This is a genomic window from Methylorubrum rhodinum (genome assembly GCF_014199935.1).
Taxonomy (GTDB): Bacteria; Pseudomonadota; Alphaproteobacteria; order Rhizobiales; family Beijerinckiaceae; genus Methylobacterium; species Methylobacterium rhodinum.
Genome location: NZ_JACHOP010000004.1, coordinates 168,735 through 275,360, shown reverse-complemented (window position 1 = coordinate 275,360; position 106,626 = coordinate 168,735). Strand labels below are relative to the sequence as shown.

General features: G+C 69.4%; 116 protein-coding genes, 1 other RNA gene, 1 pseudogene and 1 riboswitch (2 of these 119 running past the window's edge). Of the genes and pseudogenes, 52 read left to right on the top strand and 66 right to left on the bottom strand.

The features are described 5' to 3' along the window. Both HNR00_RS07390 and HNR00_RS07385 read left to right on the top strand, forming a co-directional pair. Positions 1–153 carry the final stretch of a DUF2865 domain-containing protein gene (locus tag HNR00_RS07390; protein ID WP_312886012.1) on the top strand. 849 nt of this gene lie to the left of the window's left edge, so the window shows 153 of its 1,002 coding nt (coding positions 850–1,002); the start codon falls outside the window, past its left edge; its stop codon occupies positions 151–153. A gap of 82 nt (positions 154–235) precedes the next feature. Next, positions 236–1,177: an MBL fold metallo-hydrolase gene (locus HNR00_RS07385; RefSeq protein ID WP_183567175.1), complete on the top strand. Its 942-nt coding sequence runs from the start codon at positions 236–238 to the stop codon at positions 1,175–1,177. Between the two features lie 17 nt (positions 1,178–1,194). On the opposite strand, the gene HNR00_RS07380 is transcribed toward HNR00_RS07385, so the two are convergent. Beyond that, positions 1,195–1,974 carry a DUF1499 domain-containing protein gene (locus HNR00_RS07380; protein ID WP_183567172.1) on the bottom strand — a complete coding sequence of 260 codons (780 nt, stop codon included), beginning with the start codon at positions 1,972–1,974 and terminating at the stop codon, positions 1,195–1,197. Between the two features lie 287 nt (positions 1,975–2,261). Between HNR00_RS07380 and HNR00_RS07375 the strand changes: the two genes are divergently transcribed. Continuing rightward, on the top strand, positions 2,262–2,774 hold the full coding sequence (locus tag HNR00_RS07375; RefSeq protein ID WP_183567169.1) for a MarR family winged helix-turn-helix transcriptional regulator: 513 nt from the start codon (positions 2,262–2,264) through the stop codon (positions 2,772–2,774). Positions 2,775–2,841: 67 nt separating this feature from the next. On the opposite strand, the gene HNR00_RS07370 is transcribed toward HNR00_RS07375, so the two are convergent. Next, complete coding sequence (locus HNR00_RS07370) at positions 2,842–3,030, bottom strand: con-10 family general stress protein (RefSeq protein ID WP_091950803.1); 189 nt, start codon at positions 3,028–3,030, stop codon at positions 2,842–2,844. 193 nt (positions 3,031–3,223) lie between these two features. On the opposite strand from HNR00_RS07370, the gene HNR00_RS07365 reads away from it, so the two are divergent. Beyond that, a complete protein-coding gene (locus HNR00_RS07365) occupies positions 3,224–3,451 on the top strand; it encodes a hypothetical protein (protein ID WP_183567166.1) in 228 nt (75 codons plus the stop codon). Between the two features lie 93 nt (positions 3,452–3,544). Next, a complete protein-coding gene (locus HNR00_RS07360; RefSeq protein ID WP_183567163.1) occupies positions 3,545–3,991 on the top strand; it encodes a Crp/Fnr family transcriptional regulator in 447 nt (148 codons plus the stop codon). Between the two features lie 79 nt (positions 3,992–4,070). On the opposite strand, the gene ppk2 is transcribed toward HNR00_RS07360, so the two are convergent. The 7 genes from ppk2 to HNR00_RS07325 all read right to left on the bottom strand — a co-directional run bounded on the left by ppk2 (position 4,071) and on the right by HNR00_RS07325 (position 11,173). Beyond that, positions 4,071–4,973, bottom strand: coding sequence for a polyphosphate kinase 2 (ppk2, locus tag HNR00_RS07355; protein WP_183567160.1), 903 nt, complete (start codon positions 4,971–4,973; stop codon positions 4,071–4,073). 72 nt (positions 4,974–5,045) lie between these two features. Further along, a complete protein-coding gene (locus HNR00_RS07350) occupies positions 5,046–6,245 on the bottom strand; it encodes an FAD-dependent oxidoreductase (protein WP_183567157.1) in 1,200 nt (399 codons plus the stop codon). Positions 6,246–6,545: 300 nt separating this feature from the next. Beyond that, positions 6,546–9,212 carry a pyruvate, phosphate dikinase gene (gene ppdK / locus HNR00_RS07345; protein WP_183567155.1) on the bottom strand — a complete coding sequence of 889 codons (2,667 nt, stop codon included), beginning with the start codon at positions 9,210–9,212 and terminating at the stop codon, positions 6,546–6,548. Between the two features lie 137 nt (positions 9,213–9,349). Then, positions 9,350–9,502 (bottom strand): DUF3096 domain-containing protein, encoded by a 153-nt coding sequence (locus tag HNR00_RS07340; protein ID WP_183567392.1) that lies wholly within the window; start codon positions 9,500–9,502, stop codon positions 9,350–9,352. A 145-nt stretch (positions 9,503–9,647) separates the two neighbouring features. After that, on the bottom strand, positions 9,648–9,875 hold the full coding sequence (locus HNR00_RS07335; protein ID WP_183567153.1) for a hypothetical protein: 228 nt from the start codon (positions 9,873–9,875) through the stop codon (positions 9,648–9,650). A 19-nt stretch (positions 9,876–9,894) separates the two neighbouring features. Next, positions 9,895–10,311, bottom strand: a complete 417-nt coding sequence (locus HNR00_RS07330; RefSeq protein WP_183567151.1) for a DUF6232 family protein — start codon at positions 10,309–10,311, stop codon at positions 9,895–9,897. Positions 10,312–10,504: 193 nt separating this feature from the next. Next, positions 10,505–11,173: a L,D-transpeptidase gene (locus HNR00_RS07325; protein WP_183567148.1), complete on the bottom strand. Its 669-nt coding sequence runs from the start codon at positions 11,171–11,173 to the stop codon at positions 10,505–10,507. Positions 11,174–11,353: 180 nt separating this feature from the next. On the opposite strand from HNR00_RS07325, the gene HNR00_RS07320 reads away from it, so the two are divergent. The 5 genes from HNR00_RS07320 to HNR00_RS07300 all read left to right on the top strand — a co-directional run bounded on the left by HNR00_RS07320 (position 11,354) and on the right by HNR00_RS07300 (position 17,834). Further along, on the top strand, positions 11,354–11,797 hold the full coding sequence (locus HNR00_RS07320) for a VOC family protein (protein WP_183567145.1): 444 nt from the start codon (positions 11,354–11,356) through the stop codon (positions 11,795–11,797). 361 nt (positions 11,798–12,158) lie between these two features. Beyond that, positions 12,159–14,522, top strand: coding sequence for a ribonuclease R (gene rnr / locus HNR00_RS07315; RefSeq protein ID WP_183567142.1), 2,364 nt, complete (start codon positions 12,159–12,161; stop codon positions 14,520–14,522). 23 nt (positions 14,523–14,545) lie between these two features. Next, positions 14,546–15,031 carry a DUF983 domain-containing protein gene (locus HNR00_RS07310; RefSeq protein ID WP_246390387.1) on the top strand — a complete coding sequence of 162 codons (486 nt, stop codon included), beginning with the start codon at positions 14,546–14,548 and terminating at the stop codon, positions 15,029–15,031. Next, the gene (locus HNR00_RS07305) at positions 14,982–15,740 is read left to right on the top strand and encodes an NUDIX hydrolase (RefSeq protein WP_183567139.1); all 759 of its coding nucleotides are present in this window, start codon (positions 14,982–14,984) and stop codon (positions 15,738–15,740) included. The genes HNR00_RS07310 and HNR00_RS07305 overlap by 50 nt, the downstream gene beginning before the upstream one ends. 141 nt (positions 15,741–15,881) lie before the next feature. After that, the gene (locus HNR00_RS07300; RefSeq protein ID WP_183567136.1) at positions 15,882–17,834 is read left to right on the top strand and encodes a methyl-accepting chemotaxis protein; all 1,953 of its coding nucleotides are present in this window, start codon (positions 15,882–15,884) and stop codon (positions 17,832–17,834) included. Between the two features lie 4 nt (positions 17,835–17,838). Here HNR00_RS07300 and HNR00_RS07295 read toward each other — a convergent pair whose 3' ends face one another. From HNR00_RS07295 to HNR00_RS07285, 3 genes are read right to left on the bottom strand one after another with little or no spacing between them, the layout of a single operon-like run. Continuing rightward, positions 17,839–18,714: an SDR family oxidoreductase gene (locus HNR00_RS07295; RefSeq protein ID WP_183567134.1), complete on the bottom strand. Its 876-nt coding sequence runs from the start codon at positions 18,712–18,714 to the stop codon at positions 17,839–17,841. Between the two features lie 5 nt (positions 18,715–18,719). After that, positions 18,720–20,012 carry a tRNA epoxyqueuosine(34) reductase QueG gene (gene queG / locus HNR00_RS07290; RefSeq protein ID WP_281383291.1) on the bottom strand — a complete coding sequence of 431 codons (1,293 nt, stop codon included), beginning with the start codon at positions 20,010–20,012 and terminating at the stop codon, positions 18,720–18,722. Between the two features lie 32 nt (positions 20,013–20,044). Continuing rightward, positions 20,045–20,737 carry a glutathione S-transferase family protein gene (locus tag HNR00_RS07285; RefSeq protein ID WP_183567131.1) on the bottom strand — a complete coding sequence of 231 codons (693 nt, stop codon included), beginning with the start codon at positions 20,735–20,737 and terminating at the stop codon, positions 20,045–20,047. A gap of 238 nt (positions 20,738–20,975) precedes the next feature. Here HNR00_RS07285 and HNR00_RS07280 point away from each other — a divergent pair, with 238 nt between their 5' ends. The 4 genes from HNR00_RS07280 (at position 20,976) to HNR00_RS07265 (ending at position 24,921) form a co-directional block, all read left to right on the top strand. Further along, entirely contained in the window at positions 20,976–21,827 is an 852-nt protein-coding gene (locus HNR00_RS07280) for an undecaprenyl-diphosphate phosphatase (RefSeq protein ID WP_183567128.1), read from the top strand. A 143-nt stretch (positions 21,828–21,970) separates the two neighbouring features. After that, positions 21,971–23,791: a methylmalonyl-CoA mutase subunit beta gene (locus tag HNR00_RS07275; protein ID WP_183567125.1), complete on the top strand. Its 1,821-nt coding sequence runs from the start codon at positions 21,971–21,973 to the stop codon at positions 23,789–23,791. Positions 23,792–23,927: 136 nt separating this feature from the next. Next, a complete protein-coding gene (locus tag HNR00_RS07270; RefSeq protein ID WP_183567122.1) occupies positions 23,928–24,323 on the top strand; it encodes a hypothetical protein in 396 nt (131 codons plus the stop codon). Between the two features lie 142 nt (positions 24,324–24,465). Next, positions 24,466–24,921: a hypothetical protein gene (locus HNR00_RS07265; RefSeq protein WP_183567119.1), complete on the top strand. Its 456-nt coding sequence runs from the start codon at positions 24,466–24,468 to the stop codon at positions 24,919–24,921. A gap of 192 nt (positions 24,922–25,113) precedes the next feature. Here the strand turns inward: HNR00_RS07265 and HNR00_RS07260 are convergent, their stop codons facing one another. The 7 genes from HNR00_RS07260 to gap all read right to left on the bottom strand — a co-directional run bounded on the left by HNR00_RS07260 (position 25,114) and on the right by gap (position 31,443). Beyond that, positions 25,114–26,100, bottom strand: coding sequence for a tetratricopeptide repeat protein (locus tag HNR00_RS07260; RefSeq protein ID WP_183567383.1), 987 nt, complete (start codon positions 26,098–26,100; stop codon positions 25,114–25,116). 104 nt (positions 26,101–26,204) lie between these two features. Next, a complete protein-coding gene (locus tag HNR00_RS07255) occupies positions 26,205–26,873 on the bottom strand; it encodes a thiamine phosphate synthase (protein WP_183567116.1) in 669 nt (222 codons plus the stop codon). A 10-nt stretch (positions 26,874–26,883) separates the two neighbouring features. Further along, a complete protein-coding gene (gene fba / locus HNR00_RS07250; RefSeq protein WP_183567113.1) occupies positions 26,884–27,951 on the bottom strand; it encodes a class II fructose-bisphosphate aldolase in 1,068 nt (355 codons plus the stop codon). A gap of 102 nt (positions 27,952–28,053) precedes the next feature. Continuing rightward, positions 28,054–28,602, bottom strand: coding sequence for a hypothetical protein (locus HNR00_RS07245; RefSeq protein WP_183567109.1), 549 nt, complete (start codon positions 28,600–28,602; stop codon positions 28,054–28,056). 29 nt (positions 28,603–28,631) lie between these two features. Beyond that, positions 28,632–29,834 carry a phosphoglycerate kinase gene (locus HNR00_RS07240; protein WP_183567106.1) on the bottom strand — a complete coding sequence of 401 codons (1,203 nt, stop codon included), beginning with the start codon at positions 29,832–29,834 and terminating at the stop codon, positions 28,632–28,634. A 7-nt stretch (positions 29,835–29,841) separates the two neighbouring features. Continuing rightward, entirely contained in the window at positions 29,842–30,339 is a 498-nt protein-coding gene (locus HNR00_RS07235) for a hypothetical protein (RefSeq protein WP_183567103.1), read from the bottom strand. Between the two features lie 96 nt (positions 30,340–30,435). Continuing rightward, positions 30,436–31,443 carry a type I glyceraldehyde-3-phosphate dehydrogenase gene (gene gap / locus HNR00_RS07230; protein WP_183567100.1) on the bottom strand — a complete coding sequence of 336 codons (1,008 nt, stop codon included), beginning with the start codon at positions 31,441–31,443 and terminating at the stop codon, positions 30,436–30,438. A gap of 457 nt (positions 31,444–31,900) precedes the next feature. On the opposite strand from gap, the gene HNR00_RS07225 reads away from it, so the two are divergent. After that, on the top strand, positions 31,901–32,203 hold the full coding sequence (locus HNR00_RS07225; protein ID WP_183567097.1) for a DUF4164 domain-containing protein: 303 nt from the start codon (positions 31,901–31,903) through the stop codon (positions 32,201–32,203). A 19-nt stretch (positions 32,204–32,222) separates the two neighbouring features. Next, the gene (locus HNR00_RS07220; protein ID WP_183567094.1) at positions 32,223–32,558 is read left to right on the top strand and encodes a cell division protein ZapA; all 336 of its coding nucleotides are present in this window, start codon (positions 32,223–32,225) and stop codon (positions 32,556–32,558) included. Between the two features lie 11 nt (positions 32,559–32,569). Here HNR00_RS07220 and HNR00_RS07215 read toward each other — a convergent pair whose 3' ends face one another. Beyond that, entirely contained in the window at positions 32,570–32,977 is a 408-nt protein-coding gene (locus HNR00_RS07215; RefSeq protein ID WP_183567091.1) for a type II toxin-antitoxin system HicB family antitoxin, read from the bottom strand. Positions 32,978–33,013: 36 nt separating this feature from the next. Next, a complete protein-coding gene (locus tag HNR00_RS07210; protein WP_183567088.1) occupies positions 33,014–33,193 on the bottom strand; it encodes a type II toxin-antitoxin system HicA family toxin in 180 nt (59 codons plus the stop codon). A gap of 157 nt (positions 33,194–33,350) precedes the next feature. On the opposite strand from HNR00_RS07210, the gene ssrS reads away from it, so the two are divergent. The 3 genes from ssrS (at position 33,351) to HNR00_RS07195 (ending at position 34,931) form a co-directional block, all read left to right on the top strand. After that, positions 33,351–33,507: non-coding RNA, 6S RNA (gene ssrS, locus HNR00_RS07205), on the top strand. Further along, entirely contained in the window at positions 33,497–34,105 is a 609-nt protein-coding gene (locus HNR00_RS07200; RefSeq protein ID WP_183567085.1) for a 5-formyltetrahydrofolate cyclo-ligase, read from the top strand. The genes ssrS and HNR00_RS07200 overlap by 11 nt, the downstream gene beginning before the upstream one ends. A 4-nt stretch (positions 34,106–34,109) precedes the next feature. Continuing rightward, positions 34,110–34,931, top strand: a complete 822-nt coding sequence (locus HNR00_RS07195) for a TIGR00282 family metallophosphoesterase (protein ID WP_183567082.1) — start codon at positions 34,110–34,112, stop codon at positions 34,929–34,931. A gap of 63 nt (positions 34,932–34,994) precedes the next feature. Here the strand turns inward: HNR00_RS07195 and HNR00_RS07190 are convergent, their stop codons facing one another. Both HNR00_RS07190 and HNR00_RS07185 read right to left on the bottom strand, forming a co-directional pair. Beyond that, complete coding sequence (locus HNR00_RS07190) at positions 34,995–35,267, bottom strand: hypothetical protein (protein ID WP_183567079.1); 273 nt, start codon at positions 35,265–35,267, stop codon at positions 34,995–34,997. Positions 35,268–35,343: 76 nt separating this feature from the next. Further along, entirely contained in the window at positions 35,344–35,772 is a 429-nt protein-coding gene (locus tag HNR00_RS07185; RefSeq protein ID WP_183567076.1) for a hypothetical protein, read from the bottom strand. A 603-nt stretch (positions 35,773–36,375) separates the two neighbouring features. Next, positions 36,376–36,571, top strand: a riboswitch (cobalamin riboswitch). Positions 36,572–36,693: 122 nt separating this feature from the next. Here HNR00_RS07185 and HNR00_RS07180 point away from each other — a divergent pair. Together HNR00_RS07180 and HNR00_RS07175 are read left to right on the top strand one after the other, a co-directional pair. Next, a complete protein-coding gene (locus HNR00_RS07180) occupies positions 36,694–38,961 on the top strand; it encodes a TonB-dependent receptor (protein WP_183567073.1) in 2,268 nt (755 codons plus the stop codon). Between the two features lie 233 nt (positions 38,962–39,194). Continuing rightward, on the top strand, positions 39,195–39,725 hold the full coding sequence (locus tag HNR00_RS07175; RefSeq protein WP_183567070.1) for a hypothetical protein: 531 nt from the start codon (positions 39,195–39,197) through the stop codon (positions 39,723–39,725). A 94-nt stretch (positions 39,726–39,819) separates the two neighbouring features. On the opposite strand, the gene HNR00_RS07170 is transcribed toward HNR00_RS07175, so the two are convergent. Continuing rightward, on the bottom strand, positions 39,820–41,439 hold the full coding sequence (locus HNR00_RS07170; protein ID WP_183567067.1) for a phosphoenolpyruvate carboxykinase: 1,620 nt from the start codon (positions 41,437–41,439) through the stop codon (positions 39,820–39,822). A gap of 312 nt (positions 41,440–41,751) precedes the next feature. Between HNR00_RS07170 and recR the strand changes: the two genes are divergently transcribed. The 4 genes from recR (at position 41,752) to truA (ending at position 45,111) form a co-directional block, all read left to right on the top strand. Then, entirely contained in the window at positions 41,752–42,357 is a 606-nt protein-coding gene (gene recR, locus HNR00_RS07165; RefSeq protein ID WP_183567064.1) for a recombination mediator RecR, read from the top strand. A 281-nt stretch (positions 42,358–42,638) separates the two neighbouring features. Beyond that, entirely contained in the window at positions 42,639–43,154 is a 516-nt protein-coding gene (locus HNR00_RS07160) for a peptide deformylase (RefSeq protein WP_183567060.1), read from the top strand. A 10-nt stretch (positions 43,155–43,164) separates the two neighbouring features. Beyond that, positions 43,165–44,097, top strand: coding sequence for a methionyl-tRNA formyltransferase (fmt, locus tag HNR00_RS07155; protein WP_183567057.1), 933 nt, complete (start codon positions 43,165–43,167; stop codon positions 44,095–44,097). A 255-nt stretch (positions 44,098–44,352) separates the two neighbouring features. Further along, positions 44,353–45,111, top strand: coding sequence for a tRNA pseudouridine(38-40) synthase TruA (truA, locus tag HNR00_RS07150; protein WP_183567054.1), 759 nt, complete (start codon positions 44,353–44,355; stop codon positions 45,109–45,111). On the opposite strand, the gene dapE is transcribed toward truA, so the two are convergent. Further along, on the bottom strand, positions 45,096–46,259 hold the full coding sequence (gene dapE, locus HNR00_RS07145) for a succinyl-diaminopimelate desuccinylase (RefSeq protein ID WP_183567050.1): 1,164 nt from the start codon (positions 46,257–46,259) through the stop codon (positions 45,096–45,098). The genes truA and dapE overlap by 16 nt on opposite strands. Before the next feature lie 269 nt (positions 46,260–46,528). Between dapE and HNR00_RS07140 the strand changes: the two genes are divergently transcribed. Then, positions 46,529–47,350 carry a HesA/MoeB/ThiF family protein gene (locus HNR00_RS07140; protein ID WP_183567047.1) on the top strand — a complete coding sequence of 274 codons (822 nt, stop codon included), beginning with the start codon at positions 46,529–46,531 and terminating at the stop codon, positions 47,348–47,350. On the opposite strand, the gene HNR00_RS07135 is transcribed toward HNR00_RS07140, so the two are convergent. The 8 genes from HNR00_RS07135 to HNR00_RS07100 all read right to left on the bottom strand — a co-directional run bounded on the left by HNR00_RS07135 (position 47,295) and on the right by HNR00_RS07100 (position 53,784). Beyond that, positions 47,295–48,170, bottom strand: a complete 876-nt coding sequence (locus HNR00_RS07135) for a DUF1186 domain-containing protein (RefSeq protein ID WP_183567044.1) — start codon at positions 48,168–48,170, stop codon at positions 47,295–47,297. The genes HNR00_RS07140 and HNR00_RS07135 overlap by 56 nt on opposite strands. Before the next feature lie 22 nt (positions 48,171–48,192). After that, positions 48,193–50,616: a phenylalanine--tRNA ligase subunit beta gene (gene pheT / locus HNR00_RS07130; protein WP_183567041.1), complete on the bottom strand. Its 2,424-nt coding sequence runs from the start codon at positions 50,614–50,616 to the stop codon at positions 48,193–48,195. 14 nt (positions 50,617–50,630) lie between these two features. Beyond that, positions 50,631–51,116 carry a HEPN domain-containing protein gene (locus tag HNR00_RS07125; protein WP_183567038.1) on the bottom strand — a complete coding sequence of 162 codons (486 nt, stop codon included), beginning with the start codon at positions 51,114–51,116 and terminating at the stop codon, positions 50,631–50,633. Further along, the gene (locus tag HNR00_RS07120) at positions 51,116–51,415 is read right to left on the bottom strand and encodes a hypothetical protein (protein WP_183567035.1); all 300 of its coding nucleotides are present in this window, start codon (positions 51,413–51,415) and stop codon (positions 51,116–51,118) included. The genes HNR00_RS07125 and HNR00_RS07120 overlap by 1 nt, the downstream gene beginning before the upstream one ends. Positions 51,416–51,435: 20 nt before the next feature. After that, entirely contained in the window at positions 51,436–52,515 is a 1,080-nt protein-coding gene (gene pheS, locus HNR00_RS07115; protein WP_183567032.1) for a phenylalanine--tRNA ligase subunit alpha, read from the bottom strand. A 193-nt stretch (positions 52,516–52,708) separates the two neighbouring features. Then, the gene (rplT, locus tag HNR00_RS07110) at positions 52,709–53,074 is read right to left on the bottom strand and encodes a 50S ribosomal protein L20 (protein ID WP_183567029.1); all 366 of its coding nucleotides are present in this window, start codon (positions 53,072–53,074) and stop codon (positions 52,709–52,711) included. Positions 53,075–53,124: 50 nt separating this feature from the next. Further along, positions 53,125–53,328 carry a 50S ribosomal protein L35 gene (rpmI, locus tag HNR00_RS07105; protein WP_056244427.1) on the bottom strand — a complete coding sequence of 68 codons (204 nt, stop codon included), beginning with the start codon at positions 53,326–53,328 and terminating at the stop codon, positions 53,125–53,127. 171 nt (positions 53,329–53,499) lie between these two features. Beyond that, positions 53,500–53,784: a HigA family addiction module antitoxin gene (locus HNR00_RS07100; protein WP_183567026.1), complete on the bottom strand. Its 285-nt coding sequence runs from the start codon at positions 53,782–53,784 to the stop codon at positions 53,500–53,502. Between the two features lie 270 nt (positions 53,785–54,054). On the opposite strand from HNR00_RS07100, the gene HNR00_RS07095 reads away from it, so the two are divergent. Continuing rightward, positions 54,055–55,188: a glycosyltransferase family 4 protein gene (locus HNR00_RS07095; RefSeq protein ID WP_183567022.1), complete on the top strand. Its 1,134-nt coding sequence runs from the start codon at positions 54,055–54,057 to the stop codon at positions 55,186–55,188. Positions 55,189–55,370: 182 nt separating this feature from the next. After that, positions 55,371–57,707 (top strand): amylo-alpha-1,6-glucosidase, encoded by a 2,337-nt coding sequence (locus HNR00_RS07090; RefSeq protein ID WP_183567019.1) that lies wholly within the window; start codon positions 55,371–55,373, stop codon positions 57,705–57,707. 248 nt (positions 57,708–57,955) lie between these two features. On the opposite strand, the gene infC is transcribed toward HNR00_RS07090, so the two are convergent. After that, positions 57,956–58,477 carry a translation initiation factor IF-3 gene (infC, locus tag HNR00_RS07085; protein ID WP_244535445.1) on the bottom strand — a complete coding sequence of 174 codons (522 nt, stop codon included), beginning with the start codon at positions 58,475–58,477 and terminating at the stop codon, positions 57,956–57,958. Positions 58,478–58,653: 176 nt separating this feature from the next. Further along, a complete protein-coding gene (locus tag HNR00_RS07080) occupies positions 58,654–59,880 on the bottom strand; it encodes a glycosyltransferase family 4 protein (protein WP_183567016.1) in 1,227 nt (408 codons plus the stop codon). Positions 59,881–60,047: 167 nt separating this feature from the next. On the opposite strand from HNR00_RS07080, the gene HNR00_RS07075 reads away from it, so the two are divergent. Further along, positions 60,048–60,803, top strand: coding sequence for an alpha/beta hydrolase (locus HNR00_RS07075; RefSeq protein WP_183567380.1), 756 nt, complete (start codon positions 60,048–60,050; stop codon positions 60,801–60,803). A 79-nt stretch (positions 60,804–60,882) separates the two neighbouring features. Here the strand turns inward: HNR00_RS07075 and HNR00_RS07070 are convergent, their stop codons facing one another. Continuing rightward, positions 60,883–61,152, bottom strand: a complete 270-nt coding sequence (locus HNR00_RS07070) for a BQ00720 family protein (protein ID WP_183567013.1) — start codon at positions 61,150–61,152, stop codon at positions 60,883–60,885. Between the two features lie 143 nt (positions 61,153–61,295). Next, entirely contained in the window at positions 61,296–61,727 is a 432-nt protein-coding gene (locus HNR00_RS07065) for an Hsp20 family protein (RefSeq protein WP_183567010.1), read from the bottom strand. Between the two features lie 514 nt (positions 61,728–62,241). Between HNR00_RS07065 and HNR00_RS07060 the strand changes: the two genes are divergently transcribed. The 7 genes from HNR00_RS07060 to HNR00_RS25765 all read left to right on the top strand — a co-directional run bounded on the left by HNR00_RS07060 (position 62,242) and on the right by HNR00_RS25765 (position 66,715). Then, the gene (locus HNR00_RS07060) at positions 62,242–62,691 is read left to right on the top strand and encodes a Tat pathway signal protein (RefSeq protein WP_183567007.1); all 450 of its coding nucleotides are present in this window, start codon (positions 62,242–62,244) and stop codon (positions 62,689–62,691) included. A gap of 70 nt (positions 62,692–62,761) precedes the next feature. Further along, a complete protein-coding gene (locus HNR00_RS07055) occupies positions 62,762–63,466 on the top strand; it encodes a MotA/TolQ/ExbB proton channel family protein (RefSeq protein WP_183567004.1) in 705 nt (234 codons plus the stop codon). Between the two features lie 178 nt (positions 63,467–63,644). Then, positions 63,645–64,124 (top strand): protein TolR, encoded by a 480-nt coding sequence (tolR, locus tag HNR00_RS07050; RefSeq protein WP_183567001.1) that lies wholly within the window; start codon positions 63,645–63,647, stop codon positions 64,122–64,124. Between the two features lie 4 nt (positions 64,125–64,128). After that, positions 64,129–65,265, top strand: a complete 1,137-nt coding sequence (locus HNR00_RS07045; protein WP_246390382.1) for an energy transducer TonB family protein — start codon at positions 64,129–64,131, stop codon at positions 65,263–65,265. 115 nt (positions 65,266–65,380) lie between these two features. Beyond that, positions 65,381–65,950: a metallophosphoesterase gene (locus HNR00_RS07040; RefSeq protein ID WP_246390381.1), complete on the top strand. Its 570-nt coding sequence runs from the start codon at positions 65,381–65,383 to the stop codon at positions 65,948–65,950. 114 nt (positions 65,951–66,064) lie between these two features. After that, the gene (locus tag HNR00_RS07035) at positions 66,065–66,379 is read left to right on the top strand and encodes a hypothetical protein (protein WP_183566995.1); all 315 of its coding nucleotides are present in this window, start codon (positions 66,065–66,067) and stop codon (positions 66,377–66,379) included. A gap of 201 nt (positions 66,380–66,580) precedes the next feature. Continuing rightward, positions 66,581–66,715 (top strand): hypothetical protein, encoded by a 135-nt coding sequence (locus HNR00_RS25765; protein WP_281383260.1) that lies wholly within the window; start codon positions 66,581–66,583, stop codon positions 66,713–66,715. Positions 66,716–66,728: 13 nt separating this feature from the next. On the opposite strand, the gene HNR00_RS07030 is transcribed toward HNR00_RS25765, so the two are convergent. Further along, entirely contained in the window at positions 66,729–66,974 is a 246-nt protein-coding gene (locus tag HNR00_RS07030; RefSeq protein ID WP_183566992.1) for a hypothetical protein, read from the bottom strand. A 170-nt stretch (positions 66,975–67,144) separates the two neighbouring features. On the opposite strand from HNR00_RS07030, the gene HNR00_RS07025 reads away from it, so the two are divergent. After that, positions 67,145–67,519 carry a flagellar biosynthesis regulator FlaF gene (locus HNR00_RS07025; RefSeq protein WP_183566989.1) on the top strand — a complete coding sequence of 125 codons (375 nt, stop codon included), beginning with the start codon at positions 67,145–67,147 and terminating at the stop codon, positions 67,517–67,519. 13 nt (positions 67,520–67,532) lie between these two features. Here the strand turns inward: HNR00_RS07025 and HNR00_RS07020 are convergent, their stop codons facing one another. The 3 genes from HNR00_RS07020 to HNR00_RS07010 all read right to left on the bottom strand — a co-directional run bounded on the left by HNR00_RS07020 (position 67,533) and on the right by HNR00_RS07010 (position 71,982). Next, on the bottom strand, positions 67,533–69,365 hold the full coding sequence (locus HNR00_RS07020; protein WP_183566986.1) for an NADPH-dependent assimilatory sulfite reductase hemoprotein subunit: 1,833 nt from the start codon (positions 69,363–69,365) through the stop codon (positions 67,533–67,535). A gap of 222 nt (positions 69,366–69,587) precedes the next feature. Continuing rightward, positions 69,588–71,366: a diflavin oxidoreductase gene (locus HNR00_RS07015; protein WP_183566982.1), complete on the bottom strand. Its 1,779-nt coding sequence runs from the start codon at positions 71,364–71,366 to the stop codon at positions 69,588–69,590. Positions 71,367–71,478: 112 nt separating this feature from the next. Next, the gene (locus HNR00_RS07010; RefSeq protein WP_281383259.1) at positions 71,479–71,982 is read right to left on the bottom strand and encodes an Lrp/AsnC family transcriptional regulator; all 504 of its coding nucleotides are present in this window, start codon (positions 71,980–71,982) and stop codon (positions 71,479–71,481) included. 238 nt (positions 71,983–72,220) lie between these two features. On the opposite strand from HNR00_RS07010, the gene HNR00_RS07005 reads away from it, so the two are divergent. From HNR00_RS07005 to cysN, 3 genes are read left to right on the top strand one after another with little or no spacing between them, the layout of a single operon-like run. Then, positions 72,221–73,030 (top strand): phosphoadenylyl-sulfate reductase, encoded by an 810-nt coding sequence (locus HNR00_RS07005; protein ID WP_183566976.1) that lies wholly within the window; start codon positions 72,221–72,223, stop codon positions 73,028–73,030. Further along, positions 73,030–73,959, top strand: coding sequence for a sulfate adenylyltransferase subunit CysD (gene cysD, locus HNR00_RS07000; RefSeq protein WP_183566973.1), 930 nt, complete (start codon positions 73,030–73,032; stop codon positions 73,957–73,959). The genes HNR00_RS07005 and cysD overlap by 1 nt, the downstream gene beginning before the upstream one ends. Beyond that, the gene (gene cysN / locus HNR00_RS06995; protein WP_183566971.1) at positions 73,959–75,365 is read left to right on the top strand and encodes a sulfate adenylyltransferase subunit CysN; all 1,407 of its coding nucleotides are present in this window, start codon (positions 73,959–73,961) and stop codon (positions 75,363–75,365) included. The genes cysD and cysN overlap by 1 nt, the downstream gene beginning before the upstream one ends. Before the next feature lie 58 nt (positions 75,366–75,423). On the opposite strand, the gene HNR00_RS06990 is transcribed toward cysN, so the two are convergent. Continuing rightward, entirely contained in the window at positions 75,424–76,623 is a 1,200-nt protein-coding gene (locus HNR00_RS06990; protein WP_183566968.1) for a GNAT family N-acetyltransferase, read from the bottom strand. Positions 76,624–76,797: 174 nt separating this feature from the next. On the opposite strand from HNR00_RS06990, the gene HNR00_RS06985 reads away from it, so the two are divergent. Continuing rightward, positions 76,798–77,844 (top strand): polysaccharide deacetylase family protein, encoded by a 1,047-nt coding sequence (locus HNR00_RS06985; protein ID WP_183566965.1) that lies wholly within the window; start codon positions 76,798–76,800, stop codon positions 77,842–77,844. A 131-nt stretch (positions 77,845–77,975) separates the two neighbouring features. Further along, complete coding sequence (locus HNR00_RS06980) at positions 77,976–78,641, top strand: DUF2268 domain-containing putative Zn-dependent protease (protein ID WP_183566962.1); 666 nt, start codon at positions 77,976–77,978, stop codon at positions 78,639–78,641. A 74-nt stretch (positions 78,642–78,715) separates the two neighbouring features. Here the strand turns inward: HNR00_RS06980 and HNR00_RS06975 are convergent, their stop codons facing one another. The 3 genes from HNR00_RS06975 to HNR00_RS06965 form a co-directional block, all read right to left on the bottom strand. Further along, positions 78,716–79,408, bottom strand: coding sequence for a L,D-transpeptidase family protein (locus HNR00_RS06975; protein ID WP_183566959.1), 693 nt, complete (start codon positions 79,406–79,408; stop codon positions 78,716–78,718). 93 nt (positions 79,409–79,501) lie between these two features. Then, entirely contained in the window at positions 79,502–79,924 is a 423-nt protein-coding gene (locus HNR00_RS06970; protein ID WP_183566956.1) for a hypothetical protein, read from the bottom strand. 165 nt (positions 79,925–80,089) lie between these two features. Beyond that, positions 80,090–80,296, bottom strand: a complete 207-nt coding sequence (locus HNR00_RS06965; RefSeq protein ID WP_183566953.1) for a DUF2842 domain-containing protein — start codon at positions 80,294–80,296, stop codon at positions 80,090–80,092. Between the two features lie 1,004 nt (positions 80,297–81,300). Between HNR00_RS06965 and xoxF1 the strand changes: the two genes are divergently transcribed. Further along, positions 81,301–83,106, top strand: coding sequence for a lanthanide-dependent methanol dehydrogenase XoxF1 (xoxF1, locus tag HNR00_RS06960; protein ID WP_183566950.1), 1,806 nt, complete (start codon positions 81,301–81,303; stop codon positions 83,104–83,106). Positions 83,107–83,369: 263 nt separating this feature from the next. After that, a pseudogene (locus HNR00_RS06955) lies at positions 83,370–83,489 on the top strand (transposase); the annotation flags it as partial. Between the two features lie 164 nt (positions 83,490–83,653). Here the strand turns inward: HNR00_RS06955 and HNR00_RS06950 are convergent. Further along, positions 83,654–83,959 (bottom strand): hypothetical protein, encoded by a 306-nt coding sequence (locus HNR00_RS06950; RefSeq protein ID WP_183567377.1) that lies wholly within the window; start codon positions 83,957–83,959, stop codon positions 83,654–83,656. A gap of 383 nt (positions 83,960–84,342) precedes the next feature. Between HNR00_RS06950 and HNR00_RS06945 the strand changes: the two genes are divergently transcribed. Further along, positions 84,343–84,975 carry a 2OG-Fe(II) oxygenase gene (locus HNR00_RS06945; RefSeq protein ID WP_183566947.1) on the top strand — a complete coding sequence of 211 codons (633 nt, stop codon included), beginning with the start codon at positions 84,343–84,345 and terminating at the stop codon, positions 84,973–84,975. Between the two features lie 17 nt (positions 84,976–84,992). Beyond that, positions 84,993–85,673 carry a hypothetical protein gene (locus HNR00_RS06940; protein WP_376770360.1) on the top strand — a complete coding sequence of 227 codons (681 nt, stop codon included), beginning with the start codon at positions 84,993–84,995 and terminating at the stop codon, positions 85,671–85,673. A gap of 174 nt (positions 85,674–85,847) precedes the next feature. On the opposite strand, the gene HNR00_RS06935 is transcribed toward HNR00_RS06940, so the two are convergent. The 3 genes from HNR00_RS06935 to HNR00_RS06925 all read right to left on the bottom strand — a co-directional run bounded on the left by HNR00_RS06935 (position 85,848) and on the right by HNR00_RS06925 (position 88,265). After that, a complete protein-coding gene (locus tag HNR00_RS06935) occupies positions 85,848–86,306 on the bottom strand; it encodes a type II toxin-antitoxin system RatA family toxin (protein WP_183566944.1) in 459 nt (152 codons plus the stop codon). Positions 86,307–86,312: 6 nt separating this feature from the next. Beyond that, a complete protein-coding gene (gene lipA / locus HNR00_RS06930) occupies positions 86,313–87,311 on the bottom strand; it encodes a lipoyl synthase (RefSeq protein ID WP_183566941.1) in 999 nt (332 codons plus the stop codon). A 231-nt stretch (positions 87,312–87,542) separates the two neighbouring features. Beyond that, positions 87,543–88,265: a cell wall hydrolase gene (locus tag HNR00_RS06925; protein ID WP_183566938.1), complete on the bottom strand. Its 723-nt coding sequence runs from the start codon at positions 88,263–88,265 to the stop codon at positions 87,543–87,545. A gap of 229 nt (positions 88,266–88,494) precedes the next feature. Between HNR00_RS06925 and HNR00_RS06920 the strand changes: the two genes are divergently transcribed. After that, the gene (locus HNR00_RS06920; protein WP_183566935.1) at positions 88,495–88,713 is read left to right on the top strand and encodes a hypothetical protein; all 219 of its coding nucleotides are present in this window, start codon (positions 88,495–88,497) and stop codon (positions 88,711–88,713) included. A gap of 10 nt (positions 88,714–88,723) precedes the next feature. Beyond that, on the top strand, positions 88,724–90,070 hold the full coding sequence (locus HNR00_RS06915) for a PQQ-dependent sugar dehydrogenase (RefSeq protein WP_183566932.1): 1,347 nt from the start codon (positions 88,724–88,726) through the stop codon (positions 90,068–90,070). A gap of 155 nt (positions 90,071–90,225) precedes the next feature. Here the strand turns inward: HNR00_RS06915 and HNR00_RS06910 are convergent, their stop codons facing one another. The 3 genes from HNR00_RS06910 to HNR00_RS06900 form a co-directional block, all read right to left on the bottom strand. Continuing rightward, a complete protein-coding gene (locus tag HNR00_RS06910) occupies positions 90,226–90,858 on the bottom strand; it encodes a L,D-transpeptidase (RefSeq protein WP_183566929.1) in 633 nt (210 codons plus the stop codon). Between the two features lie 100 nt (positions 90,859–90,958). Then, positions 90,959–91,225, bottom strand: coding sequence for a hypothetical protein (locus tag HNR00_RS06905; RefSeq protein ID WP_246390376.1), 267 nt, complete (start codon positions 91,223–91,225; stop codon positions 90,959–90,961). A gap of 100 nt (positions 91,226–91,325) precedes the next feature. Next, the gene (locus tag HNR00_RS06900) at positions 91,326–91,868 is read right to left on the bottom strand and encodes a hypothetical protein (RefSeq protein ID WP_183566925.1); all 543 of its coding nucleotides are present in this window, start codon (positions 91,866–91,868) and stop codon (positions 91,326–91,328) included. 151 nt (positions 91,869–92,019) lie between these two features. On the opposite strand from HNR00_RS06900, the gene HNR00_RS06895 reads away from it, so the two are divergent. Further along, the gene (locus tag HNR00_RS06895) at positions 92,020–92,457 is read left to right on the top strand and encodes a hypothetical protein (protein ID WP_183566922.1); all 438 of its coding nucleotides are present in this window, start codon (positions 92,020–92,022) and stop codon (positions 92,455–92,457) included. A gap of 37 nt (positions 92,458–92,494) precedes the next feature. On the opposite strand, the gene lpdA is transcribed toward HNR00_RS06895, so the two are convergent. The 9 genes from lpdA to HNR00_RS06850 form a co-directional block, all read right to left on the bottom strand. Further along, positions 92,495–93,934 (bottom strand): dihydrolipoyl dehydrogenase, encoded by a 1,440-nt coding sequence (gene lpdA / locus HNR00_RS06890; protein WP_183566919.1) that lies wholly within the window; start codon positions 93,932–93,934, stop codon positions 92,495–92,497. Next, positions 93,935–94,486, bottom strand: a complete 552-nt coding sequence (locus HNR00_RS06885) for an endonuclease domain-containing protein (RefSeq protein WP_246390374.1) — start codon at positions 94,484–94,486, stop codon at positions 93,935–93,937. A gap of 63 nt (positions 94,487–94,549) precedes the next feature. Further along, positions 94,550–95,953, bottom strand: coding sequence for a pyruvate dehydrogenase complex dihydrolipoamide acetyltransferase (locus HNR00_RS06880; RefSeq protein WP_183566916.1), 1,404 nt, complete (start codon positions 95,951–95,953; stop codon positions 94,550–94,552). A 3-nt stretch (positions 95,954–95,956) separates the two neighbouring features. Further along, entirely contained in the window at positions 95,957–96,532 is a 576-nt protein-coding gene (locus tag HNR00_RS06875) for a Uma2 family endonuclease (RefSeq protein WP_183566914.1), read from the bottom strand. A gap of 83 nt (positions 96,533–96,615) precedes the next feature. Further along, positions 96,616–96,894 (bottom strand): DUF5076 domain-containing protein, encoded by a 279-nt coding sequence (locus HNR00_RS06870; protein WP_183566913.1) that lies wholly within the window; start codon positions 96,892–96,894, stop codon positions 96,616–96,618. Beyond that, positions 96,895–98,343 carry a pyruvate dehydrogenase complex E1 component subunit beta gene (locus HNR00_RS06865; RefSeq protein ID WP_183566911.1) on the bottom strand — a complete coding sequence of 483 codons (1,449 nt, stop codon included), beginning with the start codon at positions 98,341–98,343 and terminating at the stop codon, positions 96,895–96,897. Between the two features lie 131 nt (positions 98,344–98,474). Beyond that, on the bottom strand, positions 98,475–99,524 hold the full coding sequence (gene pdhA / locus HNR00_RS06860; RefSeq protein ID WP_183566909.1) for a pyruvate dehydrogenase (acetyl-transferring) E1 component subunit alpha: 1,050 nt from the start codon (positions 99,522–99,524) through the stop codon (positions 98,475–98,477). 188 nt (positions 99,525–99,712) lie between these two features. Beyond that, entirely contained in the window at positions 99,713–100,024 is a 312-nt protein-coding gene (locus tag HNR00_RS06855; RefSeq protein ID WP_183566907.1) for an FtsB family cell division protein, read from the bottom strand. A gap of 79 nt (positions 100,025–100,103) precedes the next feature. After that, positions 100,104–100,247: a hypothetical protein gene (locus tag HNR00_RS06850; protein WP_183566905.1), complete on the bottom strand. Its 144-nt coding sequence runs from the start codon at positions 100,245–100,247 to the stop codon at positions 100,104–100,106. Positions 100,248–100,394: 147 nt separating this feature from the next. On the opposite strand from HNR00_RS06850, the gene HNR00_RS06845 reads away from it, so the two are divergent. Next, positions 100,395–100,796 carry a calcium-binding protein gene (locus HNR00_RS06845; RefSeq protein WP_183566903.1) on the top strand — a complete coding sequence of 134 codons (402 nt, stop codon included), beginning with the start codon at positions 100,395–100,397 and terminating at the stop codon, positions 100,794–100,796. Beyond that, on the top strand, positions 100,793–101,428 hold the full coding sequence (locus HNR00_RS06840; protein WP_183566900.1) for a calcium-binding protein: 636 nt from the start codon (positions 100,793–100,795) through the stop codon (positions 101,426–101,428). The genes HNR00_RS06845 and HNR00_RS06840 overlap by 4 nt, the downstream gene beginning before the upstream one ends. A 78-nt stretch (positions 101,429–101,506) precedes the next feature. Here the strand turns inward: HNR00_RS06840 and eno are convergent, their stop codons facing one another. Then, the gene (eno, locus tag HNR00_RS06835; protein ID WP_183566898.1) at positions 101,507–102,796 is read right to left on the bottom strand and encodes a phosphopyruvate hydratase; all 1,290 of its coding nucleotides are present in this window, start codon (positions 102,794–102,796) and stop codon (positions 101,507–101,509) included. Between the two features lie 337 nt (positions 102,797–103,133). Between eno and queF the strand changes: the two genes are divergently transcribed. After that, positions 103,134–103,595 (top strand): preQ(1) synthase, encoded by a 462-nt coding sequence (gene queF / locus HNR00_RS06830; protein WP_183566895.1) that lies wholly within the window; start codon positions 103,134–103,136, stop codon positions 103,593–103,595. An 83-nt stretch (positions 103,596–103,678) separates the two neighbouring features. On the opposite strand, the gene HNR00_RS06825 is transcribed toward queF, so the two are convergent. The 4 genes from HNR00_RS06825 to HNR00_RS06810 all read right to left on the bottom strand — a co-directional run. Then, a complete protein-coding gene (locus HNR00_RS06825; protein ID WP_183566892.1) occupies positions 103,679–104,014 on the bottom strand; it encodes a hypothetical protein in 336 nt (111 codons plus the stop codon). Positions 104,015–104,208: 194 nt separating this feature from the next. Beyond that, positions 104,209–105,072, bottom strand: a complete 864-nt coding sequence (kdsA, locus tag HNR00_RS06820; protein WP_183566889.1) for a 3-deoxy-8-phosphooctulonate synthase — start codon at positions 105,070–105,072, stop codon at positions 104,209–104,211. Positions 105,073–105,081: 9 nt separating this feature from the next. Next, positions 105,082–105,600: a hypothetical protein gene (locus tag HNR00_RS06815; RefSeq protein ID WP_183566886.1), complete on the bottom strand. Its 519-nt coding sequence runs from the start codon at positions 105,598–105,600 to the stop codon at positions 105,082–105,084. Between the two features lie 42 nt (positions 105,601–105,642). Further along, positions 105,643–106,626 carry the 3' portion of a chloride channel protein gene (locus HNR00_RS06810; RefSeq protein WP_183566883.1) on the bottom strand. The gene runs 852 nt beyond the window's last position, so only the last 984 of its 1,836 coding nucleotides appear in the window; its start codon lies off the right edge, out of view; the stop codon is at positions 105,643–105,645.

Genomic DNA, 106,626 nt, shown 5'->3' with positions numbered 1-106,626 from the left:
AACCGCGCGCTCCGCATCCGCACCGCCGAGGCGCAGGTCGTGCGGCTGCGTAGGGACGGCGCCGAGCCCGGCTTCGGCTTCTCGGAGCCGCGCGAGGCGGGCGCGGGCTTCCGCCCGGTCCGCGTCGTCGCCCCCTCGCCGTTCGAGCGCTGAACCGGCACCATTGGCGAACCGGCCCGGCTGTCGTAGGCGGACATCTCCGCGCTCCGGCGCGCCCGCCCACGAAGCCTATCGCATGAGCCGATCCCCCGAGGAGGCGCAGGCCGCTTCCGCGCCTTCCCCCGGCTTCGAGGCCGCGCTGCCGCCCGCCGGGCGTCTGGAGACCGTGAGCCCGCTGGTGCGGCGGCGGATCTGCCCCAATGGCGGCCCGTTCACCGCGAGCGGCACCTGCAGCTACGTGGTCGGGCGGGACCGCGTCGCGGTGATCGATCCCGGTCCCTCCGACGCCGGCCATGTCGAGGCGCTGCTGGCCGATCTCGGCTCGGAGCGCGTCGAGGCGATCGTCGTCACCCACACCCATCGCGACCACTCGCCGGGCGCGCGTCTGCTCCGGGCGCTGACCGGGGCGCCGATCGTCGGCTGCGGCCCGCACCGCGCCGCCCGCGACCTCGCCGAGAACGAACTGCCCGTGCTTGACGCCAGCGCCGACCGCGAGCACCGGCCCGACCGGGAGCTGGCCGACGGCGAGAGCCTCGACGGCGACGGCTGGACGCTCACCGCGGTGGCCACGCCCGGCCACACCATGAACCACCTCGCCTTCGCCCTGCCGCAGGAGAACACGCTGTTCTCGGGCGACCACGTGATGGCGTGGTCGACCTCCATCGTCGCCCCGCCGGACGGCTCGATGCGCGCCTACATGAATTCGCTCGACCGGCTGCGCGAGCGCGCGGAGACGCTCTACTGGCCGGGCCATGGCGGCCCGGTGCGTGACCCGCGCCGCTTCGTGCGTGGGCTCGCCGCCCATCGCCGCCAGCGCGAGGCGGCGATCCGGGCACGGCTGGCGGCGGGAGACGCGGACATCCGCGCCATCGTCGGCGCGGTCTATCAGGGCTTGAGCCCCAAGCTGCTCGGGGCGGCGGCGCTCTCGGTCTTCGCCCATTTGGAAGATCTGGTGGAGCGCGGCCTCGTCGCCACCGACGGGCCGCCGCTGCTGAGCGGGCGGTTCCGGCCGACCTGACCTACTGCCGACCTGACCTACTTCAGTGCGATGGCGAGGTTGGCCACCTCGTCCAGATAGGAGCGGATGCGGTCGGCGTTGTCGCCCAGATCGCGGGTGCCGAGGCGCGAGGCCGAGCGAACGTCGATCCGCGCCCCGTCCGCCCGCGGATGCACCCGCACGGTGATGTCGGCGGGCAGGTTGAGCAGGCGCGTATGCGCCACCGCCTCGATCCGGCCGTTGCCCATGCGCCCGCCGGGGCGGATCGCCTCGACGATCTGCCATTTGCGGTTCACCGCCGCCTTGCGGGCGAGTTCGAACGCCTGATCGGCCTCCACGTCGAGGGTCAGCGGCGCGATCTGCGGATAGGCCGCCCGCTGCAGCTCCCGCGCCTTGGGGCCGGGATCGGGCGGGTAGCGCCCCTCGCGCGCTGCGAAGGCGAGGCGCGAGCGCGAGAAGGCGGGCGGACGCTCGGTGTCGGTCGTCACGTCGGTGATGGCGGGCAGCCGCACGCCCTTCAGCGCCGCGTAGGCCGGATAGGCGAGCACGAGGCTCGCGAGAAACAGCCCGCCGACCGCCGCGCCGAGCCCGCCCGCCCCCTCGCGCCACACCCGGACGAAGGCGAACAGGGCGAACAGGATCGCCACCACCGACAGGGCCACGCCGCTGCCGAGCACGGCCATGGCCGGCATCGCCTCGGCGGACGGGCTGCGCACGAGCAGCACCGCCATCCCGGTGACGAGGACGGACAGGATCGCGAGGGTGCGGGCGTAGCGGCCCGCGCGCGTCACCGGTTCGTCGAGGATCTGACGGCGCATCGCCTGGAGCAAGGATTGCTGACGGAAGCCGGACTGTATCGCCTGGGGACAGCCCACGCCACTCGGCTGCCCGCTTCAGGGTCATCGCCGACAGCGATCACCCTGCTTTTTTGCCGGCCTCACGCGCCGGCGGCCGCCTTCGCGGCCTTGGCTCTCGCTCCGCCAGACGCCTCGGCAAGCCGGGGCCCGCTACGCGGAGTGCTCTTGGCGCTCGGAATACGGTGGCCACCGCTCGTACGCGCGATCGCCTGCATCCGTTCGCTCGCTCTGCTATAGGCCTGAGCAGCATGTCGCAGCCCCCTCACCCCGAGCCGAGCACCGAGCCCGATCCGCTGCGCGTCTGGTTCCGCTTCATCCGCCTGAGCCGGCGCGTCACCGCCGCCGTCGCGGCGGAGCTGCGCGGCACCGGTCTGTCGATCCCGCAATTCGACGTGCTCTCGACGCTGTCCGAACGCGAGGGCCTGACCCAGCAGGAACTGGCCGGGCGGCTCTACGTGACCAAGGGCAACGTCTCGGGGCTGATCGATCGGCTCGTCGAGGCCGGCCTCGTCGAGCGGCGGCCCATCCCCGGCGACCGGCGCTCGCACGCGCTCCATCTCACGCCGACCGGCGCGGCCCTCGCGGCCCGCGGCATCGACGCGCAGGCGGCCTATGTCGCGCGGACCCTCGGGCAGCTCGACCCGAGCGAACTCGAAACCTTCGAGGCCCTGGTGCTGAAGTGGCGTGCCCTGGCGCGGGCGGATGCGGAGGGGCCGGGCAAACAAAAACAGACGCCGGGGGCGCCTGTCGAAGAGGGTTGACGTTTCTCGTTCTTCTCGGCCGGGGCGGCACGGCGCGGACGACGCGCGGTGCGCCACCCCGTCCGGATCAGGCTTCGCCGGTGCGCCCGGTCGATTGTCCGCCCTTGCGGCCCGCGGACGAGGCCAGCTCACGATCCTGCGAGAACGAGCGCTTCTCGGCCGGTACGGAGCGGCCGCCCTTGCTGGCGATCTCGCGCTGCCGCTCAATGTTCATGGACGCGAAACCTCTCTTCGAGGTCGAATTTCCTGTTGCCATTGACGCCTCCTCAGGCTCGATTTTTCACACTTTCCTCAACCTTCAGCGCAATCGATGGTTCCTTGGCCGTATCGATCGCGGTCGAGTGCGAAACCCCTGTCCAGTCCAGACGTTACGAGCGTTCCGACAAGGATTTGCGCGGACTTGTGAACAGGCCTCCCACAGGCCGCGCCACATCCGGAAGGAGCCGGAAATGACCAATCGTCATATGGTAAAGCCTGACGCTGCGGCCAAGCCCCCCGGGGAATCCGGGCCGCAGCAGCCGAACCGGCACCCGCTGCCGCCGATGCCCGCACCGGAGGACAGCCGCACCCCGACGGTGCGGGAGGAGCCGATCGACTCGCCCCAGCCCAACGCCGGCCTCGAGCGCGACCCGCCCGCGCCTGGCGAAATCGGGCTCTCGACCGATCACCGCTCCTGACGTGCCGCCGAGCGTCGTCGTCCCTGCCGCTTTGACAGGCCCGACCGGCGGGGCTAGGCGCCGCGCTCCTGAGGCGGCGGATCGGAGAGAGCCATGACCCTCGACAACGAGGTGACGTCGCTGCGGCAGGTGCCGCTGTTCCGCGAGGTCGAGCCCGCGCGCCTCAAGCTCCTCGCCTTCACCAGCGAGCGGGTGCATTTCGAGGACGGACAGCTGTTCTTCGCCCGCGGCGAGGCGGCGGATGCCGCCTACCTCATCCTGGAGGGCGGTGCCGCCGTCACGATCGACGGGCCGCACGGTCCCGTGCGCCTCGCGCTTCTGGCCGCCAACGCGCTGGTGGGCGAGATGGGCATCCTGGCCGACCAGCCCCGCTCGGCCACCGTCACCGCCGACGGCGCGACGACGGCTCTGCGGATCGACCGCGACGTCTTCCTCGAATTGCTGGCGCAGTTCCCGCAGATCGGCATCGCGGTGATGCGCGACCTCGCGCTACGCCTGGAGCAGACCAACCAGCGGCTGGCCGAGCGCGGCGGAGTCTAGCCAAGTCTGGCTGTTTGCACCGGATATCACCTCACGCCGTCATTCCGAGCCAGAGCCGAAGCAATGACGGGACGGCCGGTCAATACCGCGCCGGAACGAACATCTCCGGCGGCACCGGATGGCGCAGATAATCCGCGTTGCGCACCCGGTCGGGCAGCACCACCGGCGGATGCTCCACCGTGCCGTAGGGCACCTGTTCCAGCAGGTGGCTGATGCAGTTGAGCCGCGCCCGCTTCTTGTCCACCGCCTCGACCACCCACCACGGCGCCTCTTGGATGTGGGTGCGGGCCAGCATGTCCTCCTTGGCGCGGGTGTAGTCCTCCCAGCGGCGGCGTGACTCGACGTCCATCGGCGAGAGCTTCCACTGCTTGAGCGGATCGTGGATGCGCATGCGGAAGCGCATCGCCTGCTCGGCATCGGTGATCGAGAACCAGTACTTCACCAGCACGATGCCGGAGCGCACCAGCATCCGCTCGAACTCGGGAACCGAGCGGAAGAACTCCTCGACCTCGGTCTCGTTGCAGAAGCCCATCACCCGCTCGACGCCCGCGCGGTTGTACCACGAGCGGTCGAACAGAACGATCTCGCCCGCCGCCGGCAGGTGGCTGACGTAGCGCTGGAAGTACCATTGCGTCCGCTCGCGCTCGCTCGGCGCGGGCAGCGCGGCGACGCGGCAGATGCGGGGATTGAGGCGCTGGGTGATGCGCTTGATCGCCCCGCCCTTGCCGGCCGAATCGCGCCCCTCGAACAGCACGACGATGCGCAGGCCCTCGTTCTTCACCCAGTCCTGCAGCCGCACCAGCTCGTGCTGGAGCCGCAGCAGCTCGCGGAAGTAGGTGCGCCGGTCGAGGCCTTCGCCGGACTCCCCTTCGAGGCGGGCCTCGTCGAGTTCGAGTTCCCATTCCTCGTCGTAGCTGTCGGCGATCTCGCGGCGGATCGCTTCGAGTTCGTCGTCCCGCAGGCGGATGCCGTCTTCGCTCATGGTCGGGATTCACGTCCGGTGGTCGTTCGTCCCGCCGCTTAGAGCACCCTCATGTGACAGTCCGGCGAAGCTTCATTGCGAACCCATCATCGTCGGCACGTCGTCCGGTACGGCATCCGCGATCCGTCTGCCGAACAGGGAAGCGGCCCGGCGCGCCCAGCCGTTGCGCAGTCGCCGCGCCGCCCAGACCGCGCCGGGCTCGACCGCCATCGCGCGGGAGAACTGGCTCGCCCGGATCGCCGCCGCATCGCTCGCCCGCTTGACCGGGTCGTCGTAGAAGGCGGCGATCTTGTCCGCCCCCATGCCCGGCGTGACGAGCCAGCCCGGCAGGTGGACCCGGCACAGACGCTCGACATCGGTGAGCACCCGCCGCACCCCGACACCCGGCGCCGGACAGGTGGTGCAGAAGGCGTCGCCCACGAGCACCACACCATCGCGCCGGTATTTTTCGGAGATGGTCAGGTCGATGGGACGAATCTGCACCCGTCCTTCGATGCCGAGACCGCCGCAGGCCGCCTCCAGACCCGGCAGCAGCGCGGCGAGTTCCCGGGCCGGTTCACGGCGGAAGGCGCGGGTCCACTCCTCGCCCGTCTCGCGGTAGACGAACAGGTTGGCCCGCATGGCGCCGTTCACGGGGAACAGCGTGAGGTAGGCGGTGCGGTCGGCAGGGCCGCGCCCGTACCACGCGAGCGATTCGAACGGGTAAGCGGCCGCCCTCCGGTCGAGGAAGAAGCCGAGTGAGAGGGAATGGCCGGGCCCGGTCATGACGCGCCCGATGCCGGCCTTGCGGCGCACGCTGTCGCCGAGGCCCGTGGCGATCACGACGAGGCGCGCCTCGATGCGCCGGCCGTCGGCGAGCGACACGCTCTGCCGCTCCGGCCCGGTATCCAGGGCCTCGACGCGCCCGACCCGCACGGCCGTATCGGGCGGCAGGCCGGCTCGCAACGCATTGACAAGGTCGGAATAGACGAAACCGTACTCGTCGGCGACGCGCCGCACCGGGCGGGCGCCGGGGCGGTGGATGTCGATCGACCCGATCGCCGTCAGCGCAGGGCGCGCGGCCCCGTCGAGCCCGAGCCGCTCGAACAGCGCCCAGTGCGCGCCGCCGAGCTTCTCCGCGCGGAATTCCTGGGGGAACACCGTGTGCGAATCGATCAGCGCGACCCGGTACCCGGCGCGCGCGAGCATCGAGGCCGCGGCGGTGCCGCCGAGCCCGGCGCCGATCACCGCCACGTCGACGCGGTCGAGGTCGCCGGGGTCTTCGATCGGCATCACGCTTGATCCGAAGCGGAACGAACCGCCCCCGCATGGGACGGCTCCCGTTGCTTTGCCGACGGTGGGGCAAGGCGTGGGCCGAGCGTGACGATCCCGTGGATGGGCAGAACGATCGGCGTGTCCCGTGCCACACGCCCCTGCCGTCATTCCGGCGCGCCTGAGGGGAACCCGGAACTCGAGACCGGCCGCGACGCTGTTTTTGGGCGTCGCGTCACAGGTGGATTCCGGGGTCCGCTGCGCGGTCCCGGAATGACGGCCCTGGTTGCTACCGGGACGCGATCCCCGGGACGCCGACGATCACTCGCCCTTGCCCAGCGCCGCTTGCGCGGCGGCGAGCCGTGCGATCGGCACGCGGAAGGGCGAGCAGGAGACGTAGTCGAGGCCGACCTCCTGGCAGAAGCCGATGGAGGCCGGGTCGCCGCCGTGCTCGCCGCAGATGCCGAGCTTGATGTCGGGCCGCTGCGCCCGGCCGCGCTCCGTCGCGATCTTGACGAGTTCGCCCACGCCCTCGCGGTCGATCGACACGAAGGGATCGACGGCCAGAATGCCCTTCTGGGTGTAGGGCCCGAGGAAGGTCGCGGCGTCGTCCCGCGAGATGCCGAGCGCGGTCTGGGTCAGGTCGTTGGTGCCGAAGGAGAAGAATTCCGCAGTCTCGGCGATCTCGCCGGCCTTGAGCGCCGCGCGCGGCAGCTCGATCATCGTGCCGACCTGATACTCGAAGCTGGCGCCGGTCTCTTCCGCCACGGCCTTCGCCATGGCGTCGATGCGGGCCTTGACGATGTCGAACTCCATCCGGGTGAAGACGAGCGGCACCATCACCTCCGGGGTCACCGGGGCGCCGGTGTCTTTGGCGGCCTGCACCGCGGCCTCGAAGATCGCGCGGGCCTGCATCTCGGCGATCTCGGGGAAGGCGATGGCCAGCCGGCAGCCGCGGAAGCCGAGCATCGGATTGTGCTCGGAGAGTTCGCGGGTGCGGTGGCGGATCTTGTCCTCGCTGACGCCGGTCGCGGCCACGACCTCCTGCACCTCCTCGTCGGTGTGCGGCAGGAATTCGTGCAGCGGCGGGTCGAGCAGGCGGATCGTGACGGGCAGACCCGACATGATCGTGAACAGCTCGACGAAGTCCTGGCGCTGGTAGGGCAGGAGCTTGGCGAGCGCCGCGCGGCGCCCTTCCGCGTCGTCGGCCAGGATCATCTCGCGCACCGCGACGATCCGGTCGCCCTCGAAGAACATGTGCTCGGTGCGGCACAGGCCGATGCCTTCCGCGCCGAACTTGCGGGCGGCCCGCGCATCGGCTGGGGTGTCGGCATTGGTGCGGACCTTCATGGTGCGCACCGCGTCGGCCCATTCCATCAGCGCGGCGAAGTCGCCCGACAGCTCCGGCTGGAGCATCTTGACCTCGCCCTGGATCACCTGGCCGGTCGAGCCGTCGACGGTGATGACCTCGCCCGCCTTCAGGGTCACGCCGCCGACCGTGAGCGTCTGCGCCTTGTAGTCGATGCGGATCGAGCCGACGCCGGAGACGCAGGGCTTGCCCATGCCGCGGGCGACCACCGCCGCGTGGCTGGTCATGCCGCCCCGCGTCGTCAGGATGCCTTCCGCGGCGTGCATGCCGTGGATGTCCTCGGGGCTCGTCTCGATGCGCACGAGGATGCACTTGCGCTCGGCCTTTTTGGCGGCCTCCGCGGCCTCCGAGTTGAACACGATCTCGCCGACCGCCGCGCCCGGCGAGGCGGGCAGGCCGGTGGCGATGACCTTGCGCTCGGCATCCGGGTCGATGGTCGGGTGCAGGAGCTGGTCGAGCGCGCCCGGCTCGATGCGCAGGATCGCCTCGTCCTTGGAGATCAGACCCTCGCCCGCGAGCTCGACGGCGATGCGCAGAGCGGCCTTGGCCGTGCGCTTGCCGTTGCGGGTCTGGAGCATCCAGAGTTTACCCCGCTCGATGGTGAACTCCATGTCCTGCATGTCGCGGTAGTGTTTTTCGAGCACCCCGTAGATCCGCGTCAGTTCCGCGAAGCTCTCGGGCATCGCCTTCTCCATCGACGGCTTGTCCGACTTCGCCTCGATGCGGGCCTTCTCGGTGATGTCCTGCGGGGTGCGGATGCCCGCCACCACGTCCTCGCCCTGGGCGTTGATGAGGAACTCACCGTAGAGCGCGCTCTCGCCGGTGGAGGGGTTGCGGGTGAAGGCGACGCCGGTGGCCGAGGTGTCGCCCATGTTGCCGAACACCATGGCCTGGACGTTGACCGCCGTGCCCCAGCTCTCCGGGATCTGGTTCAGCTCGCGGTACTTCTTGGCCCGCGGGATCATCCACGAACTGAACACCGCGCCGATGGCGCCCCAGAGCTGGTCCTCGGGCTTCTGCGGGAAATCCGAGCCGTGCTCGTCGCGGACGATCTTCTTGTAGGTGCCGATGAGCTGCTTCCAGTCGTCGGCCGTCAGCTCGGTGTCGAGGCTGAAGCCCTTGCCGTCCTTGTAATGCTCCAAAGCCTCCTCGAAGGCGTGGTGCTCCACGCCGAGCACGACGTTCGAATACATCGTGATGAAGCGGCGGTAGGAATCGTAGGCGAAGCGCTCGTCGTCGGCGTCCTTGGCCAGCGCCTCGACGGTGGCGTCGTTGAGGCCGAGGTTGAGCACGGTGTCCATCATGCCGGGCATCGAGGCGCGCGCCCCGGAGCGGACCGAGACGAGGAGCGGCTTCTCGGCGTCGCCGAAGCGGCGGCCGGTCAGCGCGCCGACCTGCTCCAGCGCGGCCTTCACCTCTTCGGCGAGTTCCGCCGGATAGGTCTCGCCGTGCTGGTAGTAGTAGGTGCAGACTTCCGTCGTGATGGTGAAGCCGGGCGGCACCGGCAGGCCGAGGTTCGACATCTCGGCGAGGTTGGCGCCCTTGCCGCCGAGGAGGTTGCGCATCGACGCCTCGCCCTCGGCCTTGCCGTCACCGAAGGAATAGACCCATTTCGTCATCAGGCTCTCCGCTGGCGGATGGCGTGCTCATAATCATAGCCGTGCCCGCGGGCGTGGCCCAACTCCTGCCGCGGCGCAAGGAGAAGCTTCGCGCGCCCCGCCGGCGGGGGTGACGAAGGACCCGCTCTGTCAGAGCCTCACCCGAGGTGGCGCAGGACGCCCAGGCCGATCAGCCCGACGACGATGAGGTAGATCGCAACGATGTAGTTGAGGAGCCGCAGTGCGATCCGGATCAGGATGCCGGCGGCGATGGTGGCGATCGGCTGGAGGTGGGAGATCGTGAGGGCGATGAAATGCTCTCTACGTCGATTCAGAGCAATAAAATAATGAGGCTCGATTCAAGAAACTATGAGTACGCTACAATATGGTTAATCTTTCGAGTGCTTTTCCGTTTTAAATTTTTAAATAGAGTTTAGTTTCTCTTGCGAAAAACTCTCAGATTGGCACGTGCAGTGCGCGGAGAATTTGAATGCATGCGTTTACAACTGGCAGATTCTTCCACGCCGCTTGAAGCGGTAATTTATCAGGTTGCAAAATCTGTTGATTTACCGCATGCGCCTTAGGGTCGCTGACAGGGCTGAGTTCGTTGTTCGTATTACTTCCTGTGAAAGTGCCAATCTGAGAATTTTGGACATAGCTTCCACTTATATTGATGTTAGACATTTTATTTCTCCCGCTTGCCTTACCTTGAAATTTGGTTGATCTGCGAGTCCATTATAATGCTGTCCGATATATCTATCGAATAGCTAACCGTTTCGCGCGACATTGCATCGTTTAATTTTTCCACTATTGACTCGAGAAGAGTCAGATCTTTGGATCTCAAGGGAGTAATTTTTCCTGCATTAGTTTGCAGCATCAAAAGATATTTCTTTTTGTTTATATATACACCGAGCGCTATCATTGCGCCACCAAACAAGAAAACGAGAAAAGAAGGTATCATAGCACCTCCCAATATACCACCAATTCCAACCATAAATAAGAAACCTGACTTAGATTGATCTGATTTATCTTCGACAACACCCACTTCAGCTATATTCTTAATCTGTATGATACGGCCGCCGATTGACATGACATGATTTGTTATTGTAAGTTTTGCCATTGCAATTCTCCAAAGATCTTGTATTGAAACTTGAGCGCGGAGATTTTTTACTCCATAAATAAGCCGTACCCAATATAATAGACGAAAGAAGCGGAAATATCAAATAGAATCTGACGAGATCGAAGAGTTTCGGCAGAAAATATTAGAACAATTCAAAAATTTTTGCTACAAAATTCTAGATTTGCAAGAAACTTCAAATACGATAGCGGCCGCCGCGCTTCACCAGCACCCGCGTGCCCACCGGCACCCGCTCGTAGAGATCGACGATGTCCTCGTTGAGCATGCGCACGCAGCCCGAGGACATCTGCTCGCCGATGCTCCACGGCTCGTTGGTGCCGTGGATGCGGAACAGCGTGTCGCGGCTGCCCTGGTAGAGGTAGAGCGCGCGGGCGCCGAGCGGGTTGTCGACGCCGCCCTTGCGCGAGCGGTCGATCTCCGGGTTGAGCGAGACCATGGTGGTGGTGGGCGTCCAGTCGGGCCAGACGCCCTTGCGCGCGATGCGCGCCTCGCCCTTCCACGAGAAGCCGAGCTTGCCCACGCCGACGCCGTACTGGATCGCCCGGCCGCCCTCCTGCACCAGGGCGAGCTGGCGCCGGTCGATGTCGACCACGATGGTGCCCGGCGCCTCGGGGCCGGCATAGGCGACCTCCTGGCGGCGGTACTTCGGATCGAGCCGGGAGGTGTCGACCAGCGGTACGTCGTGCGGCTTGTCCGGCTTGGTGCCGATATACCACGCCGATTCGTCGTCGAGCGCGGCCGTCGGACCGGGACCGGAGGACTTGCAGGCGGCGAGCGGCACGAGGCAGAGCGCGGCGAGGAGCGTCCGGCCGGCGGAGGAACGGGCGAACGAGCGGGCGGGCATGGCCACTCCGTTGCGGGCGTCGCGGGACGGGGGTCGAGGAAACGTCATGCCCCATGACTAGCCGTAGCCGGGCCGTTCGGGTGTGACCTGAGGGCCGCATCGGCCCAGGAACGACGCCTCGCCGGGGCGCGGCCTCGCGTTATCTTGACCACGGCGCCCGCACATCGGAGCCCGACAGCCATGCCCGAGACCGAGACCCTGACCGCCGCGGACGTGCCGCTCGACGCCGCGGCGCTCGCGCCCGCGATCCATCTCGACCATTGCGTGATCCACGTCTCGGACTGGGATCGCGCGACCGCGTTCTACCGCGACGTGCTCGGCGCCGAGGTGATCCCGGCGGGCCGGGGCGTCGCGTTCCGCTTCGGCGGGGTGCAGCTCAACGTCCACGGTCCGGGCCGGATCGGCGAGCCCCGGGCGGCGAAACCCGTGATGCCCGGCGGCAGCGACCTGTGTTTCCGCTGGTCGGGGGCGATCGAGGACGCGATGGCGCATCTTTCCGCGCACGGGGTGCCGGTCGAACTCGGGCCGGTCGAGCGCAACGGGGCGGCGGGGGCCGGCGTCAGCGTCTATTTCCGCGATCCCGACGGCTCGCTGATGGAGTACATCACGTATCCGACGGAGTGAACCTCTCCGTCATTGCAAGGCGAAGGCGTAAGCCATCCAGCGATCCGCACTCTCCGAGAGAGTTCGCGCGGTCTACCGTTTCGTTGGCGCGGGCTCGCCCTCTTCGGAGTGGTCGAGCCCTGGATCGCGTCAGTTCCGCCTCGCGATGACGGCTCGGGGTGGAAGCCGAGGCGATCGATCGAAAACGGGTATGACGCGCCGAGACGACTTCGGCGAAACTGTTGGCGCCGCAAACCGGGACGTTGTGGCCGGGCCGAGAAGAGCCCATGTTGAGCCTGCATCACGGTCTCGCACCGTTCTCTCACCCACCTATGAAGACCGCGCCGCCTTCATCCAAAAAAGCGCCGCGGCGGACCCCTCCTTGGCCAGACGCATCGATCCGCAGGGCAAGCGCCCGCCCCTTCCCACCCGCGCGCAGATCCTCGCCTTCGTCGCCGAGACGCCGGGCGCCACCGGCAAGCGCGAGATCGCCAAGGCCTTCGGCCTCAAGGGCGCCGACAAGATCGGGCTGAAGGCGATCCTCAGGGAGATCGAGGACGAAGGCGGCCTGGAGCGCCAGCGCGGCGGTTTTCGAAAAGGCGGCAGCCTGCCCGACGTCGTCGTCGCCGACATCGTCTCCCGCGACCGGGACGGCGATCTGGTCGCCCGGCCGGCGCAGTGGGAGGGCGAAGGCGAGCCTCCGAAAATCGTCGTCGAGCTGCCGCGGGCGGGCCGCCAGGGCAACCGCCCGGCACCGGGCATCGGCGACCGGGCGCTCATCCGCGTCGCGCCCGACGGCGAGGCGCCGGGCCGCTACACCGGCCGCGTCATCAAGGTGATCGGCAAGAACCGCGCGGAGATCGTCGGCATTTTTCGCGCCGGGCGCGACGGCGGCCGCATCCTGCCCGTCGACAAGAAGTCTCAGGGCAAGGAGATCGCGATTCCCCCCGGCGAGGAGGGCGAGGCGCGCGACGGCGACCTCGTCAACGTCGCGGTGGAGCGCGAGACCCGCTTCGGCCTGCCCCGCGGCCGGGTGCGCGAGCGGCTCGGCGCGCTCGGCTCCGAGAAGGCGGTCAGCCTGATCGCGCTGCACGTCCACAACATCCCCCACGTCTTCCCCGCCGCCGTGCTGGCCGAGGCCGACGAGGCCAAGCGCGCGACCAAGCGCGGGCGCGAGGATTGGCGCGAGGCCCCGCTCGTCACCATCGACCCGCCCGACGCCAAGGATCACGACGACGCCGTGATGGCGCAAGCCGATCCCGATCCGGGAAACGAAGGCGGCTTCCTTGTCACCGTCGCCATCGCAGACGTCGCGGCCTATGTCCGCCCCGGCTCGGCGCTGGACCGCGAGGCGCTGCTGCGGGGCAACTCGGTCTACTTCCCCGACCGGGTGGTGCCGATGCTGCCCGCGCGCATCTCGAACGATCTCTGCTCGCTGCGCCAGGGCGAGGACCGCCCGGCGATTGCCGTGCGCATGGTGATCGGCGCCGACGGGGTGAAGCGCGCGCACACGTTCCACCGCGTCCTCATGCGCTCGCACGCCAAGCTCGCCTATGCCCAGGCGCAAGCCGCCATCGACGGCCGGCCCGACGAGACCAGCGGGCCGATCCTGGAGAGCGCGCTCCGCCCGCTCTACGCCGCCTACGAGGCGATGAAGCGGGCGCGCGATGTCCGCGGACCGCTCTCCCTCGATCTGCCCGAGCGCAAGGTGCTGCTGACGCCGGACGGCGGCGTCGACCGGGTGATCGTGCCGGAACGGCTGGAGGCGCACCGCCTCATCGAAGAGTTCATGATCCAGGCCAACGTCGCGGCGGCCGAGACCCTGGAGAAAGCCAATTCCCCGCTGATCTACCGCGTCCACGACGAGCCGGCTCTGGAGAAGATGCGGGCGCTCTCCGAAGTGCTCGCCTCCATCGGCATCAAGATCGTCAAGGCCGGGGCGCTCAAGGCCTCGCTGTTCAACCGCATCCTGGCGCAGGTGGCCGAGAGCGAGCACGCCATCTTCGTCAACGAGGTGGTGCTGCGGAGCCAAGCGCAGGCCGTCTACGCCGCGCAAAATCTCGGCCATTTCGGGCTGAACCTGCGCCGCTACGCCCACTTCACCTCGCCGATCCGGCGCTACGCCGACCTCATCGTCCATCGCGCGCTGGTGCGCGCCTGCGGCCTCGGCAAGGACGGGCTCCCCGACGACACCACGCCGGGGATGCTCGACGCGGTGTCCGAGCAAATCTCGGGGGCCGAGCGCCGGGCGATGGCGGCCGAGCGCGAGACCATCGATCGGCTGATCGCCGGCTACCTCGCCGACCGTGTCGGCGCGACCTTCGAGGGGCGCATTTCCGGCGTCACGCGCGCCGGCCTCTTCGTCAAGCTCGCCGAGACCGGGGCCGACGGCTTCGTGCCCGCCGCCACCATCGGCGCCGACTTCTACCGCCACGACGAGACCCTGCACGCGCTGGTCGGCGACCGCACCGGTGAGACGTTTCGGCTGGGCGATCCGGTCGAGGTGCGGCTCGTGGAAGCCGCGGCGGTGGCCGGTGCGCTCCGCTTCGAGATTCTCTCGGAAGGGCGCAGCCGCTCGGGCGGGGCGCGCCGGCCCGGCGCGACGAAGCCCGGCAAGGCGAAGTTCGGCGCCAAGCCGAAGTTTGAGAAGGCGAAATCCGCCCAATCCCGGCCCGGCCGCGCCTCCGCAAAACCCCCGGCCTCCGACGGCGACGGGTCGCGGCGTCATCGCGGCTCGCGTCGCTGAGCCGGAGCGGGTAGGATCGGGTCATGGATATCGAGGCATTCCCCCCGCCGGACACGGCGGCCGCGACGCGCACGCGGCTGGTCCCGGCCATGGCTCGCGGCTTCCTCAACCGCTGCTCGCATTGCGGTGAGGGCAAGCTGTTCGGCCGCTTCCTCAAGGTGCGGCCGGAATGCGAGGCCTGCGGCCTGTCGATGGAGGGCCACCGGGCCGACGACCTGCCGCCCTACCTCGTGATCTTCCTCGTCGGCCACATCGTCGGCTACCTCGTGCTGCAGGTCGAGATGGGCTACGACGTGCCGCTCTGGCTGTCGCTCACGGTCTGGCCGCTGCTCACCCTCGTCCTGGCGCTCGGGCTGCTTCAGCCGGTCAAGGGCGCGGTGATCGGCCTGCAATACGCGTTCGGTATGCACGGGTTCGGCGTGGCGCCGCCGGTCCTCGGCGCCGGGGAGAGGCGCGGCGGTGAGGCAGGAACCCGAACAGGCGACGCCCCCGGACTCGGCAACGCCTGAGGCCCCCTCCCCCGTCAAAGCCGCGACTGCGCTCCGCCCGCGCGAGGCCGCGACGCTGATCGTGCTCGACCGCTCCCGCAAGACCCTGCGGGTGCTGATGGGCCGGCGCAACGAGCGGCTCGCCTTCATGGGCGGCAAGTTCGTCTTCCCCGGCGGCCGGATCGAGCCCTCCGACCGGCAGATGCCGGTGGCCGGCGCCCTGTCGCAGCGGGCCGACGACGCGTTGCGGGCCAAGCTCCCCCGCGCCCCGCATCATCTCGGCCGCTCGTTGGCGTTGGCCGCCATCCGCGAGACCTACGAAGAGACGGGCCTCTTGATCGGCACCCGCGATTACGGCCCGCCGGAGACGGCGCCCGAAGGCGCGTGGCAGGCATTTCTCGAAGAGGGCGTGATGCCCGATCTCGAAGGCTTGCATCTGGTGGCCCGCGCCATCACCCCGCCGAAGCGCCCGCGCCGGTTCGACACCCGCTTCTTCGCCGTCGATCGCCGCAGCGTCGCCGCCGAACGGCCCGGCCTCGTCGGGCCCGATTCGGAATTGACCGAATTGGCCTGGGTCGACCTCGACGATGCCCGGAAACTGGAACTGCCGCGCATCACCCGGATCGTCCTCGACGATCTGGAGGGCGCAGCGCAGGCCGGGTTCCCGCCCTACCGGCCGATCCCGTTCTACTACGAGCGCCACGGCAGGAGCCTGCGGGAACACATCTGATGTCCGTCGGCCTACCTTTCCCGTCACCGGTCACGGTGCCGTGACAAAAAGCAGCAAATGCTGCTTTTCGGTCGGGATTTAGCGGGGCCTTAAGGCGGTGCGGCTCAATCGAGGACGGTCAGCGCCAGTCCGGACTCGAACATGCTCGCCTTCAGGGGTCGCTCCGGCGCCAACGCCCAACTCGAAGCGCTGCACCGCTCCCAAGCCGTCATCACCTTCGCGCTGGACGGCACCATCGAGGAGGCCAACGCGAACTTCCTCGACCTGATGGGCTACCGCCTCGACGAGGTCCGCGGGCGCCATCACCGGATGTTCGTCGCCCCCACCGAAGCCGCCGCCCCGGCCTACGAGGCCTTCTGGCAGACCCTTCGGCAGGGCGCGTTCCAGGCCGCCGAGTATCGCCGGATCACCAAGGACAGGCGCGAGGTCTGGATCCGCGCCACCTACAACCCCGTCCTCGACGCCCGCGGCCGGCCGGTGCGGATCGTCAAGTTCGCCCTCGACGTCACCGCCGAGCGTCTGGCTAGCGCAGAATCCGCCGGCCAGATCGCGGCGATCGACCGCTCGCAGGCGGTGATCCAGTTCGATCTCGACGGCACGATCCGCCACGCCAATGCCAATTTCCTCGGCGCGCTCGGCTACGAACTCGCCGAGGTCCAGGGCCGCCATCACAGCCTGTTCGTCGATCCCGCGGAGGCCGCGTCGCCGGAATACCGCGACTTCTGGCAGGCGCTGGCGCGGGGCGAGTACCGGGCCGGCGAGTTCAAGCGCCGGGCCAGGGACGGCCGGGACGTGTGGATCCAGGCGAGCTACAACCCGATCCTCGATCTGGCCGGGCGCCCGTTCAAGGTGGTGAAATACGCCAGCGACGTGACCGCGGCGAAGGTCGTGGCCGCCGACATGGCCGGACAGGTCGAGGCCGCCCGGCGCTCGCAGGCGGTGATCGAGTTCGCCATGGACGGCACCGTGTTGGACGCCAACGCGAACTTCCTGTCCGCCATGGGCTACACGCTGGCCGAGGTCGCGGGCCGGCATCACAGCCTGTTCGTGACGCCGGACTACGCCCGAAGCGCCGCCTACGCCGCGTTCTGGGAGGGCTTGCGGGAGGGCCGGTTCAACTCGGCCGCCTATCAGCGGCTCGGCAAGGGCGGGCGGGAGGTCTGGATCCAGGCCTCCTACAACCCCGTGCTCGACGCGAGCGGGCGGCCGGTGAAGGTGGTGAAATACGCCTTCGACATCACGCAGAGCATGACGCTGCGGTCGAGCGCGCTCGCCATGGCGGAGCAGACGCTCGGCCGCGTGCGCGGCGTCGCGGCGGCCTCCGAGGAGATGCACCGCACCTCGAGCGAGATCGCCGGGCAAATGGACCGCTCGAACCGGGCGGTCGGCGAGATTCAGGAGCGGATGGAGGCGGCGGGCCGGCTCTCGGAGCGGCTCGGCGCGGCAGCCGCCGCGATGAACGGCGTGGTCGAGGCGATCACCGGAATCGCCGACCAGATCAACCTGCTGGCGCTCAACGCCACCATCGAGGCCGCGCGCGCCGGGGCGGCGGGCCGCGGCTTCGCCGTCGTCGCGACCGAGGTGAAGGGCCTCGCCGAGCAGGCACGGGCCGCCACCTCCCGCATCACCGGCGAGATCGGGGCGATGCAGGCGGTCTCGCGCGAGGTCGGCGAGGCGCTCTCCTCGACGGCCTCGGTCGTCGACACGGTCCAGGGCTTCATCACCCAGACGGTTGCGGCCAGCACCCAGCAGCGCGCGACCACCGGCCAGGTCAGCGCCGACATGCAGGCCACCGCCGAGACCGTGGCGAGCTTCGCGGAGAAGCTCGATTCGTGGAGCGTCGGCCTGGAGGAGCGCCGCAGCAACGGTCGCGTGCGCAGCCTGACGCCCGTTCGCGTCACCTTCGCGATCGAGCGCGGCGGCGAGCGGAGCGTCGCGGCCCTGCTGCTCAACCGCTCGAAGACCGGCGCCAAGCTGTCGATCGAGGACCGGCCCGTGCCGGACCGCTTCACCCTGCACATCGACGGCGAGGCGCCGCGGGCCTGCGAGGTGGTGCGGCGGAGCGGCGGGGAGCTCGGGGTGCGGTTCGTGTAGGCGCTCAGCCGCTACGTTCCGCGTCCGCGACCAGCGCCGCCAACCCCTCGCGATAGGTCGGGTAGGTCAGGTTCACGCCCAGTTCCTCGCGGATCAGCCGGTTCCGCACCCGCTTGTTCTCGCCGTAGAAGCTGCGGGCCATGGGGCTCAAGTCGGCGGTCTCGAAATCGACCGCGGGCGGCAGAGGCAGGCCGGTGAGCTCGGCGGCATACTCGATCACCGTCTGGGGCGGCGCCGGCTCGTCGTCGGTGACGTTGTAGACCGCGCCGTTGCGCGGGCGCTCGATCGAGGCCGTGAGCGTCGCCGCGATATCGGCGACGTGGACGCGGTTGAACACCTGACCCGGCTTGACGATGCGCTGGGTGCGCTTGTCGCGCAGCTTCACGATCGGGTTGCGGCCTGGGCCGTAGATGCCCGAGAGCCGAAACACCTGCACCGCCTTGCCGGTCTCCCGGCCGAAGGCGAGCCATGCCTCCTCGACGGCGAGGCGCTCCCGCGAGCGGGCGCTTTTCGGGGTCGCGGGCGTGGATTCGTCGATCCAGGCGCCGTCCTGGTCGCCGTAGACCCCGATGGTCGAGAGATAGCCGATCCAGGCGATGCGGCTTCTCGCGATGACGTCGCGGTAGCGGGCGAGCGCGGTGTCGCCGCCGGGGCCCGGCGGGGCAGAGACGAGGAGGATGTCGGTGTCGGCCAGATCCTCGACGATGCGGGGATCGTCCGCGTCTGGGCCGAAGGCGCGCAGGGTGAAGCCGGTCTCGGGGCCAAGCTTTTCGGCGCGCGCGGCCTCCGTCACGGTCCCGCGGATCGCCCGGAAGCGCGCCCGCTCCGCTTCCGCAAAGTGTCGGGCGGAGAAGCCGAGGCCGAAGACGAAGAGGTTCATGCGGGTCATGTCTCCGTGACGCTTCGCGGGGCCGAAGCCTCTGTCGCTTCCGGCGAAAGCGCGGGCTCTCCTCCTCCTTGCGGGAAGGAGGGAGGAGGTGGGGGTGGTGCCTCCTGCACCACCCCCACCCCGCTCCCCTCCCCGCAAGGGGGAGGGGACGAGCTTGAGTGAGCCGGCGGCGCGTCCGGCAGCGGCCGAGCGAGACGCCATTCGGCCCTCACATGGGCGTCCGCCTCGGCTTGGCCATGGGCGTCGAACAGAGCAGCGAGCCGCGCCTGCGGAAAAAGCCGCCCACACGCCCACACGGCGGCGCCGCGCACAACCGGGTCCGGATCGGCGAGGCAGCGGGCCGCCTCCTCGGCCAGCAAGGAATCGCCCGAATTGCCGATGGCGATGAGCACGTTGCGCAGGATGCGGTCGCGGCCGGTGCGCTTGATCGGCGTGCCGGCGAAGAAGCGGCGAAACCCCGCCTCGTCGAGCCGGGCCAGCTCCGCCAGCGGCGGTGCGGCGAGGTCGGCGCGGGCCGCCATCCGGAATTCCCGCGCGGCTTGAGCGAACTTGTTCCAGGGGCAGACCGCGAGGCAGTCGTCGCAGCCGAAGATGCGGTTGCCGATCTTTTCGCGGTATTCCGAAGGGATCGGCCCCGCGTGTTCGATCGTCAGGTAGGCGATGCAGCGGCGGGCATCCAGCCGATAGGGCGCCGGGAAGGCGTCGGTCGGGCAGGCGTCGAGGCAGCGGCGGCAGGAGCCGCAATGGTCGGTCTCCGGCGGATCGACCGGCAGGTCAGCCACACAGAAGATCGCGCCCAGCATCAGCCAGTTGCCGTGCTCGCGCGAGAGCAGGACCGTGTGCTTGCCCTGCCAGCCGAGGCCGGCGGCCTGGGCCAGCGGCTTCTCCATCACCGGGGCGGTGTCGCAAAACACCTTCACCGGGCGCCCCGAACGGGCCGAGAGGAAGCCGCCGAGTTCCTTCAGCTTGCCCTTGATGACCTCGTGATAGTCGCGTCGCTGCGCGTAGGTCGCGATGGCGCCGCATTCCTTCTGCGCCAGGAGTGCGAGCGGGTCGGCTTCGGGCCCGGCATTCATGCCGAGCACGACGACGCTGCGGGCCTCCGGCCACAGCACGGTGGGGTCGGCGCGCTGGTCGGCGCGGTCCTCCATCCAGTCCATGCTGCCGTGGTGCTCGGCCGCGAGCCAGGCCGGCAGGCGCTCGCGGGTGAGCGGCACCGCGTCCGGCCGGGTGACGCGCAACGCGTCGAACCCAAGCTTCTTCGCCCGCGCCTCGACGACCTCGCGCAGCGCGGCGCCAGTCAGGAACGCCTTCTCGGCTTTCAGAAATCCAGATCCGCGTAATGGGCCGCCGGCGGCATGCCGGGGGCGCGGTCGGCCAGGAGCGGACGGAAGGACGGGCGGGACTTCACCCGCGCGTACCAGTCCTTCGCCATCTCGTCCTCGTCCCATGGCACGTCGCCGAGATAATCCACGCAGGAGAGATGGGCCGCCGCCGCGAGATCCGCATAGGTCAGGTGGTCGCCGGCGAGCCACCGGCGCTGGCCGATGAGATAGCCGATATACTTCAGGTGATAGCGCACATTGGTGCGCGCCGCGCGGATGGCGTTCATGTCCGGCGGGCCGCCGCCTTCCGAACTCGGCATGAAGCGCTTGTCGATCTTCTCCGTGACGAGATACTCGGTCACCTCGCCGTTGAACTTGACGAGGAACCAGTCGAGCAGGCGGCGCACCTCGACCCGGGCGGTGGTGGTGTCGGGCAGCAGGCGCCGCCCGTTGAGCCCGAGGCCCCGCGTCTCGTCGAGATACTCGGCGATCACGCCCGCGCCCGGCACGGCGAGCCCGGTCTGCTCCACCAGCACGGGCGTGGTCCCGGCCGGGTTGACGATCAGGAAGTCCCGGCGCCGCTCCCAGGCCCGTTCCTCCACGAGCACCGGCTCCATGCCCATCTCGGTGAGGGCGAGGCGGATGAAGCGGGAGTTCGGGCAGAACGGTGCGTGGTGGAGGGTCGCCATGAAGGCCGTGATTTCAGCGTGACACTTTGAAAAGCCGCCGGCTCGGCAACTCGTCGCGGCCGGGCGGGGCTCCGGCCGACGGGCCAGGATTATTGCCCGTTCCTTGCCGCCTGATTAACACGCTCGCCGCATCGCGGTAACCGCTTGGCAACCCTGCCGCCCCAAAGCTGCCGCACCGCCATCGTCTGCCGCGCCCCGCGCGATCCGCGCAGACGCGAAGGCACGGAAGAGCAGGCCCATGGATCTCGTCCTGATCGCGAAGGCGCTCTTGCTCGCCGTGGTGGAGGGCGCCACCGAGTTCATCCCGGTCTCCTCGACCGGGCACCAGCTGCTGGTCGGCCACTTCATCGGCTTCCACTCGCCCAACAACACCTTCGAGGTGCTGATCCAGCTCGGCGCCGTGCTCGCGATCCTCTACGCCTATTTCGGCAAGCTCTGGGGCATCGCCACGCGCCTGCCGAACGATCCGAAGGCGCGCCGCTTCGTCGGGGCGGTGTTGCTCGCCTTCCTGCCCGCAGCGATCGTCGGCGGCCTGTTCTCGAAATACATCAAGTTCTACCTGTTCAATCCGTGGATTATCTGCGCCACGCTGGTGGCCGGCGGCCTCGTGCTGCTCGTCATCGACGACATGGTCGGCGAGCCGAAGGCGACGCCGGAGGGCGAGAGCCACACCGACACGGTGGAGAGCCCGCGCAAGACCGACGTGTTCGAGTTCAGCCTGCCGATGGCGCTCAAGATCGGCGCGTTCCAGTGCCTCGCCATGATCCCCGGCGTGTCGCGCTCCGGCGCCACCATCGTCGGCGCGATGCTGATGGGCGCGAGCAAGCGCTCGGCCACGGAGTTCTCGTTCTACCTCGCCATGCCGACCATGGCCGGCGCCTTCGCCAAGGACCTGCTCGACAACTACAAGAACCTCTCCTCCGACGACGCGCTCCTGATCGTGATCGGGTTCGTGGCCGCCTTCGTCTCGGCGTTGATCGTGGTGCGCACCGTGCTCGACTACGTCTCGCGCCACGGCTTCTGGCTGTTCGCGTGGTGGCGCATCATCGTCGGCTCGCTCGGCTTCGCGGGACTGATTATTTTTGGCTGAGCCTTCAGGATTTTGAACGAGGTCTGCGCCGGCTCCCGGACTAAAGTCGGTTGTCGTTCCGCCGCACGCCGTGCGAGGGCTTGCGGCCACGCCGCCGCTCTCCCACAGAGGCGGATCGGAAACGCCGCACGCCAGGGTTCACGATGGAAGACCGTCCGCTCGCCGAGTTGTTCGAGCCCGCGACTGCCGAGCGCTGGCGCCAAGCGGTCGAGGCCGCGCTGAAGGGCGGCGACTTCGAGAAGCGCCTCGTCTCGAAGACCGCGGACGGTCTGCGCATCGAACCGCTCTATGCCCCGGCGGAGCCGACGACGCAGCCGGTGCGGGCGCCCGGCCCGTGGCGGCTGGCCCAGCGCATCGACCATCCGGACAAGGAGAAGGCCGCCGCGCAGGCGCTGGCCGATCTGGAGGGCGGCGCCGATGCCCTGGTCCTGGTCGATGCCGGAGCGCCCGCCGCCCGCGGCTTCGGCCTCGATCTCACGGACGTGGACGGGCTCGACGCGGCGCTCAAGAGCGTGATGCTGCCGCTGATCGCCCTGCGGCTCGAGGCGGGCGCCCGTGGCTTCGAGGCGGCGGGTCTCCTCAGGCAGCTGGTCGAGCGGCGCGGCGACGATCCGGCCGAGCTCGACGTCGATCTCGGCCTCGATCCGCTCGGGGTGCAGGCCGCGACCGGCCAAGCGATCGACGGCTGGGAAGCCAAGCTCGCCCAGGCGCTCACCGACTTCTCCGGCTACCGCGGCCGCGTGGCATTATCGGACGCCCGCCCCTACCACGAGGCCGGCGCCAGCGAGGTACAGGAACTGGCCGCCGCGCTCGCGACCGCCGTCGCCTACCTGCGCGCGCTGGAAGCGGGCGGGCACGATCTGGAGCGGGCGCGCGAAGCCATCTCGGTGCTGCTCGTGGCGGATGCCGACGAGTTCCTGACCATTGCCAAGTTCCGGGCGATCCGCCGGCTCTGGGCCCGGATCGAGGAGGCCTGCGGCCTGGAGCCCAAGCCCCTGCGGGTGCTCGCCGAGACCGCGTGGCGGATGATGACCCGCCGCGATCCCTTCGTGAACATCCTTCGGACTGCCATGGCGTCCGCTTCGGCCGGCTTGGGTGGTGCCGATTCGGTCACGGCGCTCCCCTACACCCTGGCGCTCGGCCTGCCCGACGCCTTCGCCCGGCGCGTGGTACGCAACAGCCAGATCGTGCTGGTCGAGGAATCGAACCTCGCCAAGGTGTCCGATCCGGCCGCGGGCGCGGGCGGCTTCGAGGCGCTGACCGCCGAGTTGACCGAGAAGGCGTGGGCCGCCTTCCAGGAGATCGAGCGCGAGGGCGGCATTGCCGCAAGCCTCGCCTCCGGGGCGCTCGCCGGCCGGATCGAGACGGTGCGCAAGGCCCGCGAGCGCGCGGTCGCGACCCGCCGGCAGCCGCTGACCGGCGCCAGCGAGTTCCCGTTCCTCGCCGAGAAGCCCGTGGCGGTGCTCGACGTGACCCCTCGCGAGGCGGCGGCGCGGGCGGACGGCGCCCTCCCCTCGCGACGCCTCGCCGAGCCCTACGAAGCCCTTCGCGACGCCTCCGACGCGGTGCTGGCCGAGTCCGGCAAGCGCCCGGCGGTTTTCCTGGCCAATCTCGGGCCGGTGGCGGTCCACAACGCCCGCTCGACCTTTGCCGCCAACGCCTTCGCGGCGGGCGGCATCGAGGCGCTCGGCAATGACGGGTTTTCGGACCCCGATGCTCTCGCCGAGGCCTTCAAGGCGTCGGGCGCACGGCTCGCCTGCCTGTGCTCGTCGGACAAGTTTTACGAGTCTGACGCCGTGCCGGCCGCCAAGGCCCTGAAGGCGGCGGGCTGCACCACGCTCTACCTCGCCGGCAAGCCCGCCGACGAAGCGGCTCTCAAGCAGGCCGGCATCGACGGCTTCCTGTTCGCCGGCTGCGACCTGCTGGCGCTGCTGACGGAGGCGGGCGAGCGGGCGAAGGGCTAATTCGGGCAGCGAAGGGTCGCGACCTGCGCTGGCGCACCCGGTGCAGTAAGGACAAGCCTTGATCTTCGGGGCGGCGTGCCAATCTTCGGCCGGGAGCGGGGCGCAAGCCCCTTTCTGATCAGCCGGACTCGATCCCATGCGCCTGCCGATACTCGCGACCTGCCTCTCCGCCGTCGTCACCGTGGCGGCGCTCGGGCCGGCGGATGCCGCCAAGCGCAAGGTGCAGGTGCCGCACCGCTACGACGGCCGCTGGAGCATCGAGGTCGTCACGCAGGACGGCCCCTGCGACCGGGCCTATCGCTACGGCGTGCAGATCCAGCGCGGCGAGGCGGTGTATGGCGGCGGCGAGGTCAATATCCAGGGCCGTGTCTCGCCGAACGGCGCGGTCCGCGGCATCATTTCCCGCGGCCAGGACGCTGCTCAAGTGACCGGGCGGCTGACCACGGGCGGCAGCGGCTCGGGCACGTGGCAGACGGTGGGCAACGGCCTCATCAGCTGCAGCGGCAACTGGAACGCCGTACGCCGGGGCTGAGCCTTCGGGCAACACCCCTGTGGCGGCCGGGAGACATCCGAACTTTGTCTCGCGCTGCGGCATGAAGTGCGTCCGGATGCCCTAGATCTGTCGGTTTGTTCAGCGAAGAATGCGGGCGTTCGACACTGGTTCGAGACGCCCCATGAAAGCCGTGCTGCTCTGCGGTCTTGCCGTCGCCCTCGTCTCCCACGCGGCGGAAGCGCGACCCGCTCGCCAGCACGTGCCCGGTACGGCGCACGCCGTGCTGACGCCCCTCGAAGAGGCGGCGACCGCCTGCTTCGCCGAGACCGTGATGTCCAACCCGAAGGCGATGCGGCTCGCCCGCGACGCGCGCTGGTACGAGGCGGCCGGCGTGATCGGCTTCCTGTGCCGTCCCGAGGTGCAACGCATGGCGGTGGCCCACGATCAGATCTACGGCCGCGGCACCGGAGAGCGCTACTTCAAGGGCGCCTACGCCCGCCATCTCGACAAGCAGCTCGCCGCCCGCCTTCAGCCGCTGCTGGAGACCAAGTCGGTCGCCAGCGCCGAGCCCCCGGCGGAGAAGGCGGCCCTGACGGACGACGTCATCGAGACCGGCTCGACCTCCGAGAATCACTGATAGCAGGTCTCGTGAGTGGGTCCGAGGGACCCGCTCCGTCCTCGCGGGGCCAAGCCGAAGCAATCCGGCGCTTCGCACTCGCGGGAACGGTCGCTCGCGGAGCCGCCTCGTCGGCTCGGCCGCGCCCCTCCTAAGAGGTTGCGCCCTGGATCGCTCCGCCTCGCGATCGGGGGTGCGTCGGCAAGCCACCGCCTACGGCTGCTGATTAGCCCGTTCCTTCGCCAGCGCCTCGGCGCGCTTGCGCTCTTCCGGGCTGAGTCCGGCCGTCGCCTGGTCGAGCATCTCGTCGGAGCGCCCCTGCGCCGCGGCGGCGAGGTTCCAGCCCGCCGCCTCGACGAGGTTCTTGGGTACGCCGCGCCCGGCGAGATAGAGCCGGGCGACCCGGTTCTGGGCGATGGCGTTGCCGCGCCGGGCCGCGTGCAGGAAGTAGCGGGCGGCCCGCGCCTCGTCCTTGGTTACGCCGTCGCCGAGAAACAGCCGGATCGCGAACTCGACCTCGCCCGCGAGGTCGCCGTTGTCGGCGGCGCGCCGGAACCACTGCGCCGCCTGGACCGTGTCCTTCGCGACGCCCTTGCCCTGGAGGTAGAGCACGCCCAGCGCGTGCTGGGCCGGGGTGATCTCGGCCTCCGCCGCCTTGCGGAAGTTGACGGCCGCAGCGGCCTGCTCCTCCGGCCTCGGGTCGGCGATCTGGATCAGGGCGAGGTTGTAGGCGGCGCTGGGCTCGCCGCGCCGGGCCGCTTGTTCCAGCCAGTCGCGCCCGGCCTTGGCGTCCTTGGGCTGGCCGCGTCCGTCCATCGCCATCAGGCCGAGCGAGGCCATGGCGTGCGGCTCGCCCTGCGCGGCGGCGAGGCGGTACCATTCGAGCGCCCGCTTCGGATCCTGCTTGAGGCCGAGGCCCTGGTTGTAGAGTTCGCCCAGCAGCGTCATCGCCGGGGCGTCCTTGGGGTTCGCCTCGATGCGCTTCGTCGCCTCGCGGAAGGCCGTGACGTAGCGCCCGCGCTGATAGGCGCCGTAGGCCGCGTCCGGATTCGGATGGGGCTTGGCCGGAAGCGCCCCGTCGGACTTCGCGCTGTAGGGCGAGGGCAGCTCGCGGTCCAAGCCCTTGCCGGCGACGTTCGGCTGGGCCGCCTCCTTCGCCGGCGACGCGGCGGCGGGCACTTTGGGCGCCGCCCCCGCCATCCCCGGCAGGAAGGACAGGCCCGCGAGCACGGCAGCGGAGACGTGCCGAAGCCTTCGGCCGCCGCGGCGCCGAGACAGGGACACATCCGAAACGTCGAAAAGAATCATCGAGCCTGGTCGAGAACCGCCTGCGCCGTCCGCACGCCCTCGGCATCGCCGAGCCAGAGGGCGCTTTCGAGGCCGACGAACTCCACGCCCGTCGCGGCGAGCGCCGCCACCTCGTCGGCCTGCGCCGCGACGGCGATGCAGGGCGTCTCGAAGATTTCGGCCCACCATACGGCGCGCTCCCGCACTTCGCCCGCCTCGGGTGCGACGCCGTCGGGGAACAGGCCGCCGAACAGCAGGTAATCGGCGCCGGCCTCGCCCGCGAGCATCGCGGCGTCGCGCGAGCCGAGCACGCCGCCGGCTCCGAGGATGCGCCCGTCGCGCAGGCGCCCGCGCAGATCGCGCAGGGTCTCGTCGTCGGCGCGCTCGACATGCACGCCGTCCGCCCCGCCGCGAGCGGCGACCGAGACGAGGTCGCCGGCAAAGTCCGGCACGGCGACGACGACCGCCGCGCCCCGCTCCTGCGCCGCCGGGCAGAGCTTTTTCAGCAGGGTGACGAGGCTGCGCTCGTCGGCGCTCGCGAGTCGCAGGATCACCGCCGCCACGTCGCCGGCCGTGCAGGCCGCATCGAGCGCCGCCGCGGTCGCCTCGGCCTGATCGGGGCCGAGACCGTAGGGGGACAGGAGGGCGAGGCGGGGCTTGGGGCCCGCCGCTTGCGGCTCGCTCACGATATTGGCCTCAGGCGTCGATGCGCGGATCGAGCGAGCCGTTGGCGTAGCGCTTGGCCATCTCGGCGACCGAGATCGGGCGGATCTTCGAGCCCTGGCCGGCGGTGCTGAACTCCTCGAAGCGCTGCTTGCACAGCTTGGTCATCGCCTCCATGGCGGGCTTCAGGTACTTGCGCGGGTCGAACTCTTCCGGGGTCTCCGTGAGCACGCGGCGGATCTGGCCGGTCATCGCCATGCGGTTGTCGGTGTCGATGTTGATCTTGCGCACGCCGTGCTTGATGCCGCGCTGAATCTCCTCGACCGGCACGCCCCAGGTCGGCTTCATCTGGCCGCCGAACTTGTTGATGATGTCCTGAAGCTCCTGCGGCACGGACGACGAACCGTGCATGACGAGGTGGGTCGTCGGCAGGCGGCGGTGGATTTCCTCGATCACGTTCATGGCGAGCACGTCGCCGTCGGGCTGGCGGGTGAACTTGTAGGCGCCGTGGCTGGTGCCCATGGCCACCGCCAGCGCATCGACCTTGGTCTCGCGCACGAACTTCACCGCCTCGTCCGGGTCGGTCAGAAGCTGGTCGTGGGACAACTCCCCTTCCGCGCCGTGGCCGTCCTCGGCCTCGCCGGTGCCGCTCTCCAGCGAGCCGAGCACACCCAGCTCACCCTCGACCGAGACGCCGGCCCAGTGGGCCATCTTGGTGACGTTGCGGGTGATCTCGACGTTGTAGTTGTAGTCGGCCGGGGTCTTGCCGTCGGCCTTGAGGGAGCCGTCCATCATCACCGAGGTGAAGCCGTACTGGATCGCGGTGGCGCAGGTGGCTTCGTTGTTGCCGTGGTCGAGATGCATGCAAACGGGGATGTGCGGGTAGATCTCGACGAGGCCGTCGATGAGTTTCGCCAGCACCACGTCGTTGGCGTAGGCGCGGGCGCCGCGGCTCGCCTGGAGGATCACCGGCGAATCGGTGGCATCCGCCGCCGCCATGATGGCGAGACCCTGCTCCATGTTGTTCAGGTTGAACGCGGGCACGCCGTAACCGTACTCGGCGGCGTGGTCGAGGAGCTGCCGGAGGGTGATGCGTGCCATGGCCTATCTCTGAATCTTGTTAAGCGGGACTGGTGGCAGCCTTAGCGTGGATGGAGAACGGAGCGAAGGCCCATAGCGGCCCGTCACCCGAAAACCGGGCGGTCACTGTAAGGCCGAACTTCGTGTCGCATGGCGCTTCGGTCGTGCGATCCACCAGAAGATCGCGCCGCCGAGCATCCCGTATGTGAACGTCTTTCCGGTGTTGGCGGCGTAGTCGCGCCAGCCGTAGGCTGTCCGCGCACAGTCCAGATAGATCGACCCGCCGGCGTCGGCGAACGAGAAGCGGCTCCCCGGCGCCGGGCCGATCAGGTCTCGCAGGCCGATCCAGATGTCGATCGGTACGGCGGCCAGACCACCGGCCAGCAGACATGCGATGAGGAGCCCGGCGGAGTCTCGGCGAACTCTCCCCGCGAGAACCGCGTAGATGAGCCCGCCGACGAGCAGGGCCGGAACGATGCGGGTCAGCCCCGCCGCCATCCAGAACGCGAACAGGACGACGAGCCGCCCGAGCGGCATTTCGGGGCGATGCCCTTCGGGCAACAAGGAAAGGCTGACGAACAGGGCGGTCGGGACCAGGGCGGCGACAAACAAGGCGATGACGACGCGCTTCCGCGACGGCTTGAACCAGATGGGCTCGGCCGCCGCTTCCATCGCTCGCGCCGTCATCGCCCGACCACGCGTCAGCCCTTCGCCCGCAGCGCCTCGACGCCGGGCAGCTCCTTGCCTTCCAGCCATTCGAGGAAGGCGCCGCCCGCGGTCGAGACGTAGGAGAAGGCCTCGCCCACGCCCGCGTGGTTGAGCGCCGCCACCGTGTCGCCGCCGCCGGCCACGCTGACGAGCTGGCCCGCCTTGGTGCGGGCCGCCGCGTGCCGGGCCACCGCGACCGTGCCGGTGTCGAACGGGGTCAGCTCGAAGGCGCCCAGCGGGCCGTTCCAGACGAGCGTGCGGGCCTCGTCGATGGCGCCGTCGATGGTGGCCATGGAGGCGGCGCCCACATCGAGGATCATCGCATCCGAGGGCACGGCATCGACCGGCACCGTCTCGTTCTCGGCGTTCGCCTTGAACTCGCGCGCCACCAGCGCGTCGGCGGGCAGGATGATGGTGCAGTTCTTCTCCTTGGCCGCCGCCATGATGCGCTGCGCGGTCTCGGCCAGATCCTTCTCGCACAGCGACTTACCGACATCCTTGCCCTGCGCGTGCAGGAAGGTGTTGGCCATGCCGCCGCCGATCACCAGCATGTCGACCTTGGCGACGAGGTTTTCCAGAAGATCGATCTTGGTCGAGACCTTGGCGCCGCCGACGATGGCGATCACGGGCCGCGCGGGCGATTCCAGCCCCTTGGTGAGCGCGTCGAGTTCGGCCTGCATCAGGCGCCCGGCATAGGCCGGCAGCACACGGGCGAGACCCTCGGTCGAGGCATGCGCCCGGTGGGCCGCGGAGAAGGCCTCGTTGACGTAGAGGTCGCCGTTGGCGGCGAGCGCCTTCGTGAAATCGGGATCGTTCTTCTCTTCACCGGCATGGTAGCGGGTGTTCTCGAGAAGAAGTACGTCGCCATCGTTCAGGGCGTCGACGGCTTTCGCTGCGGCCTCGCCGACGCAATCCTCGCCGAAGGCGACCGGCTTGCCGACCTTGTCCGAGAGCGTCGCCAGAATGGGTTTCAGCGAATCCTTCGGGTCCGGCTTGCCCTTCGGGCGGCCGAAATGAGCGAGCAGGATCACCTTGCCGCCTTGATCGGAAATCTCGCGGATCGTCGGCACCACCCGCTCGATGCGGGTCGCGTCGGTGACGCGGCCCGCTTCCATCGGCACGTTGAGGTCCACGCGCAGGAGCACGCGCTTGCCCTGGAGCGGGCCGGCATCGTCGAGGGTGCGGAAATCCGTCATGGCGCTCTTACGGGTTGGTCGTGGTGGTGTGCGTCTGGCCGCCGAGGCTCGGCGGCAGCAGCTTGTCGAGGTTCGCCCGCTGCACCGCGACCATCAGGGCCACGGTCAGTACGGCGGTGATGAGGGCGGTGAGCACCAGGGCGCCGGTGCCGGGCAGCCGGTTGATGCGGTCGGCCATGCCGCGGACTTCGCTGCGCAGCGAGGCGAGGTCGGCCTGGCGCGCGGCCTCGTTCATGCGGGAGGAGGCGTTCTCGACCTTGTCCTCGACGCGCGAGAGCAGCGCCTCGGAGCGGGCGTACTTGTCCTCGATGCGCGCCGCCTTGTCCTCGATGCGGGCGAGCTGGTCGGAATGGTTGACCGGCGCGGCGGCCGGCAGGTCCGCATTGCCGAGAGCGGGCGACGGGGTCGGCGTCGCGGCCGGCGCGGGGGCGACCGTCGCGGCGGGAGCCGGGGTGGTCGGGATGAAGTCGGTCCCGGACGACTTGGTCGGCGAGGTCTCGGTCATCGCGTGCACACCATATCTGTCAGCGAGGCGCCAGGCCCCGGTCATGCGTGAGGCGGCCGGCACCGGCCGGCCGCCCCCGCGGGCTGATTGAGGCGATCAGATCAGCTTGGCCATGGCGACGGCGGTGTCGGCCATGCGGTTCGAAAAACCCCACTCGTTGTCGTACCAGGACAGGATGCGCACGAAGGTGCCGTCCATGACCTTGGTCTGGTCGAGGTGGAAGGTGGACGAGTGCGGATCGTGGTTGAAGTCGATCGACACGTTCGGCCGGTCGGTGACGCCGAGCACGCCCTTGAGCGGGCCGGCGGCGGCCGCCTTGATCGCCTCGTTGATCTCGTCGACGCTGGTCGCGCGCTTGGCCGTGAACACGAGATCGACCGCCGAGACGTTCGGGGTCGGCACGCGGATCGCGGTGCCGTCGAGCTTGCCCTTCAGCTCCGGCAGGACGAGGCCGACGGCCTTGGCCGCGCCCGTCGAGGTCGGGATCATCGAGAGCGCCGCGGCGCGCGCCCGGTACAGATCCTTGTGCATCTGGTCGAGCGAGGGCTGGTCGTTGGTGTAGGAGTGGATCGTCGTCATGAAGCCGCGCTCGATGCCCACCGTCTCGTTGAGCACCTTGGCGACCGGGGCGAGGCAGTTCGTGGTGCAGGAGGCGTTCGACACGACGAGGTGGTCGGCGGTCAGCCCCTCGTGATTGACGCCGTAGACGACCGTGAGGTCGGCGCCGTCGGCGGGCGCCGAAACGAGGACGCGCTTGGCGCCCGCGTCGAGATGCGCCTTGGCCTTGTCCTTCGAGGTGAAGATGCCGGTGCATTCGAGCGCCACGTCGACGCCGAGATCGCGGTGCGGCAGCTCGGCCGGGTTGCGCACGGCGGTGACGCGGATGCGCTTGCCGTTGATCACGATGGCGTCGCCCTCGACCGCGACCTCGGCCGGGAAACGGCCGTGGACGGAATCGTAGCGCAGCAGGTGGGCGTTGGTCTCGACGGGCCCGAGATCGTTGATCGCCACGACCTCGATATCGGTGCGGCCGGCCTCGACGATGGCGCGCAGCACGTTGCGGCCGATGCGGCCGAAGCCGTTGATGGCAACCTTGACGGTCACGGCGTGACTCCTTGGGCTTGGGGCGCGCCTTCGCGCCGACGGGGAAGCGGGGAGGCGACGGGCAGGTGCCGCGCCGCGGAATGCGGGACCGCTCCAAGCGGGACCGCACTGAACCTGGGATGAACCGCGGGCCGGACCGCACCCGCGCTCGTCCGGACGGCGGACGATCTGCGCGGGGAGCCGGTGAGGGGCACGGTCGGAATTCCGTTGGGCGGCGGCGCGCAAAGGGCGTGCGGGGCCGGGCGCGGGCTCTCTACCATGGGGACCGGGGCTGTCAAAGATCGGGGTGCCGCCGCGAACAGGCTGGAATTTCGAATGCGCTTGGCTGAAACCTGTTGGGAATCGGCGGGACGCGCGATCGCTCGAACCGAGCGATCGCACCAAATGGCCGGGCGCGAAGAGCACCCGGCGGAGCGGCCGCCGGCATTCGAGGCCAAAGAGGAATCGATCCGGCGGTATGGCGAAGACGGGTGAGAGGGCGGCGGCGATCCCGCTCGAGGAAGCGATCGGCCGGCTCGATGCCGCCTTGGCCTTGCTGGAGATGGCGGTGGCGCGGCGGCTGGAGGCGGAGCGCAGCCGCGGCGACCGCGAGACCGAGTTCGCCCTGCTGGAGGAGGACCGCGCGCGGCTGGCCGCCGAACTCGACGCCGCGGGCGCACGGCTCGCCCGGATGAACGCCACCACCGGCGAGGTCGGGCGCCGCCTCGATCGCGCCATCGAGACCGTCAAGGATGTCTTGTCCGGCCCCGCCGGCTCGTAAGACGAAAGTTGCGCGTCCCATGCCCCATGTCAGCGTCACCATCGCGGGCAAGAGCTACCGGATGGCCTGCGGTGCGGGCGAGGAGAGCCATCTCGAAGCCCTGGCCGGCGATCTCGACAAGCGGGTCGCCGACATGCGGGGAGCCTTCGGCGAGATCGGCGACATGCGCCTCCAGGTCATGGCGGCGCTGACGCTGGTCGACGAGTTGCAGGAGGCCCGCCGACGCATCGCCGAGATGGAGCGGGACGCCGCCCGCGAGGCCGGCGAGCAGGCCCGCCTCGCCGCGGGGGTGGGCGTCGCCGCCGAGCGCATCGACCGGCTGGCGCGAGCCTTGTCGGGGCATACGGGGGGGTAAGCCCGCCGACGTCAGCCCTCGACCACCGCCGCGAGCGCCGACTCGATCAACCCCGAGCGCGTCAGCCCGCGGGCCTCGGCGGCTTCGTCGGCCAGACGCAGCAACCCCTTGTCGATGGTGATGTTGACCCGCACGCGCTCGCTGGGGATCAGGCGCGGCGTGACGAGGTGGATATGGGCGCCGCGCGCGTCAGCCATGACCTCTGCGTCCTGTTCCAGCACCTGCCACGAGCGGGGGACCGGAATGGGATCGCCATCGGCCCGAAGGGCCGCGAGATGGCCGGACAGGGCCTCGCGGGCCTCCTCCGCGGCTTCCTCGAAGGTGTCACCGACCGAGATGCAGCCGGGCACGTCCGGGAAGGTGACGCCCCAGGTCGAACCGTCTTCCGGAGGGTGGAGAAACGCGATGTAGGCGGTCATGGTCTGCCGCGTCCCCTGTCACTTGGCATCAGCGCCTCACAGCCCTGCGGCCCTTCGGATGGACTGCACCGTCTTCGGGTGCATGTCCTTGCGCGGATGAGGAACCGTCACTTTTCCGGGTTTCATCGGATGCTTGAAGTGGCGGTGGCTGCCGGTCGTCGAGTGCCAGCGCCAGCCGGCCGCCTCCAACTCGCGGATGAGGTCCCTCGAATCCATCCGCGGCGCAGCTCGGCAAGAAAGCACTGCCGATCAAAATGTGTATGGGATGCGCACGCAGTCAAGCGCCCGTCCGCGCAGCGTCGTTACGCCCCGCCCGGCATCGGCCGCACGTTTCCCCCTAGCGCCGGAGCCGCGCCGGCTCTACATCTCGTGGGCGGGGCTGCCGGGTTCGTCAGGAGAACTTTCCCCGGGGCCTTATCGACTCCCCAGGGAGCTGTTCCTGGCCTCGTCCGTGGACTTGGCCAACACGGCGCCCACCTACTCCGTAGGTTTCCCGGGATCGACACTCCAACGGCTCAGGTGGCTCCGCACTCCTCCCCCCTCCGCGCCCACAAGGCGCAACTCCGCGCCGAGGTTCTGGCCCGGCGCGACGCTCTCTCGCCTCAGGCCCGCGCCGCCGGCGCGCAGGCCGCGGCCGAGACGATCCTCAAAGAGATTCCCGAACTCGCGCTGGCGCCGCTCGTCGGCGCCTTCTGGCCGATCCGCAGCGAGATCGATCCGCGCCCGCTGATCGAAGCCCTGTTCGCCCGTGGCCAGCGCGTGGCCCTGCCGAAGGTGACGAAGCAGGGCCTCGTGTTCCGCGAGTGGCGGGCCGGCGAGGAGTTGGTGAAGGGCGGCTTCGGCCTGTCCGAGCCCCGCGACGACCTGCCCCCGCTCGATCCGACCGCCCTGATCGTGCCCCTCGCCGCCTTCGACCGGGCCGGCCAGCGCATCGGCTACGGCGCGGGCTACTACGATCAGGCGATCGAGCGTCTGTCGAAGAACGGCCCGGTGCTGACCATCGGCATCGCCTTCTCGGTGCAGGAAATCCCGGAAGTCCCGGCCGAGCCGCACGACCGGCCCCTCGACCACATGGTCACCGAGCAGGGCCAAGTGCCTCTGCGACCAGCGCCGCTGCGGCAGACCTGAACGCATGCGCATCCTCTTCCTCGGCGACATCGTCGGACGCCCCGGCCGCCACGCGGTCTCGGAGCGCCTGCCCCGCTTACGCGAGCGCTGGCGGCTCGATTGCGTTGTCATCAACGGCGAGAACGCGGCGGGCGGCTTCGGCATCACCGAATCGATCTGCGACGAGATCCTGCAGGCCGGCGCCGACGCGGTGACGCTCGGCAACCATTCCTTCGACCAGCGCGAGGCGCTCGTCTTCATCGCCCGCCAGCCGCGGCTGATCCGGCCCGCGAACTACCCGCCGGGCACGCCGGGCCGGGGCGCCACGGTGATCGAGACGGCGCGCGGCGCCCGCGTCCTCGTCGTCAACGTGATGGGCCGCATCTATCTTGACCCGCTCGACGACCCCTTCGCGGCGGCCGACCGCGAGCTGGAGGCCTGCCCGCTGGGGGCGGCGGCGGACGCCGTGATCGTCGACATGCATGCCGAGGCGACAAGCGAGAAGCAGGCGATGGGCCACTTCCTCGACGGCCGTGCGAGCCTCGTCGTCGGCACCCACACCCATGCGCCGACCGCCGACCACCGCGTCCTGCCCCACGGCACCGCCTACCTCTCGGATGCCGGCATGTGCGGCGACTACGATTCGGTGCTCGGCATGCAGAAGGAGGAGCCGGTGCGCCGCTTCCTCCAGAAGACGCCCGGCTCGCGGCTCGAGACCGCCACCGGCCCCGGCACGCTGTGCGGCGTCGCGGTCGAGACCGACGACGCGACGGGGCTCGCCCGAAAGGTCTGGGCAGTGCGGCTCGGACCGCATCTGGAAGAGAGTTGGCCGCGAGAGTGGGATTAGGCGCGCGAAAACGCGGGTCCCGGTGGTGCGCCGACGCGCAAGCAAGCGGCGCCGCGGTCTCGGCTACTTGTCGCAGCCGATGCAGATGCCGGTGTCGATCTTGTCGTTCCGGCGCTCGGTGCGGCTCTCCCGCTCGATGGAGCGCGCCTCGCCGCGGTCGATCCGCTCGAGGCCGCCGCCGCCGGCCGGCGGCATCGTGCGGCCGACGGCCGAGGTGTTCGGCGCGGTGACGGTCGAGGTCGGGCCGCCGCCGGTCCCGGTCTGCGGGGCTTGCGCCGCGGCCGGGGTCGCGACGGCGACGGCGAAGGCGGTCGTGATCAGGATGCGCATGGTCATGGTGAAGCTCCCTCGTGGCTCAACGCCCGCATGAGGGACCGGTTTCACCCGATCGAGATCGACGGCCGGTCCCCGGTCAGTCCGGCCAGTGGATCCTGCCGTCGCGCAGGCCGAGTACGTGCCGGTCGGCGAGTCCGAAGGCGCCGGATTGGTCCTCGACCACGCCCGTGACGCTGACATGGCAGGCATCGTCCAATGCGCCGCCGTCGCACGAGCCGCGCGCCCGGCGCCATTCCGACCCGCCGACCTCCGCCAGTCGGACGAGCACGCGGCGCACCGGCGGCGCCTCTCCGCTGGCGTCCGCCTGCTTCGCGAGGCCGATGCAGGTCGCCTCGCTCTCGGTGGCGAAGACGAGATGGCAGTCGTCCAGGGTCACGCGCTCGCCGATCCGGGCATCGGCCGCGACCGAGAATTCGTTGGCCGCGATATGCGCCTCCATGGCCATCACCTCGGCCGGCGAGGGTAGGGTCGTGAGCAGGACCGGCAGCAGGGACAGGAGCCGCATCGTCGTCGAGGCCTCGGAGAGTTCGCTCTCCGGGGGAAGCAAGGCTCGTGCAAGGAGCGGCGGAGGCGTCCCGGCCGCTCGCATCTCACGGAAAGGCCGGCTTCCGACCGGGACTGCCACCCGCGCCGCCCTTCGTGACGTGTGTGTCCCGGGTCCAGGCCGGTCCGGGGCTGTCGAAAGCGAACACGATCACCGGCAGCAGGGCAGCCTCGGAACGAACGAGCCTCCAGCGAAGCATCGGGATTTCCTACGCGCGAGCCAACGCGCCGTTCGTGAACCGCATCGACGGCATTTCCGCCTGCGCAACCCACGCAGATGCGGGGCGACGGCGATCGGAAACCGACCGCATGCGTGGAGTGCATGGGCGGGATCATGTTCCCGCGATTGTTTTGTGCGACGCAGCGTGGGATTGAAGGACATGCGAGATCGCGATGGCGTCGCGGTCCCGCTGCCCTTCTTGGGCGTTTCCTCCCTAGACTTCGGGCCGCTCCATTCGGGGCGGCCTTTTTTCTTGCCTCGCGCCCGGCGCATCCGATCCGGCCGCCATCGCCAAAAATCCGAGGGATGCCCGCACGATCCGATTGACCGCCATAGGCCCGGACCCGTAGCTTGGCCGTGGACGGTTCCCGAGAGGGATCAAAAGGGAACGCGGTGAGGGTTTGGGCCCGACCCCGCGGCTGCCCCCGCAACTGTGAGCGGAGAGTCCCCCATCACCACGTCACTGGGCGCCTCGCCTGGGAAGACGATGAGGGGACGGCGACCCGCGAGCCAGGAGACCTGCCGTCCGTCGTGGTCACACGCGAAACGCGCTGGGCGGGGTGCCTCGGCGGGTGTCGGAGCGCGGGTGCCCCCTGAGCGGACCCGTGCCACGGCCTCGTTCGCGGTGACGTGCCACCGTCGCCGTTCGAGGCCCGAAACCCGATGTCCTTCTCTCGAAGCCGCCATGCGCGGCCGATCCTCGCCGTCCTGTCGGCCGCCCTCCCCTTTTCCGCCTCGGCGCAGATCCTCGCCCCCGCCGAGACCCGGCTCGACGAGATCGCGGTCGCCGGCGACCGCGCAGTGCCGGCCAACGCGCCCGCCGACGCGATCGGCGCGGAGGCCGCCGCCACCCTGCGCAAGCCGAGCCTGACCCAGGCCTCGCCAGTCGGCCTCAACCTGCGCACGCCCTCCCGCGGGGCGAGCCGGCTCGGCCTGACGCCGCTGGAGACGCCGGCCAGCCTCGACATCATCTCCGGCGAGACCATCCGGCTGCGCGGCCAATCCTCGGTGCTGGAGGCGGTCTCGCAGAACGGCACCGGCATCACCGCCTTCGGCTCGCCGGGCTTCGGCCTCGGCGCCTTCACGAGCCGGGGCTTTGCCGGGCAGAACTCGATCCAGACGCTGTTCGACGGCACCCGGCTCTATGTCGGCGCCAACACCCTCACCTTCCCGTTCGACACGTGGAACGTCGAGCGCATCGAGGTTCTTCGCGGACCGGCCTCGGTGCTCTACGGCGAGGGCGCCATCGGCGGCATCGTCAACGTCGTCTCGAAGAAGCCGCTGTTCACGCCTCTCAACGTCGCCCGCGTCGGCCTCGGCTCGGACGGACTGGTGCGCGCGGCGATCGACTCGACCGGTCCGATCGGTGAGTCCCTCGCCTACCGCCTCAACGTCAGCGGCAACCGCGCGGACGGCTGGATCGCGCCGAACGGCGAGTTCCGCAACCTCGCGGTCTCCGGAGCACTCACGCTGCAGGCCACCCCCGACCTCGCCTTCACCCTGAGCCACGACCTCGGCTATCAGGAGCCGGTGCGCTACTGGGGCACGCCGCTGGTGAACGGGCGCGTGCTGGATGCGGTGCGCTTCAACAACTACAACGTCCGCGACGCCAAGATCACCTGGGCCGACAACTGGACGCAGTTGCGCACCGAGTGGACGCCGTCCGCCGACGTGACGGTGCGCAACACCGCCTACCGCCTCCGGAGCCGGCGCCACTGGCTCGACGTGGAGCAGTACGCCTACGATCCCTCGACCGGCCGCGTGAACCGCTCGGACTATCTCGACATCACCCACAGCCAGGAACAGATCGGGAATCGCTTCGACGCGACGTTCCGCGGGTCGCTGTTCGGGCTGCCGAACCAGTTCACGGCCGGCTTCGACGTGAACCACATCTCGTTCCGGCACGCCAACAACTTCAGCGGAACCTTCCAGGAGACGCCGACGAGCGTTCCCCTCCTCGGCTACGATCCCGGGCTGTTCCCCGCCAACGGCCGCGCCGTCCCGGCCTACGCCACGACCACCAACCAGGCCTCCGTCTTCGCCGAGAACCGGCTGGAACTGACCGACCGGCTCTCGCTGCTCGCCGGCGTGCGCTTCGACGCACCGCGTCTTGCCCGCCTCAACCTGCTGAACGGCTCGTCCTTCGAGCGCTCGTACCGGGCGCTGGGCTACCGCTTCGGCCTCGTCTACGCGGTGTCGCCCGAGACGACGCTCTACGCGCAATACGCCACCGCCACCGATCCGGTGAACAGCCTGATCTCGCTGTCTGGATCGCTCGCCGGGTACGAGCTGTCCACCGGCCGGCAGGTCGAGATCGGCGCCAAGGGGCTCGCCTTCGGCGGCGCGGTCGAGTGGACGCTCGCCGGCTACCGTATCGTCAAGAACGACCTGATCACGGCGGTGCCGGGCGACACCACCCGCACGGCGCAGGTCGGCCAGCAATCCTCCCTCGGCGCCGAGGCCGCGCTCTCCTGGCTTCCCGCGCCGGGCTGGCGCATCGACGCCAACCTCGCCCTGCTGGACGCCCAGTACGACACCTTCAGTGAGACCGTCGACATCAACGGTGTTCCGACCGAGATCCCCTATAACGGGAACCAGCCGGTCAACGTGCCCGAACAGGTCGCCAACCTCTGGATCAACTGGGCCTTCGCCCGCGACTGGGAGGCGCGGGTCGGGGTGCAATATGTCGGCGCGGTGTTCAGCGATTTCGCCAATCGCGCGCCACGTCCCGACTACACGCTCGTCACCCTCGGACTCGACCATCAGGTCACGCCGGCCTCGCGCCTGTCGTTCCGGGTCTTCAACCTGCTCGATACGGTCTATGCGATCGATGGAAGCGTCGCGACCGGCGGTATGACGAGGGGCACGAGCACCAGCTGGTATCTCGGCCGTCCCCGCTCGTTCGAAGTCGCCTACACGGTCGCGTGGTGATCGCGGCGAAGCGGAAAGCTTGTCGTCGCCGGCCGGACGAGGCCAGTGAAACATCGAGGCCGATCACGCGCTAGAGAATTGTCCTGGATCTGGGATCCAGGACAATTCTCGAAGTTTTTGTGCCGGATCGGCTTTTCCCGAAAGCTGGCCTCCACCTTTCGAGCCGATGCTCTGATGCTTGCGCGTCGTCGGCCATCCTCCAATCGCTCGAAAAAAGCTTTCGGGGGACGGCGATGGCGACCATCGTGGAGGATGACCGGGCTCTGCTCTCCGGTTCCTCGTGGTGGGGCAGCGGCACGGTCGGCAAGTCGGCTTTCATCACGTATTCGTTCGAGAACGAATCCTACGAGCAGGTGGCCGGGCCGTCCCACTCCAACGCCTTCCGGGCGTCCTTCAAGCCCTTGACCGAGGCCGAGAAGTCGGCGGCCCGCGATGTCCTGAAGCAATGGGGCGACGCCAGCGGCATCCGCTTTTTCGAAGCCGATCCCGGCCGGGGCGACATCCGCTTGGCCACCTACGATCTCGGCAAGGATCCAACCGGCTCCACGGCGGCCGGCGACGCCTATTACCGGTCGGTCGAACTTGTGGATGTCCACAAATTCGTCGATCGCGGCGGGGTGGCCCGCGACGACGGCGTAGGTTTCCCCAGCCGCGTCGTCCCGAATCCAAACCATGTTAAAGCGCTGCCCCGCGCGCGGCGGCATGGTCTTCGCGCCGGGCCGACCTTGCCCCCCATTGCGGCCCGGCAGGTTCCGCCGGCCTGACTCCCGGCCGGCGGAGCCATTCTTTCGCGCAGGCCCGTTCGACATACGAAGCCCTGCCGTCCCGAGGGGAGCGGCAGGGCTTCGTGTTTCGGCGTCAGGCAGCGATCGGGGCCGCGACCGGCTCGGCGGCGCGCACCTCGGCATCGACGTGGCTCTCGAACCGCTTGAAGTTCTCGCGGAACATCGTGACGAGGCGCGTCGCCGTCTCGGCGAAGGCGGGCTTGTTGGTCCAGGTCTCGACCGGCGAGAGCACCTGCGTCTCGACGCCCGGCACCTCCACCGGGACCGCGAAGCCGAAATACGGATCGCGGCGGAACGCGACCTGCGACAGCGAGCCGTCGAGCGCGGCCGAGAGCAGGCGGCGCGTCACCCGGATCGGCATGCGGCGGCCGGTGCCGACCCCGCCGCCGGTCCAGCCGGTGTTGACGAGCCAGCAATCGACGCCGTGCTCGGCGATGAGATCACGCAGCAGGTTGCCGTAGACGCTCGGGTGGCGCGGCATGAACGGCGCGCCGAAGCAGGTCGAGAACGTCGCCTCCGGCGCGGTCAGCCCGCGCTCGGTCCCAGCCACCTTGGCGGTGTAGCCCGACAGGAAGTGGTACATCGCCTCGGCGCCGGTCAGCTTGGCGATCGGCGGCATCACGCCGAAGGCGTCGCAGGTCAGCATCACGATGTTTTTGGGGTGCCCGGCGCGCCCCGTGGCGCTCGCGTTGGCGATGAAGTCGAGCGGGTAGGCGCAGCGGGTGTTCTCGGTGAGCGCCGCGTCGTCGAAATCCGGCGCGCGGGTCGCGGGATCGATCACCACGTTCTCCATCACCGTGCCGAAGCGCTCGGTGGTGGCGTAGATCTCCGGCTCGGCGTTGCGCGAGAGGCGGATGGTCTTGGCGTAGCAGCCGCCCTCGAAGTTGAAGATGCCGTCCTTGCCCCAGCCGTGCTCGTCGTCGCCGATCAGTTGACGCGAGGAATCGTTCGAGAGGGTGGTCTTGCCGGTGCCGGACAGGCCGAAGAAGAGCGCGGAGTCGCCCGACTCATCCAGAGCCGCGTTGGCCGAGCAGTGCATCGGCATCACGCCCGCTCCGGGGAGCACGTAGTTCAGGTAGGTGAAGACCGACTTCTTCATCTCGCCGGCATAGGCCGAGCCGCCGATCAGCACGATTTTTTGGGCGAAATCGATGGCGATCACGGTCTTGGAGCGGCAGCCGTGGCGGGCCGGATCGGCCTGGAAGCTCGGCAGGTCGATGATGGTCAACTCAGGCACGTAAGCGGCGAGCGCGTCGCGCTCGGGCCGGATCAGTAGGTTGCGGATGAACAGCGAGTGCCACGCGAACTCGGTGTAGACGCGGGCGCGCACCCGGTGGGCCGGATCGGCGCCGCCGAAAAGATCCTGGGCGAACAGCTCCTTGCCGCGCGCATGCGCCCGGAAATCCTCCAGCAGCGTGGTGAACTGCGCGCGGGTGATCGAGCCGTTGTTGTCCCACCAGATCTCGTTCTCGGTGCCTTCGTCGCGGACCACGTACTTGTCCTTGGGCGAGCGGCCGGTGTGGCTGCCGGTGGTGGCGACCAGCGCGCCGCCGCGGGCGAGCTGCGCCTCACCGCGCTTCAGGGATTCCTCGTAGAGGCGCGGCGCCTCGAGGTTCCAGTGCACGGCCGCGAGGTCGGCAAGGCCGATCGCTTCCGGGCCGTGGGCCGCGTTGAAGTCGCCGATATGAGTCACGGTCTGTCTCCCTAGAGCGGCCCTGATCGCGGCCGTCGGCGCCGTCGTCGGCGCTGAAGTGTCGTTCGTTCGGGGCCGTCCGTGCGGTCGTTCAGGGCCGCCGCACGCCGGTTCGCCGGCCCGACGCTGCAATGGGCCGATCCCTGGCTTAGCCGTCAACTAAACTTTGGGATCAGACCAAATTTTTCTTGTGCCGTTCGCCAGCTATGGCTCCGCTTGCCTGTCGCTTCGATGAACGGGCAAAAGCCGCGGACAAGGCCTATGTGAGGGGCGGCGCCCGCCGCCTTCCCTCGGACACCGTCGAAGCCCTGCATGCCCCAAGCCGTCGCCGGCCCGGAGATCGAGCGCCTGATCCAGCTTCTCGGGCGCATGCCGGGCCTCGGTCCGCGCTCGGCCCGGCGGGCCGCGCTGCAGCTCATCAAGAAGCGCGAGACCCTGTTGGCGCCGCTCGCGGAGGCGATGCGGGTCGCCGCCGAGCGGATCGTGGTGTGCCGCTCCTGCGGCAACGTCGATACCCGCGATCCCTGCACCATCTGCGCCGACCACAGCCGCGACCCGACCATGCTGGTCGTGGTCGAGGACGTGTCCGACCTCTGGGCGCTGGAGCGCTCGGGCGCGGTCAAGGCGCGCTACCACGTGCTCGGCGGCGTGCTCTCGGCGCTGGACGGGGTGCGCCCCGAGCACCTGAACATCGCCCGCCTGGTGGAGCGGGCGGCCGAGCCGGGGGTGGGCGAGATCATCCTGGCGCTCAACGCCACCGTCGATGGCCAGACCACGGCGCACTACGTCACCGAATCGCTGAAACCCCTGGGGCTCACGATCACACGGCTCGCCCACGGCGTGCCGGTCGGCGGCGAGCTGGACTATCTCGACGAGGGCACGCTCACGGCGGCGATCCGCAGCCGGACCGCGTTTTAGGCGATCAGGCTGCACCGCGCCCTTAAGTCGTACCACCACCGTCATCCCGGGCGCGAAGCGAACCCGGAATCCGCGACTGGCCGCGACGCCGATCGACTGCCGCGCATCACGGGTGGATTGCACGCCTCCAGCGCGCCCCTCCGGGTCCGGGTTCCGCTGCGCGGCCCCGGAATGACGGCGGTGGATGTGAGACACCCCCACGATCATTTGACCGCCCCCGCGCCGCCGCCTATCTGCGGAAGACCACGCCGCTTTTCCCGCTCCCGACCCCGACCGAGACCATGACCGTCCGCCCCCTCGTCATCCTGCCAGACGCTCAGCTTCGCCTCGTCTCCGAGCCGGTCACCGAGATCACGGACGAGATTCGCGAGTTGGCCGCCGACATGGTCGAGACGATGTACGACGCCCCCGGCGTCGGGCTCGCGGCGGTGCAGATCGGCGTGATGAAGCGCGTCGTCACCATCGACGCCTCGAAGGACGAGAACGCGAAGCACCCGACCGTCTACCTCAACCCGGAGATCGTCTGGTCGTCCGAGGAGAAGCGGGTCTACGAGGAAGGTTGCCTGTCGATCCCCGACTTCTACGGCGAGGTCGAGCGGCCGGATCGCGTGCGCGTGCGCTACATGAACCTCGAGGGCGAGAGCGTGGAGCAGGAGGCCGACGGCCTGCTCGCCACCTGCCTCCAGCACGAGATCGACCATCTCAACGGCGTGCTGTTCATCGACCACCTGTCGAAGCTCAAGCGCGACCGGGTGCTGAAGAAGTTCGCCAAGGCCGCCAAGCGCGACGCCGCCTGAGAGCGATTCGATGCGCGTCGTCTTCATGGGCACGCCCGACTTCGCCGTGCCCACCCTCGCGCGCCTGCACGCCGACGGGCATACGATCGCCGCGGTCTACACCCGTGCGCCGGCCAAGGCCGGGCGCGGCATGAGCTTACGGCCCTCGCCGGTCCATGCCCGCGCCGAGGCGCTCGGCCTGCCGGTGCTGATGCCCGCGACGCTGAGGAGCGACGAGGCCGCCGAGACCTTTGCCGGGCACGGTGCGGACGTCGCGGTCGTCGTCGCCTACGGGATGCTGCTCCCGCAGAGAATCCTCGACCTGCCGCGCCATGGCTGCCTCAACCTGCACGGCTCGCTGCTGCCGCGCTGGCGCGGCGCCGCGCCGATCCAGCGGGCCGTGATGGCGGGCGACGCCGAGAGCGGCGTCGGCGTGATGCGGATGGAAGCCGGGCTCGACACCGGCCCGGTGGCGATGGAAGCGCGGGTGCCGATCGCCGAGGGCATGACCGCGGGCGAGTTGCACGACGCGCTGATGCCGGCGGGCGCCGACCTGATGGGCCGGGCACTGGCCCGGCTCGACGCCGAGGACTTGCGCTTCACGCCGCAGGCCGCGGAGGGCGTGGTCTACGCCAACAAGATCACCAACGCGGAAGCGCGCATCGACTGGTCGCGCCCGGCCGCCGAGGTGGCGCGCCACGTCAACGGGCTGTCGCCGTTTCCGGGCGCCTATTTCGAGGCCGATCTCGGCAAGGGTGGCGAGCGGGTGAAGGTTTTGCGCGCGCTGACCGCCGAGGGTTTTTCCGGAGTTCCGGGCACGCTGCTCGACGCCGCCTGCACTGTCGGCTGCGGGACGGGCGCGGTGCGCCTGCTCGAACTGCGCCGGGCCGGCAAGGGCGGGAGGGCGAGTGGCGAGGAGTTTTTGCGCGGGGCGCGGCTGGCGCCCGGGGCGACGTTCGCGTGAAAACCGCGCGGCCCCTCCCTCCCCCCTCTGCGGGGGAGGGTAGCTCCCGAAGGGGGTCGGGAGAGGGGAGCCACGCTTCCGGAGAATTCGTTTTCGACCGCGGCCGAGCGGACCCGTCGCTCCCCTCTCCCGCCCGCTCCGCGGGCACCCTCCCCCACCCAAGTCAGGCCTGCCTGACTTGGGTCTCCGTCTGCGAATCTCGGGCAAGCCCGAGATTCGTGGGGGGGAGGGTTTTGGCGGCGGCGGCGCCCTGACATGCCCCGCTACAAGCTCGTCATCGAGTACGACGGTGCGCCGTTCTGCGGCTGGCAGCGGCAGGCCGACCACCCGACCGTGCAAGCCGCCATCGAGACCGCCGTGCAGCGCTTCTCCGGCGAGGTGGCCCGCCTCACCTGCGCCGGGCGCACCGATGCCGGGGTCCACGCGATCCATCAGGTCGCGCATCTCGACCTCGCCAAGGACTGGCGCACCGACACCGTGCGCGACGCGCTCAACGCGCATCTGCGTCCGCAGCCGGTCGCGGTCATCTCGGCCGAGGTGGTGCCGGAGACATTTGACGCGCGCCACTCGGCGATCCAGCGGCACTACCGCTACCGCATCCTCAACCGCCGCAGCCCGGCGGCGCTGACGCGCGCCCATGTCTGGCACGTGCCCTGGCCGCTCGATGCCGGACTGATGCACGCCGCCGCGCAACGCCTGCTCGGCCAACACGATTTCTCGGCCTTCCGCGCCGCCGAGTGCCAAGCCAACAGCCCCGTGCGGACCCTGGAGCAGCTCGACGTCACCCGCGAGCGGATGGGCCTGTTCGAGGAAATCGTGATCGCGACCTCGGCCCGCTCGTTCCTGCACCATCAGGTGCGCGCCATGGCCGGCACGCTGATGCTCGCCGGCTGCAAGCGCCTCTCCGCCGACGATGTGGCGGAGATTCTGGCGTCCAAGGCCAAGCATCGCTGCGGCCCGCTGGCGCCGGCCTGCGGGCTGACCTTCGTCGGCGTCGACTACGCCGGGAAGTAGGCGTCGAGCACGCGGCCGTAGATCGCGGTGAGCCGGTCGAGGTCTTCGACCGCCACACGCTCATCGACCTCGTGCATGGTCTGCCCGACGAGGCCGAACTCGATCACCGGGCAGGCATCCTTGATGAAGCGCGCATCCGAGGTGCCCCCCGTCGTCGAGAGCGCCGGGCGATGGCCGGTCTCGGCCTGAATCGCGTCGGCCACGAGATCGACGAAGGCATCGGGCCGGGTGAGGAACGCGGGTGAATTCGAGGGCTGGAGATCGAGGCTGAAGCGGATCGCGTTGCCCGCGGCCTCCTCCAGGCGGCGGCGGATCTCGGCGCCCAGCGTTGCGGCGGTCCAGTCGTCGTTGAAGCGCACGTTGAACACGGCCCGGGCGGTTGCCGGGATCACGTTGGTGGCCGGGTTGCCGACATCGATCGTCGTGAATTCGAGGTTCGAGGCGTCGAAATGCGCGGTGCCGCCATCGAGCGGCGCGGCGATGAGCGTCGAGGCGAGCCGCAGCAGGCCGGGAATCGGGTTGTCGGCCCGGTGCGGGTAGGCGACGTGGCCCTGGCGCCCGTGGACCGTGATGCGCCCGGTCAGCGAGCCGCGCCGGCCGATCTTGATCATGTCGCCTAGGCGCTCCGGGTTGGTCGGCTCGCCGAGCAGGCAATGGTCGAAGCGCTCGCCGCGCTCGCGCGCCCAATCCAGCAGCTTCACGGTGCCGTTGAGCGCTGGGCCCTCCTCGTCGCCGGTGATCAGGAAGGCGATGGAGCCGCCGAAGCCGGGGCCGCGCGCTTCAAGGAAGCGAAGGGTGGCGGCCAGCATGCAGGCGATGCCGCCCTTCATGTCCACGGCGCCGCGTCCGTAGAGCATCCCGTCCGCGACCTCGCCGGAGAACGGGCCGTGGCTCCAGGCGTCGGCCTCGCCCGGCGGCACCACGTCGGTATGGCCGGCGAAGAGCAGAACGGGGCCGCCGGTGCCGATCCGGGCGTAGAGGTTTTGAATGTCCGGCGTGCCGGATTCGGAGAAGATCGGGCGCTCGACCGCGAAGCCGGCCTTCGCGATCACGTCCGCGAGGAGGGACAGGGCACCGCCCTCCTCCGGGGTGACCGAGGGGCAGCGGATCAGGGACTGGGCGAGGGCGAGGGGGGAGGTTTCGGGCAAGGCGACACCGTGAACGCGGGGACGGACGACGCGTCCTCCCACCCACTCCCCTCATCCTGAGGTGCTGAGCGTTAGCTCAGCCTCGAAGGACGGCTCCAGCGAAGCGCGCGATACACGGGAGCCCTCCTTCGAGGCCCGCTATCGCGGGCACCTCAGGATGAGGGGGATGGATAGGATCAGCCGTCGCATCGTGGGGCAGCGGTACCACGCCCCTGCGCCTGCCCAAACCACCGCTTCCGCCGCGCGCGCCTCACGCTTACATGGCCGGCATGGCTCTCTCGTCGGACGAACTCGAACGCTATGCCCGCCACATCGTGCTGCGGGAGGTCGGCGGGCCGGGGCAGGCGCGGCTGAAGGCGGCGCGCGTGCTCGTGATCGGCGCGGGCGGGCTCGGCGCGCCGCTGATCCAGTACCTCGCCGCCGCCGGCATCGGCACCATCGGCATCGTCGACGACGACGCGGTGTCGCTGTCGAACCTGCAGCGGCAGGTCATCCACGGCACGGCCGACGTCGGCCGCCCCAAGGTCGAGAGCGCGGCGGACGCGGTCGCCCGGCTCAACCCGCATGTGTGCGTAGTGGCCCATGCCTGCCGCATCACGCCCGACAACGCCGCCGGGCTGATGGCGAAGTACGATCTCGTCGCCGACGGCTCGGACAATTTTGCCACGCGCTACGCCGTCTCGGATGCCTGCTTCATTGCCAAGAAACCGCTGGTGACGGCGGCGCTCGGCGCCTTCGACGGCTCGCTCACCACGATCCGCGCGCACGAGACCGGCGCCGACGGCACGCCGAACCCGACCTATCGCTGCCTGTTCCCGAACCCGCCGCCGCCCGGCACGGTGGCGCCCTGCGCCGAGGCCGGGGTACTGGGGGCGCTGGCCGGCGTGATGGGCTCGCTGATGGCGATGGAGGTGATCCGCGCGGTGGCCGGGTTCGGCGAGCCGCTGGTCGGGCGCCTGCTGATGGTGGACGCCCGCTCGATGCGGTTCGAGACCCTGGGCTACGCCTGGGACCCGGACAACCCGCTGAATGGCCTCACGACAGCCCCGGCAGCTTCAGGCCTGGGCCATTCTCCGGCTCCGCTGCGTTGAGGCAGCACTTCTTGAATTTCTTGCCCGAGCCGCACGGGCAGGGATCGTTGCGGCCGACATCCTTGTACGGGTTCACCACCGGCTGGCCGTAGGATTCCTCGGTCCAGGCGAGCGCCGCGACCGGATCGTCGAGGGTGCCGTAGCCGTCGCCGAACTCGGACAGATCCGGCGGCTCGGCGCTGGCCTGGCGCAGCGCCTTGCGGAACCACGCGGCGTCGCTGAACTCGTCGGTGAGGCGCCCGTCGCGCCGCGCCGCCTCGGCCTTGGGCGCGAGATCGGTCAGCCCGAGATAGGCGATCGCCTCCTCCCAGCCGACCCAGGCCATGTCGCCCTCGACCGCCGCTTGCGCGGACTGGAAGCGCAGCAGCAGGGTGCGGGCATCGTCGAGCGATAGCCGCCCCTGGCGAGTCAGGAAGGCCAGCGCCTTGAAGCCCTCGTAGCGCACGAAGCCGTCGGCGGCGCTGTCGAGGATCAAGGCGTGGAGCGGGGCCACGTCGCCGTCGAACACGCTCGCCAGAATCGGCGCCGTGGTGATGGTGGCGGCATCCCCCAGGATCGAATCGACGGTGTCGCCGTCGTGGCGCAGCAGGCGCATCAGCGGCCCGTAGACCCGCGTGTCGCGGGCCGCCGCCAACGCGTGCAGGCCCCAGAACAGCAGGTTGGCCTCGTTGTCGCCCACCGTATCGGGCGCGTCCGCCGCTTTGGCCAGAACCCGCAGCACGGGCTCGGCCACCGCCTCCGGCTCGGCGATCGCCTGACGCAGGGCCTGCTTCGGCATGGTCTCGGCGACCGAGAACTGCTCGACCAGATCGGCGTCCATGGCGGTCCTCCTTCAATCCGCGTCAGGCGCGCAGCGTCGCGCCGGTCTTCTTGGCTACCTCGGCGACGATCTTGGCGCTCACCGCCTCGATCTCCGCATCGGTCAGCGTGCGCTCGCTCGGCTGGAGCCGGACCGCGACGGCGACCGATTTCGAGCCCTCCGGGATGCCGACGCCCTCGTAGAGGTCGAATACGTCGATGCCGGCGATCAGCTTGCGCTCGGCGCCCTGGGCCGCCTTGAGGATGTCGGCGGCGGCGACGTCGCGCGCTACCACGAAGGCGAAGTCGCGGGAGATCGCCTGGAGGCCCGACAGCGTCAGCGCGGGCTTGGCCTTGGTCGGGCGGTGGCGCGGCAGCGGCAGGGCGTCGAGGACGATCTCGAAGGCGACCTGGGTGCCCTTGAGGTCCATCGCCTTGATCAGCCGCGGATGCAGCTCGCCGAAATGGCCGACGACGGTCTTCGGCCCGAACTGAAGCGTGCCCGAGCGGCCGGGGTGCAGCCACGAGGGACCGCCCGCCACCACCTGAAGCCCGCCGGTCGGCACGCCCAGCGCGGTCAGCAGCGCCAGCGCGTCGGCCTTGGCCTCGAAGGCATCGACGGGCGCCGCCGCGCCGGCCCAGTGGCGCCCGGCGCCCGCGTGGCGCGCGGTGCCGCGGCGGATGCCGGCGGCGCGCACCGACTGGCCCTCGGGCTCGTCGCTGGCGAAGCACTGGCCGACCTCGAACAGGGCGACGTCGGCAAATCCCCGGTCGGCGTTGCGCTGGGCGGCGCGCAGCAGGCCCGGCACGAGGCTCGGGCGCATGTCGGAGAGGTCGGCGGCGATCGGGTTGGCGAGCGCCAGATCGGCCCCGCCGCCGCCGAACAGGCGCGCATCCTCGGCGGCGATGAACGAGTAGGTCACCGCCTCCATCAGCCCGCGGCTCGCCAAGGCGCGCCGGGCGAGGCGGGTGCGCCGCTGCAGCACGGTGAGCATCGGCTCGTGCGCCACGGTCTCGACGCGGTGCAAGGGCTTGGGCTCGATGCGGTCGAGGCCGGCGATGCGGACGATCTCCTCGACGAGGTCGGCCTTGCCCTCGACATCGGCTCGCCAGGACGGCGGCAGCACCTTCACGCGGTCGCCGGAGCCGGCGACGTGGAAGCCCAGCGCCTCCAGCGTCACCTTCATCTCGGCCCGCGACAGCTCGATGCCGGCCAGCCGCCGCACCTCGGTCCAGGGGAAGTCGATGACGTGGGAGAGTTCGGGCACCTCGCCGGCGATGGTGGCCTGAGACGGCGAACCGCCGCACAGGTCGAGCACGAGGCGGGTCGCGAGATCGAGCCCCGGCAGGGCGAAGGCCGGATCGACGCCGCGCTCGAAGCGGTAGCGGGCGTCGGTGACGATGCCGAGCCGCCGCCCGGTGCGGGCGATGTTACGCGGGTCCCACAGGGCGGATTCGATGAGCACGTCGGTGGTGCCCTCGTCGCAGCCGGACGCCTGCCCGCCCATGATGCCGGCGATCGATTCGACGCCGTTGGCGTCGGCGATGACGATGGTGTCGTCGTCCAGCCGGTAGGTCTTGCCGTCGAGCGCGACCACGCTCTCACCGTCCTCGGCGCGGCGCACCACGAGGCCGCCCGCGACCTTGGCGGCATCGAACACGTGCAGCGGCCGGCCGCGGTCGAAGGTGAGGTAGTTGGTGATGTCGACGAGCGCGTTGATCGGGCGCAGGCCGATGGCGCGCAGCCGCTTCTGCATCCATTCCGGCGACGGGCCGTTCCTGACGCCGCGCACGAGTCGGAGCGCGAAGAGCGGGCAGAGACCCTTGTCGTGCGCGTCGAACTTCAGCGTCACCTCGGTCGGGCAGGCGCCCTCGCCGCGCACCGGCGGCAGCGGCTCGCGCTTGAGCGTGCCGATGCCGGTGGCGGCGAGATCGCGGGCGATGCCGTGGATCGAGGCGCAGTCGGCCCGGTTCGGCGTCAGGTTGATCTCGATCACCGGATCGTCGAGCTCGGCCCAGACCACGTAGGGCGTGCCGACCGGCGCGTCCTGCGGCAGGTCGAGGATGCCGTCGTGGTCTTCGCTGAGGCCGAGTTCGGCGCCTGAGCACAGCATGCCGCGGCTCTCGACGCCGCGGATGGTGCCGACCGACAGGGTCATGTCCTTGCCCGGCACGTAGGTGCCGGGGGGCGCGAACACCGACAGCATGCCGGCGCGCGCGTTCGGCGCCCCGCACACGACCTGCAACGGCTGCCCGTCACCCGCATCGACCTGACAGACGCGCAGGCGGTCGGCGTTCGGGTGCTGCTCGGCCGAGACGACCCGCGCGATCACGTAGGGCTTGAGCGCGGCGGCCTTGTCCTCGATGCCTTCAACCTCCAGGCCGATGCGCGTCAGCGTCTCGCTGATCGCGTCGAGCGAGGCCTCGGTGTCGAGGTGGTCCTTGAGCCAGGAGAGGGTGAATTTCATCGCTTCGCTTCGTTTCAGGCGGCGCGCGGGCGGGCCAGCAGGAGAATGGCGAGGTCCAGTCGGGCTTTCGCGTCGAGCCCCTCGATCAGGGTGATCGCGTCCCGCGCTTCGTCGATGAGGGCAAGCGCCTCCGTCCGGCTGAAGAGGGCGGAGGGCGGCGCATAGTCGGCAGCGTGGCGCTTTTCCTGAAGGTTCTGGAACAAGGCGCCGATCGTCTCGATAGCCGGATCGATCAGCCTCGCTTCCTGGCTCCTGAGTTTCTTCGACACGAGGCCGTGGTCCAGCGAACGGTAGATCGGCGGCAGGCTGCCCTTCTTGCTCCAACCGACGAGTTCGTCGGCGCAGAGCGTGCAGAGGGCGTGGAACAGCGCGTAGTACGCACTGCTCACACCTCGGCGCATGGAGGCCTGCCGGACGCCCATCGAACCGCTCGCGTGCGCGAGCTGTTCGGAGACGGCCATCAGACCATCGATCATCGGTCCTGGCAGCTTGCGCGGCATCACTCGGCCGCCACAGGGTCTTCGGCGTAAGGCGGCGGATCGTCGGGATAGTCGTAGGTCAGATAGGGAAAGCGATGCTCTCCTTGTTCCTCGAGAGCACGACGAAGGGAGACCAGCGCGTCCGCCGTGACACGCCCGCGGGTCACGCCGGCACCCGGATGGAAGCGAACGGTCACGAAGAGGGCGTCCTCGTCGGCGTGGTTCGGCTTCGCTTCCACCGACGCACTCTCGAAACCCGCATCACGCATCGTCCGAGCGAGCACGTCTTCGACCAGGGAATGGATCTCCCTATCCGTCATCGCTTCCCTCCCGTCTCAGCTCACCCCGTCAGCCCGCCGACCAGGCTCGGCACGTCGATCGGCCGGAAGCCGTAATGGTCGAGCCAGCGCACGTCCGCCTCGAAGAACGGGCGCAGGTCCGGCATGCCGTATTTGAGCATGGCGAGACGATCGATGCCCATGCCGAAGGCGAAGCCCTGGACCTGATCCGGGTCGAGGCCGCCGTTGCGCAGCACGTTGGGGTGGACCATGCCGCAGCCCAGCACCTCCAGCCAGTCGGTGCCCTCGCCGAAGCGCAGCTCGCCGCCCTTGCGCGAGCACTGGATATCGACCTCGGCGGACGGTTCGGTGAAGGGGAAGAACGAGGGGCGGAAGCGCATCGTCACGCTGTCGACCTCGAAGAAGGCGCGGCAGAACGATTCGAGCACCCATTTCAGGTTGGCGATGTTGGCCGAGCGGTCGATGACGAGGCCCTCGACCTGATGGAACATCGGCGTGTGGGTCTGGTCGGAATCGTGCCGGTAGGTGCGACCGGGCATGATCACGCGGATCGGCGGCTGCTTGGCCCGCATGGTCCGCACCTGCACCGGGGAGGTGTGGGTGCGCAGGAGCTTGCGCTTTCCGAGATGGTCGGGACGTAAGAAGAAGGTGTCGTGCATCTCGCGGGCCGGATGGCCCTCGGGGAAGTTGAGCGCGGTGAAGTTCAGCTCGTCCGTCTCGATGTCCGGCCCCTCCGCCACCGAGAAGCCGAGATCGGAAAAGATCGCGGTGATCTCCTCGATGACCTGACTGATCGGGTGGATGCGCCCGCGCGTTTCCGGCGCCTCGCGCAAGGGAAGCGTCACGTCGATGCGCTCGGCGGCGAGCCGCGCGTCGAGGGCGGCCTCGGCCAGGGTCTCGCGCTTGGCAGAAATCGCGCCCTGCACCCGGTCGCGCAGGCCGTTGATGAGCGGGCCGCGCTCCTTGCGCTCATCGGGCGTCATCGCGCCCAGGGTCTTGAGCAGTTCGGAGACGCTGCCCTTCTTGCCGAGCGCGGCGACGCGCAGGGCTTCGAGAGCGGCCTCGTCACCGGCCTGCTCGACCTGGCCGAGGAGGTCGCGTTCGAGAGCGTCGAGATCCATCACACCTCACTGTCCCTGAAGGCGGCCGCAATGCAGCCTTCTTGGGCCGCGGGCCGCTTGTTCCGCGTTGCCCGCGATCCCGCAAGGGGCCGCCGCCGTCGTGGTCCGAAAAACGAAAAGGCGCGGCGCTCCCGTGAAGCGCCGCGCCTTGAATGGAAGGATCGCGGACCGCCCGTCGGGGCGGCCCAGCGGATCAGGCGGCCTTCGGCAGGGCCGACTTGGCCTTCTCGACGACGGCGGCGAAGGCGGCCGGCTCGTGGATGGCGAGCTCGGACAGCGCCTTGCGGTCCACCTCGATGCCGGTCTTCGCCAACGCATTGATGAAGCGCGAATAGGTCAGGCCGTGCTCGCGCACCGCCGCGTTGAGACGCTGGATCCAGAGGGCGCGGAAGGTGCGCTTCTTGTTCTTCCGGTCGCGATAGGCGTACTGGAGGCCCTTCTCCACCGCCTGCTTGGCGATGCGGATCGTATTCTTGCGCCGGCCGTAATAGCCCTTGGCGGCCTTCAGGACTTTCTTGTGCTTCGCGTGACTGGTCACGCCGCGCTTGACGCGGGCCATGGGAGATCTCCTCGGATTTTAGAAAGACAGATTCGGCTGGACGCGAAGGCTTACCGCTGGTTCGGCAGGAAGTACTTCTTCACGTTGGCGGCATCGCCCTCGAACAGGGTCGTGGTGCCGCGCAGGTTGCGGATCTGCTTAGTGGTCCGCTTGATCATCCCGTGGCGCTTGCCGGCCTGGGCGTACATCACCTTGCCGGTGCCGGTGATCTTGAAGCGCTTCTTGGCGCCCGATTTGGTCTTCAGCTTGGGCATTTGGCTCTCCTGACGCAACGGCGGGCCGGCCGGAGAGCCGGAGCCTTGCGCTGTGATGCTGCTGGAGCAACGGGAACCGCCACGGCAGCCCGGATCGGCCGGGCGGTTCGACGCGGGCGGCTTATGGCAGAAACCGCCTGCGGTTTCAATCGATCGTGAGCCGGACGACCATCATGCGCTTTCGAGGGTGCGCAGGCCGGAAGTGTCGTGCTCGGCCACCGCCTTCGACAGGTCGTGCGCCGTCTGGAGGTTCATCCAGAATTCCGGCGTGGTCCCGAAGAACCGCCCGAGCCGGCAGGCGGTGTCGGCGCTCATGCCGCGGCGCCCGCGCAGAAGCTCGCTGATGCGGTTCGCCGGCACCTCGATCGCCTGGGCGAGCGCGCCGGCGCTCAGCCCCAAGGGACGCAGGTATTCTTCGAGGAGAATGTCGCCGGGATGCGTTCGGATGCGAGCCATAGCCCTGCTCTCTCCATGTTCGGCAATCGCGGGACCTGCGCACGAATCGGCGCGTTCATTGCGTGCACATCACCGCGACAGTGTCGGCAAGTCTGTGTTGCGCCTTACCTGTGGAAAGCCGGCATTCGGTGGGCTTGCAAAGATTCCCCGTCGCGCCAGGGACGGAGCGGAACCATAAACCTTGGCCGTCGGTTTCGTTCATGTCCCGCTCAGGCCGCGTCCTCCATTAGTCTCTGCAACATCCCATACCCGGTCACAGGAGACGTCTTCGTGCGCATTGCCCAGGTAGCCCCGCTCGCGGAAGCTGTTCCTCCGAAGTTCTACGGCGGCACCGAGCGCGTCGTGTCGTGGATCACGGAAGAACTGGTTCGTCAGGGTCACGACGTGACGCTGTTCGCCAGCGGTGATTCGCAGACGTCGGCCAAGCTTGCCGCCTGCCATCCGGAAGGCCTGCGCCTTCTCGGCTACCGCGACCACACCGCCGGTCACCTCGCGATGCTGCACCACGTGCATCGCCGGGCGCACGAGTTCGATGTGATCCACTTCCACATCGACCTGTTGCAGTACCCGATGTTCGAGGACCTGTACCACAAGTGCCTGACGACCATGCACGGTCGCCTCGACGTGCCGGACTTCATGCCGGTCTACAACACCTTCACCGGCATGCCGCTGGTCTCGATCTCGGACAACCAGCGCGAGCCGATGCCGGAGAGCTCCAACTGGCTGGCCACGATCCATCATGGCCTGCCGAAGCAGAACTGCCCGTTCTACCCGGAAGCCAAGGGCGGCTACCTCGCCTTCCTCGGCCGCATCTCGCCCGAGAAGCGCCCCGACCGCGCGATCGAGATGGCGATTCGCTCCGGCACGCCGCTGAAGATCGCCGCCAAGGTCGACAAGGCCGACCAGGAGTACTGGGACGAGAAGATCGAGCCGATGATCCATCATCCGCTGGTGGAGTACATCGGTGAGATCAATGAGGAGCAGAAGAAGGACTTCCTCGGCAACGCTCTGGCGCTCGCCTTCCCGATCGACTGGCCGGAGCCCTTCGGCCTCGTGATGATCGAGGCGATGTCGGCCGGCACCCCGGTGATCGCCTTCGGCAACGGCTCGGTCCCCGAGGTCATCAAGGACGGTGTGTCGGGCTACATCGTCAACTCGATGGACGAGGCGGTCGAGGCCTGCCGCAAGGTGCGCGATCTTCCCCGCGCCGGTGTGCGCAGCCACTTCGAGGGCCGCTTCACCGCCGAGGTGATGGTCCGCAAGTACGTCTCGGCCTACGAGCAGCTGCTCGCCTGCCAGGGCAATGTCATCAAGATGCCGTCGGCGGGGGCCTTCTCGCCCCAGTACGGCGAACTGAACGGCAAGGCCGGCGCGCCGATCCACGTCGCCGCCATGCCGGCCTAGAAGCCGACCACCCAAAAGCGATGGCCGGCCCCCTCGCCGGGGCCGGTCCGGCGCCTAACTGAACGATCCTCACCCGCGCCGCCGGTCGTGCCACACGACCGGCGGCTTTCGATTCGAAGGTCCGGACCTTGCGAGGGTCGGGACCCAAGACTCGCACGGATCATCGGCAGGAGGCGCTTCGCATGGCGGCACAGGACGACGCGGCAAGAGCCCGACAGGCCGAGCACGAGACCCAGCAGGCACCGAAAGCGGGCTTTCAGGACGCGGACGAGGCGCTGCCCCAGTACCACATCGAGGCCCAGGCCTCGCTGGTCGAGCGTCCGCTGCGCTCGTTGAAATACGGCGAGGCCTTCGCCGTCCTCGACAGCTACGGCGACATCGGCTGGTATCCCGGCGCCGACGGCCTCTACTTCCAGGACACGCGCTATCTCTCGCGCCTCGCGCTCACCGTCGAGGACGAGCGGCCGATGATGCTGTCCTCGGCCATGCAGGACGACAACGGCGCGCTATCGGTCGATCTCACCACGCCGGACATCCGGTTGGACGCGGGCGACGAGACGTCGATCCCGCGCGAGTTGATCGCGCTGGAGCGCACGAAGTTCCTGTTCAAGGGCACCTGCTACGATCGGATCGGACTTCGCAACTACGACACCCGCCGCCGCAAGCTTCGCATCGGCGTGACGTTTGATGCCGATTTCCGAGACCTGTTCGAGGTGCGCGGCTCGGATCGGCTAAAGCGCGGCAAGCGCACGGTGGAGCGGCGCTCGGACACCGAGGTCCAGTTCCGCTATGCCGGCCTCGACGACATCGTCCGCACCACCTCGGTGCATCTGGGGCCCAAGCCCCACCTGCTGGAGCCCGGCAAGGCCGAGTTCGTGGTGGAACTCGCGCCCGGTGCCCAGACCTCGCTGTTCATCCGCGTCGCGTTCGAATCCCACCGCGCCTTCACCAAGGCGCCCGGTCCCGAGAAGGCGGGCGAGGCCGCCGCCGCCGCCCTGTCGCGGGCCGCGGGCAGTCTCGCCGACCGGCCGGAGCGCAGCTTGAGCGAGGGCCGCATCTTCGCCCGCGCCTACCGGGACAACCGCCGGGATCTCCGCGGGCTCACGGCGGGCATCACCACGATCATCTCCTCGAACGACCAGTTCAACGAGGGCCTCTGCCGGGCCACCGCCGACCTCTACATGCTGGCGACCCGCACCCAGGAGGGCCTCTACCCGTTCGCCGGCATTCCCTGGTACTCGACGGTGTTCGGGCGCGACGGGATCATCACGGCGATGATGGCGCTGTGGATCGACCCGAACTTCGGCAAGGGCGTGCTGCGTTTCCTTGCGGCGACCCAGGCCAAGGCGGTCGATCCGGCCGCCGACGCCCAGCCCGGCAAGGTGCTGCACGAGACGCGCCGCGGCGAGATGGCGATGCTCGGCGAGGTGCCGTTTCGGCACTACTACGGCACCATCGACGGCACGCCGCTCTTCGTGATGCTGGCGGCCCAGTACCACGAGGTGACGGGCGACCTCGACACGATCCGCTCGATCTGGCCGCAGCTCAAGCTCGCGCTCGACTGGATCGATCAATACGGCGACCGCGACGGCGACGGCTTCGTCGAGTACGCCCGCGAGACCGAGCAGGGGCTGGCGAACCAGGGCTGGAAGGACAGCCACGATTCGATCTTCCACGCCGACGGCGCCATGGCCAAGGGCCCGATCGCGCTCTGCGAGGTGCAGGGCTACGTCTACGCCGCCAAACAGGGCGCGGCGAAGCTCGCACGCCTGCTGGGCGAGGACGATCTGGCGACGCGCCTCACGGCGGACGCCGAAACACTCCGAACAAAATTCAACGAAGCGTTCTGGTGCGAGGAGATCGGCACCTACGCGCTCGCGCTCGACGGCGCCAAGCGGCCCTGCACGGTCCGCTCCTCCAACACCGGCCACGCCCTGTACACTGGCATCGCCCTGCCGGAGCGGGCGGCACGGGTGGCGGAGCAATTGCTGTCGAAGGACGGCTTCAACGGCTGGGGCATCCGCACCGTCGCCAAGGGCGAGGCGCGCTACAACCCGATGTCGTACCACAACGGCTCGATCTGGCCGCACGACAACGCGATCTGCGCCATGGGGCTCGCCCGCTACGGCCTCAAGGACGAGGCGGCCCGCGTGTTCGAGGGCATGTTCGACACCAGCCTCTACTACGACCAGAAGCGGCTGCCGGAGCTGTTCTGCGGCTTCATGCGGCGACGCCAGCGCGGCCCGGTGAGTTACCCGGTCGCCTGCTCGCCGCAGGCATGGGCGGCGGCGGCCCCGTTCGCCTTCCTGGCGGCGAGCCTCGGGCTCGAACTCGACCACGCCCGCAACCGCATCCGCTTCCGCAACCCGGTGCTGCCGAAGTTCCTGGAGGCGGTGGAGCTGTTCAACCTCAAGCTCGGCACGTCCCGGGCCGACATCCGCCTACACCGCCACGGCCACGACGTGACGGTGGCGGTGACCCGGAGGGTCGGCGACGTGCAGATCTCGTTGCTGAAATAGGCTTTTGGGATGTTTGGCCGTCTCGCCTCTCCGGCGGGGCGGCCCAAATCCCCCACACCGTCATTCCGGGGCCGCGGAGCGGAACCCGGATTCCACGACTTGCCACGACGGCGAGTGGGGCCGCGCATCACGGGTGGGTTCCGGGTTCGCTTCGCGCCCCGGAATGACGGCGGTGCATCGATACATAAAAAATGCGCCGTCCCTTCTCGGGGACAGCGCATTGGTCCGGTCGGGCCGGACGAATCTCTTCAGCGCGGCGCCAGGATCATGATCATCTGGCGGCCTTCGAGCATCGGCTCGCTCTCGACCTTGGCGATCTCGGCCGTCTCGACCTTGACCCGCTCGAGCAGACGCAGACCGATGTCCTGGTGGGCCATCTCGCGACCGCGGAAGCGCAGGGTGACCTTCACCTTGTCGCCTTCCTCGAAGAAGCGGTGCACCGCCTTCATCTTCACGTCGTAATCGTGCTTGTCGATGCCGGGGCGGAGCTTGATCTCCTTGACCTCGACGGTCTTCTGCCGCTTGCGCGCCTCGTTCTGCTTCTTCTGCTCGTTGAAGCGGAAGCGCCCATAATCGAGGAACTTGCAGACGGGGGGGACCGAATTCGGAGCGATCTCAACGAGATCGAGGCCGATCTCCTCGGCCATCGCCAGGGCATCGAAGAAGGGCACGACGCCCTTGTTCTGGCCGTCCTGATCGATGAGCTGGACGTCGCGGACGCCGCGGATGTCCCGGTTGGCGCGCGGCCCGTCCTTCTGCGGGGCCGGCATGGCTCTCATTGGTCTGCGAATGGCTTGGTTCTCCTGTATCAACGACGAAACGGCAGCCTGAAGACCCCGCATCGAGCGAGCCCCGGCCACCGATCGATCCGGCTCGGCCGGACGGCACTAACTTGGCAAATCTTCTTGGCAAGTCAACTCGCGGAGCCGCGTTCGGTTCACGCCCGTCACCGACCTCGCGCGAGAAGGCCGGCATAGACGTCGAGCGTGCCGGCGATCATCCGGTCGAGCGAGAAATGCGCCTCGACATGACCCTGCGCCCGGCGGGCGAGCGCGTCGCGGGCGCTGGCGCCGAGAGACAGCGCCTCGGCGAGGGCGTCCGCCAGAGCGTAGGCGTCGCCCGCGGGCACGCGCCAGCCGGTGCGCTGGGCCGGGTCGGCGTCGGGCGGCGCCAGCACCGTCTCGGGCACCGCGCCGAGATCGGAAACCACCACCGGGATGCCGAGCGCCTGTGCCTCCACCGCCGAGCGCCCGAACGCCTCGGGCTCGACCGAGGGCACCGCCACCACGGAGGCCGCGCGGAAGGCGGCGGGCATGTCGGTGCAGTGCCCGACCCGGCGCACGAGGCCCGCGAGGCCGCGGGCCTCGATCAGCGCGTCGAGTTCGCGCTCGTAGGCCGAGCGCCCCTGTGGGTCGCCCGCCAGCACCACGGCGAGGTCGCTGAGCCCGAGGTCGCGCAGGCGGGCGGCGGCCTCGATCAGCACGCGCTGGCCCTTCCAGGCGGTGAGGCGGGCGGCGAGCAGCACCACCCGCTCGTGCGGGGCGACCCCCCAGGCCCGGCGCAGGGCCTCGACGCGGGCGGGGGCGACCGCCGAGGGCGTGAAGGTCGAGAGGTCGGTGCCGCGGTGGATCACCACGATCCGGTCGCCGGCCTGCTCGGGATGGGAGCGGCGGATCAGATCGGCGGTGTAGTGCGAGTTGGCGATGACGACGTCGCCCCGCGCCATCACAGAATTGTAGAGCAGCTTGACGCTGGTGCGGCCGGAATAGCTGCCGTGATAGGTCGTCACGAGGGGTATCTTCTGGCGACGCGCGGCCCCCAGGGCCACCCAGGCCGGGGCGCGGGAGCGGGCGTGGAGGATCTGCACACCCTCGCGGCGGCACAGCCGGGCGAGCCGTTCGACGTTGAGCGCCATGGCGAGCGGGTTCTTGGTATTGGCCGGAAACGGCACCCAGATGCCGCCCTTGGCCTGCAATTCGCCCACCAGCCGGCCGCCCTCGGTGGCGACCAGAGCCCGGGCGCCGGCTTCGGCGAGCGCCGCGGCGACGTCGACGGTGGTGCGCTCCGCGCCTCCGGCCTCGAGCGCCGGGATGATCTGCAGGATCGTGACGCCGGCGAGCGGCGGCGGCTCGGCGGCGCGCACCGGCCCCCCGGACAAACCGACCCCATTCATCGCCGGCCCCGCGGCCGCGGGAGGGTCGCTCGATACGCACTCATCCCTTAAGAATCGCCCAGGCGCTTTACGGTTCGGTAAACGCTGCCTCACCGGATTCATCCCAACGTACGAGGACAGACGCGGACGTGACCTCATCGGCCCCCTCCCCCGACGAACTGCCCGTGATGGCGCTGACGGTCGAGGGCCCGCGGCCCCGGCGGCTCGCGGTGCGGATCCGCGAGGGCGAAGGTCCGGCCGTGGTCTGGCTCGGCGGCTTCCGCTCCGACATGCGCGCCACCAAGGCCGCCGCCCTCGATGCCTGGGCCGCGGGCGAGGGCCGGCGCATGGTGCGGTTCGACTATTCCGGCCACGGCGAGTCGGAGGGCCGGTTCGAGGACGGCACGATCTCCGATTGGCTCGACGATGCCGAAGCGGTGATCGCGACGCATGCGGGCGAGCGGCCGATCCTCGTCGGCTCGTCCATGGGCGGATGGATCGCCTGCCTCGTGGCGCGCAACCGGGCCCGGCAGGGCCGATCGCTCGGCGGCATGGTGCTGATCGCCCCCGCCCTCGACTTCACGGAAGAGCTGATGTGGGCGTCCTTCCCGCCGGAGATCCGCGAGCGGCTCGCGCGCGACGGCGTCTGGTACCGCCCGACCGACTACGCCCCCGAACCCGACCCGATCCGCATGGCGCTGATCGAGGACGGGCGGCGGCATCTCCTGCTGGGCGAGGATCTGGAACCCGGCGGGCCGGTCCACATCCTCCAGGGGATGCGCGACCCGGACGTGCCCTACGCCCACGCGCTGCGCATCCTGGAGCGCCTTCCGGCGGAGGGCACGCGGCTCACCCTCGTCAAGGACGCCGACCACCGATTGTCCCGCCCGCAGGACATCGCGCTTCTGGTGCGGACGGTCGAGGCGATGGCGCGGGGCGCCTGACGCGAAAACGCCGGCCGGAGGCCGGCGTATCGCATTTCGGATGCGGGAAAGCTCGCAGACGCGGTCGCCGGTGCCCGAACTAATGCAGGCTGACGGGGTACAGCGAGTGGGCCATCGCGTTCGCGACGGCGACCTCGCGGGAATCGGTCAGCATGATCGGCGCGCCCGAGGCCGAGAGCAGGGCGAACAGGTCGAGGCCGGGGCTCATTTCGGGCGCCTGCGGGAACAGGGCGCGCACCTCGTCCGAGCGGATCGGCCGGACATAGGCGATGTGGCCCTCGCCGAGCGCGGCGAACTCCGCCGGATCGATGGCGGGGGTGGCGGTGGTGTCGACGGTCAGGTCGTTCATGATTGCCCTCCTTCCGAGGCAGAGCGTGAGCCGGATATGGTCCCGCGAGGCGGCGGCCACAAACGGATGGGTGATGGGAACTGCGCGTTCCCGTCCGAGGGGCCTGCGGTGCGTCGCCGCGTCGGGCCCGGTGCGCGTCCTCGTCAGGCGTCCTTCGAGGAGATCGTGATCTTGCGCACGATCCGCTCGGGCTCAGGCCGGACGAGATCGATCGACAGGAGCCCGTTCGACAGGTCGGCGCCGAGCACCTCCATGCCGTCGGCGAGCAGGAAGGCGCGCTGGAACTGCCGCGCCGCGATCCCGCGATGCAGGAATTGCCGCGACTTGTCGTCGACCTGGCGGCCGCGCACGACGAGCTGATTCTCTTCGAGCGAGATGTCGAGCTGGTCCTGGGTGAAGCCGGCGACCGCGAGCGTGATGCGGAGGCGCTCCGGCTCGCTCTCGCTGCGGGTCACGCGCTCGATGTTGTAGGGCGGGTAGCCGTCGCTGCCGGCCTTCGCCACGCGGTCGAGCGCCTGCTCGATCTCGTCGAAGCCGAGCAGGAACGGGTGCCCGAACGGGGATGGCCGCGTCATCGTGAACTCGAACCTCCGGCGGGGCCCTGAGGACAAGCGTCCCGGCGGCACCCCTCGGTCTCGGGCCCGCCCTGCGGCAGCACCCTTGAGCGTTGATATGGAAAGCGGATCGGGAGCGATCAAGGTCTTGGCCGCAGCCCGAGGGAGCAGCGTTGAACCGCGGCCTTTCGGGATCAAGATGCAAGAATAACCGGGATGAAAAGGCAATATGTTCCGGCCAAGCTGAGGTCGAGTAACAGTTTGGAATTGCTCTGAAATTCAGTCGTCGCCTTGATCCCGCACCCGTTTCTCGGATACGCACGCCGCCGACATGGGCGGTGCTCCCGAGACGGGAGCGCCGTGCTCGGGCTTTGCCGTCTCTCGGACATCGCGGGATCATCCGCGCGGACCTCGTCCGCGACGGGCCGGACGATGGGTTCCGGGCGCGCCAGGATCTTCACGCCCGTGACGGGCGCAATCGAGGCCCGCGGCGCGGCGAAGGACCGGACCGCGGCAGAGAGGGACGAGCGTCGTGATGCAGGCAGCCGGAATGGTACGCGGAATCGCAGCTTTGGCGGGCGTCGCCCTCGCCCTGACGGCCACGGGTGCGGGTGCGCAGGAGAGCGGGACCAAGGGCGCGCCGCTCAAGATCGAGCTGAACCGGCTCGAGCCCGCGGGCGAGGCCTGCCGCACCTACATGCTCGTCGACAACGGCCGCGGGCCGGCGCTGAAGTCGCTCAAGGTCGACCTGTTCGCCTTCGACACCGAGGGCGTCGCGCAGAAGCGCCTCGCCGTCGAACTCGGTCCCGTGCAGGAGAAGAAGACCGTCGTGCGGCTGTTCGACTTCGCGGGCCTCGCCTGCCCCAAGATCGGCCGCATCCTGCTCAACGACGTGCTCGCCTGCGAGGGCGCCGACGCCAGCCGCGAGACCTGCCTGGAGCGGATCGAGACCGCGACCAAGACGCCGGCCGCCTTCGACCGCTGATCCGAGCCGCACGCGAACCGCAAGGATCGGCCGGGCGGCCCACCGACACCGACATTCGAGGAGTTTCCAGATGGATCCGACATCCGCGCCCGTGGAAGCCGCCGCAGCCGCCGGCCACGACTTCTCGTTCGTCGGCCTGTTCCTCCAGGCCGATCCGATCGTGAAGGGCGTGATGATCCTTCTCGTGGTCGCCTCGCTCGCCTGCTGGACGGTCGTGTTCGAGAAGATCGTCCGGCTCGCCGCCGCCAAGCGCCAGGCCAAGGCGTTCGAGGCGATGGTGCGCCAGGACGGCGCCGTCGATACCGGGCAGAAGGGCATCAGCGGACACATCGTGAAGGCCGGCCTCGACGCGTGGCGCGACCAGGACCCGAGCGAGAGCCGGGCCGAGCGCCGCGAGCGCATCGAGCGGGCCATGAAGGGCGCGCTCGGCGTCGAGGTGAAGCGCCTGCAGGGCGGCCTGCCGCTGCTCGCCACCTCCGGCTCCACCGCCCCGTTCATCGGCCTGTTCGGCACGGTGTGGGGCATCATGAATTCGTTCTCGTCGATCGCGAAGAGCCAGGACACCAGCCTCGCGGTGGTGGCGCCGGGCATCGCCGAGGCGCTGTTCGCCACCGCCATCGGCCTCGTCGTCGCGATCCCCGCGGTGATGGCCTACAACAAGCTCTCCGGCGACCTCGCCCGCATCCAGTCGGGCTTCGTCTCCTGCATCGCCGTGCTCGGCAACCGGCTGGCCCGCGACCGCAGCCCGCACGCCCGCGCCGCCGCGGCCGAGTAGCCGACCCGGAGCCGGTCTCGACACCGCTGGGTCCAAGGCGGCTCCCGCCATCGCTTCGACGCGCTTCCTCTCGCCGACCGGGACCGCCGTTCGGCGGGAGCGCTCCCCACCGAAACTCCAATTCGACGCGAGCGCCGCCCGGCCGGCGGGCCGCGCGACGCCCGGGAGGGCGAGACACATGGCCATGGGTTCCCTGCGCTCGGGGGGCGGCGACGACGAGGACGGCCTCGACGCCACGCCGATGTCGGAGATCAACGTCACGCCGATGGTCGACGTGATGCTGGTGCTGCTCATCATCTTCATGGTGGCAGCGCCCTTGATGACGACCGGGGTACCGGTGCAATTGCCGAAGACGAGCGCGGCCAAGGTCGCGCAGGCGCAGAAGCCGCTGGAAGTCTCCATCGACAAGGACGGCAACCCGTTCATCGCCAAGGACGGCTTCACCCCGGAGACGATCCTGCCGCGGCTGAAGGAGTTGCGGGCCCAGAACCCCGAGCAGGTCGTGCTGGTGCGCGGCGACCGGGACGTGCCCTACGGCAAGATCATGGAGGTGATGGGCCTCGTCGGTCAGGCCGGCTTCACCAAGGTCTCGCTGATCGCCCAGTCGCCGGGCGGCGCGGCCCCGGCCGCCGGGGCCGCCAATGGAGCCGCCAAGTAGCATCATGGCCGCTTACGCTGAACGCGCGCCCGGGGGCCCCGAGGGGGGCCAGGGCCCGCTCGCCGCCGCCTTCGCTGTCGCGCTGCTGCTGCATCTGGCGGCGTTGGCCGGCCTCGCCCTCATGCGCACGGCCCCGCCGGAGGCGACGGGCGAGCAGCAGATCACCCTCGACCTGAGCCCGGCGATGGAGGAGGCCCCGCCCGTGGAGGCGATGGAGGCCGCCCCGTCCGAGCCCAAGCCGGACGAGGCCAAGCCCGAGGAAGAGCCGACCACGGTCAATCCGGTCGAGACCCAGGAGGCGCCCGTCCCGCCGCCTCCGCCGGAAGAGGTCACCGAGGCCAAGCCCGACGAGGCGACGCCGCCCCCGCCGCCGGAGATGACCCAGGTCATGCCGGAGGAGGTGAAGCCGCCGCCGCCCACCGAGATGACCCAGGTGATGCCGGAGGAGGTCCAGCCGCCCCCGCCGCCGCCCGAGGCCGTGGCCGAGACGCCGCCGGAGACCCCGCCCCCGCCGCCGGAGGAGCAGGTGATCACCTCGCAGGCGCCGGAGGCCGAGCCGCTGGCGCCCCCGCCGCCGGCTCCGGTAAAGGAGGTCAAGCCCAAGCCCAAGGAGCCCGATCCGGCCAAGATCGCCGAGGCGCGCCGCAAGGAGCTGCTGGACAAGAAGCGCGAGGCCGAGCGCGAGGCGAAGCGCCGCGAGCTGATCGAGGCCAAACGTGAGGAGAAGCGCGAGGAAATCCGCAAGGCGGCCGCGAAGGCGAAGGCCGAGCGCGACGCCGCGCGCCGGAAGACCGACAACGCCCAGGGCGCCAGTCAGCAGAACCAGCGGGAGAGCCGGCCTCAGCGCAGCGGCGGCGGCGATCCCAACGCCCTCGCGGCGTGGAAGGGGATGCTGTCCTCGACCATCAGGGGCCGCATGAACCGCGGCGCCGGGGCCGGCACCGGCGGCGGCGTCGCCACGGTCCGGTTCACGGTGTCCCGCTCCGGCGCGGTGACCAGTGCCTCCCTGGTGTCGAGCAGCGGCATCCCGGCGATCGACGCCGCCGCGCTCTCGGCCGTGCGGGGCTCGCTCCCCCCGGCCCCCGCCGGGTTCGATCAGCAGAGCCTCTCGGTGACGGTGCCGATGCGCTTCGGCGGCTAGAGCATCGTTCCGAAAGGTGGTTTCCGGCTTTCGGAAAAAGACGATGCTCAAGAACCGGATGTGATCGAGGGCCGGGCGTGTCGCGCCCGGCCCTCCCGCGCTACAAGCGGCGCGGATGGCGACCTTCTTCACCAGCGACACGCATTTCGGCGATCCCCGCATCCTGCGGATCGACCGGCGCCCGTTCCCCGATCTGCCGACGCACGACCGGGCTCTCGTCGAGGCCTGGAACGCCGTCGTCGGGCCGGACGACGCGGTCTGGCACCTCGGCGACTTCGCCCTCGGGCCGCCGCCGGAGCGGATCGGCGAATTGCTGGGCTCGCTCAACGGGCGCAAGCACCTCATCGTCGGCAACAACGACGGCCCGGCGACCCTGGCGGCGACGGGCTGGGCGTCGGTCGCGCATTACGCGGAGATCGCGGTCGAGGATCGGCGGCTGGTGCTGTGCCACTACGCCTTCCGCACCTGGAACGGCCTCGGACGCGGCGCGATCAATCTGCACGGACATTCCCACGGACGGCTCAAGCCGATCCCGCGCCAATACGATGTCGGCGTCGATGCGCAGGGCCTGCAGCCCGTGACGCTGGAGCGGATTCTGATCTCCCGCCGCCGGGGCGGAGGCGGGGGCAAGTCCGGCAAAGGTTCCGTCAAGCCTGTCGAAAAGAGGCCGGAACCATCGGCTTAGCCGCACCGTTCATCAGACCGACAGCGAGACGATGCACCGCAGCGAAAGCTGGGGCACCGCACCCGCCCCCTTCGAAACCTTCACGACCTCGGTCGAAACAGCGTCGGTTTGCCCATGCGTCCCACCGTTCTTGCCGGCCTCACGGCCGTTCTCGTCGGCGCGAGCATCGCCACGTCCGCCGTCGCGGCGCCCGGTTGCCTCGACGGCCGCCGGAAGGTCCAAGAGGCCAGCGCCCTGCGCTACCAGGCCAATCAGGAAGCCCGGCTCGGCAATCGCGACCGGGTCTGCGATACCCTCGACGAGGTGGGCGACCGCTTCCACGAGGCACAGGACGCCTTCGAGGATTGCGGAGCCGACGTGGTCGCGATCGATTTGCGCAGCGAGTTACGCGATCTGCGCGTCGCCAAGCGCCTGAACCGCTGTGACTAGAGCATCATCCCGAGAGAGGGTGATGCCGGTCCGAAGACCTTAGAACGGCGCCCGCCGGGGCGCTCCCGATCCCACCATCAACACCCGTCGCGGCGGAAGTCTCGCCGCGTCTTTAGCCGACGTGCGTCCCCGCACCGCCGACCGTGGCCGTGCGCCGCATCGTCACCCTATCGAAACCACCCGATTCGAAAGCCAGCCAACATGAACACCACCGAGACGACCGTCGCCGCCACCGCGCTCCAGACCGGCCCGTCCTTCACCGCGGCCCTGTGCGGTTTCCTCGGCAGCACGCTGGCCACCACGATGGTGATCCTGCTGCTCGGCACCAGCGTCTGATCCGGAGCCTCGATCAGGGCTTGATCGACCAGAGGCGGCTGCGGGAGAACAGCATCTCCGGCTTGCCGACCGGGGTCTCGGACCTCTGCTCGGGGCAGCGCGGCGGCTCGATACGGGCCATCGGCAACGGAGGTGCGGCGGCTTGAGCGGCCGGCAACAACCCCAGTCGGGACTGGACGACCGGGTTGCGCGCCGCCGAGATGGTGACGACGCCGGCGATGATGCAGCCGGCGATGAGACCGAGGAAGAAGTTCGTCATTCCAGTCGGGTTCCGGACCCGGGTCGCGGCGCGAGTTGTCCACAACGGACACCTCTTCCCCTTTCGGGGCGCCAATGCGGCGACCGATCTCGCACACCGCCTTTTAACAAACCGCGTGCCACAGGATTGGCACGGGCGGCGTATGCGTCCGGTGTCCGAGGGATCAGGCGATGTCGTACGGGGCCAGTGCCTACGCGAAGGTTGCGCGCGTCGCGCTTCCACCCCGTGAGGCGGAGGCCGCCGTTCTGCTCAAGGCCGCCGGCAAGCTCCAGGCCCTCGGCCCCGAGCTCGCGTCCGGCATGGCCCTCAACGAGGCGCTGGTCTTCAACCAGAAGGTCTGGACCATCCTGGCCTCCGCGGCGACCGATCCGGCCAACCCGCTCCCCGACGAGATCCGCACCGGCATCGGCCGTCTTTCGATTTACGTGTTCCGCACCATCGTCGATGCGATGATCGAGCCGACCCGCGAGAAGATCGAGTCGCTCGTCTCGCTCAACAACCACATCGCCGCCGGCCTGCAGGGCGATCCCGGCGCGGGCGCGTGAACGGAAGGCGGCGTCACGCCGCCTTCAGCGGTCCCGTGCGCTCGTGGAAGTCCGGCCCGTTGGTGGTCTTGGCGACGAACCCGGCGCGGATGACGAAGTCGCCGAAGCGCTCGCCCGCCTGCCGGTCCCTGGCGTAGGCGGCGAACAGCGGATCGAGCACCCCGCGGATCTCGCCCGCCGTCACGTCCTCGCGGTAGAGCTTGCTCAGGCGCGAGCCGTCGAAGGCGGCGCCAAGATAGAGGTGGTAGCGCTCCGGGCCGCGGCCGACGAGGCCGATCTCGCTGATGAAGGGCCGGGCGCAGCCGTTGGGGCAGCCGGTCGAGCGGATCGTGATGTCGGCGTCTTCCAGGCCGTGGCTCGCCAGAAGCTCTTCGAGTTCGCTGAGGAGGTCGGGCAGGTAGCGCTCGCTCTCGGCGAGCGCGAGGCCGCAGGTCGGCAGCGCGACGCAGGCCATGGAGTTGCGGCGCAGGGCGCCCGCGCCCTTGGTCATGGCGTGCTGATCGACCAGCGCCTCGATCTCGGCGCGCTTGGCGGCCGGCACGTTGGCGATGATGACGTTCTGATTGCCCGTGAGGCGGAAGTCGCCCTCGTGCACCTCGGCGATGCGGCGCAGGCCGGTGAGGAATTGCGGGCCGCCCTCGACGTCCTTGATGCGGCCCGACGGCACGTAGAGCGTGAGGTGATGGCGCCCGTCCTCGCCCTCGACCCAGCCGTAGCGGTCGCCGTTGCCGTCGAACGCGAAGGGCTTCGGCGCTCCCAGTTTCTTGCCGATCCGGTTCTCGACCTCCGCCCGGAACGCGTCGAGGCCGAAGCGCTCGATCGTGTACTTAAGCCGGGCGTTCTTGCGGTTCTTGCGGTTGCCCCAGTCGCGCTGGACCGTCATCACGGCCTCCGCGACCTTCAGGGCGTCCTCGGGCTTGCAGAAGCCCATGACATCCGCCGTGCGCGGAAACGTGTCGGGCTCGCCGTGGGTCATGCCCATGCCGCCGCCGACGGTGACGTTCCAGCCGGTCACCTTATTCTTCTTGTCGAGAATGGCGATGAAGCCGAGATCGTGGGCGAAGATGTCGACCTCGTTCGAAGGCGGCACGGCCACCACGGTCTTGAACTTCCGCGGCAGGTAGGTCTTGCCGTAGACCGGCTCGACCTCGTCCTCGCCGCCGACGACGCGTTCGCCGTCGAGCCAGATCTCGCGCCACGCATTGGTCTTCGGCAGGAGCGAGTCGGAGATGTCCTTGGCGAGCTGGTAGGCCGCCTTGTGGGCTCCCGCCTGCGCCGGATTGGTCGCCGCCATGACGTTGCGGTTCACGTCGCCGCAGGCCGCGATGGTGTCGAGCAGCACCGCGTCGATCGCCGCCATGGTGCGCTTGAGGTTCGACTTGATGACGCCGTGATACTGGAAGGTCTGGCGCGTCGTCGCCCGCAGCGTCCCGTTGGCGTAGGTGGTGGCGATCTCGTCGAGCGCCAGCCACTGCTTCGGCGTGACGACGCCGCCCGCGATCCGCAGGCGGATCATGAAGCTGAACGCTTTTTCCAGCTTCTTCTTGGTGCGCTCCGCCCGGATGTCCCGGTCGTCCTGCATGTACATGCCGTGGAACTTGACGAGCTGCCCGTCGTCCTCGGAGATCGCGCCGGTGGCGTGCTTCAGGAGCCCGTCGGCGAGGCCGCCGCGCAGATAGCCGGAGGCGATCTTCAGGTGCTCGTTGTGGGCGAGCCCGGCGGCGCGCGCGGCCTCGGCTTCCGTGATCGGGCGGTCGCTCGGCGGCGCATCGTAGCGGCGCGCGCCCGTGCCGGGCGTCTCCAGAGCGGGGCCGTCAGGGGTGTCGATCGGCTTGTGGTCGTCCATGGCGGTGATCCGATTCGAAATCGTCTGGCGCGGATACTAACCCTCCCCCCTCTGCGGGGGAGGGTGGCCCTCGCGTCAGCGAGGGTCGGGAGAGGGGAGCGCCGGTGCCAGAATAATCTTGACAGTTCTGACTGCGCCATCCGCGGCGGCGTCGCGCTGCCCCTCTCCCGCCTGCTCCGCAGGCACCCTCCCCCGCGGAGGGGGGAGGTTTCGGTGATTCCCTCAGTAAACGTCCTGCTGGTAGCGCTTGGCCCGCTCCAGCCCGGCGACATGCGCCTCCGCGTCCGCAGCAGACAGGCCCTTCACGGTCTGGAACGCCCGCACCACGGCGGCGTGGACATCCTTGGCCATGTTCTTGGCGTCGCCGCAGATGTAGAAATGGGCGCCGCCGTCGAGCCATGCCACCACCTCGGCGGCATGTGCGTCGATCCGATCCTGCACGTAGATCTTCTCCGGCTGGTCGCGGGAGAAGGCGACGTCGATCTGGCTCAGCGAGCCGTCCTCCAGCGCGTCCTGCCATTCGAGCTGGTACAGGAAGTCGTGGGTGAAGTGGCGGTCGCCGAAGAACAGCCACGAGCGGCCGGGGGCTTCCGTGGCGCGGCGCTCCTGCACGAAGGCGCGGAACGGGGCGACGCCGGTGCCGGGGCCGACCATGATGATGTCGGTAGCGGGGTCGGCGGGCAGGCGGAAGTGCTTGTTCGGCTTCACCCGAACCCGGAGCTTCGCGCCGTTCTTGATCCGATCGGCGACGTGGACCGAGGCGACGCCGGAGCGGGCGCGGCCGTGGGTCTCGTAGCGCACGGCGGCGACGGTGAGATGCACCTCGTCGCCGACTTCCTTGCGCGATGAGGCGATGGAGTACGCTCGGGGCGGGAGCGGCCGGGTCACGGTGTTGAGGTGGTCCGCCGTGAGCGTCACGGGGAAGCGCTCCAGCAGATCGATCAGGTGGCGGCCCTCGATCCAGGCCTTCGCCTCGCCGCTCTCCACGAATTTCTGGGCGTCCGCATGGCCCGTGGCATTGGCGAAGCGCTCGATGGTCGTGACCGAGAGCGTGGTGATGTCGCGCTCGGACAGCAGCGCCTTGCGCAGGGCCTCGTCACCGGAGAGGCCCGCGGCCTTGAGGATGTCCTCGACGAGCTGCGGATCGTTCTCCGGAAAAATCTCCAGCGAATCGCCCGGCTCGTAGGCCGGCGCCCCGTCCTCGAATTCGAGGGCGAGGTGGATCGTCTCCTTGTCGGAGCGCGACGAGTTGAGGTTCACGTGGTCGATCACCTCGACGGTGACCGGCTCGCGGCTGACCTCGGCCTCCTCGTCCTCGCCGCCCGCGGCGCGGAAATCGACGGCGACGACGTTGCCGGCGGGGGCCTCGGCCGGGGCCAGCGCCTTGAGCGCGCCCTTGATCCAGTCGGCGGCGGGCTTCTCAAAGTCGAGGTCGAGGTCGGCGCGGTCATAGGCGCGCTTGGCGCCGAGCGCCTCGAACCGGGCGTCCAGCGCCTTGCCGATGGCGCAGAACTCCGCGTAGCTCGTGTCGCCGAGCGCCAGCACGCCGAACTCGACGCCGTCGAGGCGGGGCGCGGCCTCGCCCATCAGCTCGCCATAGGCCCGCACCGCGCGGGCCGGGGGCTCGCCCTCGCCCCAGGTCGCCGCGATGGCGACGAGCTTGCCGGCCTTGGGCAACGTCGCGAGGTCGAGCTCGGCAAAATCCACGATCTTCGGCTTGAAGCCTTGCTTGCGCGCGAGCTTGGCGACGTCGCCCGCGAGCTTTTCGGAATTGCCCGATTCGGAGGCGAACAGGATCGTCAGCGGCTCGGCGGCCTTGGACGGCGCGGCCGGGACGGCGGCGGCAGTGGCGGGCTGGCCCGCGGCCGCGTCGAGGCCGGCGAGGAAGCCGGTGAGCCACGCCCGCTGGATCGGCGTCGCCGCGCCGAGCGCCGCGTCGAGATGGGCCCGCTCCTGATCGCCGAACGGGGCGGTGCGGGGGAGGAGTGCTGTCTTGGACATCGTGGGTGCCATGTCGTCCGGTGGAGCGCCGCTGTCAACGGAGGGATGTCCGTTTTAAAGAACGCTCGCCGGAGAGAAGAGATTGTCTGTCGTTGCGCTGCAAAAAGAAATTTTATTCTCCGACCACGGCGAGTCGCGGTTCGGCGCGGCCCCGCGGCGGGGGCGCCGGCAGCGGCAGGGCGGTGGTGGATTTGACCTTCTCCATCGCGAAGCGCGAGGTCACGTTCTTGAGAGGAAGCGTGGCGATGAGGTTCTTGTAGAAGGTGTCGTAGGCGGCCATGTCGGCCACGACGACGCGCAGCATGTAGTCGACGTCGCCGGCCATGCGGTAGAATTCCAGCACCTCCGGCATCGCGGCGATGCGGTCGGCGAAGCGCTCCAGCCAGTCCTTGGAATGGTCCGCCGTCTCGATGGAGACGAACACGGTGAGCCCGAGCCCGAGCTTCACCGGATCGAGCACGGCCACGCGCCGGTCGATCACGCCGTCGGCTTCGAGCCGCTGGATGCGCTTCCAGCAGGGCGTCTGCGACAGCCCGACCTGCTCGCCGATCGCGGCGATGGAGAGCGTGGCGTCCTTCTGCAGGAGCGCGAGGATCTTCAGGTCGATCGAGTCCAAGGTGGCCTCTCTGAAGGTGGTAAGGCAGGCGCCGGATCGCCGGATTGGCCGCATGCCACCCGACCGTCCGAACGAGAAGAATTTTTTATGAGCGGGCAACGATCCGCCGCGGCGGCCGTTGCCGGATCGCTCGCACCGCAACGCGGATTTGCGTGTGCGGCGGGTGCGACGCCTTGACAGCGTTCGTTATAGCGAACATTTCAGAAGCCCGACAAGCAGGCAATTCGATTTTACGCACATGACCGCTGCCCTCGTCCGGGCGGCCGGGGACCTCGCCACGGACATGGCGGGGCTGGACCTTCGCGGGCGTATCCGCCTCGTCGAGGACCGCATTCCCGGTCGGCTCGTCTTCACCACCAGCCTCGGCATCGAGGATCAGGCGCTCACCCATGCGATCGCCCTCAACAAGGGACGCACGGAGATCGTCACCCTCGACACCGGCCGGCTCTTCCCCGAGACCTACGACGTCTGGGCCGAGACAGAGGCCGCCTACGGCATCCGCATCCGCGCCTACGCGCCGGAGCGGGTCGCCGAGGAAGAGTTCGTCGCGCGTGAGGGCATCAACGGCTTTCGCCATTCGGTGGCCGCGCGGCAGGCCTGCTGCGGCTTCCGCAAGGTCGAGCCGCTCGGCCGGGCGCTTGCCGGCGCCGCGGCGTGGTTCACGGGGTTGCGCGCCGGGCAATCGGCCAACCGGGCCGACACGCCGCTGGCGGAAGCCGACGAGGGCCGCGGGCTCATCAAGGTGAACCCGCTCGCAGACTGGACGCGAGCCCAGATCGACGCCTTCGTGCGCGAAAACTTCATCCCCTACAACGCGCTGCACGACCGGGGCTTCCCCTCGATCGGCTGCGCCCCCTGCACCCGCGCGGTGAAGATCGGCGAGGACGAGCGCGCCGGTCGTTGGTGGTGGGAACAGGAATCCAAGAAGGAGTGCGGCCTGCATCTGCACGCCCCCGAAGCCGATGTGGCGCCCGGACAGGAGCCAGCCGCCTTCGTGGAGCCGGCAAGCGCCGCGACCTCACGCGAATCGAGAAGGGAACTGGTCTGATGAGCGCCGCCGTCGCCGCGCCCGCGCGCACCCGCCTGACGCATCTGCAGCGTCTCGAGGCCGAGAGCATCCACATCTTCCGGGAGACGGTCGCCGAGACCGAGAACCCGGTGATGCTCTACTCGATCGGCAAGGATTCCTCCGTCCTCCTGCATCTGGCGCTGAAGGCCTTCGCGCCGGGGCGGCTGCCGTTCCCCTTGATGCACATCGACACCACCTGGAAGTTCCGCGAGATGATCGCCTTCCGCGACGCGCGGGCGAAGGAACTCGGCCTCGACCTCATCGTCCACACCAATCAGGACGGGCTCGCCAAGGGCATTGGCCCGGTGAGCCATGGCTCCGAGGTGCACACCGACGTGATGAAGACGCAGGCCCTGCGTCAGGCGCTCGACAAGCACAAGTTCGATGCGGCCTTCGGCGGCGCCCGCCGCGACGAGGAGGCTTCCCGCGCCAAGGAGCGCATCGTCTCCCTTCGCAACGGCCAGCACCGCTGGGACCCCAAGCGCCAGCGCGCCGAGCCGTGGCACCTCTACAATTTCAAGAAGCGGCGCGGCGAGTCCTTCCGCGTGTTCCCGCTCTCGAATTGGACCGAACTCGATATCTGGCTCTACATCGAGCAGGAAAAGATCCCGATCGTCCCGCTCTACTTCGCCGCCGAGCGGCCCGTGGTGGAGCGCGACGGCCAGCTCATCATGGTCGATGACGACCGATTCCCGCTCGAAGCCGGCGAGACCCCGCAGATGCGGCAGGTCCGGTTCCGCACGCTCGGTTGCTATCCGCTGACCGGCGCGGTCGAGAGCCCGGCCGCGTCACTCCCCGAGATCATCGGCGAGACGCTGGCGGCCCGCACCTCGGAGCGGCAGGGCCGCGTCATCGACAAGGACGGCGCCGGCGCCATGGAGCGCAAGAAGCAGGAGGGCTATTTCTGATGACCATCCATCAGTCACCCGAGGCGTTCGGCTACGACGCCTTCCTCCGTACGCACCAGTCCAAGGAGGTGCTGCGCTTCATCACCTGCGGATCGGTGGACGACGGCAAGTCGACCCTGATCGGCCGCCTGCTGCACGACACCAAGCAGATCTTCGACGATCAGGTGACCGCGCTCCAGCGCGACTCGCGCAAGCACGGCACGCAGGGCGGCGAGGTCGATCTGGCGCTGCTGGTGGACGGCCTCCAGGCCGAGCGCGAGCAGGGCATCACCATCGACGTCGCCTATCGGTTCTTCTCGACCGAGCGGCGCTCGTTCATCGTCGCCGACACCCCCGGCCACGAGCAATACACCCGCAACATGGCGACCGGCGCCTCGACCGCAGACGTCGCCGTCATCCTCGTCGATGCCCGCCACGGGCTGACCCGCCAGACCCGGCGCCATGCGCTGCTGGTCTCGCTGCTCGGCATCCACCGGGTCGCGCTCGCCATCAACAAGATGGACCTGATCGGCTGGTCGCAGAACCGCTTCGACGAGATCGTCGCGGGCTTCCAGGCTTTCGCCGCGCCGCTGAACTTCACCGAGGTTCGGGCGATCCCGCTCTCGGCCAAGAACGGCGACAACGTCGTGCTGCCGGGCGCCGCTGTCCCCTGGTACGAGGGCGTGCCGCTGCTGCGTTACCTCGAAGAGGTGCCGGTGAAGTCGGAGGAGCGCGCCGCCGCCTTCCGTCTGCCGGTGCAGTGGGTCAACCGGCCGAACTCCGATTTTCGCGGTTTTTCCGGCTTGATCGCTTCGGGCTCGGTGGCACCCGGTGACCGCGTCACCGTCGCCCCGTCCGGAAAATCCTCGACGGTCGCGCGCATCTTCACCGCCGACGGCGATCTGGAGCGCGCGAGCGAGGGCCAGTCGGTCACGCTCGTCCTCGCGGATGAGATCGACGCCTCCCGCGGCGCCGTGATCGCGACGGCGGATGCGCCGCTGACGCTCACCGACCGCCTCGACGTGCGCCTGTTCTGGGCCGCCGAGAGCGAGCTGACGGTGGGGGCCGAGCTGTGGGCCAAGGTCGGCACGCAGGTGGTCAACGCCCGCGTCGCCGCGGTCCATCGCCGGATCGACCCCGAGACCGGGCAGACCGGCGCCACGGAGCGACTCGCGGTCAACGACATCGGCGACGTGACGCTCCAGCTCGACCGCCAGATCGCGGTCGACACCTATGCCCGGAACCGCGACACCGGCAGCCTGATCCTGATCGACCGCGAGACCACGGACACGGCGGCGCTCGGCCTCGTCCAGGCCGCCGCCGCTCCGGCCAAGGCGGCGTCCGCACCGGCGACGGAAGCGGCGGCGTCCGAGCAGGCCCGCACCGGCGGCCTCTTCGCCGGGATCAAGCGCCTGTTCGGCGGCTGAGCCGCCCTCCCCTCTCCGGTCCCATCGACCGGAGAGGCTTCTTCGCGCGCCGGAGCGTTCAGGCTCGCCGCAGGCGCCGGAACCGCTGGGCTGCGGCGAACAGGCGAGGCGAGCGCTTGACGCGGTGCTTCAGCCGCGAAGCCACCCCGGCGGCCAGGGCGACGAGATGGCCCGCAGCGCTCACCGGCACCACGGATTCGACGAGTTCGATGGTCTCGTCGCAGGTCTTGGCCTTGTAGCTCGCCTCTCCGACGCCGAGGTCGAGCGCCCGGCGGCCCCGTGCCGCTTGGTCGCCGATCAGGCGGTGCAGCAGGATCTCGCCGGGGCTGAAGCGGCCGAGTTCCGGGTCGGTGTCGAACGAGGTCCACATCCCGCAGAAGCGGTCGCGATCGACCGCGCCGCCGAAGGTCGCGAGCACGCGCCCCGATTCGGTCTCCAGCGCATGCACCTCGATCGCAGGGCCGTGGCCCCCCGCATCGGGCGCGGTGGCCGCGGCGGCGAAGCGGCGGACAGCCGGCTCGGCATAGGCGTCGGCCACGCCGAGCGCGGCGAAGCGAGCGGCCTTCTGCGCGTAGAACGCCGCCTGGATCTCTTCCGCCTCTCCTATGGTCGCGGCGACGCGGTGGCGCACCGGCCCCAGCGCCTCGATGAGCTTGCGCTCCTTGGCCCTCACCTTCTTCCGCGCATCGCCGCTGAAGACGCGCTTGAGGGTGGCCTCGGCGTCGGGGCCGAGCAGCAGGCCGTAGGCGTCGCTCGGGGCCGGCAGGCCGCGATGGCCGAGCGGGTTCGGCACGCCGTCCCAGAAGCGCGGCTGGTTGGTGAAGCGGAAGGCGTCGATGCCGGCCCGGCGCCCGGCCCGCACCAGCGCCTCGGACAGGTCCTCCGGGCGCATCGCCGCCGCCTCGCGCGAGGCGAAGAGCGGCATGTGGAAGTTGGCGTGCCGGTCGCCGATCATCCGGGCGATCCGCAACGGCCCGAGCCGCCCGACCGCGAGCGGGATCAGCAGGCGCGGCCGGCCCGCCTCGTCTTTCAGCACGAGGATGTGCGTCTTCGCGTCCGCGTCGATCCCGGCCTGCGCGTAGGCCGCGACCCAGTCGAAGCGCTGGTAGGGCGTCATCAGGGCCGCCGGATCGGATTCGAGCGCCCGCCACACCGTCTCGACGTCCGCGAGGTCGGAAACCCACGCGACGGCAAGCGCATGGCGGGGCGCGGCCCCGTCGAGGGCGATCCGACCCAGATCCTCGGCGAGTGCCGTCATGGCGTGCGATCCCGGCTGCACCGCCGGCCCGACGCCGACGGAGCGAAGGTCCGAACCCTGGCGCGGATTTCCTCAAGCGCCGGTTGACGCGGGGTCGCGACCTCCGGCGATGGGTAACGAATGCTTGTCGGCGGGCGGCTACGATCGCGGCTCCGCCTCCCGGACCCGCCGGCCATGCCCTCGTCCCGCCACCGCCTGTTCCGCGCCGGGTTTACCGCGATCGCCGCGCTCGGCGCCGACCGCTGGCTCGCGCCGCTCGCCCGCGGGCGCGGCGTGATCCTCACGTTCCACCATGTCCGGCCCGAGCCGCCGGAGCCCTTCGCCCCGAACGCGCTCCTGTCGATCACCCCGGCCTTCCTCGACCGGACGCTCACCCGCCTGTCCGACCGCGGCTTCGAGATCGTCGGCCTCGACGCGATCCCCGAGCGCCTCGCCGATCCGGCGCCGCGCCGCCCCTTCGCGGTCCTGACCTTCGACGACGGCTACCGCGACAACGTCGTCTTCGCGCAGCCGGTGCTGGCCCGGCACGGCGCGCCGTGGACGCTGTTCGTCACCGGCGACTTCGCGGATCAGCGCGGGCGCCTGTGGTGGATCGAACTGGAGCGCGCGGTGGCTTGCCTCGACCGGGTAAGCCTGTCGAGCGGCCTCGATTGCCCGGCCCGGACCATCGCCGAGAAGAGCGCCGCGTTCGACGCCGCCTACCGGGTATTGCGGGCCGGTCCGGAGGAGGTGCTGCTCGACGAGATCGCCGAACTCTGCCGCCGCGCCGGCTTCAACCCCGGTACGGTCGCCGCGGAGCTGTGCCTGACCTGGGACGAGCTTCGCGCACTGGCCCGTGACCCCGCGGTGACGCTCGGGGCCCACACCCTCTCGCACCCGATGCTGGCCAAGCACGATCCCGCCTTCGCCCGCCGCGAGATCGTCGAGAGCCGCGCCCGGATCGAGGCCGAGACCGGCCGCTCTGTCCGCCACCTGTCCTATCCCGTGGGCGATCCGACCTCGGCCGGCCCCCGCGACTTCGCGCTGGCCCGCGACCTCAGCTTCACGACCGCGGTGACGACGCGGCCGGGCCATCTCTTCGCGGACCACGCGGGCCATCCCCACGCCCTGCCGCGGGTCTCGGTGAACGGGCTCCACCAGACGGAGGCCGCGCTGGCGAGCCTCCTGTCCGGCGTGCCGTTCCTGGCCTGGAACCGCGGGCGGCGGCTCAACGTGGGGTGAGCCGGGACCCGCCGTTGCGCCGGCGGGAGGCCATCCGCTCGACCTGCGCGCGACTCCGGCAAACAGTCCCGGGGTTGCCAGATGCGGCCGCTTCGAACAGGATCGTCGAACGAAGCGATCTCGGTTCAGGGATGACGTGGACGCTCCACTGGCTCGAAGCCTCCGGCGACTTGCGCCCGTGGCGCGATACCATCGCTGCAGAGATCGCGCTCGCTCAGGAGGCCATCGCGGCTGTGATGGCCGTCCCGAAACTCGACATCCTCGTCGAACGCCAACCGGCCGCCGTCATCCCGGAAACCGGAACCGGGGGGCGCGCCTACCGGGCAAACCTGTTCTCCCTCGCGCTCGATCCTGACAACCCCCATTTCGAGACGTCGCTGCGCGCGGGGGATGTGCGCCGTACGGCCGTCCACGAAGCGCACCACTGCATGCGGATGGCTGGACCCGGCTACGGCTGGACGCTGGGCGAGGCTCTGGTGAGCGAGGGACTGGCGGGGCGGTTCGTCAGCCACGTGTTCGGATCGTCACCTGAGCCGTGGGAATGCGCCGTCTCCGACGCGGTGCTCAAGGCCAACCTTCCGGACAACGCGACACTCATCGGCAACGGCCACGATCACCGGGTCTGGTTCTTCGGCTTCGGCGGGACGCGCCCGCGCTGGCTCGGCTACACGCTCGGCTATCGGATCGTCGGCGATTGGCTGGAAGCAAAGGCCGACATCAACGCCGCCGCCTGGGTCGACGTCCCGGCGCACGAGGTGATCAAAGCGGCGTACGGACGGACGTTGTCGGACCGCTGAGCCGCCGAACGGAGCCGTGCTTCCGTTCGGCGAGCCGGTTACCGCTTCGGCAAAGCGAGCTTCCAGACGTCCGCCTACGCCGCCAGCACCACCACCTTCGTCTTCACCGGCGTGCGCGCGTACAGATGAATCATGTCCTGGCTCAGCAGGCCGACGCAGCCGCTGGTGATGCCGGAGCCGATCGATTCGGGGTCGCTGCTCGCGTAGATCGTATACAGCGTGTAGGCGCCGTTCTGGTAGAGATGGAGCGTGCGGGCACCGAGCGGGTTGTCGAGGCCGCCGGGCATGCCGCGGGCGTATTTCGCGGCTTCCGGCTGGCGCTTGATCATCTCCTTGGGCGGGGTCCAGGTCGCCCATTCGGACTTGCGGCCGACATAGGCGTCGCCGCTCCACAGGAACCCGTCGCGACCGACATTGGCGCCGTAGCGGGTCGCCATGCCGTCCTCCTCGATCCGGTAGACGTAGTACTGGCCCGGATCGACCACGATGGTGCCGGGCGCCTCCTTGGAGGCGTATTGCACCGTCCGGCGATAGTACTTCGGATTGACCTTCTTGATGTCGACCGCGGGGATCGCGAATTTCTCGTCGGGCATCGGCCCGTAGGTCCTGGCGGCCTCGGCCATCAGCGCGCCGTCGGCGGTGACGCAGCCGCCGAGGCTCAGGGCGCCGAGTCCGGCGGCGGAACCGGCCAGGAACGAGCGGCGGCTGAGAAAGGGGGCCCGAGGCTCGAAGCCGCGGAGCGCGTCGTCCTTACGATCGATCGTCATGATCCCGGACTCCTTCGTCCTGCAATCCGACGCGACCCGAAACGGCCAAGCTTGGATTGTCAAGACACACTCCGCCGGGAAAGCGCGTCGGCTTTATCTCCGCCTGCGCCTGTGGCGCGAGCGCGGCGCTTCCGAGCCCGCTTCGGCCACGCTGCCGCCGTCGTCCACGGTGCCGACGGTGAAGGCCGCGCTCATTCGGCCGCTGCGACGGCTGTAGCGGCTGCGCCGGCTGCGGCGGCCCTCCTGCACCTCCGGCTCCTCGACCGCCGGGATGCCGGGGATCGTCGCCGTCGAGGCGACCGGCACAGTGGAGGACGCACTTGCCGTCGCCCCGTCGCCGCCGCCGACATTGCGCGCGGGCGGGCCGAACATCGCGAGGCACTGGTTGTAGGCGAGGTCGTTCTTCAGTCGCTCGCACTCCGCCATGGAGCGGGGCGTGCCCTGCGCCGCGGCCGGGACGGCGAGCGCCAGCAGGCAGCCGGCCAGGAAGAATGGGGAGCGGAACGGGCGGCGCATGATGCGGCGGGCGACCCTGGGTGAAGCGGCGGGAAAGCTTGAGCGTGGCAGGCGTCCCGCCTTCTCGCCGCGGAGTGCGGCGAAAAAAGGTGCGCGCCGCGCCCCTTCCGCGTCGCCCGGCAAGATTAATTTTTCGTGTCCTTCACGCCGGTGCCGGCACGGAGCCTAACCGTCGGGCCGTTCCATCCAGCGGATCAGCGGCATGAGGGGAAAGATCCAGGCGATGCCGAGGATGCAGTAGGCGATCGTCTGGATCGCCGGATGGGCCTGCGAGATCCGGCTGTCGGCCAGCGCCATGGCGAGGGGCGCGTAGACGATCACGAAGGCCAGGATGCCGAAAGTGCCGAGGAAGGTACGCGTGCGGCGGCGCATGGGAGCGGAATACCGTCTGGGTTCGGGGTCGCAGGCCGCGATCCGGGCTCGGTCGTACCGGCCCCGGCCCCGCGCCGCAACGCCGGGACGCTGCGTCAAACCGGGCCCCGGCGACAGAACCTGCCTCTGTTCGCAGCAACGCGCGGCCGGGGCGACGCCGGTGCGGATGAGAGGGCGCGAATCGATGTGCGGACGAGGGATCGCGCGCGAGCGGGGCGGGCGAGAGGTTTTTCCGAAGAAATTGCCGCCTTGCCTCTAACGAATTGCCGAAAACTCCCGAAACCGCGGTGCAGCAAAATCGCGTTTCTGCGCATACTTACCAAGGAAAATTGCCGAAATATCCCACCAATTGACGTGCGATCCGGCGTTCTGCACTGTCCATCGTCTCAGGGATGCGAGGGCGACGGAGCGCCCGGCACCAAGGAAAATCATCCTCGAACGGCGAGCCCGCTCCATCCGGTCCGCGAGACGAGGCCAAAAGTGTCGCTTCGTACAGACAAGAAAATCGGCGAGGTCCGGAGACCCCGCCGTGATCAGATTGATGTCCTGAAGCGGTTCGCTCCAAGAATTCTCTGGTCCTAGTCGCAAACAAGATCATTATGGCGAGATCAAACGGAGTGTCAACGAAAGTAGAGTCCTCTTTTAAAAGCATTTTCATATAAAACTCTTATGACCATTCGGCATAAGACCTGGGTGGATTTGATAATCCCCGGGGGTTGTGCTGCATTGCAATATGTTTTGCTTGAAAAACACTGGGGTAATTCTGTCGCACTTATGTTTTTATTATTGCCTTTTCATCCGGATGCCGTATGTGTCTCACGGTCGATCCGAGTGTCTCCCCTCGCGGGGGCCGGCAGCCGGGGCGAACCGTCTCCGCTCCGGTCTCGGGCGGGGCGCGTCTCCGGTGACGAGCCGGCAACAACCGACAACGATCACAATCAGGCAGCAGGCCGGCCCGCCGCGCTTCAGCGCGGCCGGAAGCCGGACCTCATGCGGAGGAATCCATGAGAGCGGTCCATCTTCTCGCCCTCGGTGCGGGTATCGCTGCGGCGACCCCGGCGCTGGCCAACGACAGCGTGCTCAAGGGCATCGCCAACCCGGCGGAGCAGGTGCTCCAGACGGTCGATTATGCCAACACCCGCTATTCCAAGCTCGACCAGATCAACGCCGGCAACGTCAAGAACCTCCAGGTCGCCTGGACCTTCTCGACCGGCGTTCTGCGCGGCCACGAGGGCTCGCCGCTCGTCGTCGGCAACATGATGTACGTCCACACCCCGTTCCCGAACATCGTCTACGCGCTCAACCTCGACGACGGCGCCAAGATCGTGTGGAAGTACGAGCCGAAGCAGGACCCGTCGGTCATCCCGGTGATGTGCTGCGACACCGTCAACCGCGGTCTGGCCTATGCCGACGGCGCCATCCTGCTGCATCAGGCCGACACCACCCTCGTCTCGCTCGACGCCAAGTCCGGCAAGGTGAACTGGTCGGTCAAGAACGGCGACCCGTCGAAGGGCGAGACCAACACCGCCACCGTGCTCCCGGTGAAGGACAAGGTCATCGTCGGCATCTCCGGCGGCGAGTTCGGCGTGCAGTGCCACGTCACTGCCTACGACCTGAAGTCGGGCAAGAAGGTGTGGCGTGGCTATTCGGTCGGCCCGGACGACCAGCTCCTCGTGGACCCCGAGAAGACCACCCATCTCGGCAAGCCGGTCGGCAAGGACTCCTCGCTGAAGACCTGGGAAGGCGACCAGTGGAAGACCGGCGGCGGCTGCACCTGGGGCTGGTTCTCCTACGATCCCAAGCTCGACCTGATGTATTACGGCTCGGGCAACCCCTCGACCTGGAACCCGAAGCAGCGTCCGGGCGACAACCGCTGGTCCATGACGATCTGGGCGCGTAACCCTGATACCGGCATGACCAAGTGGGTCTACCAGATGACCCCGCACGACGAGTGGGACTTCGACGGCGTCAACGAGATGCTGCTGACGGACCAGAAGGTCGGCGGCAAGGAGCGCCCGCTGCTGACCCACTTCGACCGCAACGGCTTCGGCTACACCCTCGACCGCGCGACCGGCGAGCTGCTGGTGGCGGAAAAGTTCGACCCGGTGGTGAACTGGGCCACCAAGGTCGACATGGACAAGGACTCCAAGACTTACGGCCGCCCGCTGGTCGTGTCGAAGTACTCGACCGAGCAGAACGGCGAGGACGTGAACTCCAAGGGCATCTGCCCGGCGGCGCTCGGCACCAAGGACCAGCAGCCGGCGGCCTTCTCGCCCAAGACCAACCTGTTCTACGTGCCGACCAACCACGTCTGCATGGACTACGAGCCCTTCAAGGTGACCTACACCCCGGGCCAGCCCTATGTCGGCGCGACCCTGTCGATGTACCCGGCCCCCGGCTCGCACGGCGGCATGGGCAACTTCATCGCCTGGGACGGTGTGAAGGGTAAGATCGTCTGGTCGAACCCGGAGCAGTTCTCGGCTTGGGGCGGCGCGCTCGCCACCGCGGGCGACGTGGTGTTCTACGGCACGCTGGAAGGCTTCCTGAAGGCGGTCGACTCGAAGACGGGCAAGGAGCTGTACAAGTTCAAGACCCCGTCGGGCATCATCGGCAACGTGATGACCTACGAGCACAAGGGCAGGCAGTATGTCGGCATCCTGTCGGGCGTCGGCGGCTGGGCGGGCATCGGCCTTGCGGCCGGCCTGACCGACCCGAACGCCGGTCTCGGCGCGGTGGGCGGCTACGCGGCCCTGTCGAGCTACACCAACCTCGGCGGCCAGCTCACCGTCTTCGCCCTGCCGAACAACTGAACGTCTTTCGTAGAGCCTCCCGGTGATCCGGGAGGTTTTTCGAGGGCCCGACGACCGCCCCCGGCCGCTTCCGCGACCGGGGGCGGTTTCGTTTTGGGTGCCTGCTCGAGCGCGTCGGCTTCGACGGGCTCCCCTTCTCCCCGCACGCGAGGAGAGGGCCTTCAGGGACCTCGTCGTCCCTGCAGGAAGCGCAGGCGTAGCCGGAGCGGCGGTGGTGATTGCCCACGGTGTGCGTGAGATGCGGTCTGGAGAGGCGTTGAGCGCGGAAAATGGTCAACGCCTGCCTGTATCTGGAGAAGGCCGGCTGCCCGTCGTGCTACCTGCCGACCGACTTCGGTCCGTGGGAGACCCTGCGCATGGGGCACGACCGCTTCCGGGCCGATCTTCGACCTGTTCGTCTTCCCGGATCAGGAAGCGCCACGTCTGAACGTCGTTGCGCTCGCCCACCGACGCGCTTCGTCACGGCCGTTCGGCCGGAGGCGCGACCCTCTGGGATCGTGCGGAGCCCTGGATCGCTCGGCTCCGCCTCGCGATGGGGAACGGACCCTCAATCCCCGTTCCAGTTCCAGTCGCCGTAATCGGGCTCGCGGCAGCGGTAGCCGATCGGGCATTGCGGGTTGTCGCGGGTCGGCACGAAGCGGAGTTCGGCGATCTCGGTGAGTTCGCACAGGCTGCGGTCGCGCACGAAGCGCTCCGGCGTGCGTCCGCCGATTCCGAGCACCACCGAGCCCTCCGCCTTCACGATGCCCATCGCCTCGGCGCAGGTCAGCCGGACGGTCGGCGTGCGCGGCTGCGCGATCGCCGGGAGCGAGGCCAGGGTGGTGCCGAGAACGGCGAGGGCGACGGGCTTCATCACGCGGGGTGCGGGCACGGCCGGGGGCGACCGCCAAGCTTGAGCATGGCAGGTTCCGCGAGGTCCGGGAAGGGGTTGCCCCGCACCATCGTTCGGATCGAGCGACGGTGCGGCATTCCGGGCGCGACGAGCGCCCCGCGTGGCGGCCCCGTCGCGCACCGGGGCGTCGAGCGGAGCGAAACCCCAGGCCGTAGAGGCGGCCGCGGCGCCCGAGGCCGAGAAGAATCGGAAGCGGCCGCTGCGAACGGACGCCGCGGGGCTGCCCCGCCGATGCCGCAATCGCACCGTCTACCGTTGATGCCGGGCCACGATGGGCCCACTCTCACATCTCGCGCCGGCCGCTTCGTCCCTGCCGCGCGCGCCTGTTACGGGACAGACGAGCCATGTCGGGCCTCTCGATCCTCAACGTCGACGCCGTGCGCGCCGCGCCGGTCTCCCGCGATCCCTACACCTACTTCCTCGGCAACGGCGTGCTCAACGCGGGCGCGATCGACGAGATCCGCCAGGACTTCCCGGCCATCGCCAAGCCCGGCTACCTCACCGTGGACGAGGTGGCGCTCAAGGGCCGCTTCAAGGCGCTGATCGACGAGCTGGAGAGCGACGTGTTCTCCCGCATCCTGGGCGAAAAATTCGGCATCGACCTCGTGTCTTGCCCGCGGCTGACCACCATCATGAAGAAGAGCCAGCTCAAGTACGGCTCGATCCACACCGATGGGCCGTCCAAGGTGATGACGCTGCTCGTCTACATGAACGACGCCTGGGACGCGCCCGCCGCCGGGCGCCTGCGGGTGCTCTACGACGGCAAGAACTACGAGCCCTTCGCCGTCGAGGTGCCGCCGACCATGGGGACGATGTTCGCCTTCCTGCGGGCCGACAATTCCTGGCACGGCCACGAGCCGTTCGAGGGCGAGCGCCGCGTGGTGCAGGTCGCCTGGGTCAAGGACGCCGCCGAACTCGAGCGAAAGAAGAAGCGCAACCGCACGGCACAGTTCCTGAAAGGCATCTTCGGGCGCTAAGTCGGGAGCGCGCGGGGATGTCGGCGATGACGCAGGACGGTGGCGAGACCGGGGAGGCGGTGCGGGCGGCGGCCCCGGAGCGGGGCGTGTCCCGCCGGCTCCTCGCGATTCCCGTCGTGCTCGCCGCGGGCTGGGGCGCGCTGTTCTCCTACACCCTGCTCGCGCTCACCGACGACGGTCACGAGGCCGCGTCCCGCCCGGCCCGCTACGCTAGCGCCGATCCCGGCGGCATCGACGTGCCGGAGGTGCGCCTGCCCGAGCCCGAGCGGGTGCCGCTCCTCGTTCCCGCGAACCAACAACACGCCCAGCAGCCCCGCCTCGTGCCGGTCGCCGCCGTGGCGCCGGCCCCCGAGGTCCCGGCCCAGCCCGAGCCGCCGCGGCCCGCCGCGCCGGTGCTGGAGCGCGCGGCCTATGTCGGCGTCTGGGGCCCGAATCCGGTGGCCTGCGGCCAGCGCCAGCGCCGCCGCGGCTTCCTGCCCGCCACCATCACCGAGGAAGGCGCGAAGGCCGGCCGCACCGTCTGCCGCTTCCGCAACAACCGCCGCGACGGCGCCTCCTGGACCATGGCGGCCGATTGCAGCGAGCGCGGCCGCCGCTGGACCTCGCAGGTGCGGCTCCTCGTCGAGCAGGACCGGCTGACCTGGTCGAGTCCGAAGGGGCTGGCGAGCTACATCCGCTGCGGCCGCAAGGCGGGTTGAAGGCTCCGCTGTCCGGGTATCCCCTCGCCCCGCCGTGCGGGAGAGGGTTTGGGCGACCGTGTCGCCGTCTCGTGGATGCCCACGACGGCAGTCGCCGGCCGGGAGCGTTTCGCCGCCGCCCCGAACCTCTTCCCACGAGGCGGGAGAAGAAACGCGCTCGCCATCCGAAGACAGCTAGGCTGGCGCGCCGTATATCGCCCGCGCTCTTCCCTCGAAGGCGTCGGTGAACTTGCGGAAGGCGCGGTCGAACATCGAGCCCATCAGCAGGCCCAGCGTGCGGCTCTTGAACTCGTAGGTGATGAAGAAATCGATGTCGCAGCCGCCCTTGCCGTCCTCGCGAAAGCTCCAGCGGTTCTCGAGGTGGCGGAACGGGCCGTCGATGTATTCGGCGGTGATCTTCCGGTTCGCCGGGTCGAGGGTGACGCGGGTGGTGAAGCGCTCGCGGATCGCCTTGTAGCCCACGCCCATCTCGGACACGCGCACCATGGTGCCGTTCGGCCCCTCCGTGTCACGCAGCACCCGCAGCGATTCGCAGAGCGGAAGGAACTCCGGATAGCGCTCGATATCGGCCACGAGGTCGTACATCTGCGTGGCCGTGTGGCGCACGTTCCTCGTGATGCGGAAGGAGGGCATGGCGGCTCAGGCGGTGGCGGGAAGCGGGACCGGCCCGAGCTTGGCGAGGCGGGCTGCCTTCAACCGGGCGAAGTCCTCGCCCGCATGGTGGGAGGAGCGCGTCAGCGGGGTGGCCGAGACGAGCAGGAAACCCTTGGCATAGGCCGTGGTTTCATAGGCCTTGAACTCGTCCGGCGGCACGAAGCGCACGACCTCGTGATGCTTGCGCGTCGGCTGGAGGTACTGGCCGATGGTGAGGAAGTCGACATCCGCCGAGCGCAGGTCGTCCATCAGCTGCACGACCTCGTTCCGCTCCTCGCCCAGGCCGACCATGATGCCGGACTTGGTGAAGATCGTCGGGTCGAGCTCCTTCACCCGCTGCAGCAGGCGCACGGAGTGGAAGTAACGCGCGCCCGGCCGCACGGTGACGTACTTGCCGGGCACGGTCTCCATGTTGTGGTTGAACACGTCGGGCCGGGCCGCGACCACGACTTCGAGCGCGCCGGGCTTGCGCAGGAAATCCGGCGTCAGGATCTCGATGGTGGTGCCGGGACTCGCCTGCCGGATTGCCGCGATGGTGCGGGAAAAGTGCTCGGCGCCGCCGTCCTTCAGATCGTCGCGATCGACCGAGGTGACGACGACGTGGTGCAGGCCGAGCTTAGCCACCGCGTCGGCCACCTTCTGCGGCTCGGCCGAATCGAGCCCCTCCGGCAGGCCGGTGCGCACGTTGCAGAACGAACATGCGCGGGTGCAGGTGTCGCCCATGATCATGAAGGTGGCGTGGCGCTTCTCCCAGCACTCGCCGATGTTGGGGCAGCCCGCCTCCTCGCAGACGGTGACGAGGCCGTTGGCGCGGACGATGTCCTTGGTCTCGGCCCAGAGCTTCGAACCCGGCGCCTTCACCCGGATCCAGTCGGGCTTGCGCTGGATCGCCGTGTCGGGCCGGTGCGCCTTCTCGGGATGGCGCGGACGCACGTCCTGCTTCGGGCGCGTGTCGTTGGAGAGGAGATCGAGGACGACGGCCATGATGGGGGGCGAGCGCTCGTGATCCCGGCGGACGGCCCGGGCGCCACCTCGATCTAAGCCCTCGGGGGGCCTGCCGCAAAGGGGTGGGGCGACAACCTGCCCTATGCGTAACCACGGCTTCGCTGGCATCAGACGGCGGCCAAGCCGTTGTCTGCCCGCGCGAATGAACGGCGGCGACTGTCCGCCGGGCGCATCGATCCCGACCGCAGGTCGGGGCGATGCACCAAAAGATCAGTTTCGGCCGGGGACCGAGGCGTAGCGGGCGGGACCGGCGAGACGCAGGTCGGGCACGGTGTACTCGGCGGTCAGCGTCGGCTGGACGCGGCCGGTGAGCGGCAGGCCGATCATGCCGGACTGCGCGGCAGCGACCTGGAGCGGCATCACCCGGCCCGAGGCCACCTGCACCACGGCGCGGGGGCGGACCGCCGGCAGGTAACCCTCGCGGTCGCTCTTCTCGTAGAACACGTTGCCGCCCGCGGCGACCACGTAGTGCATGTTCTTGTAGGGGAAGCTGTAGCCGGCTGTGTGGAAGTGCAGCGCCTGGCCGACGCCGTCGTGGCGACGGCCCGACAGCAGCAGGTCGGCGACCTTCTCCAGCCGCGGGCGATCCTGGTCGCGGACGGGCTTCGTCAGCACGCCGTTGGCGAATTGCCGCTTCTGGCCGACCACCTCGCAGATCCGGCCCGGATAGGCGGGCGCGTCGAGGCGGTTCATCACCACCGTGCCGACTGCGAGCAGCCCCTCCTCGTCGGAGCGGTTCGACTCGAAGTACATCGCGCGGGCGAGGCACTCCTTGTCGGCGGCGGTCGGGGTCTGCACGACCTTGGCGTTCGCCGCGATCGAACCCGTGGTCAGCTCCTGCTGCGGACGGAACAGGCCGCACCCCCCAAGGCTCGAACCGGCGACCGCGAGCGCGGCGAGGCAGACGAGGCGGAGGTGACGGTCGTTGCGCATTCAGGCTCCCCGGAGCTGGGCAGAGGGCATGGAAGGACGGCTCGTTATGCTTAAGCTGAACCCATTGCCCGCCGGGTGCAAAGGAACGGTTAAGCCTGGAGGCCGAATCCGGATCGGTGTGTCTTTTCGCACACGGGTCCGGCAACCGGGCCGACGCCGACGGAAATGAACGCTCCGCCAGCTTGGGCGTTGATGATGTTCGCGCCTCGCTCGGCAGAAAGGTTCCGCCATGGACACGGCCTCTTCGGACACGGCTCCCACCACATCCGAAGCGTTCGACGAGCGCCTGCGCGAGGAGGCCGCCACCGCCGGCCGCGCCGCCCTCGATTCGGCGCTCCAGCGCTTCACCACCGAGCAGCGCGACGCCTTCTGGAACGCGATCGGACTCTACTACTCGACCCGCCGTCATCCGGGTGCGAACGACGCCGCCGTCGCGCCCGCGCTCTGAGGTCCAACCGATGCGCACCGCCGCCAAGGTCGGACTCGCCGCCCTCGTCCTCGCGCTGGCGGGCGGAGCCGCCTTCACGCGTTTCGTGCTGTATCCCGAAAGCGCGACGCTGGATTTCGCGGCCGGCACCGGCCCGAACCCGACCCTGCCGCCCCCCAACCCGACATTGATGCCGACCGTCAACATCGCCCGCATCGCCCCCTGGGCCGAGGGCGCGACGCCGAAGCCGGCGGCGGGGCTCAACGTTGCGGCCTTCGCCACCGGCCTCGACCACCCGCGCTGGCCTTATGTCCTGCCGAACGGCGACGTGCTGGTGGCCGAGAGCAACAGCCCGAAATCCGGCGACAAGAGCACCGGCCTCACCGATTGGGTCGCCGACAAGGTGAAGAGCCTGGCCGGTGCCGGCGTCGACAGCCCCAACCGCATCGTGCTCTTGCGGGATAAGGACGGCGACGGGGTCGCGGAGGAGCGCCACGTGCTGCTGAAGGGCCTCACCTCGCCCTTCGGCATGGCGCTGGTCGGCGCCGACCTCTACATCGCCAATGCCGACGCGCTGGTGCGCGTGCCCTACACGGAAGGCCAGACCGAGATCACGGCGAGCCCGGAAAAGGTCGCCGACCTGCCGTCGGGCATCAACCACCACTGGACCAAGAACGTCGTCGCCAGCCCGGACGGGCAAAAGCTGTTCGTCACGGTCGGCTCGAACAGCAATGTCGGCGAGAACGGCCTCGACATCGAGAAGGGCCGCGCGGCAATCTGGGAATACACGATTCGGTCCAAGGCGATGCGCGAGTTCGCCACCGGCCTGCGCAACCCCAACGGCCTCGCCTTAGAGCCGACGAGCGGCGCGCTCTGGACCGCGGTGAACGAGCGCGACGAGATCGGCAGCGACCTCGTGCCCGACTACGTCACCCACGTGCAGGAGGGCGGCTTCTACGGCTGGCCCTGGAGCTATTGGGGGCAGCACGTCGACACGCGGGTGCAGCCGCCGCGGCCGGACCTCGTGGCGAAGGCGATCGCGCCGGACTACGCCGTCGGCACGCACACCGCCTCGCTCGGCATCGCCTTCTCCGCGGGCTCGACCCTGCCGGATGCGTGGAAGAGCGGGCTATTCGTGGCCCAGCACGGCTCGTGGAACCGCCGTCCGAAGAGCGGCTACAAGGTGATCTACATCCCGTTCAAGGACGGCAAGCCCGCGGGCGCTCCGGTCGATGTCCTGACCGGCTTCCTCAACGCCGACGAGAAGGCGCAGGGCCGGCCGGTGGGCGTGGCGCTCGACAAGACGGGGGCGCTGCTGGTGACGGACGATGTGGGGAACGCGGTGTGGCGGGTGAGCGCAGCGGCGGCTTCGAACTGAGGCGATGCTCGTGGTCTCCTACCCCCCCTCATCCTGAGGTGCTGCGGAGCAGCCTCGAAGGAGGGCTCCAGGAAACGCGCGACGGGCTGGAGCGCTTCTTCGAGGCCCGCTGACGCGGGCGCCTCAGGATGAGGGAGGTGGGTCGGATCGGCGTCTCAGTACACGTCCCCGTACCCGACCGGAGCTGGCCCGTAAGGATCGTCGAACGGATCGCGCGCCCGCCGCCGGACCGGCGCGTAGACATCCTCGTCCCACACCCCGCCGCGGGAGCGCACGACGACGCCCTCGTCGGCGCCGTAGCGGCGAGCGGACACGGTCGGCGCCGGGCGATGCAAGTCGGCAACGGGCGCTTCGCCGACGCTGCCCTCGATCACGACGCGGGTGTTGGCCATCTTCTGCTGCTTCACCAGGGCGAACAGGGTCGCGGCGTTGCGCTGAGAGAGGCGGACGCAGCCATGCGAGGCCGGCTGGCCGAGGCGGCGGGTGTGGGTGGTGCCGTGGATCGCGTGGCCGACCTGGGTGAAGAAGATCGCGTGCGGCATGGGCGCGTTGTCCCACTCGCGCGAGAAGTGGCTCGCCTCCATGCGGAACGGCTTGTAGCTGCCGCTCGGCGTGTCGTGGGCCGCGGTGCCGGTCGAGACCGGCCATGTATGACGGGTCTGGCCGTCGACCGCGACGCTCATCCGCTGCGCGTCCTTGTCGACGCTGATGAGCAGGTCCGCCCGCGCCGCGGGCGCGGCGGCGAGCAGGACGGCACTCGCGAGAAGGGCGGCCGGGCGCAGGCGCATCGCTTCGAAAACTCCGGAATCCGAATGCTCTGCGACGGTAGATGCGCCCGCGCGGCCCCGCTTCAACCGCCTCTGCGCAATCTCACCCGCACGCTCACCCTCAAGTTCCCCCTTGGGCGGCGTGGCGGACATAGCCGCGGGAGATCAACCGGCTGTTCTCGCGGGCGCGGCGCTCCGCCTCCATCAGGTCGGACAGGGCGTCGGTGATGGCGCAGCGCAGCGCGAGTCCGGCATCGCCGTGGGCGGTGACGAGATAGGCCTGCGCGATGTCCTCGATCGGACATGAGGGCTCGGCGTCCCCTCCCCGCGCGGCTCCGGTGCAGTCGATCGCGCGATGCGCAGCGGGCTGGCGCAAGGGCTCGGGCATGGTCTCTCTCCGACTCGGCATGAGAACGAAGATAGAACATCAGCGGACGGTTAACGAGACCTTACCGCGATCCCTCAAGCTTGTGGACGACTCGGAGGCCTCAGGGCATCCCGCGTCCGTTGAACGGATCGGTATAGGCATCGACCGCGCTCGGCGCGCCCGCCATGCCGGCGCCGGCCGGCGCGCCGCCCGCCCCGCCGGTGCCGACACCGGGCGTGAGGCGGTTCGGATCGAGCACGCCGCTGCGGGCGCCGGTCCCTGCACCCGTCCCGATGCCTGCTCCCGTGCCGCCGACGGAGCCGGTGGTCAGGCCCGCATCGAGATCGGGTGTCAGGCTGGTGCCGGGAATCGCCGCGAGACCGGCCGAGCCCCCTCCCCCGCCGAAGCTGAGGCCGCCGGGATCGGTCAGGCCGCCGGTGCGCACGGTGCCGCCGATGGCGGCGACGCCCCCGGCCGGGAGCACGCCGGAGAAGCCGAGCCCGCCGGCATTGGCGATGCCGAGCGTGCCGGCCGGCACGCTGCTTCCCGGAAACGGCAGGCTCGGCACGGAAGTCATCGGCGCCGTCTGCGCCTGCACCGACGCGGCGGCGAGGCTCAGGGCCAGCACGAGGGCGCCGCGGGACGTTCCACCAATGCGGGTCATGACCGCCTCCCTTTGTCGAAATTCAAGGAGCCAACGCGGAGGGCGCGACGGTGGTTTCGCAGGGTTCGCGGCCGAGGGACGCGCGCGGGCTTGCGAATCCCGTCCGGACGATCCGACAATCGAGCGTTGCCGTTCACCCGAGGAGGCGCCGATGGCCCAGGGTCCGCTGTCGTATTCGTGGTTGTCGTTCCCGTTCTACGCGCCGCTGAGCGGATCGGTGACGCAGGACCTCTCGAACCATCTCTATCAGGGCGTGCCCGAGATCGAGGTCGCGGTCATCACCGAGGCCGGAAGCTTCGGGTCGCAGCTCGGGGCGCTGACGAAGGTGGTGCTCGAACTCGCCGAACGGGTCGTTCCGGGCTACGACGAGACCAAGGCGGAAACCCTCGGGGCGCTGAAGGCGAATCCGGAAGACGCGAGCGAGGCGAAGACGCCGCTCGAACAGCTCATCGTCCTCGACGCACTGGTGGACGAGATCAAGAAGCGCCATCGCCAAGCGGCGGAACGCGACGCTCGGCGGGCGCTCGAACAACTGAAGCGGTTCGACGAAAAGCGCTACGCCAGCTTCGTCAAAAGCCTGAACCGCTGAGGCCGGGCGGCGCAGTGGCCGCCCGGCGATCACGCGATCAGGTGTGGATCACCCGGCCATAGGCGTCGAGCACGCTCTCGTGCATCATCTCGGACAGCGTCGGGTGCGGGAAGACCGTGTGCATCAGGTCCTCCTCGGTCGTCTCCAGCGTCATCGCCACGACGTAGCCCTGGATCAGCTCGGTCACCTCGGCCCCGACCATGTGGGCGCCGAGCAACTGGCCGGTCTTGGCATCGAAGATCGTCTTGATCAGGCCGTCCGGCTCGCCGAGCGCGATGGCCTTGCCGTTGCCGGCAAACGGGAAGCGGCCGACCTTGATGGCGAAGCCGAGATCCTTCGCCTTCGCCTCGGTGAGGCCGACGCTGGCGATCTGCGGGTGGCAATAGGTGCAGCCGGGGATCTTGCCCTTGTCCATCGGGTGGGTGTGAAGGCCCTTGATGGTCTCGATGCAGATCACGCCCTCGTGCTCGGCCTTGTGGGCGAGCATCGGCGGGCCGGCGACGTCGCCGATGGCGTAGACGCCCGGCACGTTGGTGCGCCCGAGCCCGTCGGTGACGACGATGCCGCGCTCGATGGTCACGCCGAGCTTCTCCAGGCCGAGATTCTCGATGTTGCCGACGACGCCGACCGCCGAGATCAGCTTGTCCGCCGTGAGCTGCTGCGCCTTGCCCTTGTCGTCCTCGACGGTCGCCGTGACGGAGTTGGCGCCCTTCTCGACCTTCGTCACCTTGGCGCCGGTGAGGATCTTGATGCCCTGCTTCTCGAAGCGCTTGCGGGCGAGCCCCGCGATCTCGGCATCCTCGACGGGCAGGATCTGCGGCAGCAGTTCGATCACCGTCACCTCGGCGCCCATGGTGCGGTAGAACGAGGCGAACTCGATGCCGATGGCGCCCGAGCCCATCACCAGCAGGCTTTTCGGCATCGCCTCGGGCACCATGGCCTCGTAATAGGTCCAGATCAGCTTCTTGTCGGGCTCTATGCCGGGCAGGACGCGGGGTCGCGCGCCGGTGGCGACGATGATGTGCTTGGCCTGGTAGCTGCCCGCACCCTTGGCGCCCTTCGGGGCGTCCGCGCGCTTGGTCTCCTTGACGGCGACGGTGCCCGGATTGTTGCCCTTCGGCGCCGCCTCGATCGTGCCCTCGCCCCAGATCACGTCGACCTTGTTCTTCTTGAGCAGCATGCCGACGCCGCCGTTGAGCCGGCCCGAGACGCCGCGGGAGCGCTTGACGATCGCGGCCGCGTCGAAGCCGACGTTGTCGGCCTTCAGCCCGTAATCGCTCGCGTGTTGCATGTAGTGGTAGATCTCGGCCGAGCGCAGCAGGGCCTTGGTCGGGATGCAGCCCCAGTTCAGGCAGATGCCGCCTAAGTGCTCGCGATCGACCACCGCGGTCTTGAAGCCGAGCTGCGCCGCGCGGATCGCGGTGACGTATCCGCCGGGGCCCGCGCCGATGATGAGGACGTCGTAGGTGTCAGGCATTCAGGTCTCCGCGCATTCCCCTCCCCCTTGCGGGGAGGGGGTAGGGGGTGGGGGTGGTGCCGCTTGGGAGATGGTTTCAGAGCCGGGCGTGGCGCGAAGTGCGGCGTCGATCGTGTCGAGGACGATGTCGATCTCGCGTAAGATTGTCCGGTTGGGAAACCGCAGAACGCGATAACCCTGACCACGAAGATACTGGTCACGCTCCGCGTCGTAAGTCTCGCCGCGGGCAAAGCCATGTTGCTCACCATCGACTTCGATGATGAGGCGCCGCGAGAAGCAGCAGAAATCGGCCACGTAAGGACCGATCGGGACTTGGCGCCGAAAATATGAGTCGTCGATCGGAAGGCGATGGCGCAACTGCCACCAGAGACGCTTCTCGGGCTCGGTCAACTGCCGCCGCAGCGTTTTCGCGTTGGCGGCGGCGCGACCTGTCACATGCGTCCGAGGCGGCTTGCTCCAGACCATCTGATCAAGGGCGAGGCACGGGAGCCCCGGCTCCTCTCGAAACCGCTTGGCCTCCGAGACGGCGCCGTTGGCTCCGTTCAGACTCATCCTGCACGACCCCCACCTCCGGCTCCTCCCCGCAAGGGGGAGGAGAGATCGCCGCGGTGCTCGTCACACCAGCATCCCCATCGGGTTCTCGATCAGTCCCTTGAACGCCGAGATCAGCTCGGCGCCGAGCGCGCCGTCGAGGACGCGGTGGTCGCAGGAGAGGGTGCAGGTCATGGCCTGCACCACCGCCGGGGCGCCGTCCTTGACGACGACGCGCTTCTCGCCCGCGCCGACCGCGAGGATGGTCGATTGCGGCGGGTTGATCACCGCGGTGAAGTGCTTGATGCCGAACATGCCGAGGTTCGACACCGAGGTGACGCCGCCCTGGTACTCTTCCGGCTTCAGCTTTTTGGCGCGTGCGCGTCCGGCAAAATCCTTCATCTCGTTCGAGATGGCGGACAACGTCTTCTGGTCGGCCTTGCGGATCACCGGCGTGAACAGGCCGCCGTCGATAGCCACCGCCACGCCCACCTCGGCGTGCTTGAAGCGCAGGATGCGGTCCTCGGCCCAGACGGCGTTGGCCGCCGGCACGCGGGTGAGCGCGAGGCCCATCGCCTTGATGACGAAGTCGTTGACCGAGAGCTTGAACAGCGGCTTGCCGTCCTTGTCCTTGCCGGACGAGGCGTTCAGCGTCTCGCGCAGCTTCATCAGCGCGTCGAGTTCGCAATCGACCGTGAGGTAGAAGTGCGGGGCGACCTGCATCGCCTCGGTGAGGCGCTTGGCGATGGTCTTGCGCATGCCGTCGAGCGGCACTTCCTCGTAGGCGCCCTTCTCGTAGAAGCCCTTGACCTGCTCCAGGCTGAGGCCCGCCGGGGCGCCGGCCGCGGCCTTCGGAGCCGGCGCGGGTGCCTTGGCGGCGGGGGCCTCGGCGGCCTTCGCGGGAGCGGCGCCGGCCTTGGCGGTGCCGCCCTCGATCGCGGCCTGGACGTCCTTGGCGATCACCCGGCCGTGCGGGCCGGAGCCCTTGACCGCGGCGATATCGACGCCGCCCTGCTTGGCGATGCGGCGGGCGAGCGGCGAGGAGAACACGCGGCCGCCGGCCTCGGCCGGATGGGCCGTGCCGCCGGGCTTGGCGCCCTCGGGCGCGGTGTCGACGCGGGCGTAAGCAGCATGCGCCCCGTCCGGCGCGGCGTTCTCGTCGGGGGTGCCCTTCGGCTCGACCGGCGCGGTCTTGGCGCCCGACGCAGCGCCGCCAGCGGGCGCCTGGATGCCTTTCGGGTCTTCCCCCTCCTCGGCGATCAGCGCGATCAGCTCGTTGACCGGCACGTCGGCCGTGCCCTCGGCCACCAAAATCTTGGCGAGCACGCCCTCGTCGACCGCCTCGACCTCCATGGTGGCTTTGTCGGTCTCGATCTCGGCGATCACGTCGCCGGACTTGATCGCGTCGCCCTCCTTCTTCAGCCACTTGGCGAGGTTGCCCTTCTCCATGGTCGGCGAGAGGGCGGGCATCAGGACGTTGATCGGCATGTCTCAGGCCTCGGGCGAAGCGAAGGGAAACAAATCGTCGAGCGGAAACTGAACCGCATCGAAGGGCGGGGCGGCGACGGTCTCGCCGCGCGCCGCGGTGGCGGTCAGCAGCCACTGCCCGGCGGTGAGGGTGAAGCTTTCGAGGACGCCGTCCGCGAGATCGAGCAGCCAGAGATGGCCGACCCCAGCCTCCGCGTAGATGCGCCGCTTCGGCCCCCGGTCGAGCCGTGCAGTCGAGGGCGAGAGGATTTCGCAGACCCAATCCGGCGGGGTCTCGATGTAGGCGGTCTCCGGCTCGGTCCGCATCCGCTCCAGACGCCAACCAGCGACGTCGGGCGCCACGACATGGGGGCCGAGATGAAGCTCGGGCTCAATCATGAAAATCCAGCCACCCGGTCCGCCGCGGCCAAGGCCGAACGGGGGTTCGAGTTCGCCGGATAGTCGCGACGCCGCCGCCACATGCCGAGGACGCGGCCTCGGATGCGTCTCAAGCACCCCATCCACAATCTCGGCCACCAGATGCTCGGGCACGGCTTCGAGATCGGCATAGGTGGCGCGGCGGGGGGCGGCTTCGGCCATGGTCACGGCCTCCGCTGGGCCGGCACGAGGGAAGGGCGGATTTTTTCTGCGTCGGGGCGTTCCATCGCGTCGCCGGCCCGTGGCTAATTGAGGGTGTTGCCGGGATCGAGGCTCTCGGCCTCCCAGCCGGCGCGGATGCGCTCGAAGGCCTCCTCCTCGGACATCTCCGATTCCAGCGCGTAGGTGCGGGCGGCCTGCCGCGCGAGATCGAGGAAGAGCCGGCCCCAGGTCGCCGGGTCGTCGAAGGCGCGCCGGAGCGCCACGCTGACGGCACCATCGACGATGGAGGCCCGCACGATCTCGATCCCGCCCTGTTCCAGGGCGTCGGGCGGAACCTCCAGCTCTTCGAACGTGTCCGACATCTACTTGTAGCAGACCGCCTTGGCCGCCTCGATCACCTCGGCGACGTTGGGCAGGGCGAGCTTTTCCAGGTTGGCCGCGTAGGGCATCGGCACGTCCTTGCCGGTGACCCGCAGGACGGGGGCGTCGAGATAGTCGAAGGCATCGACCATCAGGCGCGCGGCGATCTCGGCGCCGATGCCCGACTGCGGAAAACCTTCCTCGACGGTGACGCAGCGGCCGGTCTTCTTCACGGACTCGACGATCGTGTCCGAGTCCATCGGGCGGATGGTGCGCAGGTCGATCACCTCGGCCTCGATGCCCTGCTCGGCCAGCGCCTGCGCCGCCTTGAGGGCGTAGGTCATGCCGATCGAGAAGGAGACGATGGTCACATCCGTGCCGGGGCGGTGGATGCGCGCCTTGCCGATCGGCAGGACGAGGTCGTCGATCTTCGGCACCGGGAACGACTGGCCGTAGAGGATCTCGTTCTCGAGGAAGATGATCGGGTTCGGGTCGCGGATCGCGGCCTTGAGCAGGCCCTTGGCGTCGGAGGCCGTGTAGGGGGCGATCACCTTGAGGCCCGGCACGTTCGAGTACCACGCGGAATAGTCGTGGCTGTGCTGGGCGCCGACGCGGGCCGCCGCGCCGTTGGGGCCGCGGAACACGATCGGGCAGCCGAGCTGGCCGCCCGACATGTAGAGGGTCTTGGCCGCCGAGTTGATGATGTGGTCGATTGCCTGCATGGCGAAGTTGAAGGTCATGAACTCGACGATGGGCTTGAGGCCCATGAACGCCGCGCCGACGCCGATACCGGCGAAGCCATGCTCGGTGATCGGGGTGTCGACCACGCGCCGCGCGCCGAATTCCTGCAGCAGACCCTGCGTGATCTTGTAGGCGCCCTGATACTCGGCGACCTCCTCGCCCATCACCATGACCATCTCGTCCCGGCGCATCTCTTCCGCCATGGCGTCGCGCAACGCCTCGCGCACGCTCTGCGTCTCCATCGGGGAGTCCGGCGGGAACTCGTCCATGACGGGGGCGCTGGCGGTGTTCTTGATGATCGCGGGCGCGGCCGGGGCGCGGGGGGCGTCGTCGCCGGTCTTGGCGGTGGCGGCGGACTTGTCCGCCATGCCTTCCGCGTCCATGTCCGGCGTCGGGGCGGCGGCGCCCTTGTCGGCGCCGTTCGGCTTGCCCTTGCCGCCGCTCGCGGCCGCGGCCGACACGTCCTCGCCCTCGGCGGCGATGATCGCGATGGGCGTGTTGACCGCCACGTTCTCGGTGCCGTCCGGCACGAGGATCTTGGCGAGCACGCCCTCGTCGATCGCCTCGACCTCCATGGTCGCCTTGTCGGTCTCGATCTCGGCCAGCACGTCGCCGGACTTGATCGCGTCGCCCTCCTTCTTGAGCCACTTGGCGAGCTTTCCCTCCTCCATGGTCGGAGAGAGGGCGGGCATCAGGATGTCGGTCGCCATGGCGCTGCTCTATCGATCCTTCGTCCGGGACGTCGGAGGCGGGCTTCGCGTTTCCGCGGCGGGCAAGTCCCGCCGCCGGAGCGAAGCCGGCCCATGCGCCCCCAGAGTCCTGCGAGGAGGGTGTTCGCGCCTCAGGCGCGGGCTTCGAGCAAGATGTCGGTCCAGAGCTCGGACGGATCGGGCTCGGGATCGTGGGTCGCGAAATCGGCGGATTCGTTGACGATCTCGCGGACCTTGGCGTCGATGCCCTTCAGGTCGGCCTCCGGCACGCCGTGCGCCTCGATCAGGCGCTTGCGCACCATCTCGATCGGGTCGTGCTCGTCGCGCATCTTCGAGACCTCGTCCTTGGTCCGGTACTTGGCCGGGTCGGACATCGAGTGGCCGCGGTAGCGGTAGGTCTGCATCTCGAGGATGTAGGGGCCCTCGCCCGAGCGGGCGTGATGGATGGCGCGGGCCGCCGCCTCGCGGACGGTGCGCACGTCCATGCCGTCGACCTGCTCGCCGGGGATGCCGAAGGAGAGGCCGCGCTTGGAGAAATCGGTCTGCGCCGAGGCGCGGGCGACCGAGGTGCCCATGGCGTAGCGGTTGTTCTCGATGACGTAGACGACCGGCAGCTTCCACAGAGCCGCCATGTTGAAGCTCTCGTAGACCTGGCCCTGGTTGGCCGCGCCGTCGCCCATATAGGTGAAGCTGACCTTGCCGTTCTTCAGGTAGGCGTCGGCGAAGGCCAGCCCCGTGCCGAGCGAGACCTGCGCGCCGACGATGCCGTGACCGCCGAAGAACTGCTTTTCGCGGCTGAACATGTGCATCGAGCCGCCCTTGCCGCGGGAATAGCCGCCGCGGCGTCCGGTCAGCTCGGCCATCACGCCCTTGGCCTCCATGCCGCAGGCCAGCATGTGGCCGTGGTCGCGGTAGCCGGTGATGTTCTGGTCGCCGTCCTCGCCGGCCATCTGCATGCCGACGACGACCGCTTCCTGACCAATGTACAAGTGACAGAAGCCGCCGATCAGGCCCATACCGTAGAGCTGGCCGGCCTTCTCCTCGAAGCGGCGGATGAGGAGCATCTCACGATAGGCGTGGAGGTCCTCGTCCTTGGTGAATTGCGGAATATTCGGTGCGGGCTGGTGCTGCGGCGCCTCCGCGCTCGCGGCGGGCTTCCCCGCCTCGTTGCCTGCATCCATCGGCGACCTCCCGAACTCGATCTGTTGGCTCGGGTTCTAGGCCAGCCGATTTCGGAAAGCGAGGGCGCGACTGACAGCGGAGAGGCGCTGTCACCGCGACGCTTGAACCTGCCCCGACTAAGCAAGGATAAGCTTCGAAAGCGTCGCCTTTCGACAAGAAAAACTTGGGACTCAGATCAGGATTCGCCTCACGGATCGATGATCACGAGGTCGTTGGCGTGGACGCGGCCGAGCACGACGCGGGCGCGCTCTTCCAGGAGATCGCGGTCGATCTGCTCGCTGCGCAACAGGGAGACGCGGTGCTCCCAGGTCGCCCGCTCGGCCTTGGCGGCGGCGAGGTCCCGGTTCAGGCCGTAGGCCTCGATCTTGAGCGCCCGCTTCGCCTCCAGGCCGCGGCTGCCGCTCTCGGCCTGATGCACGAAGTATCCGACGACGAGCGCGGAGACCGTCCAGAGGACGGCGGGGACGACGATGGCGCGGACGCGGCGGCGGATGACCATGGCGACGGCAGGATCGCGCGACAGGGTGACCAAAGGGTTAAGAGACCGCCCTCGACACCGGAAAGGATGTCGGGCCGGATCAAACCAGAATCGGCGCATCGGCCGAAGCAACCTGAAAGAGCTTTCCAGAATTGCGCTGCGCTTCAGGTTGCATAACTGCATCCTGTTCTCGCGCCATGCCAAATTGTTTTTCCTGCCGGCTGCGGTGCAGGAAAAAATTCACATATTAGTGCCCGCATCGCTGTCTGCCAACTGTGATTTTTGCAATATTGAATAAATTCGCACAATAAGAAGGCGGTTGAAATCAATTTCATAATCAATAATATTGCGCCCATCGCGCTTCACAACAAATTTGAACCGGGAGGACACCATGGCAAAGATCAAGGCGACGGGCAGAGTTCTCAAAGGAACCGACGTCGTCGACGAGCTGTTCGGCAACGCCTTGGGCAACACCATCCAAGGCTTCAATGGTAAGGACAAAATCTACGGCGCCGCCGGGTCCGATATTCTTTATGGCGGCCTCGGCCGTGACAAGCTCTACGGCGGGTCCGGGTCCGGTCCGAGCGACGACACATCGGCGGATAGGCTCTACGGCGAGGACGGCAGCGACGAGCTCTACGGCAATGGCGGCGACGACGTCCTCGTCGGCGGTCGTGATGCCGACACCCTGTTCGGAGGCGATGGAAACGATACCCTCGTCGGCGGCAGCAGCCGAAACGACACCACGGATTTCAGCAAAGACATCTCGACGGCGGCAACGGCGACGACGTGATCTACGGCGGCGCGGGCGGCGACAACGTTCTCGGCGGACGCGGCAACGACACGATCCACGGTGGGGCCGACACCGACACCCTCTATGGCGGGCTCGGCAACGACACGATCTACGGCGGCTCGGGCCAATACGATTCGGCCGAGACGGGGCGCGACCGTCTCTACGGCGGCGACGGCAACGACAAGCTCTACGGCAACGGGAACGGGGACTGGCTTTACGGCGATGTCGGCGACGATGTGCTCTACGGGGGCGAAGGGAACGATACCCTGAGCGGCGGCAAGGGCCGGGATGTGCTGCACGGCGGCCCGGGCCGGGACGACATGACGGGCGGCGCGGGCGCGGACCTGTTCGTCATCTACGACGAGCCGCAGGCCGGGACCGAGACGATCACCGATTTCAACTTCCGCGAGGGCGACCGCATCGACGTGAGGGCACTCGGCACCTCGGAGCTGTTCAAGCAGAACGGCATCGAGCCGTACCAGCTCCACGGCAAGACGGGGCAGATCTCCTACCGGGAATCGTCGGGCGGGACGACGATCTACCTCCAGACCGACCAGGACGCCGGCAGCAAGCACCCGATCTTCCTCGCCGACGTCCACGAGAAGCCCGATCTCGGCTGGTTCATCCTCTGAAGCGCGCCGGGCCTTGAGGGCCGGCAGATCATTGACCGGTCCTGGGAGCGATCACCGCCCCCAGGACTGTGCCGGGGTTCAGCGCCCGGCGAGCTGGCGGATCGCGCCGCGGCCGGCGTAGAGCGCCTGGGCGCCCAGGCCCTCCTCGATGCGGATGAGCTGGTTGTACTTGGCCAATCTGTCCGAGCGGGCGAGCGAGCCGGTCTTGATCTGCCCGCAATTCGTCGCGACCGCGAGGTCGGCGATGGTCGAGTCCTCGGTCTCGCCGGAGCGGTGGGACATCACCGCCGTGTAGCCGGCGCGCTGGGCCATATCGACGGCGGCCAGCGTCTCGGTGAGCGAGCCGATCTGGTTGACCTTCACCAGGATCGAGTTGCCGGTGCCGGTCTCGATGCCGCGCGACAGGCGCTCGACATTGGTGACGAACAGGTCGTCGCCGACGAGCTGGACCCGGTTGCCGATCCGGTCGGTCAGCAGCTTCCAGCCCTCCCAGTCGTCCTCGGACATGCCGTCCTCGATCGAGAGGATCGGGTAGGCCTCGCTCAGCTTGGCGAGGTAATCGACCTGTTGCTCGATCGAGCGGGTCTGGCCCTCGCCCTCGTAACGGTAGGCGCCGTCCTTGAAGAACTCGGTCGCGGCGCAGTCGAGCGCCAGCACGATGTCGGCGCCCGGCTTGAAGCCCGCGGCCTGGACCGATTCCATGACGAAGTCGAGCGCGGCCTCGGCCGAGGGCAGGTTCGGGGCGAAGCCGCCCTCGTCGCCGACATTGGTGTTGTGGCCGGCCTTCTTCAGGGCGCTCTTGAGGGTGTGGAAGATCTCCGCGCCCATCCGCACCGCCTCGGACAGCGATGAGGCGCCGACCGGCATCACCATGAATTCCTGGAAGTCGATCGGGTTGTCGGCATGCGCGCCGCCGTTGACGATGTTCATCATCGGCACCGGCAGGACGCGGCCCTGGACGCCGCCGACATAGCGGTAGAGCGGCAGGCCCGCGGTCTCGGCGGCGGCCTTGGCGACGGCGAGCGAGACGCCGAGGATCGCGTTGGCGCCCAGCCGGGCCTTGTTGGGGGTGCCGTCCAGCGCGATCATCGCCTCGTCGACCGCGACCTGATCCTCGGCATCCATGCCGCCGATGGCGTCGAGGATCTCGGTCTGCACGGCCTCGACCGCCTTGAGCACGCCCTTGCCGTTGTAGCGACCCTTGTCGCCGTCGCGCAGCTCCACCGCCTCGTGCGCGCCGGTCGAGGCGCCCGAGGGCACGGCCGCGCGGCCGAAGGAGCCGTCCTCGAGGAGGACATCGACCTCGACGGTCGGGTTGCCCCGGCTGTCGAGAATCTCGCGGGCGGCGATGTTGGTGATCGCGGTCATGGGCGCTCCTTCGGTTGCGTCGCGGCGCGCCGTCCGCACGGGCTCCCGGCCCGACGCATCGGCGACGCTCTCCGAGGCGGGCTTATCCGTCAACGCAACGGCGTGGGCAAGCGCCTGCAAGCGCGTGGCGCGTCGGTGCGTTGGGTGGTCGCCGGCATTAGGAAAAGCCGATGCGGCGCCAGGACCTTGAGTAAGGATTTGGATACGATATCCAAGGCGATGGCCGCGCCGTGCCGTCGCATCGACGGCGACCGATGGGCCATGTTCGGAGGTTCGCGAGGCCGGCATTCGCCCGCGGTGCTAGGCGAGAGGCGGCGCCCGCGCTTATAGCGCCCGCATGACGAAGATCGAAGACCACGCCAAGCAACTCGGCCGGCAGACGCCGATGCCCGAATCGCCCGAGGCGGCGCAGCTCGACCGCGTGCCCAATCCGCATGCCGACACGGATTACCTGGCGCGCTTCACCGCGCCGGAATTCACCTCGCTCTGCCCGGTCACCGGGCAGCCGGACTTCGCCACGCTGGTGATCGACTACGTGCCGGATCGCTGGCTGGTCGAATCGAAGTCGCTCAAGCTCTATCTCGGCGCCTTCCGCAACCACGGCGCCTTCCACGAGGATTGCACCGTCGGCATCGGCCGGCGACTGGTCGGCCTGCTCGAACCGCGCTGGCTGCGGATCGGCGGCTACTGGTATCCGCGTGGCGGCATCCCGATCGACGTGTTCTGGCAGAGCGGGGCGCCGCTCCAGAGCGTCTGGCTGCCGGACCAGGGCGTCGCGCCCTATCGCGGCCGCGGCTGATTATCTGGGATTCTTTTGGATTCCGTGCACGAAAAAGGGCGGCCGATCGCTCGGCCGCCCTCTCTCAAACCCTATGGAACGGCTCAGTAGCCGCCGTAGCCGTAGGCCGGACGGCCATAGCCGCCACCGTAGCCGTAGGCGGGACGACGGTAGCCGTCGCGGTAATAGGCGTCACGGGCCGCACCGGCGGCGATCGCGCCGGCCGCGAGGCCCGCGATGCCGAGGCCGACGGCTGCGCCGGTGCCGATGCCACGGCGGCGCCCGCCGTAATAGGCACCACGGCCGTAGCCGCCGCCGTGATAGCCGCCGCCATTGTGGTGATGGCCCCAGCCGCGACCGGGCCGCGCATCGGCCGAGGTCGTCGCGGTCAGCGTGCCGACGGAGAGAAGGGCGGCGGTGACGAGTGCGAGCTTGCGCATGGTATCCTTTCGATCTGGCGACGGATTGAGGGGCAGAACGTCCAGCTTGACTGAAAGTTCCGTTTCACTCCTGCGGCCTTCTTGGCTCGATCCGCCCGTCGCGCTCATGAATTGATCGGACGATACTATCCGCGCGACCTGAACTGAACCTGAAGCCGGTGTGGCTCAAGCCTCGGCCGAGCCGCAAGGACGCCTCAGGCCGAATCGCGCGTGGCCTTGGCGAGCCGGTCGAACGCCATCAACGTCTCGATCAGTTCCGGCAGTCGCTTGAGCGGCACCATGTTCGGCCCATCGGAGGGCGCTCGATCGGGATCGGGATGGGTCTCGATGAATACGCCGGCCACGCCGACCGCGACCGCCGCGCGGGCCAGCACGCCGACGAATTCCCGCTGCCCTCCGGAGGTCGCGCCCTGGCCGCCGGGCTGCTGCACCGAATGGGTCGCATCGAACACCACCGGCGCCCCGCCCGTCACCTGCGCCATGATCGGCAGGGCGCGCATGTCGGAGACGAGGGTGTTGTAGCCGAACGAGGCGCCGCGCTCGCTGACGATGACGTTCGGGTTGCCGGCCTGCGTCACCTTGGCGGCGACGTGCTTCATGTCCCAGGGCGCCAGGAACTGCCCCTTCTTGACGTTGACGACCCGCCCCGTCGCGGCGGCGGCGAGCAGCAGATCGGTCTGGCGGCAGAGGAAGGCCGGGATCTGGAGGATGTCGACGGCCTGCGCCGCGCGGGCGCATTGTTCGGCCTCGTGCACGTCGGTGAGCACCGGCAGGCCCAGGGATTCGCGGATCTCGGCGAAGACCGGCAGCGCCTCGTCGAGGCCGACGCCGCGGGCCGTGGCGCCGGAGGTGCGGTTGGCCTTGTCGAAGGACGACTTGAAGACGAGGCCGATGCCGAGGCGGGCGGCCATCTCCTTCAGCGCCGCGGCGACCTCGAGGGCGTGGCCGCGCCCCTCCAGCTGGCAGGGCCCGGCGATCAGCGCCAGCGGCAGGTGGTTGGCGAAGGCGACAGCGCCGGCGCGGACGACGGGGCCGGGGGCAGAAGCGGAATCGGTCATGGCCGCCCTCTAGCCCGCGCTCGCGGCGGCGGGAAGGCCGGCCTTGCGGCGCAAGCCGCGCCACGGACGGTCGGCGGCGACGCGGCAGAGGGTGCCAATTCCGAACCCGTCCGGGCGATCACCGGGATCGCAGCGGATCACGGCGCCGCCGACGCGGCCGAGCTGCGGCATGCCGGTGAGCAGGCTGTCCCGATGCAGCCGCCGGGTCAGGATCTCGACCGGCTCCTCCGGCGCCCCGGTCAGCGCCCGCGCGGCCTGCCCGATCAGGACGAAAGTGGCGCCCGGCGGCTCGCGCCGCTCCGAGCGGAACAGGAGCCGCCGCGGCGTCGCGCAATCGAGGCTGAAGCGGTCGGCATCGGCGGCGCGGAACACCACGAGCGCCCCGCTGCGCCCGACCAGCGAGGCCCCCGTCGCCCGGATCAGCCGGACGGTCAAGCCGTCGCAGGACTCGGCTCGCGCCGGACCGGCAAGGAAGAGGGCGGCAAGGTGGAAGCCGACGAGGCCGGTCGCGAGGTCGCGCAGATGCATGGCTCCGCTCCTATCACGTCGCCGGGGCGAGCGAACCTCGCCTCACGCGGCCTCGCCGAGCACGGCGCGGCGCTGCCGGTCGAGTTCGTCGCTGTAGCGCTTGAGCGTGTGGCTCTCGGTCAGGAGCCCGATCACCCGGCGGCTATCGGCCCCGTCGAGCACCGCCAGCGCCTCGCTCTCGGCATTGTCGAAGGCCTCCGCCGCCTGCTTGGCGTTCATGTCGGCGAGCAGGAACGCATCGGCGTAGCGGGCGATGTCGGCGAGGCGGGACGGGCCGCCCTCCTCCGCCGCCCGAGCATGCGCCTCGGGCACGACCACGATGCCGGCATAGCGGTCGCGCTCGTCCACCACCACGACCCGCGAGGGCGAGCCGAGGGGATGCGCCCGCAGGAAGGTGGCCATCGGCGTGTCGAGGGGGACGGGCCGGATGTCCCGCCGCATCATCCGCCCCACCGTCAGGCTGCGGATCCAGCCGACGTCGTGGGCGCTGCGGATCGATTCGCCGCGCAGGTGGAAGCGCCAGGTGGCGAAGGAGTAGCCGAAGGTCTTGCGCACGGTCAGCGAGGAGGCGATCACCGCCGCCAGCACGAGGGCGGTGACCGGGAAGCTGCCGGTCATCTCCAGCGCCAGGAAGGTCATGGTGAGCGGCCCGCCGACGATGGCGACCGCGAAGGCGCTCATGCCGATCACCGCGTAGCCGACGGGCGCGAGCCCGAACGCTTCGAAGCCCGGCCAGACCAGCGGCGCTCCTTGCGCGAACAGGCGCCCGACGAGGGCGCCGAGGAACAGCGAGGCGAAGAACAGGCCGCCGCGGAAGCCCGAGCCGATCGACACCGCCGAGGCCGCTGCCTTGGCCACGATCAGGCCCGCCAGGGCGAGGGCGGTCATCGCCGCCTCGGGGGCGAGCTGGACGTGAAGGGCGCCGTGGCCGCCCGAGAGCACCTGCGGCGTGGTCGCGAGCGCCAGCACGCCGACGCAGAGCCCCCCGAGTGCCGGCCGCAGCGGCGCGGGCAGCCGCGTCGCCCG

Excerpts from the sequence above, each read along its gene's own strand:
- HNR00_RS07385 (WP_183567175.1), top strand. The coding sequence starts at position 236 with ATGAGCCGATCCCCCGAGGAGGCGCAGGCCGCTTCCGCGCCTTCCCCC.
- HNR00_RS07380 (WP_183567172.1), bottom strand. The coding sequence starts at position 1,974 with ATGCGCCGTCAGATCCTCGACGAACCGGTGACGCGCGCGGGCCGCTAC.
- HNR00_RS07375 (WP_183567169.1), top strand. The coding sequence starts at position 2,262 with ATGTCGCAGCCCCCTCACCCCGAGCCGAGCACCGAGCCCGATCCGCTG.
- HNR00_RS07370 (WP_091950803.1), bottom strand. The coding sequence starts at position 3,030 with ATGGCAACAGGAAATTCGACCTCGAAGAGAGGTTTCGCGTCCATGAAC.
- HNR00_RS07365 (WP_183567166.1), top strand. The coding sequence starts at position 3,224 with ATGACCAATCGTCATATGGTAAAGCCTGACGCTGCGGCCAAGCCCCCC.
- HNR00_RS07360 (WP_183567163.1), top strand. The coding sequence starts at position 3,545 with ATGACCCTCGACAACGAGGTGACGTCGCTGCGGCAGGTGCCGCTGTTC.
- ppk2 (WP_183567160.1), bottom strand. The coding sequence starts at position 4,973 with ATGAGCGAAGACGGCATCCGCCTGCGGGACGACGAACTCGAAGCGATC.
- HNR00_RS07350 (WP_183567157.1), bottom strand. The coding sequence starts at position 6,245 with ATGCCGATCGAAGACCCCGGCGACCTCGACCGCGTCGACGTGGCGGTG.
- ppdK (WP_183567155.1), bottom strand. The coding sequence starts at position 9,212 with ATGACGAAATGGGTCTATTCCTTCGGTGACGGCAAGGCCGAGGGCGAG.
- HNR00_RS07335 (WP_183567153.1), bottom strand. The coding sequence starts at position 9,875 with ATGTCTAACATCAATATAAGTGGAAGCTATGTCCAAAATTCTCAGATT.
- HNR00_RS07330 (WP_183567151.1), bottom strand. The coding sequence starts at position 10,311 with ATGGCAAAACTTACAATAACAAATCATGTCATGTCAATCGGCGGCCGT.
- HNR00_RS07325 (WP_183567148.1), bottom strand. The coding sequence starts at position 11,173 with ATGCCCGCCCGCTCGTTCGCCCGTTCCTCCGCCGGCCGGACGCTCCTC.
- HNR00_RS07320 (WP_183567145.1), top strand. The coding sequence starts at position 11,354 with ATGCCCGAGACCGAGACCCTGACCGCCGCGGACGTGCCGCTCGACGCC.
- HNR00_RS07310 (WP_246390387.1), top strand. The coding sequence starts at position 14,546 with ATGGATATCGAGGCATTCCCCCCGCCGGACACGGCGGCCGCGACGCGC.
- HNR00_RS07300 (WP_183567136.1), top strand. The coding sequence starts at position 15,882 with ATGCTCGCCTTCAGGGGTCGCTCCGGCGCCAACGCCCAACTCGAAGCG.
- HNR00_RS07295 (WP_183567134.1), bottom strand. The coding sequence starts at position 18,714 with ATGAACCTCTTCGTCTTCGGCCTCGGCTTCTCCGCCCGACACTTTGCG.
- HNR00_RS07285 (WP_183567131.1), bottom strand. The coding sequence starts at position 20,737 with ATGGCGACCCTCCACCACGCACCGTTCTGCCCGAACTCCCGCTTCATC.
- HNR00_RS07280 (WP_183567128.1), top strand. The coding sequence starts at position 20,976 with ATGGATCTCGTCCTGATCGCGAAGGCGCTCTTGCTCGCCGTGGTGGAG.
- HNR00_RS07275 (WP_183567125.1), top strand. The coding sequence starts at position 21,971 with ATGGAAGACCGTCCGCTCGCCGAGTTGTTCGAGCCCGCGACTGCCGAG.
- HNR00_RS07270 (WP_183567122.1), top strand. The coding sequence starts at position 23,928 with ATGCGCCTGCCGATACTCGCGACCTGCCTCTCCGCCGTCGTCACCGTG.
- HNR00_RS07265 (WP_183567119.1), top strand. The coding sequence starts at position 24,466 with ATGAAAGCCGTGCTGCTCTGCGGTCTTGCCGTCGCCCTCGTCTCCCAC.
- HNR00_RS07260 (WP_183567383.1), bottom strand. The coding sequence starts at position 26,100 with ATGGCGGGGGCGGCGCCCAAAGTGCCCGCCGCCGCGTCGCCGGCGAAG.
- fba (WP_183567113.1), bottom strand. The coding sequence starts at position 27,951 with ATGGCACGCATCACCCTCCGGCAGCTCCTCGACCACGCCGCCGAGTAC.
- HNR00_RS07245 (WP_183567109.1), bottom strand. The coding sequence starts at position 28,602 with ATGGAAGCGGCGGCCGAGCCCATCTGGTTCAAGCCGTCGCGGAAGCGC.
- HNR00_RS07240 (WP_183567106.1), bottom strand. The coding sequence starts at position 29,834 with ATGACGGATTTCCGCACCCTCGACGATGCCGGCCCGCTCCAGGGCAAG.
- HNR00_RS07235 (WP_183567103.1), bottom strand. The coding sequence starts at position 30,339 with ATGACCGAGACCTCGCCGACCAAGTCGTCCGGGACCGACTTCATCCCG.
- HNR00_RS07225 (WP_183567097.1), top strand. The coding sequence starts at position 31,901 with ATGGCGAAGACGGGTGAGAGGGCGGCGGCGATCCCGCTCGAGGAAGCG.
- HNR00_RS07220 (WP_183567094.1), top strand. The coding sequence starts at position 32,223 with ATGCCCCATGTCAGCGTCACCATCGCGGGCAAGAGCTACCGGATGGCC.
- HNR00_RS07215 (WP_183567091.1), bottom strand. The coding sequence starts at position 32,977 with ATGACCGCCTACATCGCGTTTCTCCACCCTCCGGAAGACGGTTCGACC.
- HNR00_RS07210 (WP_183567088.1), bottom strand. The coding sequence starts at position 33,193 with ATGGATTCGAGGGACCTCATCCGCGAGTTGGAGGCGGCCGGCTGGCGC.
- HNR00_RS07195 (WP_183567082.1), top strand. The coding sequence starts at position 34,110 with ATGCGCATCCTCTTCCTCGGCGACATCGTCGGACGCCCCGGCCGCCAC.
- HNR00_RS07190 (WP_183567079.1), bottom strand. The coding sequence starts at position 35,267 with ATGACCATGCGCATCCTGATCACGACCGCCTTCGCCGTCGCCGTCGCG.
- HNR00_RS07185 (WP_183567076.1), bottom strand. The coding sequence starts at position 35,772 with ATGCGGCTCCTGTCCCTGCTGCCGGTCCTGCTCACGACCCTACCCTCG.
- HNR00_RS07180 (WP_183567073.1), top strand. The coding sequence starts at position 36,694 with ATGTCCTTCTCTCGAAGCCGCCATGCGCGGCCGATCCTCGCCGTCCTG.
- HNR00_RS07175 (WP_183567070.1), top strand. The coding sequence starts at position 39,195 with ATGGCGACCATCGTGGAGGATGACCGGGCTCTGCTCTCCGGTTCCTCG.
- recR (WP_183567064.1), top strand. The coding sequence starts at position 41,752 with ATGCCCCAAGCCGTCGCCGGCCCGGAGATCGAGCGCCTGATCCAGCTT.
- HNR00_RS07160 (WP_183567060.1), top strand. The coding sequence starts at position 42,639 with ATGACCGTCCGCCCCCTCGTCATCCTGCCAGACGCTCAGCTTCGCCTC.
- fmt (WP_183567057.1), top strand. The coding sequence starts at position 43,165 with ATGCGCGTCGTCTTCATGGGCACGCCCGACTTCGCCGTGCCCACCCTC.
- truA (WP_183567054.1), top strand. The coding sequence starts at position 44,353 with ATGCCCCGCTACAAGCTCGTCATCGAGTACGACGGTGCGCCGTTCTGC.
- HNR00_RS07140 (WP_183567047.1), top strand. The coding sequence starts at position 46,529 with ATGGCTCTCTCGTCGGACGAACTCGAACGCTATGCCCGCCACATCGTG.
- HNR00_RS07135 (WP_183567044.1), bottom strand. The coding sequence starts at position 48,170 with ATGGACGCCGATCTGGTCGAGCAGTTCTCGGTCGCCGAGACCATGCCG.
- pheT (WP_183567041.1), bottom strand. The coding sequence starts at position 50,616 with ATGAAATTCACCCTCTCCTGGCTCAAGGACCACCTCGACACCGAGGCC.
- HNR00_RS07125 (WP_183567038.1), bottom strand. The coding sequence starts at position 51,116 with ATGCCGCGCAAGCTGCCAGGACCGATGATCGATGGTCTGATGGCCGTC.
- HNR00_RS07120 (WP_183567035.1), bottom strand. The coding sequence starts at position 51,415 with ATGACGGATAGGGAGATCCATTCCCTGGTCGAAGACGTGCTCGCTCGG.
- pheS (WP_183567032.1), bottom strand. The coding sequence starts at position 52,515 with ATGGATCTCGACGCTCTCGAACGCGACCTCCTCGGCCAGGTCGAGCAG.
- rplT (WP_183567029.1), bottom strand. The coding sequence starts at position 53,074 with ATGGCCCGCGTCAAGCGCGGCGTGACCAGTCACGCGAAGCACAAGAAA.
- rpmI (WP_056244427.1), bottom strand. The coding sequence starts at position 53,328 with ATGCCCAAGCTGAAGACCAAATCGGGCGCCAAGAAGCGCTTCAAGATC.
- HNR00_RS07100 (WP_183567026.1), bottom strand. The coding sequence starts at position 53,784 with ATGGCTCGCATCCGAACGCATCCCGGCGACATTCTCCTCGAAGAATAC.
- HNR00_RS07090 (WP_183567019.1), top strand. The coding sequence starts at position 55,371 with ATGGCGGCACAGGACGACGCGGCAAGAGCCCGACAGGCCGAGCACGAG.
- infC (WP_244535445.1), bottom strand. The coding sequence starts at position 58,477 with ATGCCGGCCCCGCAGAAGGACGGGCCGCGCGCCAACCGGGACATCCGC.
- HNR00_RS07080 (WP_183567016.1), bottom strand. The coding sequence starts at position 59,880 with ATGAATGGGGTCGGTTTGTCCGGGGGGCCGGTGCGCGCCGCCGAGCCG.
- HNR00_RS07075 (WP_183567380.1), top strand. The coding sequence starts at position 60,048 with ATGGCGCTGACGGTCGAGGGCCCGCGGCCCCGGCGGCTCGCGGTGCGG.
- HNR00_RS07070 (WP_183567013.1), bottom strand. The coding sequence starts at position 61,152 with ATGAACGACCTGACCGTCGACACCACCGCCACCCCCGCCATCGATCCG.
- HNR00_RS07065 (WP_183567010.1), bottom strand. The coding sequence starts at position 61,727 with ATGACGCGGCCATCCCCGTTCGGGCACCCGTTCCTGCTCGGCTTCGAC.
- HNR00_RS07060 (WP_183567007.1), top strand. The coding sequence starts at position 62,242 with ATGCAGGCAGCCGGAATGGTACGCGGAATCGCAGCTTTGGCGGGCGTC.
- HNR00_RS07055 (WP_183567004.1), top strand. The coding sequence starts at position 62,762 with ATGGATCCGACATCCGCGCCCGTGGAAGCCGCCGCAGCCGCCGGCCAC.
- tolR (WP_183567001.1), top strand. The coding sequence starts at position 63,645 with ATGGCCATGGGTTCCCTGCGCTCGGGGGGCGGCGACGACGAGGACGGC.
- HNR00_RS07045 (WP_246390382.1), top strand. The coding sequence starts at position 64,129 with ATGGCCGCTTACGCTGAACGCGCGCCCGGGGGCCCCGAGGGGGGCCAG.
- HNR00_RS07040 (WP_246390381.1), top strand. The coding sequence starts at position 65,381 with ATGGCGACCTTCTTCACCAGCGACACGCATTTCGGCGATCCCCGCATC.
- HNR00_RS07035 (WP_183566995.1), top strand. The coding sequence starts at position 66,065 with ATGCGTCCCACCGTTCTTGCCGGCCTCACGGCCGTTCTCGTCGGCGCG.
- HNR00_RS25765 (WP_281383260.1), top strand. The coding sequence starts at position 66,581 with ATGAACACCACCGAGACGACCGTCGCCGCCACCGCGCTCCAGACCGGC.
- HNR00_RS07030 (WP_183566992.1), bottom strand. The coding sequence starts at position 66,974 with ATGACGAACTTCTTCCTCGGTCTCATCGCCGGCTGCATCATCGCCGGC.
- HNR00_RS07025 (WP_183566989.1), top strand. The coding sequence starts at position 67,145 with ATGTCGTACGGGGCCAGTGCCTACGCGAAGGTTGCGCGCGTCGCGCTT.
- HNR00_RS07020 (WP_183566986.1), bottom strand. The coding sequence starts at position 69,365 with ATGGACGACCACAAGCCGATCGACACCCCTGACGGCCCCGCTCTGGAG.
- HNR00_RS07015 (WP_183566982.1), bottom strand. The coding sequence starts at position 71,366 with ATGTCCAAGACAGCACTCCTCCCCCGCACCGCCCCGTTCGGCGATCAG.
- HNR00_RS07005 (WP_183566976.1), top strand. The coding sequence starts at position 72,221 with ATGACCGCTGCCCTCGTCCGGGCGGCCGGGGACCTCGCCACGGACATG.
- cysD (WP_183566973.1), top strand. The coding sequence starts at position 73,030 with ATGAGCGCCGCCGTCGCCGCGCCCGCGCGCACCCGCCTGACGCATCTG.
- cysN (WP_183566971.1), top strand. The coding sequence starts at position 73,959 with ATGACCATCCATCAGTCACCCGAGGCGTTCGGCTACGACGCCTTCCTC.
- HNR00_RS06990 (WP_183566968.1), bottom strand. The coding sequence starts at position 76,623 with ATGACGGCACTCGCCGAGGATCTGGGTCGGATCGCCCTCGACGGGGCC.
- HNR00_RS06985 (WP_183566965.1), top strand. The coding sequence starts at position 76,798 with ATGCCCTCGTCCCGCCACCGCCTGTTCCGCGCCGGGTTTACCGCGATC.
- HNR00_RS06980 (WP_183566962.1), top strand. The coding sequence starts at position 77,976 with ATGACGTGGACGCTCCACTGGCTCGAAGCCTCCGGCGACTTGCGCCCG.
- HNR00_RS06975 (WP_183566959.1), bottom strand. The coding sequence starts at position 79,408 with ATGACGATCGATCGTAAGGACGACGCGCTCCGCGGCTTCGAGCCTCGG.
- HNR00_RS06970 (WP_183566956.1), bottom strand. The coding sequence starts at position 79,924 with ATGCGCCGCCCGTTCCGCTCCCCATTCTTCCTGGCCGGCTGCCTGCTG.
- HNR00_RS06965 (WP_183566953.1), bottom strand. The coding sequence starts at position 80,296 with ATGCGCCGCCGCACGCGTACCTTCCTCGGCACTTTCGGCATCCTGGCC.
- xoxF1 (WP_183566950.1), top strand. The coding sequence starts at position 81,301 with ATGAGAGCGGTCCATCTTCTCGCCCTCGGTGCGGGTATCGCTGCGGCG.
- HNR00_RS06950 (WP_183567377.1), bottom strand. The coding sequence starts at position 83,959 with ATGAAGCCCGTCGCCCTCGCCGTTCTCGGCACCACCCTGGCCTCGCTC.
- HNR00_RS06945 (WP_183566947.1), top strand. The coding sequence starts at position 84,343 with ATGTCGGGCCTCTCGATCCTCAACGTCGACGCCGTGCGCGCCGCGCCG.
- HNR00_RS06940 (WP_376770360.1), top strand. The coding sequence starts at position 84,993 with ATGTCGGCGATGACGCAGGACGGTGGCGAGACCGGGGAGGCGGTGCGG.
- HNR00_RS06935 (WP_183566944.1), bottom strand. The coding sequence starts at position 86,306 with ATGCCCTCCTTCCGCATCACGAGGAACGTGCGCCACACGGCCACGCAG.
- lipA (WP_183566941.1), bottom strand. The coding sequence starts at position 87,311 with ATGGCCGTCGTCCTCGATCTCCTCTCCAACGACACGCGCCCGAAGCAG.
- HNR00_RS06925 (WP_183566938.1), bottom strand. The coding sequence starts at position 88,265 with ATGCGCAACGACCGTCACCTCCGCCTCGTCTGCCTCGCCGCGCTCGCG.
- HNR00_RS06920 (WP_183566935.1), top strand. The coding sequence starts at position 88,495 with ATGGACACGGCCTCTTCGGACACGGCTCCCACCACATCCGAAGCGTTC.
- HNR00_RS06915 (WP_183566932.1), top strand. The coding sequence starts at position 88,724 with ATGCGCACCGCCGCCAAGGTCGGACTCGCCGCCCTCGTCCTCGCGCTG.
- HNR00_RS06910 (WP_183566929.1), bottom strand. The coding sequence starts at position 90,858 with ATGCGCCTGCGCCCGGCCGCCCTTCTCGCGAGTGCCGTCCTGCTCGCC.
- HNR00_RS06905 (WP_246390376.1), bottom strand. The coding sequence starts at position 91,225 with ATGCCCGAGCCCTTGCGCCAGCCCGCTGCGCATCGCGCGATCGACTGC.
- HNR00_RS06900 (WP_183566925.1), bottom strand. The coding sequence starts at position 91,868 with ATGACCCGCATTGGTGGAACGTCCCGCGGCGCCCTCGTGCTGGCCCTG.
- HNR00_RS06895 (WP_183566922.1), top strand. The coding sequence starts at position 92,020 with ATGGCCCAGGGTCCGCTGTCGTATTCGTGGTTGTCGTTCCCGTTCTAC.
- lpdA (WP_183566919.1), bottom strand. The coding sequence starts at position 93,934 with ATGCCTGACACCTACGACGTCCTCATCATCGGCGCGGGCCCCGGCGGA.
- HNR00_RS06885 (WP_246390374.1), bottom strand. The coding sequence starts at position 94,486 with ATGAGTCTGAACGGAGCCAACGGCGCCGTCTCGGAGGCCAAGCGGTTT.
- HNR00_RS06880 (WP_183566916.1), bottom strand. The coding sequence starts at position 95,953 with ATGCCGATCAACGTCCTGATGCCCGCCCTCTCGCCGACCATGGAGAAG.
- HNR00_RS06875 (WP_183566914.1), bottom strand. The coding sequence starts at position 96,532 with ATGGCCGAAGCCGCCCCCCGCCGCGCCACCTATGCCGATCTCGAAGCC.
- HNR00_RS06870 (WP_183566913.1), bottom strand. The coding sequence starts at position 96,894 with ATGTCGGACACGTTCGAAGAGCTGGAGGTTCCGCCCGACGCCCTGGAA.
- HNR00_RS06865 (WP_183566911.1), bottom strand. The coding sequence starts at position 98,343 with ATGGCGACCGACATCCTGATGCCCGCCCTCTCTCCGACCATGGAGGAG.
- pdhA (WP_183566909.1), bottom strand. The coding sequence starts at position 99,524 with ATGGATGCAGGCAACGAGGCGGGGAAGCCCGCCGCGAGCGCGGAGGCG.
- HNR00_RS06855 (WP_183566907.1), bottom strand. The coding sequence starts at position 100,024 with ATGGTCATCCGCCGCCGCGTCCGCGCCATCGTCGTCCCCGCCGTCCTC.
- HNR00_RS06845 (WP_183566903.1), top strand. The coding sequence starts at position 100,395 with ATGGCAAAGATCAAGGCGACGGGCAGAGTTCTCAAAGGAACCGACGTC.
- eno (WP_183566898.1), bottom strand. The coding sequence starts at position 102,796 with ATGACCGCGATCACCAACATCGCCGCCCGCGAGATTCTCGACAGCCGG.
- queF (WP_183566895.1), top strand. The coding sequence starts at position 103,134 with ATGACGAAGATCGAAGACCACGCCAAGCAACTCGGCCGGCAGACGCCG.
- HNR00_RS06825 (WP_183566892.1), bottom strand. The coding sequence starts at position 104,014 with ATGCGCAAGCTCGCACTCGTCACCGCCGCCCTTCTCTCCGTCGGCACG.
- kdsA (WP_183566889.1), bottom strand. The coding sequence starts at position 105,072 with ATGACCGATTCCGCTTCTGCCCCCGGCCCCGTCGTCCGCGCCGGCGCT.
- HNR00_RS06815 (WP_183566886.1), bottom strand. The coding sequence starts at position 105,600 with ATGCATCTGCGCGACCTCGCGACCGGCCTCGTCGGCTTCCACCTTGCC.